Origin of the sequence: Subtercola lobariae (genome assembly GCF_014640255.1) — a bacterium.
GTDB lineage: Bacteria > Actinomycetota > Actinomycetes > Actinomycetales > Microbacteriaceae > Subtercola > Subtercola lobariae.
Window position 1 is genome coordinate 1 of sequence record NZ_BMGP01000002.1, and the last position, 114,171, is coordinate 114,171.

Sequence of the window (114,171 nt, forward strand, 5' to 3'; positions counted from 1 at the left end):
AGCAGCGCAGCCTCCGGTTCATCACCCTGCCGTCGGGGATGGTGAAAATGATCGGCCTGCTGCCACCCGAAGACGCCGCATCCTGGCTCGCGATCGACGCCGCCACCCAAAGCCCCCGGGTGCGGCCATCGTTCCGTGCTGATCCGGCCGATACGGATCCTGACGGTGGAACTACTGCGACCCGGCGAAGCGGCGGTGACACGGGCTCTGCGAGGGCCACTGTCGCCGCTGATACTGCGGCCGGCAACGATCACGGCGACGACGATGAGGCCGGCGAGCCGCCGATCGACCCTGTGTTCGAGGATCCGCGTACTCGGGATCAGAAATGTTTAGACGTTTTCACTGATGTGATCCGGAGGGGTGCGACGTTGCCTGAGGTGCCCCGTATCAACGGTGCCGCCGCAGTCGTTTCGGTGCATGCTGATCTTGATGACATTGTTGCCGGCCGCGGGGTGGGCTGGGTACCCGGCATCACCGAACCGTTACCCGCGTCGAGTGTGCAGCAGCTGCTCTGCCACGCCGACACAACCACCACGGTGTTCGGTGAGGGCGGCCACGTGCTCTGCCAAGGCAAGAAGCAACGCCTGTTCACGACCCGGCAGATTCAGGCCATGGCGGCCCGTGACGGCGGATGCGTCTGGCCACGCTGCGACCGGCCCCCGTCCTGGTGCGAAAGTCACCACACAACCCCCTGGACCTCGCAAGGCTACCTCCCAGGCCGTACCGATGTGGACCTCGGCGTGCTCCTGTGCCATTTTCACCATTCCGTCGTACACAAAACGGGGTGGACGTTGATCATGATCAGCGGCGCACCACACTTCATCCCACCCGACAGCCTCGACTGGACACAAACCCCGAGACCCGCAACCCAGCAACGCACCCGCACACGACTGAAACCATTGAAACTCGGCGACCTCCCCAAACGAACAGAACCCTGGCACCGCACACCAAGCCCCGAGGGCTACGCCGCGAGCAACATCGCCGCTCGCACCCGCGCGGCCAACCCCGGCCGCGATACGCCATGACCCGCACGAGCACAGAACTCTGCCTACAGCCGGGTGGCACAAGCAGCGGCACAGTCAGCACGCCCACAGCGAGTGTGGAGGCGATAGCGTTTGACTGGAGTCGAAGCCCGCGGCGCAGTGCACAGAACCCGTCTATGTTCGCGCCGAGAATTCGAAAGACCGCCCATGTCAATGTTCTGGCACCGAACAGGCCAAACGCCCGCATCCGCGAAAGTGCTCGTCTCGGCGAGCGCGCTGTCTGCAGCAACGCTGACGCTGACGCTGACGCTGACGCTGACGCTTGCGCTGACCGGGTGCAGCTCGGCGAGCCAGTCGCCGCTCATCGGCGCGACCTTCACGTCTGTGAGCGGTCACGACGACACTGGAGACCTGGCATGGCTCGGCACCGAGCCGTTGTACGTGAGCTTTACGAATCAGAACAATCAGGCGACCATCGGCGTCAAGACGCCGTGCAATACCCTCACGGCGCCCGTTCAGATCAACAGCACCCTGCTCACCATCGACGCGCGGCAGATGACTGCGACCCAGATGGGATGCTCGTCACCCGAAAGCGAGTACGAGGCGTGGACGACCGCGTTCCTCGAAACACCGTTGACTTACAAGCTCAATGGGCGAGAGTTGACGCTCTCGAACCCCACCGACGAAGTGATTCTGCACGAAAACTGAATGCCGAGCATCCGTCGCCCCCTGTAGGGAATCGACGACGGCTTTTCGTTGTTGTGTGTAGCAAGGGTACAAGTGAACGCAGATCTGCCTGCGAGCAGGGCCCTGCACAGCAACAGCTACGCACAACAGCAAGGAGACGCAGTTGAGCAAGATTTATGTAGAGATAGAGAACGAATACGGCGAACTGGCACGATACAAGCACCACTCCAACGGGCGTGGGTTCATTTCGGCTACGTCGGTAGTGCATCCGACCGCGTTCGTCGAGGCATCGGCTTACGTCGAGCCTGAAGCACAGCTCGGCCAGGGCGCCTGGGTGGGCGCGGGCAGCTGGATCGACCGAGGCGCGGTCGTGGGGGCCGGCGTTTTCATCGGCGCGAACGTGCACGTGGGGCAAGAGGCACGCATCGGTCGTGGCGCCAAAATCGGAAGCCACACGCGAATCGGTGACCGCGCAGTGATCACCGACGGGATGCACGTGGCACACGACACGACCATCGCCGACGGTGAGCTGGTGACCCGAAGCGCCGAGCGCGCCACCGAACGAGCGAATGAGCGCGCCACCGAACGAGCGAACGAGCGCCTGAGCGGGAACGACGGCGGATTCGCCAAGGCGGCGTAGCCCCAACGCGGCGCAACTGGCCGGAGTGGCGCGGCCCCCGCAAGGCGGCATAGACCGCCGAGGCGGCGAAGCCCTCAACGCGGCGTAGCCCCGCCCTTGCTGCCGCGAGCCTCCCTCACCGGCCTCGCGGCAGCCCTAGGCTGACCCTCATGCGGCTCCTCTTCGTCATTCTGCGAATCGTGATGGCCTTCGCCATAGCAATCGCCATCGTGGCGCAACTCGCCCACTCGGTCAGCTTTCTGCAAGGCACTTCAGGCTTTGACCAGGCCTTCTTCGTGACGAACTTCTTCAGCTTCTTCACCGTCGACTCGAACGCGGCGAGCGTGGTCGTGCTGCTAGCAGGGGCTGCGCTGGGCATCTGGCGAACCGGCAACACAAACGCAGCCACAGCCACAGCCACAGACCCTCTGCTTTACACCACGGTTCGCGCGGCGGTCGTGACCTATATGGTCACGACCGGCATCGTCTACAACCTGCTCCTTCGCCCCCTTTCGCTGCCGCAGGGGCAGACGCTCGAGTGGTCGAACGAAATTCTGCACGTGGTCGCACCGCTCTACCTGCTTCTCGACTGGCTGTTCGCTCCCGGCCGCGCCCGGCTGAACTACCGGCGGCTCTGGGCGATTGTCTCGTTTCCCATCGTGTGGGTGATTTACACACTGATTCGCGGGCCGCTGGCCATCGATGCATCAACCGGTAAGCCGTGGTACCCGTACCCGTTCTTGAACCCGGCCGCCTCGGCTAACGGGTACGTTTCTGTCTCGTTCTACGTCGTGCTGATTGCGCTGGTGATCAGCGCGCTCGGCGTGGGCGTGATCTGGGTGTCGCGCCGCGCGGCTCGAATCTCCACCTGAACCTCCACCCGAACATCCACCCACCGGCGGTGTTGCCGAATGGATGCTCAGACGAGCATTTAAGGCATGAACACACAACTTCTTGTCAACGCCGCTCTCATCGTCGTAGCCGTGGGGTGGATGGGTTTGCGCCAACTGAACTGGCGGCCGGTCGAGCTCGCACGCATGTGGCGCTCGCCTCTCATTCTCGGCGCCATCGGTTTGGTCACCCTCGTGAACTCGTCGAACCTGTCGCACATCACCACCTTCGATGTGGGCGTGCTGGTTTTCGAGATCATCATTTCGCTCGCTGTCGGGTCGGCGCTGGGCGTGATGGCGAAGTTTCGGCCGATCACCGCACAAGGCAGGGCCGAGGCGCACGACGACGGTGGTGCGACCCTCGAGAGCCGCACCGGCTGGTGGGGTTTCGCGCTCTGGGTGGCTTTCATCGTTCTGCGCATCGGAATCGATGTGGGTGCGGGAGCAATGGGCTCTCAGATCGCCTCATCGACGGCCATGATTCTGATTCTGCTCGCCGCCAACCGCGTCGCCCGCTCGGCCGTCTTCGCCGCACGCATCGGCCGTCTGACATCTGTCGGTGTCTGAGCCCCGACACTCTCCTCGCGCGAGACGCCCGTCAACAGGCGACACAATAGAGACACAATAGAACAGTGAACCCACAACCCCGCACCGGATGGTTGAGCGTCGCGCTCAACCTCTTCGGCGTGATTGTTGTGACCTGGGCACTGATCGGCAACTTCTCAGGCGTGCTCGCGACGGGTATGTTCGTGGTGTGCGGCGTGGGCCTGGTCGCCTGGTTGTTCGCCATCGTGATTTCGGTGCTGACCGGGTCGGTGCTGACCGGGTCGGTGCTGACCGGGTCGGTGCTGACCGGGTCGGTGCTGACCGGGTCGGTGCTGAACAGCACAAGCACAAGCACGAGCACGAGCTTGAGCACGAGCTCGACCGCGACCGCTTCGCCCGGAGTCGCTGCCGACCGAGCCCTTTTCGTGGCCTTCATTGTGATGGCCGTTTGCGGCGCCATCGCCGCGCCGCCCACGCTCGGCCTTTTCGTCGCCCTTGTTGTGGCTGCGGTCATCCGCTCTGTCGCTAACACCAGCTGGCCGCTGTGGTTTGGAATGGCGATTGTCTTGGGGTCGATGGGTATCGTCGCGCTGGTGGCGCTCACCGAGCATCCGTCGCCCCAGGCTGTGGGCTCGTTGTCACCGCTCGGCCTGCTCGCCATCGAAGGCGGCATCGCCGTTTCGGCTCTCGGCGGCCTCAGCCGGCGGCAGTACCGCATCGCAGAGGCGCAGGCGAACGCACTGCGCGAAGAGCGTCTCGACGCGCGAGAGAAACAATCCGCGCTCGCCACGCTTTCTGAACGGCAGGCAATGGCGCGCGAAATTCACGATGTGCTCGCTCACAGCCTCGGCGGACTTGTCATTCAGCTCGATGCCGTCGACGCGTTGCTGGAGTCGGGCGACGTCGGTGCAGCAGAGACCCGCGTTCGAGATGCACGCCAGCTCGCCGCATCGGGGCTCGCCGAGGCGCGCCGGGCAGTGGATGCACTGCGCGAGCCCGACGCAACAGCTCTCATTCGTGCCTCAGACCTCACCGCAGCCCTCGGTGAACTGGTCGAAGCGAACCGAGCGCTCGGCGGCCACGTGGAGTACCGTGACAGCCTGCCGCCAGAGCTGCCGGTGTCGGGCGAGGCCGCGCTGGCTCTGCGGCGAGCGTTACAAGAGGCGCTCACCAATGCGCGCAAGCACGCCGCCGGGCAGCCCGTCGAGGTGGTGGTGGAGGCGGTGGTGGTGGTGGAGGCGGTGGTGGTGGAGGCGGCGGTAACGGAGGATGCTACTGCGGCGGCAGCGAACCCGGCAACCTCGCTGGTGCGCATCCGCGTGAGCAACCCGCTCGGGCACGCGCACGATGCGCTCGGCGCCTCGGGCTACCGGCACGGCCTCAACGGCATGGCTGAGCGGTTCGATCGGCTGCCCGGCGGCGAGGTCTCGGCGGGCGTCGTCGGCGGCAGCTTCGTTGTGGATGCCAGTGTTGGCAGCGCCAGGGTTCGCAGCGCCAGGGTTCGCAGCGCCAGTGATCGCAGCGCCAGAGTCGCCGACGCCAGTGTGGCCGGGGAGGCTGACGACGCATGACCGCTCCCCCAGACTCCGGTGCACGCGTGATTCGCGTGCTCGTGGCCGATGATCAAGCCATTGTTCGCGACGGGCTGGTCACCGTGCTTTCGCTGCTGCCCGACGTCGAGGTGGTCGGCGAGGCCGCGAACGGCGCAGAGGCGGTGCGCCTCGCGGCCGAGACCGCTCCCGATGTCGTGCTGATGGATCTGCGGATGCCCGTGCTCGACGGCACCGCCGCCACAGCCCAGATACTGCAGACCCACCCCGGCACTGCGGTTCTCATTCTCACCACATTCGCCGACGACGCCTCGATTTCGGGTGCACTTCGGGTGGCCGCGCGGGGTTACCTGACGAAAGACGCCTCTCGCGGTGAAGTCGCGGCGGCGATTCGATCGGTGGCAAGCGGGCAGACCACCCTTGCGCCCGAGGTGGCCGCGCGGCTGATCAGGCGCTTCACCGATGGGAACGGCGCAGAAGCGGAGATGGGCTCCTCCGCCACGACGGGCTCCTCTGCCAAGACAGGCTCCTCCGGCAAGACGGGCCACGCACCCCTCCGCTTTCCGCAGCTCACCCACCGCGAAGCGGAGGTGCTCGACCTGATGGCTGAGGGGCTCAATAACGCCGAAATCGCGTCTCGACTCTTCGTGAGCGTGCCCACGGTCAAGACGCACATCAATTCGCTTTTCGCCAAACTGCAGGTGCGCGATCGATCGCAGGCCATTGCGCTAGCACTGGGGTCGTAACAGCTTCGACGCCGAACGGCAGTGTATGGTCGAAAAATGCCTGAGTCTGAGCTGAATCGCGACGAAGTAGCCGAGCGTTTGACCTTGGTGATCAGTCGGCTGAGCCGGCGTATTCGCCCCGTCGGCGACGAGCTAAGCCACGGATTGCTTTCAGCATTGTCGAGCGTCAAGAACGCGGGCCCTATGCGGCCGAGCGATCTGGCACGGCTCGAGCATGTCGCGGCCCCGACGATGACCCGCATTGTCGCCGATCTCGAGAACCGCGGCCTCATCGAGCGCGCAGCCGACCCGGTCGACGGGCGCTCCTTTCTGCTTCGGGTCACCGACCGCGGCCTCAACGCGGTAGCGGATGCCCGATCGTCACGTATGGCGCGGGTGCTGGCCATGCTCGCTGAGCAGTCCGACGCCGACCTCTCGCTCATCGCCGCCGCCTTGCCTGCTCTCGAAGAGGTCGCGGTCAGCCCGATCAGCGCCTGAGCAGGCTGCGCTGCCTGCTCTGCCCACTGCTACCGCGCGGCCGGCCGCGCCCTGCGCCGCGTTGCGCTGCGTCAGCCTGCCAGCTCGACCGGCTCGATGAGCCCCGGGTCGTCGGGGTTCAGCGTGCGCGAGTTGTTGACGGTGCGAGCTACCGGGTAGGTCGTGATCGACCGAGCGACAGCGAGCGAACTGCGGTCGAGCGCCGCCAGAACGGGCTCGGGGTTGCCGATCTTGGTGGGGTCGAGCCAGGGCGTCCAGAGATCGGGGGTGAGAAACACGGGCATCCGTTCGTGTATCTCGCCCGACGCATCGGCCGCCTCACGCGTCACGATGGTGAAGGTGACCCGCCACTGACCGGCTTCGTCTTTGCGAACGCTGTAGAGGCCTGCCGCGGCCAGCAGATCGATGTCGGCGTGAATGAAGTACGGCTGCTTTCCGTCAGCCTGCTGCTGCCATTCGTAATACCCGTTCATCGGAACGATGCACCGATGCGACGCGAACGCGCTGCGAAACATGCCGTTCGTGGCCACGGTTTCGAGCCGCGCATTGATGGGCGCCGGGCCCTTCGGTTTGGCCCAGGCCGGCTTCAGGCCCCACTGGGCGAGTTCGACCTCACGTAGCGCAGAGCCGTCATTGGCGCCGTCAGCAGCGCTACCATCAGAGCCGTCAGCCGCGCTGCCATCCGCGCTACCACCAGCGCTGTCAGCAGACTCTTCCCGCTCGCTCGGCGCGGGCCGCTGCCGGATGATCGGGGCTTCGTCGGTGGGCGCGACGCTGTAGCTCGGCCGCCACTCCTGCGGGTCACCGCCCCGCGCGATGAACTCCAGAATGAGGTCATCGGTTTCTTTGTTCATGGCGAATCTGCCGCACATGATGCGCCCCTCCTCTGTGATGCCGGAGCCCGCAACCGAGCCGACCCCTTCTGCCTTCTGAGCCTACGGGTGGCTGCGCTCCCACGCAGCCCGCTGCAACGTGAGAATGCGAACCACCGACTCGTCGATCTGTTCTTCGGCGATCTGACCCGACTGCACGGCCGCGGCGACGGAGGCGACGATGGGCGCCAGGTCGATGGTTCCGTCGTAGAGCAGTAGGTCGTTGCCGGCTGCGATGGCTTTCACCGCGTTCGTCGCCCTGTCGGCGTACTCGGGCACGCCTGACGCCTCGAGCATGAGCATGTCGTCGGTCACGGCCACGCCGGTGAAGCCGAGCTGGCCGCGCAGCATCTCGTGCCAGCGCACCGAAAGAGAAGCCGGCACCGAATCGACGCTCGAATACACGAGGTGACCGAACATCACCAGTTCTGCGCCAGCGCCGATGCCGGCCGCGAACGACGGGGCGTCTCGAGCCTGCCAGTCGCTCTCAGAAACGTCGACGGTCGGGATGCTCGAATGCGAGTCGCTCTCGGTCTCGCCGTGACCCGGAAAATGCTTCAGCGTGCTGAACACTACCCCGTTTTCGGCGGCGACCGACGCGGCGACCCGATCACTCGAAGCCTGAGGATCGGTGCCCAGCACCCGATCGTAGATGAACGATGCCGGGTCTGCGGTGACATCGGCAACCGTTCCGAAGTTGACCGAAACTCCCGCTTGTTTCAGAAGCGCAGCGCGCTGGGTGAAGGCGTCGGTGGTTGCCTGCACGGGCATCGAACGAAGCCGATCGGCGCCGGGAAGGGTGTCTTCGTTCAGCCGGGCAACGTCTCCGCCCTCTTCGTCGATGGAGATCAGCGGTGAGAGCCCAGCGCTCAGACCAATGCCCGACATCGTCGCGCCGACAGTCGGCGCCGGCCCGGCCACGTTGTCGCCCAGGAGAATGAAGCCTCCCGGTTGGTTCGCGGTGAGATAGGCCTGCATGGAGGCCGGATCGGTTCCGCCGACGTGCACCATGAACATGGTCGCGATCTTGTCAGCGAGGCTCATCGAACGCATGCGCGTTGTGGCATATGTTCGGTCGAGCTCGGCGGAGGTGGGCAGGTAGCGGGTGGGGTACGGCGTGGGGGCGGCAGTGGAGTCGAGATCGGGCGCAGCGATGTCTGGCGCGAGGCCGGTGGGCGCCGGAGATGATGACGACGGTGACAGCGACGACGCGTTCGCAGACCCTGCCGAGCCCGCACCGCCCGACGAAGCTGCGCAGCCGGTGAGTGCGGTGAGGGTCACCCCCACGATGAGGGCGGTCAGAGCGCGAGCGCGACGCACGGTCATCCGGTCGCGCCTGCGCCAGCCTCAGCGCCCGCGCCAGCCTCGACGCCGACCGCCCGGTGCCTGGCCGACAGCGCCACGTAGCTGGTCGCGTTGCGCCGCACACCGGCGCGCTCGTCTTCGGTGAGCTCGCGCCGAACTTTGCCGGGAACACCCGCCACCAGCGAACCGGCCGGAATCACGGTGCCCTCGAGAATGAGCGCTCCGGCCGCGACGAGGCACTCTTCGCCCACGACCGCGCCGTTCAGCACGGTGGCATTCATGCCGATGAGAGTGTTGTCGCCAATGGTGCAGCCGTGAATCACCGCCCCGTGGCCCACGCTGACGCCCGCCCCGATGGTGGCCGGAAAGTCGGGGTCGCCGTGCACCACCACGTTGTCTTGCAGGTTGCTGCCGGCGCCGAGCGAGATGCTCACCGAGTCGGCGCGAACGACAGCGCCGTAGAAGACGCTCGAGTTCGCGGCGAGCGTCACTCGACCGATGAGGGTCGCAGTGGGGGCGACCCAGGCGGCCGGGTCGACCTCGGGGGTGTAGCCGTCGATGGTGATGATGCTCATGAAACAGGCCCTAACCATGCGTTGGCGACGGTGGAGTGCGCTGACTCGCCGTCGGAGGGGTGAAAAAGCCCCGCGATCACGTCGCGGTAGAGCCGGCCGAGTTCGCTCGACGACGAAAGCGCCGAGCCGCCCGAGACACGCAGCGCCTGGTCGACCACGAACCGGGCGTTTTCGGTGGCGCGCACCTTGAGGCCGACCAGCCGCGGAAACCACTGCGCTCCGTGGTTCGCGAGGGCGTCGACATCTCGGGCCAGCTCGAAGAGCTGCGGAGAGATTCCGTCTTGGGCGATGGCGGCCTCGGCGACTTTCCAGCGAATGTCGGGGTCGTCGGAGTACGGCCGCCCGTCGTTTTTCATGGAGGTGCGGCGCTTCGCGGCATCCACTGCCAACTCGAGAGCACGCTCGCCGATACCGGTGTAGACCGCGGCGAGCAGCACCTCGAAGTTCGCGAAGATGCCGAAGATCAGCGGGTCGCCGCTCGGGCCGGCCGGCAGCTTACGAAAAACCCGGTCGGCGGGCACTTCGGCACCGTCGAGCACGGTGGTCGAGCTCTGCGTTGCTCGCATGCCGAGGGTGTTCCAGTCGTCGAGAATCTCGTAGCCGGGGGTGTCTCGGGCGATGAAGCCGTGCACGAGCAGGGGGGCTTCGGGGCTGGAGTCGTCGAGACCGAAGATGCCCAAGCGCGTCCACGCGGGTGAGAGCGAGGTGAAGATCTTGCGGCCGAAATAGCGGTAGGCGCCGTTCGGCTGCGGCTCGGCGCGGGTGCGTGAACCGAACAGCACGAGGTCGTTGCCGGCCTCGCTGTTGCCGAAGGCGAAAACCTCGCCCTCGGCGGCTTCACGCAGCACGAAGAGCAGCGAGTCGTCGCCTCGGTCGAGCAGCGTCTTCGCCACACCCGTCCAGACGAGATGCATGTTGATGGCGAGAGCGGTGGCGGGCGCCGCGGTTGCCAGGCGAACCTGCTCGCGGGTAACACGTTCGAGGCCGAAACCGAGGCCGCCGAGTTCGGTCGGCGTGAACATCCGCAGGTAGCCTGCGTCTTTCAGCTCGGCGAGGTCGTCGAAGAAGAAGCTGTTGCTAGCGTCGTAGCCGGCGGCGCGCGAACGGATGCGCTGTAGCAGTTCATCGCTGACAATGCTCGTGCTGGAGAAGTTCGGGTCAAAACTCACCCGTCAAGCCTATGCGCTCTGACACGGCGAACGCAGAGTGTGCGTGCAAGATGTACCTATGGCACTCCCTATCGAAGACTATGCACTCATCAGCGATTGCCACACGGCAGCATTGGTTGGGCGTGATGGAAGCATCGACTGGTTGTGCCTGCCGCGCTACGACTCCCCCTCGACCTTCGGCGCGCTGCTCGGCGATGAGAAGCACGGGCGGTGGCTGATCGCTCCGGCCGACCCGAAGGCGCACTCGCGCCGGGAGTACATCGGCAACACGTTCATTCTCGTCACGGTCTGGACGACCGAGACCGGCGTGGTGGAGGTCACTGACTTCATGCCGCACGGCGACCGCCGCGCCGACCTGGTGCGCCGAGTGCGCGGCGTCTCAGGAAGCGTCGACATGACCGTCGATCTGCGCATCAGATTCGCTTATGCCACCGCGATTCCGTGGGTGCGCCAGATGAAGGAAGGCGAGGGCGACGACGCCCGGGTGTCGCTGCTCGCCGTGGCCGGGCCCGATGCGCTCGTGTTTCGCGGAGCCGAGCTCACACCGAAGGGGCACTCGCACAGGCGCGACTTCACCGTAACCGAGGGTGAGATCGTCGACACGGTGATGACCTGGTACCCCTCGCACAGGCCGATGCCGGTGGTCGCCGACGTCGACCACGTGCTGGCCGACACCAACGAGTGGTGGGAGAACTGGGGTTCGAACAGCACTCACGACGGGCCGTACACGTCGGCGGTCATCCGGTCGCTGCTCGTGTTGCGCGCGCTGACGCATGAAGACACCGGCGGTATCGTCGCCGCTGCGACCACGTCACTGCCCGAGTCGTTCGGCGGTCAGCGCAACTGGGACTACCGCTATGTCTGGCTGCGTGACGCCTCGCTCACGCTTTCTGTGCTGCTCGACCACGGGTTCAAGGCCGAGGCTCAGGCGTGGCGAGCGTGGCTGCTGCGGGCTATCGCTGGTGACCCCAACGATGTGCAGATCATGTACGGCCTCGAGGGCGAACGCTACTTGCCTGAGCGCGAGATCGGCAGCCTGCCGGGCTACCAGGGCGCTTCGCCTGTTCGTGTCGGCAACGGCGCGGTCAGTCAATACCAGGCCGATGTCATCGGTGAAGTAATGGTGGGCCTGCACAAGGCACGCGTTCACGGCGTGGGGCAGAGCCTCGACGCCTGGGCGCTGCAGCGCGCGCTGCTGACGTTCACCGAGCAGAACCTGAACCGCAAAGACTCCGGCATCTGGGAGATTCGCGGTGACGACCAGTTCTTCACGCACTCCCGCGCCATGATCTGGGCCGCTCTCGACCGTGGCGTGAAGTCTGTCGAAGACTACGGGCTGCGGGGCCCGGTGGGCACTTGGCGAACGCTTCGCGACCAGGTGTGTGCCGAGATCGACGAGCACGGCTTCAACAAGAAGCTGAACTCCTACACCCAGGTCTTCGACGGTGAGGCGGTGGATGCTTCACTGCTGCAGCTCGCACAAGTGGGCTTCTGCGCTTACGACGACCCGCGCATGCTCGGCACTGTTGCGGCGCTCGAGGCGAACCTCATGCGCGACGGACTGCTGATGCGCTACCGCACCGAAACGGGGGTCGACGGGTTGCCTGCGGGCGAGCATCCGTTCTTGGCCTGCTCGTTCTGGCTGGTGGAGCAGTACGCGAATACGGGCCGCCTCGAAGACGCCACAAAGCTGATGGAGCGGCTGCTGGCACTGCGCAACGACGTGGGGCTGCTCTCAGAAGAGTACGACGTCACCGGCAAGCGGCAGGCGGGTAACACCCCGCAGGCGCTGTCGCATCTGGCGCTGGTGCGGGCGGCTGACGCGCTGACGCGGCCGGTCGGGGCTCGCGCGAGCTCGTGAGCAGGGCAGTCGCGTGAGCAGGGCGTTCGTCGGCATCTCGGGCTGGCGCTACCCGCCGTGGCGCTCGACGTTCTACCCGAAGGGGCTCACCCAGGCGCACGAGCTCGCGTATGCCGCCGAACGGCTCGACTCCATCGAGATCAACGGCACGTTCTACTCGCTGCAGCGCCCGTCGAGCTTTCTGCGCTGGAAGAGCGAGACGCCGCCCGATTTCGTGTTCTCGGTGAAGGGCGGGCGTTTCATCACGCACATGCTGAAGCTGCAGAACGCGCACCAGGCGCTGGCCAACTTCTTCGCCTCGGGGGTGCTCGCCCTCGGCGAGAAACTCGGCCCGGTGCTCTGGCAGTTGCCCGAGCGGGTCACGTTCGACGCCAAAGTACTCGAGCAGTTCTGCGCCCAGCTGCCGAAGAACACGACCGAGGCTCTGGCGCTCGGCAGTGACAAAGACGAGCGAATGGATGACCGGTTCTTTCTCGAGCGAGGCCCCGAGCATCCACTGCGTCACGCGCTCGAGATTCGCCACAACAGTTTTGACGACCCCGAGTGCTTTCGCATTCTGGCGGCGCACGGCATCGCGCTGGTGATTGCCGATACTGCCTCGCGCTGGCCGATGCTGCGGCAGATAACGACGGCCGACTTCGTGTACGTGCGGCTGCACGGCGCCGACGAGCTCTACGTGAGCGGCTACACCGATGAGGCGCTCGACAGGTGGGCGGCCGAGGTTCAGGGGTGGGTGAGCGGCGAGGGCAGCCCGATGGCGCGCCGCGCGACGTGTACGTGTACTTCGACAACGACACGAAGGTGCGGTCGCCGTTCGACGCGATGGGGCTGCGGCAGCGGCTGGCAGCGCAGCAGCGCTAACCCGAGATCAGCCCCGGATCAGCCCCGAGATCAGCGCAGGATCACCCCCGCTCAGAACGCGCGCAGTCTCGCCCAGAGCGACAGCGGCAAGAGCAGCGCGCGGCGATCGTCGGCAGCGCTCGCCTGGGCGCTGATGGCTGCGATGACAGCCCGCACGTCTGCCACCAGCTCAGCCCGTTGCTCGGGCGAAGCCTCGGCGCTGCCCGGGCGAGCGAACTGCTCCTTCTCCGCGGCGGCAAGCAGGGCTGCTACCGGTTCGGGCGGCATTCGGTAGATGTGGCCGATTCGTTCGGCGAAGGCGCGGGCTGTTTCGCCCTCGGTGACATCGAACCGGTAGTCGCTGGCCGTGTCAGCTATCTCTGCCCAGCCGAGAGTCGCGGGCTGCGCACCACGCAACATCTGGTGCAGGCGTCTGCGTCGCCGAACCCGCCGCCAGATCGCAGGAGTCGCTGCGACGGCCCCCGCGAGCAGCACGACGACCAGCGCGATGAGCCAGGCGCGCACTTGTGCCGCGGCCTGCACTTGCGGGTCGGCCGCGGCGGTGATGCTCGGGTCGGTCTCGGCCTTAGCCTTCGGAGCCGTAGGCGCCGCCGTGCTGCCGGCCGAGTCACGCACCGGGGCCGCCGCAGAAACAGCCGCGTAGTTCGACAGCGAATACGCCGGCGGCACCAAACCAAGGCCGGGAGTGGGTTCGAATGAGAGCCAGCCCACCCCGGCGAACCACAGCTCGGGCCACGCGTGCAACTGATCGCTGTACACGTCGTATGTCGTCGTACCATCGCTCTGCGTCGACGTCGATGGCCCCGGGTGATAGCCGATGGCGATGCGCGAGGGAATGCCGAGTGTGCGCGCCATCACGGCCATCGCCGAGGCGAAATGTATGCAGTATCCGCTCTTGGCCGACAAGAACGTGGCCACCGCGGCGAAGTTGCCGCCGTCGTAGTGCCCCTCGACCGGTGCGGTCACCGAGTACTGAAAGGCGCCCGACGTGAAGTACTTCTGCAGGGCCACCGCCTTGTCGTAGTTCGAGCTCGCCGCCTCGGTGACGCTTCGAGCGGTGTTGCGGATGAACGGCGAAATGTCGCCCGGCAACGTAACGTAATTCGCCAGTTCTGCCGGTACCGCCGTGCTGGCCGATTCGAGCTGAGCTGCGGTGGGCTGCACGTCGAGGCTGGTCGCCTGATAGTTCTGGCCGTCTGAATTGGTGTCGAGGCTGGTGACCGTGAGGCTGCCCGGGGTGAGCGTCCAGTCACCACTGAGACCGTTCACGTCAGTGACGGGGTACGGCACCGGCAGCCAATCACTGCGCAGGCCGCTGATCTGAAACGATGTGGTGACGGGGGTCGTGGTGACGTCGCTGGCGAGACCATCGGGAGCATCCACCCCCGAATTCAGCGGATGCGCCGTGTCGGTCGATTCGGGCTGCCATGGCCCATCGGTGAAGTCAGAGAGGTCGACGAGCTTCAAGTAGAGCCCCGCGCTCGACGTGGTGGTGTAGGTGAGTGAGAGAACCGGGTTCGACCGGCGCAGGTCGAGGCTCAGCTGAATCGTGGGGTCGACGCCGCTGGAATACACCGACGGCAACTGAGCCGCGACCGGAACGTGAAACGACTCCGGCGTCAGCCCCGGCGTGATGACCGGCAAAACGATGGCCAGCAGAATGGCGACGACCCCAGAGACGACCGCGCGAAAGCCATTGCGGCCGGGGCGTACGGCTGAGCGGATGCTCGTCGGCTCGGGCACTCGCGCGCCGATTGCGAATCGGGCCGCCAACCACAGCAGCACCAGGTACAGCGCGCAGAGCGCGGCGAACAACACGCTGTCGAAGGGCTGCTGATGAATCGTGTACGGAACGGCGAGAATCGCCAGCGGCACGAGACCGGCCAGGGCGGGCATCCGCACAGCGAAGATGAGCGCGTCTGCCAGCAACGCCAGCAACCCGAACGAGAGCCCGAGCAACGCGACGATGGAGACCACGGGGTCAGCAGGAATGCTCTGCACGGCGATGGATGCGCCCGCGTCTGCCAAGCCGCCTCGAATAGTGCGCAGCGTGTCGAAGCTCGGCAGAAACCCGAACAGCGCATCGTTCGGGGCGAACATCAGGGTGATGGTGACGACCCACGCGGCGAACGCGGCAAGCGAGGGCACGATGCCGGGAACCGGAAGCAAACGAAAGAGTGCGGCGACCGCGAGCACCACGGCCACGACAAAGGCCGTGCTGTACCACCAGTCGTTGCCCGAGAGCAGAGACCCGAGGCCGCCGAGCGGCAGTACGAGCAGCAGAAAGACGAGCGGGGCCAGGGCGGCTTCGCGCGTGCGGTTGCCTTGGTCGCCGGGCCGCCGGCGGGTTCTTCGCGCCGACCGCGGGCCGGAGCTTCGCGCCGAGGAGCCGACCGACGAGCCTCCTGCCGACGAGCCTCCTGCCGACCCGGCGGCCGGTCGCTCAGCGAACCTCGTCGAACTCACAGCACGAGCCGTTCGCCGTCGACACTGCCCCAGACGGCAGAGGGAGCGTCTGCCGATGTGACGAACTGCGCGGCCCAGCCGCCCGCTTCGAGCTCATCGCGAACCTCGAGCGCCCAGTCTGGCGCCTGCGTCGAGGCGGTCGCATCCATCACGATCACGGCGACGGCCGAGGAGGCGAACCGCGCAGACCCGGCGAGCGAGTGCGCCGAGGCCGGCGAAAGTCGGCCCACCACCGCGAACATCGGCGGCAGGTCGCCTGCGCTACTCTCGCTGTGGTTGAGGGTGGGGCGAAAATCGACGTTGTACGCCTCGATGAGCCGCGATTTCGACGCGTGCAAAAGCAACCCTTCGTCGCCGTTATTGGGCTCGAAGCGGGCACCGTCAGAGGTGGTGCGACCGGCCGAAGCGCCGTGCGTATCGGTGCCGAGAGCGTCAGCCGAGTCGACGACCCGAACGTGAAAGCCCTCGCCCAGAAGGTGCAGGCCGATCGACGCCGCCATCGACACCGCCCACTCGAACTCCGGCGAGAACGGCGCAGCATCGGTGTGAACAGAATCGGTGTGAACAGAATCGGTATGCCCAGCATCTGTATGCACAGCATCGCTGCGCGCTCGGTGGCTTCTGAGTTCTCGGTGGCTCTTGAGTTCTCGGTAGCTGCTCAGCGCAGAATCGAGCACCACAACCGCGTGCTGGTCGTTCTGCTGGTCGTCTTGCCGCACCATGAGTTCACCGAACCGGGCGGTGGCCGACCAATTCACGCGCCGCATCGAGTCGCCGGTCTGATATTTGCGCGAAATGACATCGTGCTCGCCGCCACCGCCGAGCTGACGTGACTGTTGCGCAGAACCAGAGCCTGAGGCGAGCCGAAGCGCGCCGTGCGGCAGCGCGACCGTCGACGGGGTGACCACGAGCACGTCGGTGCCACCCACCCGTTTGCGCCCCACCGCCATGCCGAACGGGTCGGTGATGAGCACGGTGAACGGGCCGACCGGATGCTCGCCCCGATGACTCGCGGCCAGCTCGTAGCTCAGCACTACCGGCACAGGAGCTTCGGTGGCCGACGACCGGAAGGGGCGAATCCGCTCGAACAGCGCCGGCGGAGCGGCCTGGAGCGGAACAGCGACTCCATCGACCCACATGCCGGCCGGCCCTGACAACGAGCCCCAATTGCGAACGATCACCCGAACCGTGACCTCGGTGCCGGCGGCAGCGAGTTCGGGCGAGAACCGGCGTTCCACGGTGAACGGCAGCGAATAGAGCAATACACCGAGCGCCCCGAGAACCGGCAGAGCGACGACGAAGAGCGCGACGAAGGCGAATTCGCGGTGCTGTGAAACGTTCATCAGTACGAACAGCGCTACGCCGACGCACACGAACGCCCAGCCTCGGGTCGTCAGACGCGGCAGTCGGGCGCCTGCCTTCGCCAGCACAGCGCGCACGTCACACCTTCCGCGCCGCCACAAGCGGAACCGGTGTGCTCGCCACAATGCGACGAAGCACCTCGTCGACGGCGCGATAGCTGCTCGAGCCGCCCGCGCCCGCGCCTCCGGCGCCTCCTGCACTGCCGGCGCCGCCGGTACGATTGTCGGCCAGCGATCGTCGCGTCAGCAGAACCCGATGAGCCAGCACGGGAATCACCAGCGCGTCGATGTCGTCGGGCAGCACGAAGTCACGCCCGTCGAGTGCCGCAGTGACCTTCGCCGCGCGAACGAGATGCAGGGTGGCCCGCGGGCTCACGCCGAGCCTGATGTCGGGGTCTTTACGTGTAGCCTGCGCCAGGTTCACCGCATACTGCTCGACCGCGGGCGAGACGAACACCTGCCGCGCTGTCTCGATCATGCGCATCAGCTGTTCACGACTGACCACCGCTTCGAGTTGGTCGAGGGGGCTCTGCACCTCACGGTTGTGCAGCATCGCAAGCTCGGCACGGGCATCCGGGTAGCCCATCGACACCCGCACCATGAAGCGGTCGCGCTGCGCTTCAGGCAGGGCGTAGGTGCCCTCCATCTCGATGGGGTTCTGGGTGGCGACCACGCTGAACGGCGCGTCGAGAAAGTAGGTCTGCCCGTCGATGGAGACCTGACGCTCTTCCATGCACTCCAGCAGAGCCGACTGGGTTTTGGGCGAGGCCCTGTTGATCTCGTCGGCGATGACGATGTTCGCGAACACCGCGCCGGGCTTGAACTCGAATTCGCGGTCGTGCTGGTTGTAGATGGAGACGCCGGTCACGTCTGAGGGCAACAGGTCGGGCGTGAACTGAATGCGGCTGACCGTGCAGCCGACCGAGCGCGCGAGCGCCTTCGCGAGCGTGGTCTTGCCGACGCCGGGAACGTCTTCGACGAGCAGATGCCCCTCGGCCAGCAGCACGACGAGAGAAAGGGCGGCGATTTCAGGCTTGCCGTTGATGACCCGAGAGAGGTTGTCGAGAATCGCAGACGAGAGCCGGCCGAATTCGTCGAAGCCGTCAGACACGCTCGCGTTGCCCGGTTGTGCCACGTTGGTCATGTCGCTCCACTTTCGATGTGTGCGCACGATTGTATGCCCGAAGCCTCAACATCTGGGGCACAAAGATTATCGACGGCGTACGCTGGGCGCAAGTCCCCCTGCCACCAGCCAGAACCGATTGGATGCCCGCGTATTTTTGATTCTATGAACACTGCAGAGCGAGCCGCGCGCGCCGGGATGCTCACCTAGATGGGCCTTTTGTTATACGGCAGCCCCAGCATCGAGATCAGTTTCGACGACCGGGCCCTTCAGCACTTGCAAATCGTCATCACCGCGAAACTGCGCAGACGCGAGAGTTTCGTGTTCTCGTGGAACGACTCGGCCGACATCGGCAGCGGCCGCAGTTCGATCTGGCTCGACCCGAGCAGCACGCTGTATTACCGCTACTACGGCAGCCGCGTGCCCGCCATCAATCGCGAGTGGGTCGACATTCTGATGGAATCGGCGAACAGCGGCAGCGGATTGTTCTTCTTACCGGAGCCGGGCACGGCCGGGCAACAGCCCTCGAACTCGCGACCGAGAATCTAGGAGACTGCCGTGGCACCCTGGCAAGAAACGCTCACGCCCGCTGAGTACCAACTCGTCTTCTACTTTCTCACCGTGGCCGCGCTCGCTCTGTTCGCGGGTTTCATTCGCAGCGTCTTCACCCAGACCGAGGTCGGCTCGCGGTTTCGGCCGGCCGTGATAGCGCGACTCTCGATCACGGCGGTCGCCAGTCTGACCTATCTCCTGCTGATCGTGACGTTCGCGTCGGCATACACCAAGACGGCAAGCGGTTACCAGCCCGGCGACGGGGCCGAATCGCTGTGGTCGCTGCGCTACATGGAGTGGTCGGTCAGCGTTCCACTGCTGACCTTCGAGCTGCTCGCGGTGTGCACCCTGGTGGGCGTCGGTGTTCGGCGCACTCAGTTTCTGGCCGGATCAAGCGCCTTCGCCATGATCTTCGCCGGGTTTCTCGGGGGCGTCGTCATCGATGGCGGAACCAACCGCACCGCCCTGATCGTGTGCGGCCTGATCAGTTGCGTGTTCTGGGTGCTGACGAACATCGTTCTCATTCGTGCGGTTCGGCGGTCGCTGCCCGGCGTCACGCCGCTCGCCGCACTGCTGATGCGAAATGCGACCATTCTGCTGCTCTCGGGCTGGGTGGTGTACCCGCTCGTCTTCGCCATTCAGATCTGGGGTTCGGGCGCGGCCTGGGCGACCACCATGCAGATCGCCCTGTGTTCGGCAGATGTGATCGTCAAACTCGGTTTCGGCACGCTCATTCAGCGCGTCGCGAAGCTTCGCACGGCAGAAGATGTGCGCGCCGGTGACGATGTGCACGCCGAATCCATTTGGATCTCGTCGGTCAAACAGTCCGACGCCGGCCGGCCCCTCGAGGTTCACCTGGCCGAGGGCGCTCAGGTGCATCCGCGTCACGCCAGACCACCGATGAGTGCGGCAGTGCCCGCTGCGGCACCGCTCGAGGCCGACGACGGCGACGAGACAGACGACGAGTCGGGCGTGCCTCAGCTGTAGTGCTGAAGCTCAGCGGCCGGTGAGCGCCGAAGCGCAGACGAATGCCGCGGCGACTCCCCCGACGATCAGGGCGAACACCGACAGGGCGATGAGCAGCCCCCCGCCCGAGGTGAGTCTGGCGCCTGCAGGATGCCCGGCGGTAGCGACGAGCGACCGATGAGCAACGCGGTAACGGCGGTCGGCTCGCGCCATGAAGAACGCCGCCGCCGCGAGCCCGAGCAGGCCGAGAACGTAGGCGGTCAGCCCGAAGACCGGGCTCAGAATTCGGGCACCGGCCAGCGAGCCCAGTGCTAGTGAGAGGCCTGTTCGGCGCCAGGCCAACGCGGTGCGTTCGGCCTGCAGCCCGCGGTCGAAGGGAGCGTCAGAGAGCGAGCGTGCCGCTTTCGACATGGCGGTGCGCTCTAGTTTCCGCTGGCGAACAGCAGCCCGAGCACCACGAACAGCCCGGCGAAGATGACGGCGAGCCCCAGAGGCCCCGCGAGAACGGGGGTGGGCAGAGGCTGATTCTGACGCAATGCCTTCTCAGTGCGCATCCACCCGAACCAGGCCTGAAGTGGCGAGAGAATGCCGGCGACGATGAGCACGAGGGACGCGATCAGGCGAAAATCGGGGTTCAGCGGCAGCCCGAACGCCTCGAGTGCAACACCGGCGGCGATGAGGGCGAGGGCGGTGCGAATCCAGGCGAGAAAGGTGCGCTCGTTGGCGAGCGAGAACCGCGGGTCGGGCTCATCGCCCACGCCGAACACCTTGCGCGGAAAGCGCCGCGGCGCCCCGTTCTCTACCATGCCGTTACCACGCCATCACCATGCTTCTACCATGACTTCACTCGACCATTCTGGCGGGTAGGTGCGGCCGTTGGCGACTGTTAGCGTGGGGGCTATGTCTGAAGCGCCGTCTGATTCGCCGTCTGATTCGCCGTCTGATTCGCCGTCTGATTCGCCTGAGCGCGAACCGACTGTGGCGACCGCGGCAACCGCGTCGATCGCTGTCATCGGGGGCTCTGGGCTGTATTCGCTGTTCAGCGAGGCACAGCAGCTGAGCATCCCGACGCCCTACGGGCCCACCTCGAGCCCCATTACGGTGGGGCAGCTCGGGGGCCGCACCGTCGCTTTTCTCACCCGCCACGGGGCCGACCATTCGGTCGCGCCGCACCTCATCAACTACCGAGCGAACATCTGGGCGCTGAAGTCGCTCGGGGTGAGCGCCATCATCTCGTCGGCCGCCGTGGGCGGAGTCAGCCCCGACTACCCGCCGGGCACACTGGTGCTGACTGACCAGTTCATCGACCGCACCTGGGGGCGTGCCGACACGTTCTTCGACGGCCAGAGTGCTGCTGGTACTGCCGGTGCTGCTGGTGCTGCTGGTGCTGCTGGTGAAGTCGGCGAGAGCACTTCTGCAGGCGTGCAGCACCTGGCTGCCGCCGACCCCTTCTGCCCCGAGCTTCTCGGCGTCGCGCGCCAGGCTCTCACCGATGCCGGCGAGACATTCGCGCCGTCAGGCACGGTCGTGGTGATTCAGGGCCCCCGATTCTCTACCCGAGCCGAGTCGCACTGGTATCGGGCGGGCGGCGCGCACACGGTGAACATGACTCTGGTGCCCGAGGTCACGCTGGCGGCCGAGCTGGGAATCGGTACGGTAAACCTCTCGTTCGTGACCGATGCCGATGCCGGGCTGAGCCCCGAGCCCGGCGAGGTGGCGGCCGGCGCCGATGCGGGCGAGGTGGATGCCGGCACCGTGGATGCGGGCACCGTGGATGCCGGCGAGGCCGTTTCGGCCGAGCTCGTCTTCCGGCGACTGGCCGAGGCGCAGCCGCGCATCATCGCGGCGATCGAAGCGATCGTGCGCGCCATTCCCCAGAGCTACCAGCCCCGCGAACTGATTCCCGCGGCAGCAGTGAGCGCAGTGCTCGGCCAGGCAGTGCTTGACCAAGCCGTGCTCGGCCAAGCGCCGATCGGAAACCGGTGACCGCCGACCGCGGGCTGCTGCTCGTCACCGGCGGCGCCGGATTCATCGGTAGCGCCATCGTGGCCGAAGCCCTCGAGGCCGGCTGGCGGGTGCGCGTTCTCGATTCGCTGCGGCCCGACGTGCACGCGGTCCCCCCCGCGACCACACCCCTGGGCGGCAGCGCAGATTCTCGTGTCAGTGATGACCCTCGCGTCGACTTTCGGCACGCCGACGTCAGAGATGCTACGGCGGTGGCGGATGCTCTGCAGGGCGTCACCGTTGTGAGCCACCAGGCGGCGAAGGTCGGCCTCGGCGTCGACTTCTTCGACGCACCCGACTACGTTTCGACCAACGAGCTGGGCACGGCGATTCTGCTGGCCGAGATGACCCGGGCGAACGTGAAGCGATTGGTGCTTGCTTCGTCGATGGTGGTTTACGGCGAGGGAAAGTACCGCCGGGCATCCGGAGCAGCCACCAGACCAGCACCGCGACGCGTCGCCGACCTCGAGGCCGGGCAGTTCGAACCGGTCGACCCGCAGACCGGGGCAGAGCTCGAGCCCGATTTCATCGTCGAAGACGATCCGGTCGACCCGCGAAATGTGTATGCGTCGAGCAAACTCAGCCAGGAGTACCTTGCCGCCTCGTGGGCTCGCTCGACCGGCGGGCGGGTCGTCGCGTTGCGGTATCACAACGTGTACGGGCCCGGAATGCCGCAGAACACGCCCTACGCGGGAGTCGCATCTCTGTTTCGTTCGGCGCTCGAACGCGGCGAGGCTCCCCGGGTGTTCGAAGACGGGCAGCAGCGGCGCGACTTCGTGCACGTTCGCGATGTGGCGAGCGCGAACCTGGCGGCAATCGACTTCACCGGCGCGGCTGGGGCTGAGCGTGAGGCTAACACTGAGCGTGAGGCTGAGCGGCCGCCGTTTCGCGCTTTCAACGTCGGCAGCGGCGTGGTGCACAGCATCGGTGATCTCGCCACCGCGCTCAGCCGCTTTTCGAACGGACCCGCACCGGTCATCACCGGCGAGTTTCGGCTCGGCGACGTTCGGCACATCACCGCGTCGTCAGAGCGATTGCAGAGCGAACTCGGCTGGCACCCCGCCGTTTCGTTCGACGAGGGTGTGCGCGAGTTCGCAACTGCACCGCTGCGTGCGGCTGTGACACCGTGAGCGGATCTGGGGGTGACCCCGCCGTCGAGCCTGGCGGCGAGCCACTGCTCGACGGCTCGCCAGTAGTCGACGGCGAGCCACTCGTCGACGGCGCGCCAGTAGTCGACGGCGAGCCACTCGTTGATGGAGCGCCCCTCGTCGACGTCGTCTTCCCCTGCCTCAACGAGGCTGCCGCCCTGCCGTGGGTGCTCGGCCGGCTCCCGGCCGGCTACCGCGGCATTGTGGTCGACAACGGATCGACCGACGACTCTGCCGCCGTCGCCCGAGCGCACGGCGCGATCGTCGTGACCGAACCGCACCGCGGGTTCGGGTCTGCCGCGCACGCCGGGCTGCTGGCGGCCACCGCGCCCATCGTCGCCTTCTGCGATGCCGATGCCTCGATGGATCCGGCAGAACTGCCGCGGCTGGTCGCGCTGCTCGGCCGCACCGCTGTCACTGCTCAGACGCCCGCCGCATCCGACGCTCAGACGCCCAGCGCTCAGAACCCCAGCGCTCAGACTCCCACCACCCAGACCCCTGCCACCCAGACCGCCACCACACCCGCCGACCTTGTGCTCGGCCGCCGCCGCCCCACCACGCGCGGCTCGTGGCCGCTGCACGCGCGCCTTGCGAACCGAGCCCTGAGCCAGCTGATCAGGCTGCGCGCGCACATCGACTTGCACGATCTCGGTCCGATGCGAGCCGGTCGCCGTGAGCAGCTCGTGAGTCTCGGCATCGAAGACCGGCGAAGCGGGTATCCGCTCGAGATGGTGTTACGGGCATCCGCTGCAGGCTGGCGCATCGTCGAGGTCGACACCGCCTATTCGCCGCGCGTCGGCCGCTCGAAGGTCACCGGAACGCTGCGCGGAACCATCGTGGCCATCGGCGACATGTCGAAACTGCTCGCCGCGGTCAAACGCGAGGGCTGAGGCCGAAGCGCCCCGCCGAGCAATCGATTCCTGTGCGTTCGCTCAGCGAACCATCCATGGGCGCCTCTGCTCCGAACTATAGCTCGAGGGGTGCACGCAGGTGCTCCTGTTCTCGCTATCAGGAGGCACAGCATGCTTACCGTCGTCGTCATCGCCAAAGAGTGCGTACCCGGTCGGGTCAAAACCCGGCTCACCCCTGCACTCTCAGCGCAGCAGGCCGCCGCTGTGGCGTTCGCGAGCCTCAGTGACACACTCGACGCCGTGCTGAGTCTGCCGACCGACCGCCGCATTCTCGCGTTCGATGGCAACCCCGACAACGCCCCTGCGGCCGCAGCCGACTTCGAGATCGTTCAGCAGACCTGCGGCGGCCTCGACACGCGTCTGGCCGCCATCTTCGACCAAGCGACCGGCCCCACCCTTCTGGTGGGAATGGATACGCCCCAGCTGACCGCCGCCGACCTGCGGGCGGCCGTCGACGGGCTCACCGCATCAGATTCGAGCGCCACCCCGGCAGCCTGGCTCGGTTTCGCCAATGACGGCGGTTTCTGGGCACTCGGCATGACCCACCCCGACGGTGATCACATTCGCGGCGTCGCCATGTCGCAAGACGACACTGGTCGCGAGCAGCTCAATCGCCTCCTCTCGGCCGGACTTGAGGTGTCGCTGCTGCCCGAGCTGACCGACGTCGACACCTTCGCTGATGCGGTCGAGGTCGCCCGCCTCGCGCCAGACTCACGTTTCGCCGCAGCGTTCGGCGCCGCCGTGTCCAACGGCTCCAACGGCTCCAGCGACTCCAACCGCTCCACCAGCTCCACCGGCACCATCGGCGCAGCAACTAGCGCGAAGGCCCGCGCATGACGCCCACCTTCGGTGCCGGCGGCGGCGAACCGTACGCCCGCGCCCTGCAGAACGACGGCCTGTTGCTGCTCGTTCCCGATGACGGCGGCAGCACCGACTCCCTCATCATGGATGTCAGCCGCTGGAGTGCCACCGCCGACGCCACCGACATGAGCCTCATCGAAGAGGGCTCCGGCCCCTTGCTCGACATCGGTTGCGGCCCCGGCCGAATGGTCGCGGCAGCGCTGACGGCCGGCTACTCGGCCCTCGGCGTCGACGTTTCGCAGGCCGCCGTCGATCTGGCTCGGCGTTCGGGCATCCCAGCACTGCGCGCCTCGGTGTTCGACCCTCTGCCACGCGAAGGCGAGTGGATGACCGTGCTGCTCGTCGACGGAAACATCGGCATCGGCGGCGACCCGACCGCCCTGCTCGAGCGGTGCGCCGAACTGCTCTCGCCTCACGGCAGCGCGCTCATCGAACTGCAGAACGACCCCGCCGCCGACCGGTCGTACGGCTGCACCATTGTGGGCGACGAAGGCTACGTCAGCGATTCGTTTCCGTGGAGCGAGATCGGCAGCGACGCTCTCGCGCGTCGAGCAACCGGCACTGCCCTGGTCATGACCGAGAGCTGGTGTCGTGACGGCCGCAGCTTCGCCCGGCTCGTGAAGCGCGGCTAGCCCGACCGCCTCAGCGCGGCGCCAGCACATCCAAAAACTGGGCATTGTCAAGGAATTTGCACTCGAAACGCCCGATTGAGCAAGAAATCTCAGACTCGTACGGCAACATGGTGTCACCACCGACCGTTACGAGAGGGCACTTCGGCCGACGAACATGACACCACCAGCACCCCCGATCAAACACTCCAGGCAACCCTCTCAGAGCCCCATCGGCACTTTTCTGAAGATACTCGTGGCCGTTGTCGTGGTGTTCGCCGTCAGTTCCACCTCAGTGGCGGCCATCGCCGTCTACCAGACCATCAGTAAGATCGGCCCCGGCATCCAACTCGCCGACCCGGGCGCCACCGGGGCAGCCATTCCGAGCGTGGGCGCCATCGAGGGTGGCGTAAACCTGCTGCTCGTGGGCACCGACACCCGCACCGACCAGGGCGACGGGTTCAACGACGCCGCGAACCAAGACGCGAGCTCGGGTGCCGGCAACAACGACGTGACCATGCTGCTGCACATCTCGGCCGATCACACCAATGCCACCGTCATCAGCATTCCGCGCGACATGATCGCGCCGGTGCCAGAGTGCCCGAACCCCGACCCCACCAAGGCGTCAGACAAGTCTCAAGACATCGACGCCACCGACGCGGCCATGTTCAACACCACCCTCTCGCGTGGCGGGCTGCCCTGCACCGTGCTCACGGTCGAGGCGCTCACCGGCCTCAAGATTCCCTACGCCGCAATGATCAGCTTCGATGGCGTAATCGCCATGTCGAACGCCGTCGGCGGTGTCAGCGTGTGTATCGCAACGCCGGTCACCGACCCGTACACCGGCCTCGACCTGGCCGCCGGCCAGCAGACCCTCGTGGGCGACCAGGCGCTCGCCTTCGTACGCAGCCGGCACGGCGTCGGCGACGGCAGCGACCTCGGCCGTATCAGCAACCAGCAGGTCTTTCTCTCGGCCCTGATGCGCAAGATCACCAGCGCCGGGGTGCTCGGCAACCCGCTGGCGCTTTTCTCGCTGGCGAATGCTGCCGTCTCGAACATGAAGTTCTCGACCACGCTGCAAGACCCCAACGCCATGGTGGCAATCGCGCTCGCCCTGAAGAACGTCAGCCTCAGCAACCTCGTGTTCGTGCAATACCCGGTCGTCTCCGACCCCGACGACCCGAACCGTGTGATTCCGGATGACACGGCGGCAGAACTGCTGAACACCGACGCCTTCCCCCACCTCGGTGGCCCTGCCCACGAACGTGAGCGGCCAGACGGCGGCCGAGCAGACCTGCACGGTCGGCAACAACTAGCCGGCTGCGCCGCCCGCACGAAGGCGCGGGAGTTTCGTCGGAGCACAGCGCATATGGGCACGTATTGCGCGCGAACCTGCTCAGCTCCGACGAATCTCCCGCGGTTCAGGCGCGGCGGGCTGCCCGCCGCAGGTACAGCGCGCAGACCGCACCCGTCACGATGATCAGCCCGAGCCACATCAGCCCGAGCCGAATCGCGTAGTCGAACGGCAGCACGGTGTCGTTCGCGGGCGTCAGTGTCTTGGCGTAGATCTCGGGAACGACCAGCAGCGTCAGAATCGCGCCCACTACGACGGCCCCCTGGATGATCACCAGCACCACCCGTGACACCCGGCGCCCGGCGCGGCGCGCCAGCACGCTGACTCCCAGCACAATGGGCGACAGAATCGCGTCGTGCAGAATGATCGCACCGAGCAGCCACACGGCAACTCCCACGATCTGCATCGGGTTCTGCTTGGTGACGAGAAAGTACGCACCGAGCAGAAGCCCGACCACTCCCACGCCGAACAGCGTGAGCCGAACCTTCGCCATTGTGGGCGAGACGGGAATGTTGTCGCTCATCAGCTCACCTCCAGCGAACTCAGCCATTTGGTCTGCAAAACTCCGGGGCGCCCTGGCGCGATCATGCGCGCCGGGTACCCGTGGTCGATGTCGAGCGTCTCGCCGTTGAGCGTCAGCGCCACCAGCGTGGTCGGGTCGCTCACGTACTCCGAGCCCATCTGCGTGACACGGTAGCCGCCCTCTTTCTCGAGGCTGGTGAGCGTCAACGCAGCACCAGACCCACCGCCCACAGCTTTCACCAGGCTCTGCAGCCGAACGCCCGTCCAGGTGGCCATTTGACTCCAGCCTTCGACGCACGAGATGGGCAGATCAACGGTGGTCTGCGGCAGAGCCAGAAGCTGGGCACGAGAGAACGTCTGTGCGATCGAACCGTTTTTCACGGTCAGAACCCAACTCGCATCCATCGCCGTCTCGGTCACCTGAGCGGCGGCGGCCGTGCGGTTGATGGGCACGGCCTGCGGCCCGATGCCCTTTTCGCGCGGCGCGAACACGTTGAACGGCTTCAGAAACGCGAACGACTGCCCGGCCGTCAACAGCACGACGGCACCCACGCCAGCGCCGATTGTCGCGAGAAATCCGCGCCGGCTGAGCGACGAATGGTGCGGAACCTTGGTCTCGCGCTTATCGGCAGGCATCTCGTCGACTGAGGGGGTGTCGTCGATCCAGCGAAAGAGCATGCCCGTGAGCCCCGCGGCCTGCTTCACGCCAGGGGCGCGTTGGATGCCCGGCGGCACGGCATCGATCAGCGGGGCATCCACCAGCTCGCGTTCTTCGGCACTCTGCCGGATGCCCGGCCCATACCCGTCGATCTTCTTCCAGTACTTCGAAATGATGGGCAGCTTCACGCCGATGTGAATGGCGAGCGAGCCGATGATCACGAACGACAGCGCGAAGTGCGTCTCACGAAACCCGAACGGCCAGGGGTAGAACTGGTAAGTGTTCAGCAACCCGATGACGATCTCGACGAGCGAAGCGCCCACGAACAGCGCAATGGAAGCCCGTTCGAGCAGGCCCTTGAACCCCGTGATGAGCGGCGTCTGAAACAGATTCGGAAAGACGGTGTACAGCTTGCCGAAGATCAGCGGAAAGCAGGCGATGCCTGCGGTGATGTGAATGCCCTGCGTGATCTGGTAAAGGTTCGCCGGGCTGGTGGGGAAGTGCATCCACGGCAGCGGATCTTGCAAGAAGTGGCTGTACAGCCCGGTGGCAAAGCAGATCAGAAAGGCGGTCGCCAGAAACCGGCCGAGCACAACGGCTAAGCGAGGATTACGCGTGGGAGCAGCGACGCTCTTTTGCAGGTTGAGAAGCAGGCGTCGCACGGGCTGGGTCTGCATAGAACCTTATTCGGAGCCGAGGGGTGTTTAGATAGGGCCGTGCGCACCTTGCTGACCGCGGTCACCCTCGCCGCGATGGTAGTGCTGACCATCTTGTCAGTGTCGACCCTCGGCTTCTTCGATCCGGGCGACTTCGGCGGTATCCTCTGGTACACCGTTGCGCTCTGGGCACTGTTCGTGCTAGCCGCGTTACTCGTGCGGCGAGTGCCGACACGCGCGGCGATTGTGCTGATCATCGCAGGGTCGGCCGTGCTGAGCGGGGCCGCGCTGGCCGGGCCGCCCAGCACGAGCACCGACTCGGCGCGGTACGCGTGGGATGGCATCGTGCAGAACGGGCAGGCTCAGCAGGGCCCGGTCGACGGCGTCTCGCCCTATACCTACGTGCCGGCCGATGACGCGCTCGCGCCGTTTCGCACGTCGTGGCTGTTTCCCGCCGCCGTGAACGACAGCGACGGGCATCCGCAGTGCGCCGAGAGCACGCGCGTCGAGCGCACCGTCTCACTGCCTTCGTTCGTGGTGATCTGCACCACCATCAACCGGCCGCAGGTGCACACCATCTATCCGCCCGGTGCCGAGCTCTACTTCGCGGGCGTTCGGTTCTTCGTGCCCACGAGTGCCGCCTATTGGCCGTTTCAGGTGGCGGGGGCACTGCTCGCGGTGGGCACCAGCGTCGCGCTCGTGCTGGCGATGCTGCGCCGGCGTATCAACCCGCGCTGGGCCGTGCTCTGGGCCTGGAGCCCCTTCGTTGCGACCGAGGCGGTGACCAATTCGCACGTCGACGCGCTCGCCGCGCTGTTGCTGCTGCTGGCGTCGCTGTTCGTGGCCCGAGGGGCCGAGCGCTCGGCGAGACCCCTGACCACCATTCTCGGCGGCGTGCTACTGGGGCTGTCGATCGCCGTGAAGCTGGTGCCGGTGATCGGGGTGCCGGCGCTGCTGCGGCGGCATCCACTTCGCGTCGCGATACCGGCCGTGCTGACCTTCGCGCTGCTGTACGTTCCGTACGTGCTGGCTACGGGTATCGCCGTGATCGGGTTTCTGCCCGGGTACCTCGCCGAAGAGGGCTATGACGACGGCAGCCGGTTCGCGCTGCTCTCTGTCGTGCTGCCGGGGCCGGCGTCGATCGTTGCGGCGGGCATCCTGTTGCTGGTGACCGCTGTGCTAGTCTGGCGCCGAACCGACCCGGCCAACCCGTGGCTCGGCCAGGTGGTGATGATCGGCAGCACCATGCTCATCGTCACCCCGCACTACTCGTGGTACGCCCTGCTGCTGGTGCCGTTCATCGCGCTCAGCAGGCGGTGGGAGTGGATGGCCGTGCCGGCCGCCCTCACCGCCCAGCTGCTGGTGCCGACCCTCGACGTCTCCCGTGTTTCGTTCGCGCTCGCGATCATCGTCGTGCTGGCCGGCCTTGGTTACCGCACGTATCTGAAGCGGGTGTATCGCTACCCGGTCGCATCTGCGCAACCCGTGCAAGCTGCGCCATCCGGGCAATAACCGACCAATACCAATCCTTTGGGGTGGGGGTGCCGAACCACTGCCACAAGATGCAACCGCATCGCCTCCCACAGCCGAAGGATTTCTCTCATGCGTAAATTCACTACCGCCGCACTGGCCATCGCTGCATCGGGTGCGCTCGCGTTCTCACTTGCTGCCTGCTCCTCCTCATCGACCACGTCGTCAGCGTCGTCACCGTCTGCGTCGACCTCGTCGACCCCGACACCGGTCGCGTCGATCCCGAACCTCACCGGTGTCGACACCGAGGTCACCGTCGACCCCGGATTTCTCGCCGCACTGAAAAGCCTGAACCTCACCCCCGGAGTGCTCGGCACCGCCACACTCTCCAGCGCCGGCGTACTCGCCTTCCCCATCACCTCCGGCAACGTGAAGTACTACGACCCGAGCCAGTCGTACCGCCCCTACGTGCAGGGCTCCATCGTGCACGACGGATCGGGCCTCAGCCTCACCGGCGGCGGCATCGAAGTCGACCTCACCAACTTCACCATCGACCCCGGCACCTCCAAGCTCTACGGCGACGTCTCAGCCAACGGCGCCTCGGTCGCCAAGCAGGCCTACCTCTTCAACCTCGACGGCTCAACCCTGAAGCCCCTGCAAACCTCAGGCGACACCGCGATCCTCGAGGGCACCACGGTCTACGTCTCGCCCGACGCCGCCGCACTGCTGAACAAGACCTACGGCACCACCGCCGTCACCGACAAGCTCGAAGTCGGCATCGCCAAAATCACCGTCAACACCAAGTAACACCCCGCCGGGCATCCGGCAGCACCTGAAACGGGCCCCGCCACCTGGCGGGGCCCGTTGTGCTGTGACTGCACGCAGCCCACCCGTAGAATCTCACCGTGCCTTCTCCCCTTCGCACCGGATTCTCTTCTGGCTCGTTTCGCGGCTATCTCGCTGTTCCCGACCGACCGGTCAGCCAGTGGAAGGGTGCCGTCATCGTGATCCACGAGGTCTGGGGCCTCGTCGAGCTCATCACGAACGTCGCCGACCGGTTTGCCGCCGAGGGGTTCCTCGCACTCGCACCCGACCTGATGGGCGAGCACGCCATCGACCCGGCGGTCGGCGCCGGGCTGCAGTGGAGGCTCACCTCACCCGATCTCGATGAGCAACGCGCGGCTCAGGCCCGGCTGGCCGAACTCGCGGCACCAGTCACTCAGCCGTCGTTCGCCGTCGCAGCCCTGACCCGGCTCGTCGAGTGCATCGATTTTCTCGCCGCACAGAAGGGCGTCGACGGCCGCATCGGCGTCACGGGGTTCTCGTTCGGCGGCAGCTACGCGGTGACTCTGGCGGTCGTTGACAGCCGAATTCGGGCATCCGTGCCGTTCTATGGCGCCGTCGCGCTGCCCTCAGCAGTGCTCGCCGACCTCGCCTGCCCGGTGCTCTACGTGGTGGGCGAAGACGACGAAGTGCTGATGGATGCACTGCCCGCGCTCACCGAAACCATGCGCCACTCGGGTGTGTCTTTCACGCCTTACACGCTCTCCCGAGCCGGCCACGGATTCTTCGACGATTCGAACAATCGCGCCTATCGTAAAGAGGCCGCTACGGATTCCTGGGTAAAGTGCCTCGATTTCTTCGAAGAAGCTCTGTCTAGCCCGAATTAGGCGCGCGATTCGTGTGAATCGACACACAGGGCGCTCGAAGTTTGCGTTCATGTGCACATCTTTGCGAATTGAACGGAGGCACCCCTTCGAGGGGTTAATACTGAAACCCCCGCACCCCGCTGAAAGAGGTACCTCTATGCCGTTCGCAACCCCTCGTACGAAAAGAGTGATCGGAGTGACGGCCGCTCTGGCCGCCTCCACCTTCGTTCTCGCCGGCTGCTCTGGCAGCGGAACCAGCTCGTCGACCGGCGCGGCCGCGAGCTCTATCACCATCGGCACGACCGACAAGATCACCACGATCGACCCGGCCGGCTCGTACGACAACGGTTCGTTCGCGGTTGAGAACCAGATCTACCCGTTTCTCATGAACACCCCGCTCGGCAGCCCCGACGTTAAGCCCGACATCGCGGTGTCGGCCGCATTCACGTCACCCACCGAATACACCGTCAAGCTCAAGCCGGGGCTGAAATTCGTCAACGGAGACGATCTCACCTCGTCTGACGTGAAATTCAGTTTCGACCGCGTCGTGAACATCGCCGACGAGAACGGCCCTTCGTCGCTGCTCGGCAACCTCGTTTCGACAGCAGCGCCAGACCCGACCACCGTGGTCTTCACGCTGAAGACCCCGAACGACCAGACTTTTCCGCAGGTGCTCTCAAGCCCCGCTGGCCCGATCGTCGACGAGCAGGTGTTCTCGGCCACAGCGCTGACACCCGACAACGACATCGTCAAGGGTCACCCGTTCGCCGGGCAGTACGACATCAGCACCTACGACTTCAACAACGCCATTCAGTACAAGGCGAACCCGAACTACCAGGGTCTGCTCGGCCCGGCGAAGACGCCGACCGTCAACGTGAAGTACTACGCCGACTCGTCGAACCTCAAGCTCGACATTCAGCAGAACAACATCGACGTGGCGTTCCGCAGCCTGTCGGCCACCGACGTTGCTGACCTCAGCACGAACAACAAGGTCAAGGTCGTCAACGGGCCCGGCGGTGAGATTCGCTACATCGTCTTCAACTTCAACACCATGCCGTACGGCGCTACCACTACCGAGGCCGACCCGGCCAAGGCGCTGGCCGTTCGCCAGGCCGTGGCCGACCTGATCGACCGCAACGCCATCGCTACCCAGGTCTACAAGGGCACCTACACTCCGCTGTACTCCTACGTTCCGGCCGGTCTGACCGGCGCCACCACGGTGCTGAAAGACATGTACGGCGACGGCCAGGGTGGCCCGAGCCTCGACAAGGCGAAGTCGACGCTCGCTGCCGCGGGTGTCACCGGCCCGGTCACGCTCGACCTGCAGTACGTCTCTGAGCACTACGGCCCCTCGTCAGGCGACGAGTACGCGCTGATCAAAGACCAGCTCGAGTCGAGCGGTCTCTTCACCGTGAACCTCCAGACGACCGACTACGTGCAGTACTCCAAAGACCGCACGAACGACGTCTACCCGGAGTACCAGCTCGGCTGGTTCCCCGACTACTCCGACGCAGACAACTACCTGACGCCGTTCTTCTCTGCAGACAACTTCCTCTCGAACCACTACAACAACACCGCAGTGCAAGACGAGATCACGAAGCAGGTCGGTGAGACCGATCCGTCGGCTCGCACGTCAGAGATCGAAGACATTCAGGCCAAGGTCGCCGGCGACCTCTCGACCATCCCGTACCTGCAAGGTGCGCAGGTGGCCGTGGTCGGCTCGAACGTGAACGGTGCGGCTGACACGCTCGACGCGTCGTTCAAGTTCCGTTACGCGGCGCTGTCGAAGGGTTGAGTTCTCTCACCGCCCAGGCCGCCCCCGAGACCGCTGCCGAATCGACCACGTCGTTCAAGAAGCAGCGCACCGGGGGCGGCCTCGGCCGCTACATTGTCGTTCGGTTTCTGCTGATCATTCCGACGATCTTCATTCTGGTCACGCTCGTCTTCTTCTTGATGCGGCTGACCGGTGACCCCATCACGGCCGCCCTGGGTGGCCGGTTGAGCGGCAGCCAGCTGCACGAACGCATTCACGCCGCCGGCTACGACCGGCCGATTCTGGTGCAGTACTTCGAGTACCTCGGCCAGATCGCCACCGGTAACTTCGGCACCAGCATCAGCGACAATCGGCCCATCACCACGATTCTCGTGACGTACGGCGCGGCAACCCTCGAGCTCGCGTTCTACGCCCTGATCGTGGCGTTCATCGTGGGCATTCCGCTCGGCATGCTCGCGGCGTACTTTCGCGACAAGGGGCAAGACGCCGCCCTGCGTGTGTTCGCCATTCTCTGCTACGCCACCCCGGTGTTCTTCGCCGGCATTCTGCTGAAGCTCATCTTCTCGGTGTGGCTGAACGTGCTGCCGGTGGCCGGCCGGGCCAGCACGGGCAGTGAATTCGAGATGCAAGACCTGCCGAACAAAACCGGCTTCTACCTCATCGACGCCTTTCAGACCGGCGACCCTGCGGTGATCAGCGATGTGCTGCTGCACGCGGTGCTACCCGCACTCACCCTGGGGCTGCTGACCGCCGGCATCTTCTTGCGTCTCGTTCGCACCAACGTCATCGGCACTCTCAACACCGACTATGTGGATGCCGCGCGATCCCGCGGCGTCAGCGAGTACCGACTCGTGCGCAAACACGCCTACAAGCCCGCGCTCATTCCCATCATCACGGTGATCGGCCTGCAGATAGCCCTCTTGCTCAGCGGCGCCGTGCTCACCGAATCGACCTTCGAGTGGAAAGGGCTCGGCTTTCAGCTGGCCCAATACCTCGGAGCCCGCGACTTCGTCGCCGTACAGGGCATCGTCGCCCTGCTCGCCGTGATCGTCGCCTTGACCAACTTCGTGGTCGATGTGGCTGCTGCCATCATCGACCCGAGGGTGAGGTACTGAGTATGAGCGCTGAAACCCAGCGGCCCGAAACGAAGCCGCGCATGCAGGAGCCCCGCAAGCAGAGCCTGCTCGCCCGGCTGCCCGTGGTGCACCAGTTGCGCCAGAGCGTTGGCTTGCAGCGCGGCATGCTCATCGCGGGCCTCATCATCACGGCGGTCTACGTGATCTCGGCCGTGTTCGCGCAGTGGATCGCGCCCTACGGATTCGCACAGCTGCGCAACGCGAGCGGGCCGTTCGGCTCGCAGCAGCCACCGAGCCCGAGCCACATCTGGGGCACCACCGTGGGCGGATATGACGTGTTCTCCCGTGTCATTTGGGGCGCGCAGACGGCGCTCGAAGTGATGGTGGTGGCGATCATCCTCTCGATCTTCATCGGTGTGTTCTTGGGGCTGATGTCGGGGTACCTCGGCGGCTGGCTCGACCGCATTCTGGTGGTGATCGCCGACGCGATCTACGCCTTTCCGTCGCTGCTGCTCGCTATCGTCATGTCGATTGTGATCTCGGGCGGTCAGTCGAGTCTCTGGGGCGGAATCTTCGCCGCCGCGATCTCCATCACCGTGGTTTACATTCCGCAGTACTTTCGGGTGATTCGGTCAGAGGCCGTGCGCATCAAGAACGAGGCCTTCGTCGAGTCGGCCATGGTCATCGGCGCGTCGACCCCGCGAATCATGTTTCGGCACGTGCTTCGCAACTCGACACGTACCCTGCCGTTGATCTTCACGCTGAACGCGTCTGAAGCGGTTTTGACGCTCGCCGGCCTCGGCTTTCTCGGTTTCGGTATTGAACCCACAGCCGCGGCCGAGTGGGGGTACGACTTGAACAAATCGCTCTCAGATGTGACAAGCGGCATCTGGTGGACGGCGATCTTCCCCGGCCTCGCCATTGTGCTCTCGGTGCTCGGCGTGACGCTCGTGGGCGAGAGCCTCAACGACCTCGCCGACCCGCGACTACGCGGTCGTCGTGCGGTGGCGGCTGCCCCGGTAGCTGCTGCATCAGATTCAGAGCCGGTTGATGTCGCGCCTGTCGCCGCAAAGTCAGGAGACAGCCAGTGACCGCCGACTCTGCCAAAACAAACGCTGCCAAAACAAACGCTGCCACAACCGACGCTGCCAAAACTGTCGTCAGCATCACCGACCTCGACGTCTCGTTCGCCACCGACGCGGGCACTGTACGCGCGGTCGACGGCGTCAGCCTGAACGTGGCCGCGGGCGAGGTGCTCGCGATCGTGGGTGAGAGCGGCTCGGGCAAGACCGTCACCGCGAAATCCATTCTCGGTCTGCTGCCCGAGACGGCCACGGCCCGGGGCGCCATTGTGCTGTCGAATCGCGCGGGCACGAGCACCAACGATGTGCTGAGCCTGTCGAAGAAGCAACTGCGGGGCATCCGCGGGTCTGACGTGTCGATGGTGTTTCAAGAGCCGTCGACCGCGCTGAACCCGGTGTACACCGTGGGCTGGCAGATCGCCGAAGGTCTGCGCGCACACGGCGACTATTCGCGGGCTGAGGCCAAAGCGAAGGCCATCGAGATTCTCGGGCGGGTGGGCATTCCCGACCCGAAGACTCGCGTCAATTATTACCCGCACCAGTTCTCGGGCGGCCAGAAGCAGCGCGTGGTGATCGCGCAGGCGCTGGTGCTGAACCCTGGGCTGATCGTGGCCGACGAACCCACGACCGCACTCGATGTGACCGTTCAGGCCGAGATTCTCGACCTGCTGCGACGCTGTCGTGACGAATTCGGCACCGCGATCGTGCTGATCACGCACAACATGGGGGTGGTCGCCGACCTGGCCGACCGCGTCGTGGTGATGTACCAGGGCGAAGTGGTCGAAGAGGCCGACGCCGTGACGCTCTTTCAGAACCCGCAGAACGACTACACGAAACGGCTTCTGGCGTCTGTGCCGCACATCGGGCAGGGTGTTCTGCAAACGGCGGAACGGGCATCCGCTCGCGAAGCCAGCTGGGCGAACGCGGCACCGGTGGTCGTCGCCGATCACCTGAGAATCGAATACCCGGGGCGCTTCGGGCGCAGCGCGTTCGTCGCGGTCGACGACGTGAGCTTCGAGATTCGGGCTGGCGAGGTGCTCGGGCTGGTGGGCGAGAGCGGATCGGGCAAGACCACCATCGGGCGGGCCATCGGGGGCCTGACGAAGGTCAGCGGCGGTTCGCTGAAGGTGCTCGGGCACGAGATGAACGGCGTGCGCGAACGGGTCTTCAAGAAGACCCGCAGCGACATCGGCTTCGTCTTTCAAGACCCCGCCTCGAGCTTCAATCCACTGCTGACCATCGCCGAGTGCGTGGCTGAGCCGCTGATTGTGCACGGGCGCGCACGCGACCCCCGATCGGCGCGCAAACGAGTGGATGAACTGCTCGAGGCTGTGCAATTGCCAGCGAGTTTCGGCGATCGGTACCCGCACGAGTTGAGCGGAGGTCAGCGTCAACGCGCGAGTCTTGCCCGCGCCATTGCGCTCGAGCCGTCGCTGCTTATCGCCGACGAACCCACCTCCGCGCTCGACGTCTCGGTTCAGGCGAGAGTGCTCGAGTTGTTCGCCGAGCTGCAGCGCGAATTCGGATTCGCGGCGCTGTTCATCAGCCACGACCTCGCTGTGGTCGACTTGCTGGCCGACCGCATCGCGGTGCTTTATCACGGCACGCTGGTCGAGGAGGGCACGGGTGCCGAGGTGCTTGGCGCACCTCAGCACCCGTATACGCAGCGGCTGCTCGCGTCGCTTCCCGTGCCCGACCCGGTGGAGCAGGCGGCGCGGCGCGAGGCGCTGCACACGCTGCGGGCGGCGCAGACTGCGGCGAGCTAGCCGCCGGCTCGGCGCTGCGCGGCCCGGCGCTGAGCCGCCGGCTCGGCGCTGCTACGCGTCGGCCCCCTCTTCGATCTCGAGCGGACGGTAGGTGTACTCGGCTGCGTCGGGGTCGAGCTCCCACACCACCTCGGCCGGTTCGCCGTCGATGTCAGCGGTGCGTACCAGCGACTTCTGCGGTAGCCCCTCGATGAACTCGAGCTCGATCGACTCGGTCGTGCTGCCGCTGTCAAGAATTGCCGTGTAGACGGTGTCGCTCACAGGTTGCTCCGTTTCATGAGGTGGTGTGGTGCTGCTTCTCCTTCGACCTTATACGCGCGACGCGATACGCGTCTGCGAAGATACTCGCATGGCCTTTCACCCGTGGCGTACGCTCAGGCATCAGTGGGGCCGTACTCTCAAACCGCCTCTTCCGCGGCCCGAAACCCCAGACGAAGACGCCAAAGACACCGCAATTCTCACCATGCTGCGGGCGCTCGGCGTGGCCATGCTCGCGTCGAGTCAGGCCACGAACGATGTCGAGAGCACGCTCTACGAGATCGCTGACACCTACAATCTGACGGGCATCCGCATCGCCGTGCTGCCGACCCTCGTGATCTTGCAGCTCGACGCGGTGGCCGGCCCGGGCGAACCGCCGGTGCGCGGGTCGGTTTCGACCGAAACCGGGTCGCAGCGCGCCATAACCGGGTCGCAGCGCGTCGTGACCGGCCGTGTCGAAGACATCGTGGCTCGCCCGGGCCGCACCGACCTCGACACGGTGTCGTCGCTGTCGATTCGGCTCGATCAGGCCGCAGCCATCGACGAGCTGGTGGGCGAAGCCCAGCGAGGAACGCTGAACCCCGATGATGCGCTCGGGCGCCTGGCGAGCATCCGCACCGCCCCACCGAGGTATGGCCCGTGGATGACCGTGGTGGGCCACACCATTCTGTGCCTCGGCTTCGGGCTGACGTTGAACCCCACCGTGGCGGCGGTTCCCGCTTACCTGCTTCTCGGCGCATTGGTCGGCGGCCTGCTGCTGCTCGGCAAGAAACTGCCGACGCTCGGCAGTGCCATGCCCGTGTTCGCGTCGTTCATCGTCACCGTGGTCACCTCGTTGTTTCTGGCGCATGCGGCCGGCGACGACCCACTGAAGCTGATCGCACCCGCCCTGGTCAGCTTTCTGCCGGGCCTCACGCTCACGGTGGCGTCGATCGAACTCACCAGCAACCAGATCATCGCGGGCGCAAGCCGGGTGGTCTACGGGGTGGCGCAACTGCTCTTGCTGGCGTTCGGCGTGATCGCCGGCCTCACCATCACCGGCGGCGGAACCGAAGTGGCGCAGCAGCAAGGGCTCGGCTGGTGGTCGGCCATCGCGGGGGTCGCGTTAGTCGGAGCCGGGTTCGTGTTTTTTCTGTCAGCGCCGAAACGCTCGTTTCTGTGGATTCTCGTTGCCCTCTTCGCCGCCTACGGTGCCCAGACCATCGGGGCCGTTTTTCTCGGGCCCGTGCTCTCTGGTTTCGTTGGGGCCCTCGTGGTCGTTCCGCTCAGCCGGTTGCTCGCACGCTTTCGCACCGCGCCGCCCGCCACGGTCATGATGCTCGCCTCGTTCTGGCTACTGGTGCCCGGAGCACTGGGGTTCATCGGCATCAGCGAAAGCGCGGGCGGAACGGCTGTGAGTGCAAGCGCGGCGAGCGTGACGACTCTCGTGAACACTGCGCTGTCACTGTTCTCCATCGCGCTCGGCATTCTCGTGGGCACGGGATTGACCCGCGACTTCGCCCGCACTCGGCTGCGGCGGCGAGTCTAAAGCGGTTGCGCTCTAATGCAGCTGGTCAGGCAAGCGGCTGGTCAGGCATGCAGCTGGTCAGGCATGCAGCTGGTCGGGCAATAAGAAGCCGTCGATGATCAGCTCGCGCACGCTCGGCAGAACTTCGACCAATAATTCGAGTTCGTTGACATCGAGCAGGTGAGCGATGGCCCCGCAGATCTGCCCGATGCTCAGCTCGCCGTCGCACGCACCGACGAGTGCCGCCAGCGCCGTGCCGAGAGAAACCGTGCGGGCGAACCCGCTACCCTGACGCAGACTCATCACGGTGGGGTTCTCTTGACCGGGCCAGTAGTGCCGCTCTTCGGTGACGTCTGCGGCGTAGCTGACAGTCGACGCGAGCAGCTCTTCATCGCTCTTCGCGAGCTGCCAGTCGTAGCCTTCGAGGCTGGTTGCGAAGTAGTGCCCCAGGCCGGCCGGGTTCGAGCCGCGAGCTCCGTCGAGTCGCTCGAAGCGGCGCATCGGCGGCTGCGCAGCAGGTCTCTGCTGATCGTTGCGCAGCAGCACGTACCCGAAACCCACGTGCGTCACTGCTCGAGCTTCGAAGTCGTCGAGCCACGAGGCGTAGAGGGTGTCGAACTCGGCGGTGCCGGGGCGCGTGCCGCCATCACGAATCCAGGTCTCGGCGTACTGCGGGGCATCCTGCAGCTCGCGTTCGATGACCCAGGCGTCGAGCGTGCTGGCGCTCAGCCAGCTGCGTACCCGTTCGAGGCCGTCAGTCTGCTCGTGCTGCTCGTGCTGGGTGCCCTGCCCGCGATACTCCCAGTTGCCGAGCAGCTGAGCGATGCCGCCCGGCGCGAGGTGGCCTTCGCAGCCCCGGATGACCGTCGCCACCAGCTCGTCGCCCACGAGCCCCGCATCGCGGTACTCGTACAGCGGCACGCCCTCGAGGCGCGGCGTGATGACGAACGGTGGGTTCGAGACGATCTGGTCGAACGTTTCGCCGGCCACCGGCTCGAACAGGCTGCCGAGCCGAAATTCGATGTTGTCGATGGCGTTGATCTCGGCGTTGAGGCCGGCCAGCCAGAGTGCGCGCTCAGAGATGTCAGTTGCAATGACGGTTCGAGCGTGCCGCGAGGCATGAAGGGCCTGAATTCCGCACCCGGTGCCGAGGTCGAGCACCCGGCCCACGGGTTCGTTGATCATGAGCCCGCTGAGGGTAGTGGATGCCCCACCCACGCCGAGCACATGATTCGGCTCGAGCGGGCGGCCGCCGAGAGCCACCTCACCCAGATCAGAGAGAATCCACCAGCTGCCAGCCCCGAGAGCATCGACGAAGCTGTACGGGCGCAAGTCGAGTAGCGCGGTCAGTTGCGAGGCGCCTGCGGTGAATGAGTCGGTGCGCGAGTCAATGGACGAGTCGGTGCGCGAGTCAATGGACGAGTCGGTCGGCAGCTCCCCCACGAGCCCGAGTTCGAGGGCGCCGGCGACTGTGAGATTGGGCAGAGCCGCTTCAGCGTGTTGCCGGTCGACCGGCACGTTCAGCACGAAAAGCGCCGCCAGAGTCTCGGCACGCGTCGGGGGTATGCCGTCGTCACGTCGTCGTTGCAGTGCCCTGATGGCCGGCAACCGCTGGCCGCGAAAAAGTGCCGCGGCGGCCGAGCCGCCCCACAGCTCGCCGACGGTTTCGACGCTGAACGATGAGGTGATGAGGTCGCGTCGCAGGGCCGCGATGAGTGGTGAGGGCACCGTCTTATTCAATCGCAATTGGCGGCTGCTGTCGGCCGGCAGTCACCGCCCGACTCGGCTGCGGGCAGAGTTCTGTGCTCGTACGGGTCATGACCTATCACCGCCGCCGCTCGCCGTGCTCGTGCTGCTTGGTGTGCGGTGCCAGGGTTCTGTTCGTTTGGGGAGGTCGCCGAGTTTCAATGGTTTCAGTCGTGTGCGGGTGCGTTGCTGGGTTGCGGGTCTGGGGGTGCGTGTCCAATCAAGGCAGTCGGGTGGGATGAAGTGCGGTGCCCCGCTGATCATGGTCAACGTCCACCCCGTTTTGTGTACGACGGAATGGTGAAAATGGCACAGGAGCACGCCGAGGTCCACATCGGTACGGCCTGGAAGGTAGCCTTGCGAGGTCCACGGGGTCGTGTGGTGACTTTCACACCACGAAGGTGGCCGGTCGCAGCCTGGCCAGACGCATCCGCCGTCACGGGCCGCCATGGCCTGAATCTGCCGGGTCGTGAACAGGCGTTGCTTCTTGCCCTGGCAGAGCACCTGCCCGCCCTCACCGAACACCGTGGTCATGCTGTCGGCGTGGCAGAGCAGCTGCTGCACCGCACTGGCGGGTAACGGTTCGGTGATGCCGGGTACCCAGCCCACCCCGCGACCGGCAACAATGTCATCAAGATCAGCATGCACCGAAACGACTGCGGCGGCACCGTTGATACGGGGCACCTCAGGCAACGTCGCACCCCTCCGGATCACATCAGTGAAAACGTCTAAACATTTCTGATCCCGAGTACGCGGATCCTCGAACACAGGGTCGATCGGCGGCTCGACGGCCTCATCGTCGTCGCCGTGATCGTTGCCGGCCGCAGTATCAGCGGCGACAGTGGCCCTCGCAGAGCCCGTGTCACCGCCGCTTCGCCGGGTCGCAGTAGCTCCACCGTCAGGATCCGTATCGGCCGGATCAGCACGGAACGATGGCCGCACCCGGGGGCTTTGGGTGGCGGCGTCGATCGCGAGCCAGGATGCGGCGTCTTCGGGTGGCAGCAGGCCGATCATCTTCACCATCCCCGACGGCAGCGTGATGAACCGGAGGCTGCGCTGCTCGGTCAGGCACGCGTCACGGGGTTCGACCCCGTCAGGGTCAAGACGGTCGCGGAGATTCCCCGCGAGAACACCTACTTCGTCCGCGGAGAAACCCAGACCACCCGCCGACTGTGCCGCCGCCGCCACGAGATACTCCTCCGCCGCCCCGAGCTCCTCCGTGTACCCGGTCGTCTTCGCGACCTGCGACAGCTTCCGGGTGATCACTTCCGCCGTATCCACACCCAGTACCCCGGTACGGAGGGCTTCTTCCACACGGGGGAACCGCGACGGGTTCGGCACCCCAGCGAGCGACATATCCGTGCGGATACGACGGCCCAGCCGCACCCTGTCAGACGCCGTCGACACCGACGTACCCGTATGCGCCGCGAGAAGCTTCTGCACCGTCGCGAAACCCAGCCTCACCGTGAGACGGTCGTCCCCTCGGGTAACCTCACACCGGGCATCCACTGTCGAAGCGAACTCGACCCGCAAGGCGTCGACCAACTTACCCAACCGCTCCACGAGCACCAGACCCGTCAACGCATCCTCGTCAGACAACCCAGCCACCGGGCTGTCGGCAAGCCCATTGGGCGCGGCAGAACGGCACCCAAACAGCACTTCAATGTCATCGATCAGCGCGCGCATCCCATCACCCTGAGACACAAGAGAAGAAGCGGTTTCGTTCATGACCCAAGTCAAACACCAACCACTGACATTCACTCACCTTCGAAACGAATGCCTCAGGGCGCGGGCGTCGAGACCGCGGAAGGCAGCTCGAACTGGCCGGTCATGGCGTAGTACCCCGAGAACGCAAGGCCCGAAGCGAAGACGATCGCGATTGTGCCCGCGAGCGCGAGTTCAGCGAGCCACATCAGGTTTTCACGACGAAACTTCTTTGCCCGGGCAGTGACGCTCAGCGGAGCATTTCCGCTCGCGAACCTGACAAAGCTTGCCCAGTCGAAGACGAGCTGCCACGCCCGAAAGACCACGACGGCGGAGAACAGCGCTCCGGCGAGAAGACAAACCAAGAACATGAGCCCCTCAGCGCCAAACTGTTCGATCACCTGCCGAATCGGCCCCAGAACAGCCTCTACGACATTCGTTATCGCACTGTTTGTCACCGCCAGATCGACGCTCGTTCGCCCCAGGATTACCTGCATGGCGAGCAAGTTATATCCGTGGATGGTGGTCGTATAGATCGCAACCCAGCTCGTTACAGCGACACCGACGGCCGCAGCGACGCGCGCGCACGACTGCCGCGTGCGCCCAGACCACAATGCAGCGTGACTCGTGCGAATCACCACAACAACAAAGTTGACGAGCAGACCGACGACGGCGCCGACCATGAGACCCAGAGCAATCGGGTGATAGAACACGAACAGGCAGGCGAGGGCCACGAAGGCGCAACACGCCGCAGCGAGGCGACCGTTCGAACTCGCGCTGTTCGATGACACCCCACCGCCGCTCGCCTGCGCCGCCAATGACGCCGAAATGTTCTGAGTGATTGACACTCTCTGATCGTTGATCGTCACATCGCCGAGCACGTCACCGCCGACGTGAATCTGATTGCCGTTTTCGGCGGCGCTCGCACTGTTTCTACCGCCGGCACCGGCGATCGTGCCAGCCTTCTTTCGCGTGACGACCAGCGGTATCAGGGCCAGCACCACCCCAGAAAGCAGGCCCGCGATCACTTCAGAAAGAGTAGCGACCCAGAAATCACTCACGTCGTCGCAGTTTGGTCATTCAGTGACATTTTGTCACTATACCCCTACAGCGACTCGAGCCCATCGAAGTCGAACTCGACCTTGCCCTGCGGGTGCGCATGAATGACCGCCCGCGGCACCCCCAACGCTGTCGTACGGGCGTTCAGGCGAACGATCGCGGCCGAAGCTTCAGCGCTGAACTCGGCCGCAAGGGCCTCTTCGGCCGCATCGTGTTGACGGCTGATCATTTCGCTCGATGGGCCGGCCACGAGGCGAACGAGTTCGACGGCAGGGCCTTCGCCGCCTAACTCGACACTGGCTGCCGCCTCCCGCTGACGACCCCGATCCCCGCCCCGCCCACGCCCCACCACAAACGCCGGAACCTCAATCGCCGCCGCAGTGTGATTCGCCCCCAGCGCCGCGACCAATCGCAGCAGAGCATCGGCGACACCGTCAGTGGTGACGAACGATTCACCTGCGTACGAAATGCGCCTCATCGCTCTACCTTCTCGCCCCAGCCGAGGCCCGGCAACCTGTTGCATACCGACTTCGATGCGGTTATAAGGCCCAGCACGCACAACGGCTGCGGTCTACAATCAAGCCATGTCAGCTGCAGGCGAGGCCTCGTCGTTGTCGCCTCAGGCCCGCAAACTCGGCCTGAAACCGGGGCTGAGGGTCAGCCTCGACGAGCCGCCAGACGAGTGGATGCTCGACAACCCGCCCCCGGGCCTGCAGCCCACCGGGCATCCTGACCCTGCCGACGTCATTCTCGCCTTCGTGACCCGGGCCGCTGACCTTGCCCCGCGCATCCCAGGTCTCGCCGATCGCATCTTTCCGGCCGGCGCACTGTGGATCGCGTGGCCCCGAAAAGCGGCAGGCCACCAGAGCAATCTGGGTGATGCAGTCGTTCGGCAGACCGGGCTCGCCTTCGGTTTGGTCGACACCAAAGTCGCTGCGATCGACACCGATTGGTCTGGTTTGAAGTTCGTCTGGCGCCTCGAGAACCGAACCTTGTCCAGCGGTCCGTGAAGCCGGAGCGGCCAGCCCGGCCTTCACGCCGCGCCCACGACGCGCACGACGCACGCCCGAGCCGCCACGGCGCTCAGGGCCGAGCCCTCACCCCACCTGCGCCGGCGCCGGTGCTTCCACCTCCGTCACCTTTCCGCCCTTGATGTGCAGGCGCCGCTCTGCCCGCCTGGCTACGGCGGAGTCGTGCGTCACGATGATCAGCGTCAGCCCCTGGTCGCGCCAGAAGCCTTCGAGCAGCTCCATGATCTCGTCGCGAGTGTCTTCGTCGAGCGCGCCCGTCGGCTCGTCGGCGAGCAGCACGTCGGGCCGTTTGACCAGCGCTCGGGCAATGGCCACCCGCTGTTGCTGGCCGCCCGACAGTTCGGCGGGAAGATGCCCGTAGCGCTCGGCGAGCCCCACCGAGTCGAGCGCCTCGGCTGAACGCCGACGCCGCTCGGCTCCCGAAACCGGCAGAGGGGCAAGCGCCGTCTCGACATTCTCGAGCGCGGTCAGGGTGGGAATCAGGTTGAACCCCTGAAAAACGAACCCCACCTCTTTCGCCCTGATTTCGGCCAGCTTGTGGTCGCCGAGCTTCGAGAGCATCGACGCACCGAGCCGCACCTCACCCGAGGTGGGCCGGTCGAGCGCGCCCAGCATCTGCAGCAGTGTTGACTTGCCGCCGCCCGTTGGCCCCTGAATCGCGACCATCTGGCCATCTGCGATGCTCAGGGTGACCGAGTCGAGTGCCGTGATCTTTCGCTTCGACGCGTTGTAGGTTTTCGTGACGTTCGTCAGTTCATACATCGTTTTTGCTCCTTGACTGAATTCGTTTGCGTGGGTGTGTGTCTGACTCCGGCGAGTGGATGCCCGTGGCCCCCCCTACCCCACCGACCGAAGCGCCTCGGCCGGCCGCAGCCGGGCCGCGCGCCAGCCGCCAATCGCACCGGCGAGCAACCCGCCCAGCACGGCCAGCCCCACCGCGATGAGAATGATGCTGAACGTGACGGGCGCTTGCAGGGTGACGGTGGTCGAAGCGACCGCACGGGCCGCAGCACCGAAGCCGCCACCACCAGGCCCGCCCGCCGCGCCGCCGCCGCTCGCCGTGCCAGCAGCGGTCGCCGAAGCCGACCCGCTCAGCGTCGGAGCCACGATGTTCACCACGATGATGCCGATGAGCCCCACGACAATGCCGATGGCACCGCCGATGAGCCCCTGAACCACCGACTCCCCCGCGACCTGGCTGACGATGCGCCGATTGCTCCAGCCCACCGCTTTGAGCGTGCCGAATTCACGAGTTCGACGGGTGACCCCCGAGATCGTGAAGAGAATGGCGATCAAAAACGCAGCGGCCAGAACCAGAACCGAAAGCCAGGTGCCGAGGTTCGAGACCAGCGATGACGCGGTCGAAAGCGACCCCGACACGGTCGACGCGAGATCGGCCTGAGTACTGACGGTTGCGGTAGGCAATGCCGTCTGCAGTGCGGAGGCGACCTGATCGACACTCGATGACGATGCGGCAGTCACGTAGATGTTGCTGATCTTGCCCGCGTTGCTCGAGAGCGTTTGAGCCACGTCGAGCGGAATGTAGACGTTCGACGCGGTGACGCTGTCTGAGCCCGACGATGAAACGGTTCCGACGATGGTGAAGGTGGTGCCGCCGATGTCGATGGTGCCGCCGGTGGCGAGCGACGCCGAGGTGGCGTAGCTGCTGTCGAGCACGGCATTGTCGGTGCCTACGTCGGCCGCGGTGAGCAGCCGGCCGCTGGCCAAGGTGACGGCCGAGAGCGGGCCGACGGATGCCCCAGAGGGGTCGAGACCGAGCACGGTGAAGTTGTTCACATCGAAGGAGCTTCCGCCCGCGCCATCCGCCCCGCCAGTCGCCGCAGAACCGGCGGCGGGAGCGCTGCCGCTGCCACCCTCAGTACCAGTGCCGGTACCCGTGCCCGTGCCGCTCTGCGATTGCGAGGGCAGCTGCCCGTTGAACGTCAGGTTCGTCAACGACAGAGTTCCGGTGGCGGCCGAGACGCCGCTGGTCGCCTTCACGGTGTCGAGCGCGGTGGCGTCGAACACGGTTTCGGTTCGCGTTATGGTGAGCGTCGACTGGTTCAGCGTGGTGGTTCCGCCCGACGTCGTTCCCGAGCCGGAGCCGAAGGCGAACTGACCGGGGTTGGCCCCGGCCGTTGGTGCGGTTGCCGCCTGGCTGATGGTGATGTCGGTTCCGACGCCGTAGACCGACTGAAGCACCGAGGCCTGAGCCCCCTGCACGCCGGCCGAAATCGAGTTGACCAGAATGACCAGGCCGATGGCGAGGGCCATTCCAATCGAAATGATGATGGTCTGTTTTCGCCGATTGACGAGTTCTCGTCTGAGATATGTACCGAACATGAGGCTCCTTTTCGCGTGTCTGGTTTGACGGTACGAAGGGGCCCTATGCGGCGGCTATGCCAATTCTATGAACGGGTTATCGATAATCTGCCTCGTCGGCAGCCGTGCTCGACCCCTGCGAACCCCGCAGCAATACGGGCATGTTTCGTTCACGTGAAGGTTTGTTTGCGTTTGCCCTGCCGGCACCCCGGCGCTGCCACTATTTCGAAGGTGAGCATGATTCCTGACGAACCCGACCACTTCGATCTCTCGACGACCATCGCCCCGCACGTTGTTGTGCTGTTCGGTGCTACGGGTGATCTCGCCAGGCGCAAACTGATTCCCGGTATGGCGCATCTCGTGCTCTCGTCGCTGGCCCCGAGCATCCGCATCGTCGGAACTTCACTTGAGCCGTACGACGACGAGTCGTTTCGCGACTTCGCCATTACCGCCTGCCACGAGTTCGGCACCCGCCCGCTGTCAGACGAGCAGCTCGAGAGTTTCGCGTCACGTCTGACCTATGTGGGCCAGAATGCGGGCCCGGATGCTCTGGCCACCGCCGTGCGCGATGCCGAAGAATTGCTGGGCGAAGGCGCCCGCCGCCTGCACTACCTCAGTGTTCCGCCCAAAGCCGCCCTCGCTGTGGTCAAGATGCTCGCCGATGCCGATCTGGTGGATCATTCGCGGGTCATCATGGAGAAGCCGTTCGGCGTCGATCTCGAGAGCGCTGTTGCTCTCAACGCCAAGCTGCACGAGACGTTTCACGAGTCGCAGATCTTTCGCATCGACCACTTTCTGGGCAAGGAGCCGGCCCAGAACATCCTGGCGTTCAGATTCGCAAACGGCCTGTTCGAGCCCATCTGGAACCGCAACTTCATCGCGCATGTGCAGATCGACGTGCCCGAGACACTGGGGCTCGACCGCCGGGCGGAGTTCTACGAGTCGACCGGCGCATTCAAAGACATGGTCGTGACGCACCTTTTTCAGATTCTCGCGTTCATGGCCATGGAGCCGCCGACCGCGCTCGAGCCGAAAGCCATCAGCGAAGAGAAGAACAAGGTCTTTCGGTCGATGCGGCCCATCGACCCGGCGAACGTGGTGCGCGGGCAATACGGCGGGTATCGCGACGAACCGGGTGTCTCACGCGAGTCGGAGACCGAGACATTCGTGGCGCTGAAGGTCGAAATCGACAACTGGCGCTGGGCGGGCGTTCCGTTCTATCTGCGCACCGGAAAGAAGCTCGCCGAGGGGCAGCGCATCATCTCCATCGCGTTTCACGAGCCGCCGAAAAGCATGTTTCCGGCCGGGTCTGGCGTGGGCAAGAGCGGGCCAGACCACCTCACCTTCGACCTTGCCGACGCGTCGAAGGTCTCGCTCTCGTTCTACGGCAAGCGGCCCGGGCCGGGCATGAAGCTCGACAAACTCTCCATGCAGTTCGCGCTGCACGACCATGAGCGGGCCGGCGACGTGCTCGAGGCCTACGAGCGCCTGATTCTCGACGCGATGCGCGGCGACCACACGCTCTTCACCACTGCAGAGGGCATCGAACGCCTCTGGGAGATCTCGACCGAGCTGCTCGACGACCCGCCGCCCGTGCGCGTTTATGCACCTGGAACCTGGGGCCCGAACGCGATTCACCAGCTCATTGCGCCGAACGCCTGGCGGCTGCCGTTCGAGCGCGCCTGGCGGCCCTCCAAAGACTGAGCCGCGGGCATTTGTTCTCATCCGGTTCGAGTGAGCCCGCTACGTCTGAGCCTGTTACGTCGTTTTGAGCCCGGTGTACGAGACTCAAAACGACCTAACGGACTCACCGGAGAGAGTGATCCGCGCAGGTCGCAGAAGGGGCGATGTGCGCTAGGCGCTAGGCGCTAGGCGCTAGGCGGGCTCGTCGTCGGCGAGCGCGTCGACCGTTTCGATGAGCTTGTCGATGGCGCTCACCAGGTTGTGAATCGACTGGCGTTCGGGGGTGTCTGCCTCGAACTTCTGCACGTCATAAGCGGCAAGGCTGGCAGATTCGCGTGCTTCTTTGAGGTAGGCCTGAGCCTTCAAGTTCGACATGTCGCCACTCTATCGGCGCAGCGGCAGGCGTCACTAGCCCGTTGTCGTGCGTCGGGCGCCAGGTCGGCGGGCCGGCGGGTCGACGGGCGGTATGGGCGGCGCGGGCTCGCGCGCCGGTGCGCGGGAACGAATTCGGGGCGCCGCTTGTTGAAGTGAGCATGTCGATTCCGCTCTCCATTCTTGACCTCGCCCCCATCGCGCCCGGCGAGACCGCTCGTAAAACGTTCGCGGCGAGCGTGGCGCTCGCTCAGACCGCCGAGAAGCACGGGTACCGCCGGGTCTGGTACGCCGAGCACCACAACATGCCCACCATCGCCTCGTCGGCCACGAGCATCCTCATCGGCCATGTCGCCGCGCAGACCTCGACCATTCGCCTGGGCGCGGGCGGAATCATGCTGCCGAACCATGCTCCGCTGACCATCGCCGAGCAGTTCGGCACCCTCGAGACGCTGACGCCTGGCCGCATCGACCTCGGACTCGGGCGGGCGCCCGGCAGCGATCAAGTCACCATGCACGCGATGCGGCGTGACGCGTCGTCGGCAGAGACCTTTCCGCAAGATGTACTCGAACTGCAGGGGTATCTGTGGGGCGAGTCGAGGGTGCCGGGGGTGCAGGCGGTGCCACGGGCATCCACTCGCGTACCTTTATACATTCTCGGGTCGTCACTGTTCGGGGCCCAGCTCGCCGCCATGCTCGGGCTGCCGTATGCCTTCGCGTCGCACTTCTCGCCCGATGCGCTGTTTGAGGCTGTGGCCACGTACCGCAGTGAATTTCGGCCGGCCGAGCTGACCGGCACAGGTGAACTCAGCGAGCCGCACGTCATCGTGGGGGCGAACGTCATCGCCTCTGAAGACGGTGAGGATGCCCGGCGGCAGTTCGACATCACCCGCCGTTCACGCGTGCGCAGCATGATCTCACGCGGGCCGGCGGCCCCGGAGTACAGCGACGAACAGATCGATGCGTTCTTGACCACCGCGAACGGGCGCCACATCGCGAACATGATGAAGTACTCGGTTGCGGGTACGCCCGACGAGGTGCGCGCCTTTCTCGAGAACTTCGCTGCACAAACCGGCGCCGACGAGATCATCGTGGGGCACCAGTCACCGCGCCTCGCCGACCGGCTGCGCTCGGTCGAGCTCACCGCCGACGCGATGCTGGGCGCGGCGGTCTAGCCGCCGCCCTGCACCAACCCACCCTCCCCGCTCAAAAAAGGGACCCACTGTCTGTGGGCGGCGGCATAATGAGAAGGTGCCAGAGCTACCTGAGGTCACCGCGCTCGTCGCCGACCTTGGGGCGCGGATGATCGGGCGAACGCTCGACCGGGTCGACGTGGTTTCGTTCGCTGCGTTGAAGACGTTCGACCCGCCTGTGAGTGCGTTTTCGGGGCGAGTGATCAGTGCCGTCAGCAGGCACGGCAAGTTTCTCGACTTCACGTTCGACGCGCCGAAAGACGCGGGCGACGCGGGTGAGACCGGCGACGAACTGCATCTCGTGATGCATCTTGCGCGGGCTGGGTGGATTCGGTGGCGCGAAGGGCCGCCGCCCGCGCCTTCTGGGCGGCCGGGTAAAGGTCCGTTGGCCGCACGGGTGGTGCTCACTGGTGACCCGAAGAGCGGCGACGGAGACGCCACGGCCGAAGCGATCGCAGCCGGAGCAGACAACTCGGGTAGCATGTCTTCCGTGGCGGTTGCCGGTGCCGGGCTCGACATCACCGAGGCCGGCACGAAGAAGAGCCTCGCGATTTACGTGGTTCGAGACGCGAACGAGGTGCCCGGGGTGGCGCGCTTGGGGCCTGATCCGCTCAGCGACGGGTTCACGCTCGAGGTGTTCTCGGGCATCCTGCACACCGCCGGGCGGTCGCAGATCAAGGGGGTGCTGCGCAATCAGTCGGTGATCGCGGGCATCGGCAACGCGTATTCTGACGAGATTCTGCACGCGGCGCATATGTCGCCGTTCAAACCGGCCTCGATGTCAGAAGACGAGACCGCGCTGCTCTTCGATGCGATGCAGGCGACCTTGCGCGAAGCGATTGAACGCTCTGACGGGCTGGCAGCCTCAGATCTGAAGCGCGAGAAGAAGCTCGGCTTACAGGTGCACGGTCGCACCGGCGAGGCGTGCCCCGTTTGCGGCGACACGGTGCGCCAGGTCACCTACGCCGACTCGTCGCTGCAGTACTGCCCCACGTGCCAGACGGGCGGCAAACCGCTGGCCGACCGCGTGCTCTCGCGACTGCTGAAGTAGCCCGCGGTGACGAATGCGGCACCGGATGCCGGCGCGACAGCAGAGACCTCCGCTGCGAGCGCGGGCTCGAGTGGGGCGATGGCGAGCTTGCCAGCGGCAGGCGACGCGACGGCGAACGCAAACCCTGCGAACGAGGCACCTCGGCGCTCGGCGACCGTTCTTGTCGTGCGCGACGCTCCGCTCGAAGTGCTCATGGTGACCCGGCACGCGGCCGCCACCTTCGCCTCGGCGCTCGTGTTTCCGGGTGGCGCCATCGATTTGGCTGACGGCGACGACTCGTGGTTCGACGTCACCGCCGGCGCAAGTGCCACCGACAGAAGCACTTCGGGCGCAAGCGCTAACGGCGCCGATCGGCTGACCGCCGACGAACGCGCCCTTCGAGTGGGCGCTATTCGAGAGACGTGGGAGGAGGCATCCATTCTGCTCGCCGCGCATTCGAGCACAGACACCGCCGCACGTCGAGGGCAGGCCGAGAGTCGCGACGTCGCCGAGCTTCGCGGGTTGCCGCTGCGAACGGTACTCGACCGCACGAACGCCCGGCTCGACCTCGACGAACTCGTCGAGTTCGCGCACTGGGTCACGCCCGCCGGCATCGCCCGGCGCTTCGACACCTGGTTCTTCATCGCCGCTGCTCCCCCGAACCAGCCCGGCGTCAGTGACGGCGTCGAAACGGTCGGCCTCGAGTGGATCACCCCCGCCCGAGCCCTCGCCGCCGAAGCCGCGGGCGAACGGTCGCTCGTCTTTCCCACCCTCATGAACCTGCGCCTGCTCGCCGAGAGCTCGACGGTGGCCGAAGCCCTCGAAGCAGCTCGCGCCCGCGCACCGTTCACCGTGCATCCACGTCGTGAAGTAGCAGCAGACGGCCAACGGATGCTCGTGGTCGACCCGCGCGCCGGCTACCCCGTTCGCGGACTGCCCGAGCGAACGTTGCACGGCCAGTACCCTGCAGCCCCGCAGTGATGCGTGCCTAGCTCCCGCGACGCGTGCTTAGCTCCCGCGACGCGTGCCTAGCTCCCGCAGAGACGCCGTGCCAGCCATGCCGACGCGTTAGCGGGGAGCAACTCACCCGCCAAAACGAGGGTGGCGAACTCGATCGCCTCGTCGGTGAGGCGGCCGTCTGCGCTGTGCGGAGCGTCGCGCCGAACGTGAACCGACAACGATCGGGTCGCGCGCGGCCCCAGGTGAGCGACGCTTGCCACGATGCCTCCGAAGTGCCGCGCCTGTCCGCGAGAACCGTCGTCGAGTTCGGGCCTGAAGCCGCGCCCGGGTAGCAGGTTTCTGCCGCCCGTTGCGGCACTCACGAACCAGAACGGCCCGGGAGCGATACCCGCAGACTCGTGCGCGAACGTGATGAGAAACGGGCGCGCCTGATCGGCGCCGACCGCCAACCTGCCCGCGAGCTCGCAGAGCGCTGCGCACGCGTCGATGCCGTCAGTCGCATTCACGCGCGCACCAGGGTCGATGTGTCGTGGTAACCGAGCGCCCGACCATCGGTGAGGTCGATCGCACGGCTGGTTTGCGACGCCATTGTGTCTCCTCTGCCTTGGGCCCGAGCCGGGTCGGGCAGGCCAGCTCAGTTTAGCCAGCAGCCCGGTGCGACGAAATACATCCGTCTGTCAGTACCGATGCCCGACATCCTTCACTCTTTCAGATCATTCCCACGGCGCAGCTCGCTGAAGCGATTCCGTCGCTCATCGGCTGGCTGACCATCAACACCATCGCCATGATCGAGTATTCGGCTATAAATGCACCATCGGCGCCGGCGGCATCGGATACGTCGCCAACTCGTACGGATACCAGCGATTTGTCAACCAGCTCAGGCGGGCGACCATCATCATCCCGGTGGCCTGGTCGCGGCCGTGCAGCTGATCTCGCGCTACGCGGCACGCACTGACCGGCTCGGCACTTCCACGGAATAGTCCACGCGCCATCGCGTGCACAGAGCACGTGGCCTCGTACGTGGACTATTCCATCGCGCGCGCCTCGCCTTCAAGGACCTCTCTGACGGCAACACCATCAGCGGCAGGGGGGCCCTGAGGTTCGGCCTTTTTCGTGGAGCGCCTACAGAAATCGGGGCGGGAGCGAAGGGAACGTGGTGGCCTTTCGTGAGTGAAGGGGCGGCGGTAGGCCGGTGCGGCTACGCTACCTCTGCGACGGCCACTGCACTCCTTCTGCTCCTACCGGCCAGCGCGATGAAAGGTGCGATGATGCGACTTGGCGTGACGATCGACTACTCCGACGATTTCAGTGTCGCGGCGGCTGAGACTGTCGAATTCGAGCGCGTGGGCGCCGAGGTGGTGGCCGTCTCCGAGGCGTACTCGTTCGACGCGGTGAGCCGGCTCGGCTACCTTGCCGCAGTGACGTCGACCATCACGCTCACGTCGACGATTCTGCCCATCTACTCGCGCACACCCACGCTCATCGCCATGACGGCGGCCGGGCTCGATTCGGTGTCGGGAGGCCGGTTCGAACTCGGGCTCGGCAGTTCGGGCGCGCAAGTCATCGAAGGATTTCACGGGGTGCCGTTCACGGCCCCGCTCGGGCACCTGCGCGAGACGGTGGAGATCTGCCGCTCGGTGTGGCGCCGCGAACGCGTGGAGCACGTGGGCAAGAACTACCGCATTCCGCTGCCCGCTGATGAAGGCACGGGGCTTGGAAAGCCGCTGAAGATCATCAACGAGCCGGTGCGACCGAGCATCCCCATTTCACTTGCTGCGCTGACGCCGCGTGCGGTGGCACAAGCGGCAGAGATCGCTGACGGCTGGCTGCCGATCTTCTACCACCCCGACCACGCCCGAGCTGCCTGGGGTGACGCCCTCGACGCCGGGCTCGCCAAACGCGACCCGGCCCTCGGCGCGCTCGACACCATCGTGTCGATTCCGTTGTACATCGGCGAGCACGGTGACCGGATGCTCGATGCCTACCGTCAGCGCATAGCGCTCTATGTGGGTGGCATGGGTGCACGCGGCGCTAACTTCTACAACGACCTCGCCGTGCGGTACGGCTATGCCGACGAGGCCGCTCGCGTGCAAGAGCTGTACCTCGCCGGCGAGAAGGCGGCTGCCGCCGAGGCGGTGCCCGACGACCTCGTGCGCGCGACCGCACTGATCGGCACCGAGTCTCAGGTGGCGGAGCGCCTTGCGGCGTTCGACTCCGCCGGCGTGACGACTATTCTCGCGCAGCCCCTCGCCCAGACGGCTGCGGCACGCATCGAGTCGATCGAGGCGCTGCGGGCGCTCGCTCCGCGCCCCTGAGCCGACAATCCGGCCGCGGCCAGGCCGCGACTAGAACACCTGCGACCGAACGCCGCCGGGCGCCGCGAACGACGCCAGAAAGGCGAGCTTCTCGGCGCAATCGGTGTCGGGCTGCGGGTGGTAGATGACGAGCATCACGCCGTCTGTGCCCGACACGGCGAGCTTCTCGCGGTCGAGCGCGAGCCTCCCGACCTGTGGGTGGTCGAGCGTCAACCGCGCCCCGGCGCGCGGCCCCACGTCGTGCCGGGCCCAGAGCGTTCTAAATTCGGGGCTCGACAGCGACAGTTCGCCGACGAGTTCGATTACCCGCGGGTCGTCGATGTCGGTGCCGATCGAGCGGCGAAAGCCGGCCAGCAGCCCCTCGGCCGCGGCCTCCCAGTTCGAGAACAGCGCCTGCTCTGCCGGGTCGAGAAACACGTCACGCAGGCGGTTCGCGCCCGGCACCAGCGTCGGTGACAGCGCCGCCGCCAGCGGGTTCGACGCCAGAACATCGAGGTATCGCCCCTCGATGAACGCCGGAAACGGCAGCGCCGCCACGAGCCGAGCGGTACTCGCCGGCACCGACTCTGCCTTGGGCTGCGAGCGCCGGGCTTTCAGGCGCGGTGGATGCTCGGCCGCGAGTTGCAGCAGATAACTCTCGTCTTCGAGCTGAAGCACCCGCGCTATCGACCGCAGCACCTGCCCCGACGGATTACGATCTCGCCCCTGCTCGAGCCGCAGGTAGTACTCGGCACTGATTCCCGACAGCATCGCCACCTCTTCGCGCCGGAGCCCCGGCACTCGCCTCGCCTTCAGCACCGGAAGACCCACGGTCTCGGGCGTGACAAGCTCACGCCGAGCGCGCAAGTACTCCCCCAGCGCGTTCGGTTCTTCGGCCATAGGGCAACCCTAGGCAGGCGGCCCCGTTTCTGACTACTCCCTGTCGGTACCAGTATCAGCGGGGAGCTGGTTCGCGCCGGGTCCGGGCCTGAGAATCAGTAGTGGCCGGGCATCCGCTGGCCGAAAGCAGCAGGAAGCCGCAGCAACCAGCAGCACCACCCAGACTCAGCACACAAGACTCAGCACACAGACTGAGCACAGCCTCGAACCAAGGAGAACCACCGTGGCACCACTCGCCCTCATTACCGGAGCATCATCGGGAATCGGCAAGGCCTTCGCCGAGCGCCTCGCCGCCGACGGCTACGACCTCATCGTGGTGGCGCGCCGCCGCGACAGGCTCGAGGCCCTTGCCGCTTCGTTGCCCGATGTCTCGGTCGAGGTCATTGTCGCCGACCTGGCGACAGACGCCGGCATCGACCTGGTCTCGGGCCTCGCCTCGAGCCGCCCGCTGAACGTGCTGGTCAACAACGCCGGGCTGGCGCACTACAAGCCCCTCGCGCAACTGCCCGTGAGCGAGGCACGCGAACTCACCCAGGTGAAAGTGGTCGCACCCACTTTGCTCACCCACGCCGCCGTACCCGGCATGCTCGAGCGCGGTGAGGGAACCATCATCAACGTGGCCGGCATGATCGCCTTCTCGGGCCCCGCGCCCGCGGCCGCGCCTCAGGGCCAGCGCGCCATGTACACCGGTACGCTCGCCTACACGGTCGCCATGGCGCAAACGCTCCACGCCGAACTCGAGGGCACCGGAGTGAACGTGCACGTCGTCTGCCCGGGCATCGTGGCCACCGAGTTTCACGAGGTGCAGGGCATGGATCTCTCGGCCCTCCCCCGCATGTCGCCCGAAGATGTTGTCACTGCGGCCTTCGCCGGCATCGCGCTCGGCGAGGTCGTGAGCGCTCCGGGCGTCGGCGACTACCGCCTTCTCGAGAGCGTCTTCGGTGCCGACCTCGCGGCCTTCCACGGGCAGAGCCCCGAGCTCGCAGCGCGTTACCGGTAGCGGTTGTCGCCGCCGCCGGTGCTGACGCCGCCGCCCGAGCGGAGTGCCCGCACGAGCAATCCGTTGGCCCACAGAGGCTCGCCGTCGCTGTGGGCCAGCGCCGAAAGCGCGCTGGCCGCCGGTACGCTCCCCGTCGCGCCGCCTGCTGCCGCGCCGCCTGCTGCCGCGCCGCCTGCTGCCGCGCCGCCTGCCGGTACGCTCCGTGCCGACGTGCCACCATACCCGTCGGTCGATGGATGCTCGCTATACAGCAGAAAAGCGCCCCGCGCCGTGACCGTGCCGATGTAGCTCTTCAGCTCGCGCTGCGTCGACACCTCAGAACCCGGAAGCAGCCCGCCTGAACCCGGCGGCTCGAGAAACACGTAGTCGTCTTCGCGAACGTCGGCGAGCTGGTCGAAGAGCGGGCGGGCATCCACTCGCACATCGCGGTCTGCGAGCAGCCCCCCGACGGCCCGCACGTTCGCTTCGTCGAAGGCGACGGTGTCACGGCCGTAGCGTGCGGTAGCGAAGTCGTCTGCGGTGTTAGCCAGTCCGCTGCCCTGAGCGGTGCCGCAGAGGTAGATGAAGCGGGCGGCGCGTTCGGCGTCGCTGATCTCGACGCTCCGGCGAACCTCGTCGAAGTGCGAGCGGGCGTGCCGCGCCGCATGCTCGAGCACCCGCGCCGCTATCTCGTCGACGGCTCCAGGCAGCGCGCGCCACACGGCAAGCAACTCGGAGGAGGCGCTGTGCAGCCGGTAGCCGGCGTCTGAGTGGTGGCGCATCATGACGAGTGCACGAGCCCCGCTGCCGAGAAACGCCTCGTCGTAGTCGCCGAAGAATTCGGGCACGGTTCGCAGCACGAGGTCGTCGGACCGTCGCCTGCTCGCGCCGAAGAGGTAGGGCGGCGCAGGAGAGGAAATATTCGCCGTCATGACGGGTTCAAGCCTACGGCTGCGTGGGGCTAGGTGCGCGCCTGCGACTGCGTGCAGCTGGCTCTGTGCCGCTGGCTGCGTGCAGCTGGCTCTGTGAGGCTGGCGGAGCGCCGCCGGCTGGCCGCTGTCGCCGAGACTGCGACTTCCTGCTCCGTCAGCCCGGAGAGGAAATCGCTCGGCTCGTCAAACGCTCAAGACTCGTCTGAACGCATTGATCGGCGCTTTTTCAAAGAATGCCACGAGTTATCAAAGAATCAGTGACGCTCTCCACCGGGCTGCGAATCGAACCGCTCATGATGAGTCTTGGTGTGGGTGAATCTAACGTGCACATTCCTTGGCAGCCACAGACTGCGGAATGTTCTCTACTACCCCCATGCGGCCTCCGCCTTCGCGGTCAAGCTCGCAGCCGCAACCATAGCACACTCACTACGGTACTGCCCGCGCGCGGTCGAGGTCACCGTCGCGGTCGCGGTCGCGGTCTCGCACGGTCGCGCGGTCGCGTCGCGCACGGTCGCGGTCGCGGTCGCGAACGCCGGCCCCGCCGCCTGACGCGGCTAGGCTTGAACCGTGACCTCGGGGTGCGACATCTGGGTAGCCGATCTTCGGCCCGAAACAGCAGTCGATCTGGCGTTTCTGAACGAGGTCGAGTCGCGCAGACGGGCCGAGTACGTCTTCGCCGCCGATCGAGCCCGCTTCACCCTCGGCGTCGTGCTCTCTCGCCGGGCGGTGGCAGCAGTTCTCGGCATCGACCCGCGCGCGGTCGACATCGATCGGAGCTGCCCGCGCTGCGGCGCTCCACACGGAAAAACACTGCTCCCCGCTACCGGCCTTCACCTTTCGGTATCGCATTCGGCCGATCTCGTTGCGGTGTCTGTGACGGCCGCAGGGCCCGTGGGAATCGACGTCGAGCGAATCGACGACCCTGCACCCGCCGGGCTGCACGAATTGCTACTCGGACCGGGCGAGACCGCCGCCACCCCCGCTGCGTTCTACGCGCTCTGGTGCCGTAAAGAGTCGGTGGTGAAGGCCACGGGCGAAGGGATGCGCGTTCCACTCACGTCGGTGAACGTCGCTGACCTGGGCGCCCAGGTCAGCGACCTCAGCCTTCGAGAGGGGTACGCCGCCGCGCTCACGGTACTCGGCGGCGAGGTGGTGATGCCGAGCATCCACTTCGCGGCGTAGCCAAGCCTTACAGCCCGAACAGCTTCTCTGCGTTGACGTGCGCGATCTTTTCTTTGTCTTCGTTCGAGAGGTTCGCGTTCTCTAAGAAGTCGGCCGCGCCGGCCTGGGAGACGAACGGGTAGTCGACGGCGTACATGATGCGGTCGACGCCCAGCAGTTCGATGCAGAATTGCAGTTGGGCCTGGCTGAACATTCCGCTGGGGGTGACGTGCATGTTCTCACGCAGGTACTCGCTCATGGTGCGATCAAGGCCTGTGGTCTTTTTCGGCATGGCTTCGTCGAGGCGCTCGAGAAAGAACGGAATCATCTCGCCCCAGTGGCCGAGCACGAACTGCAGGTTCGGGTATTTGTCGAACGTGCCCGAGAGCACGAGATGCAAGAAGTGCACGGCAGTTTCTTGGTGCCAGCCCCAGGCGACGGTCTCGAACCGGGTGGTCACGAGATTCTCGAGGCCTGCGTAGTTCGAATTGCTGGTGGCGAGCGGCGGGGCCGCCGGGTGAAGGTAAATGGGCACATCGAGCCGGGCGGCACGCTCGAGAACGGGGTCGAACTTCGGCTCGTCGAGAAAGAGGTCTTCGGTTCGTCCGTTGATCATCGTGCCCACGAAGCCGAGTTCGGTGATCGAACGCTCGAGTTCGTCGGCGGCGGCCTCGGGCGCAATGGTGGGCAGCGCGGCGAAACCGGCGTATCTACCCGGGTGGCGTTCGACGGTCGCGGCCAGCCAGTCGTTCGAGGCCTTCACCAGGTCGACCGCCACGTCGGCCGGCAAGAGCTGGGCGGTGAGCACCGAGAGCACCTGGGTGGTGATGCCATTGGCATCCATGTCTGCCAGGCGAACATCGTCGACGTCGAGCAGCTGCTCTGCGCTCGGCGAGTACGGCGCACCGCGCTCGTGGTCGAAGGCGTCGTTGAACCACGGCGTGAGTTTGGCTGAGTTGGCCGCGCTGGCCTTGGCGATGTCGAGGTTCAGAAAGTGCTCTTCGAGCGTGATGATCTTCATGTGTTCAAGTGTCTACGCCCCGCGATGCCCGGGCCTAGAGCCGCAGCGCCATACTGTGCGCAGCTTTTTGGCCGTTATGCACTACGAATGGTGTTGCGGCCGCCCTGTTTCGCCGCATACAACGCGGTGTCGGCGCGAGCCGAGAGCGCCGAGATGGCGGCGCTATCGGCGCCCGAACCGATCGCTGCGCCGATGCTCACCGTGGTCTGCGGATGCGTCGCCTGATGCTCGAGCTGTTCGCGAAGCCGCTCAGCGAGCGCCATCATGTCACTCTGACCGAGCACAAGGCAGAACACCGCGAACTCCTCGCCGCCAGTACGCACGGCAACATCGGCCTCGCGCATGGTGCGCACGATGGTCGCCGATGTTGCGCGCAACACGTCGTCGCCCACGGCGTGCCCGAATTGATCGTTGATGGCCTTGAAATGGTCGAGGTCGAGCAGAATGCAGGCGAGTTGCTGACCGGTGCGCCTCGAAACGCTATCGAGCAGCGGAACCTGCACCTCCATGCCGCGCCGGTTCAGCAGCCCGGTCAGCGAATCGGTCAGCGCGAGGTTGAGGGCCGTGTCTCGAGCCTGCTCGAGAAACTGGCGCTGCCGAATCAGCAGAAACGAGCTCGTGACGGCCAGGCCGAGAAAGACCAGACACGCGGCGAGCGGGTTGGCGCCACGCGAAATGATGACGCTGAGGGCGAGCAGGTAACCAAATGCGCTCAGAATGATGCCCATGCGGTAGGTGTCGAGCACCGTGACGGCCATCGTGAGCGAGAGCACAGAGAACGACGCGATGACGGGCAGACCCTGGTTGGTGATGGCGTATGCGACGAAGCTCACGCAGACCATGGCGGCCACAATCAGAATGCGCCCGGGCATGTGCGTCGCAATGGTGCGCCCCCGCACGGCGAGAGCAACGACGGCGGCGCTCAAAGCCAGAAAACCGAGCACCAGACGCACCCACAACGGGTGAATGTCGACGAAGATCGCCAAGACCCCGTAGAGCACCGCAGTCTCTACCGCGAGAATCTGCACCACTCTCGAACGAAAAACCAGCTGCGAGACGTCGGCGGTGTGCTCAACCGTCGATGCATTCATGGCTGTTCCTTAAGGGCGAAAAGTGATGTCAGCAAATACGGCTGACTCGAACTTACCCCTATTCGGGCGGTGTTCGAGCGAGGTTCGCAGTAAACCACAAGGCGAATCACTGCTCACGAACATGCGCTCTGCTTACGGTGGAGGTCATGAGTGATACGGCTGGCCCCGCGGCCTCTCCTCCCGGCTGGCATTTGGCACTGCGATCGTTGTTCAAAGGCACCCCGGTGTGGGCGTTTCGGGCCGGAATGTTTCTCATCCAGAGCTCTGAGACGAAACGCATGAACGTCGACCCCATTGCGGGGGTTCGCGAAACGAACGACATCGCGTATGTGGGCGACGGGCATCCACTGCACCGGCTCGATGTGTTGGCACCAGAGACTCTCGCGGCTGATGAGGTGGCGACGGATGCCCGTGCCGAGCTACCGGTGTACATCTACTTTCACGGTGGCGGGTGGACCTCGGGCGACAAGCAGACCGTCACGAAATACTGCGCACACCAAGCCGCTGCGGGAATGGTGGTGGTGAATGTGAATTACCGCAAGGCCGGGCGCTTTCAGATGAACCATCTCGTCGAAGACGCTGAGTCGGCGGTGGCGTGGGTGCATGAGAACATCCACAGCTACGGTGGAGATCGCACCCGCGTGGTGCTCGGTGGAGACTCGGCCGGCGGTCATATCGCAGCGCTGTTGACGGCGGCATCGAGCAACCCCGAGCTGCGCGACCACTTCAGCATGCCCGCCACTCCCCGGTTCGGCGGAGTTCAGGGCCTCGTTCTGCACTGCAGTGCGGTCGATCTGTCGATGCTCTTCGATAAGGCGCCGATTCTGAGCACGGGGTTCATTCGGCTGCTGCACCCCAAAGGGTCAGGCCTTTCGGCGGCGAACCGTTCGTTGCGGGTGGCTGCGAAATACCTGTCGCCCATCGAGTGGGTGAAGTCCGATCATCCGGCAGTGTTCGTTTCGACCTCAGAACGCGACTACTTCTACGACTCGAACGTGAAGTTCATCGACCGGTTACGTGCGGCCCTCGTGCCAGTCGAGACACTCATTTACGGCAGCGAGAACCGTAATACGCGGCACACCTGGCAGCAGAACTTTCGGTTCGCCGAATCACAAGCGGTGTACCGACGGCTGACGGAGTTCATCGAGCGTGTGACGGCGCCGGTGAGCGCGGTCTAGCCGGGAGGGCTGGGGTGTGGGCGGCCGGGGCTGCGCGGGGCCGGGCTGCGGGCGGGGCTGGGCTTAGATCTCGGGTGGCGCGCCCTTCAACTCGATGCTGATTTGGTCGGCGTCGAGGTTTGCGAGGGTGCGATTGAGTACCTCGGCCGAGAAGATTCCGTCGTCGCTCGCGTCGAGAAGCGCGCTGCGCTGCGCTTCGATGATGTCGAGTGCCCGCTGCTTCCAGAGCCGCCGGTCGGCGGAGAAGGTCGGGTCGACCGAGCTGGCGGTGGCCACCTCCTCCACGGCGTCGGGTTCGACGTCGTCAGATTCGGTGGCTTCGGGTTCGGCGGCGTCGGGTTCAATGTCGTCAGATTCGGTGACGTCAGATTCGGTGGCGTCGGGTTCGGTGGCGTCGGCTTCGGCGGCGTCGGGTTCGGCGGCGTCGAGCTCGAAGTCGCCGCGTTCGGCATCTGGCGCGGCTTCGGCTGCGGTGCTCGCTGCCATCACGTCAGAAGCCACTTTGCGCAGCAGCTCGATGATCTGCCTGCGTTCTTCGTCTGTCGCCTCTGTGTCGGGCGACGCGGGCTTCAGCCACTTCACCACGGCCGACAACGTTCCACCTTGCACGATCAGGGAGAAGGCCGCCAAGGCGAAGGCGATCAGCACGAGCAGCGACCTGTTCGGCGTGTTCTCCGGCAGCGTCTGAGCGGCGGCCAACGTGACGGCACCGCGCATGCCGGCCCAGACCAGCACGCCGCCCTCGCGCCAGCCCAAGGGTGCGTCGAGGTAGTAGTCGATGTCGGCCAGCGTGCGAATGGTGCGCGTTCTCATCCACGCGATGCGTTTCTCCGACGGCGGCTTGCGCGGTCGCCGCCGCCGCGAGCGGCCCCGGTTGAGCCGATCGTCGGGCCGCGCATACCCGACCGGAATGGCCGTGCCGGGTGTCACGGCCGCGGGCACGCCAACACCACCAGCCGAACCGGGCGAGGTGGCCGAGTCGGCGGCCACTCGCAGCTGCTCGAGGGCTAAACGCCGCTGCTCCGGGTCGGGGAGCCCGTCTCCTGACGGTCCGATGGCGTTCAGGGCGGCATCCCGAGCGTCGAAGCGCTGCTTCATCACGTCGAGCTGCGATTTGAAGCCCTCGCCGCGCCGCGAACGGCGTCGCAAAGAGGCAAGCAGTGGAAAGATGTAGCCCGCCCGCACCGCAACCGTCAGCGCGAGAGCAAGCGCTGCGACGCCGAACGCGGCTGCAACGCCGGCGTGCTCGACGCGCACCTGAGTGATGAGCCCCGAGAGCTCGAGCCCCATCACGAGAAAAATGACGCCCTCGAGCACCAGCTCGACCGTGCGCCAGTTCTGGGTGTCAGAGAGCCGATGCTGCGGAGGCAGCCGCCGCGCCGCCCCGTGCCCGGTGACCAGCCCTGCCACCACCGCCGCGACCAGCCCCGACGCCCCCAGCAGCTCGGCCGGAATCGACGCCAGAAACGGCACGGTGAACGACACCACGGTGTTCACCGTCGAGTCGCTGATCTTCGCGCGCACCCACAGGTTGAGCTGGCCGACCACTACGCCCAGAATCGACGCGATGACCACCGAATACGCGAAGGTACCCAGCACACCCCAAAGCGAAACGGATGCCGCAGCCCCCGCGATAGCCGACCGAAGCAGCACAAGCGCGGTGGCGTCGTTGAGCAGACTCTCGCCCTCGAGCACCGACACCACTCGGCCCGAGACCCCCACGCGTTTGACGATCGACGTGGCCACGGCGTCGGTCGGGCTGACGATCGCCCCCAGCGCGATTCCCCACCAGATGCCGAGGCCCGGAATCACGAGCGCGAAGAACAGGCCGAGAATCACCGATGAGAGCACCACGAGCACCACCGAGAGGCCGCCGATCGCCGTGAGCTCGCGCCTGAAGTTCATGCTCGGCATCGACACCGACGCCGAATACAACAGCGGCGGCAGAACGCCGGCCAGAATCCATTCGGGGTCGACGTGGATGGTCGGGATGAACGGCAGAAAGCTCACCACGATGCCGGCCACCACCAGAATGAGCGGCGATGCCACGCGCAACCGCGGAGAAAGCAGCGACGACGCCGCAACCGCCAGCAGCGCCACCACTCCAGCGATCAGCAGAGTCATGGCACATCCCCTCTGTCAGCAGCGAACCGTCACTCCCAAATCTAGTGGGGTGCCGCGATGCGCAGAATGACGCGGCGAGCCGGCTTGCCACGCAGCGCGATGCGTTCGATGAGCATGAAAACGCGATACTCGAAACCGTACTTCCGTGCGAACACCGCCTCGTGCCGAGTCACCGCCTCGGGCTCACTGAGAATCTCGGCGACGCCCTGCACCGTCGGCGCTCCAGGTTTCACCGCGCCACGACGGTCACACGGGCGCAGTTCGACGCGGGCATCGTTGCGCAGACGCTTGACCTTGCCACTTTCTGCAGGGGTCGTTATCACCACGAAAGTGCCGAAACGGGCTATCCACACCGGAGTCGACACACCCACACCCGAACGCCGAAACGTGGTCAACGACACGAAGTGCGCATTGCTCAGCGAAACGGGGGTCAGGGCGCCTGGTGCCTGCGAGGGTGTCATGCCAGAAACACTAGCCCGGGCATCCGTCACCCGCATAATGGCGAGACGGATGCCCGGCACACCCTTACGGGCAGGTGACCGTTGTACCGTTGGTCAGCTGCACCAGCGCGCCCGAGGCTTCGCCCGAACAGACGCTGTTCACCGCGGCCACGGCTACCGTGATGGCAACGATCGTAATCACGATTCCCAGCACGAACAGCACGGCGCCGATGATGATGGCGGCGACGGCCGGGCGGTTCTTGACCCCCGCCCGACGAGACTGAACGAGGGCGATGATGCCGAGAATGACGCCGATGATGTTGAACAAGATCGCCACCACAACGGCGACGATGCCGAGCGTGCGACCGGGTACGACGCCGGGCTGGCCGGTCGGCGACGCCGCATACTCAGACGGCGCCGGCGGGGCGGCCGGAGCTGAGTACGCGGGCGGCGCAGCGGGCGGCGCGGAGGGCGCAGCCGGAGCCTCGGGGGCCGAATAGGCGGGAGCTGCCGGGGGCGGCGGCGCAACAGGCTGCTGCGCATCGGGCTCCTGCGGATCGGCCGGGCCGTTCACATCTGTCATTGTTTTCTCCCTCGAAAAGCAATTCGCAAAGCACTTCATCACATTCTCGTGATGAGCGAAGCCTAGCGAATGCGCACCAAGAAGCTAGGCCCCTTCTGAGATCTCTTCGAGAGTGCGCCCCTTCGTTCGCACACCGAACAGCATGAGAATGCCCGCGATGGCGAGCAAGAAGGCGATCAGTAGTGCTTCACGTCGTTAGTGGTCTGATCAGAGTGAATTTCGTGCGTTCAGTGCTGCTGCAGGATGCCCGGGGTGCTCGCCCTCCTTAGAACACCGCGAGCGGGTTCACGGGTATGCCCGTGGCGCCGCGCACCGGAATCGCGCCCACCGTGAAGAGAAAGCTGTACCGCGACAGGTTCGCGGCAGTTTCGGCGAGCGCAGTCACGTTCGCGTTGTCGATCAGCGGCAACCCGAGTCGGGGCAACGCGAAGGCGTGCAGAGCCATCACGGCGCCACCCATCGGAGGCTTGTCGCCAATGTCGCTCGCGAGCACGCTGATCTCTCGCTCGCCCATCCACAACACCGCATCGAGACTCAGAAACGGCAGGGTCATCGAGAAGTCTGTGGCCAGGTTCCAGCCGCCTCGAATGACGAGGGCGTCACCCGACTCGACTCGTACACCGGCACGCTGCTCGGCGTTCTCGAGGTCTTCGCGGGTCACTTCGTGACCGTCGTCGATGCGGCCGCCCGGCGCCAGGTCGAGCAGCACGCCTCGGGTCACGATTCCGTCGATGAACGCCGTGGTCGACCCTTGACGCAGCGTTCCGCCCATCGCCACCTCGGCGAACGCGACACCGGGGTAGATCATGCCGTTCGGCGCAATGTGGCCGAGCGCATCGATGTGCGTCATCGTGGCGTGGTGCGTGTTGATGGTCAGAATGTCGACGCTCGCCGGTGAACCGGTGTAGGCCAAGACCTGCGAAATCGCCGCCGGGGTGGGGGTCATGGTGGGCGGCCCTGGACGCCCCCCGCCCAGCACGACCGGCGTGATGGGAAACGCGAGCGATACCGTTTCACCGGTGCGGGCTTCGGTGACGCCGCGCAGGCGGGCCTCTGGCGTGATGAAGTTGAGGGTGCCGCGCTCGTCGTCGAGACCCCAGCGGCCCCAGTTGGTGGGCAGATCATCCAGTGTGCTCATGAGTTGTTTCCTAGCCTGGTGAAGAGTGATTGAGCGTTCTGACGATCGACGGCGGCGCGTAGGTCATCGCTGACCCCATAGTCATCCCACCGGTCGGTGAACTTCGCGGTGATACCCGGCCTGATTTCGTAGGGCCAGTCGGTTCCGAACGTCACGTGGGCCGGGTCGGCGAACGCGAAGAGCGAGGGCAGCGCGAACGGGCCGCTGGTGAGCGCGGTGTCGAAGTAGAACTTCTGCAGCAGGTCGACGGTGGGTTCTTCGTCTGCGGTCGGTGAAAGGCCGGCCGAGATGCGATTGGCCGCGTACGGCAGAAAGCCGCCGCCGTGCCCCAGAATGAACTTCACGTTCGCAAACCGGGTGTGGTAGCCGTTTTTCGTGATGTTGGTCGCCGCGCGCGTGGTCTCGGCCAAGAAGTCGACGATACCCGGCGAAATACCGGGCACCATCGGTGCAGGCAGGGCGGTCGGATGCACGAAGACGACCGCATTGCGTTCGTTCAGCACCTCGAACAACGCATCGAACTCGGGGGCGCCGAGGTAGATGCCGTCGTGGTTCGAGCTCAGCACAATGCCGTCGGCGTGCAATTCGTCGAGGGCGTAGGTCGCCTCGGCGATGGCCGCATCGACGTCGGGCAGCAACAGCGTTGCGAAGAAGCCGAAGTGCGCCGGGTCGTCACGCAGCAGCTCTGCGCAGAACTCGTTCACCTCACGGGCGATGGTGGTGTCGAGCGTGACGCCCGGGGCCGACACCGAGAGAATTCCGGTGTCGACGCCGATGCGGCCGAATGCTTCGAGAGCCGCGTCTTTGCTCCAGGGCACAATCGGGCCCCGGTAGGCCGGGTTCGACTGCAGCCACTCGGAGTAGACCGGCGGAACAACGTGGGTGTGGGTGTCTATACGGTGAGTAGTCATAGCGCCAGTCTCCTAGACGAAGAACATTGCCGGGTCGGGCATGTTCGCGCGGCCGAGCAGAATCTGCCCCGCTCGGGTCTGCATGGCGTCTTCGTCGATGGTCACGTGCGTCAGCGCGGTGGCGATGTCGTGCATGAATCGCTGAGTGATGTCTTCTGACTTGAACACCGCCGTACCAGACCCGCGAACGACCAGCACCACGGCATCCCACGCGGCTTTCGAGAGGCTCAGGCAGTCGAGCTTGAGGTTCGCCCGAAGCTCTGCCGTCTTGTCTTCAGTGCTCTCGCGGTTCGCCTGCACCGACAGTTCGACCGCGTTTGCCAGCACGGTCTGAGCCACACGCAACAGCGAAATGGCGCGGGCGTACCGCAGCTGGGCGGCAACAGTCTCAGCCTGAACCTCGGGCGGCGTGAGCAGTGAACGGCGGGTGTCGAGTCGCAGACGGTACTCCTCGAGAACGGTCTCGGCCGCGCCGACGATGATGGTCGGAAAGATGAACAGCAAGAAGTCCCCGAGCATGTAGGTGTACATCTCTTCGGGGTGCACCCGCTCTTCGGGGCTTCGACGGTGGTTGAACGCGTCGAACTTGTCGACCATGTATTCGGGCACAAAAACGTCGTCGAGCTTGAGGTTGTTGCTGCCCGTGCCCTGCATGCCTGACATGAACCAGGTGTCGATGATCTCGATCTCGGCGACCGGCACCATGAAAACGGAAGCCTCGTGCTCGCCGTCGATGATAGCCGGCACCTGGGCGTAGTCGGCGTTCATCACGCCGCTCGCGTAGCTCCACGCGCCGGTGACTCTGAAACCACCGTCAACGGGTACGGCGCGGCCAGGCGGCCGGCCGACGGCGGCGATCTTCGGAATCTTTCCGTCAGCGAACATCACCTCGCGCGCCTTCTCTGGGTACTGCGCGGCGATCCACGCGTGGGCGGTGAAGAAGCCGAGCGTCCAGGCAGCAGACATATCGGCTCGGGCGAGCGTACGGAGTAATTCCACGTATTCGGGCACGCCGCCGCCCGCCCCGCCCAGTGAAACCGGTGTGATGAGCCGGAAGAGGCCGGCAGCCTCAGCTTCATCGATCGTGACCTGGGGCAGATGCCGCAACCGGGCGGTTTCGAACAGCCGCTCTCGAAGCCCTGGAACAAGCTCGCGCGCCCGTTCCAGAATCTCGTCGGTACTCGGCACGGTAGACACACTCGCGATGGAATTCATCGTTGCTCCTAAACACTGTCAACCTTGACAGACTATTTTGACAGGGCCGACGCTAGCAGACCTGGGGTCGCCGCACAACGAACGGTGGTGAATCTGTGAGCATCGACACGAGTGATATCTCAAATTATCAATAATCGTTTGATATTCGACAATATTTGCGATTATCGTGTGCCTGGGTCGCCGACGCTCCCCCTCGAGCGCTCGTGCAGATCACATCCAACCGGCAAGGGAGCCGAATGAACGACATTTCTGAAGTCACCCAGCTCGTACTTCGCGAGCGGCAGGCCCGAGATCGAGGCTGGTGGGGCCAGCTCGCCGAGTGTTACGCCGACGATTCTCATGTGAAAGTCAGCTGGTTCGACGGCAACGGCGCCGACTTTGTGACCGAGTCGACTGCATCTATCAGTTCGACACCCTCGTTCCCGTGGTTGCAGGCGATACCTTCGATCTGAACCGCGACGAACTCGCGAAATATCGCCCGGCGTACCGCTTTCTCGCGTACGCCCAAGCCTCGGCGGGGCAAACGCCTCGCGACGACCTCTATGGCGACGATCAACCCGAGCAGCTAGCTCGGCTGTACGAAGAACTATTCGGCTGGCTCGGGCTGCCCGTGCCGAAGGGAAACTGACAGTCGATTTATGACCCTTGCACGCACACCATTCTGGCCGACGGAGTCACCACCTCGTCGATCGTAGCGATGTCTCTGCCCCGTGAACTCGTCACCCAACAGGGAGCCGGCGTTCCACTGAGTCCGGCGGTTGTGCGCGCGGCCACATGGCCGAACCTTCGCTGTCGTTTCTTTCAGACATCGTGAACACCCTGCAGATCGGCGAGCTCGACGACGAACCCGCGACCACAGTCATCCGCCAGTTGCTGGCCGGAATGGTCATCGAGCGCGATGGCTTTCAGATGGACTCGGAAGGCCTGGCACCGGGTTCGGCGATGCGCAGAGCCTGCGTCGCGCGCTTCGCAGTACCCGCGGCGTCACTCCGCGTGAGCTGCGTGACGCTCAGGCGAGTGCCGACTCGTGGCCTTTCTCATAGGCGCGAATCTCGCCGAGGCGGTTCGTGCGCACCTTTTCGGTGAACTCGGGGTCAGACAGCACAGCCCGGCCGAGCGCCACGAGATCGAATTCGCCACGCTCGAACAGCTCGAGCAGCGGGGCGATGCTCAACGTCTGCTGGGCTTCGTCACCGGTCTCCATAAATGCCCCCGGCACGCCCACCGATCCGAGCGCAATCGTCGGCAGCCCCGTGAGCTGCTTGGTCCAGCCGGCCAAGGTGCGGTCGGAACCCTCGAACTCGGGCAGCCAGTAGCGCCGGGTTGAGGCGTGCAGCATCGTCACTCCCGCATCGACCAGCGGCGCCAGAATCTGCTCGAGCTGCTGCGGCGTTTCGGCGATGCGGGCATCGTATTGCCCGCCCTTCCACTGCGAGAACCGAAAGTCGATGGGAAACGCGTCGCCGACCTCGCCGCGAATGGCCTCAATGACGTCGGCCGCGAGTCGCGAGCGGCCCGAGATCTCCGCCCCGAACCGGTCAGAGCGGCGGTTGGTTTTCGCCCAGAGAAACTGGTCGAGCAGGTACCCGTGAGCCCCGTGCAACTCGACGCCATCGAAGCCGAGCCGCTGAGCATCCCGAGCCGCGCGAGCGAACGAGGCGATGATGTCGTCGATGTCTTTCGTGGTAGCGGCCTGGCCACGTTCTTTGCCGGTCGCGCCGAGGCCCGAGGGGCTGATGATGGGCGCATTGGGATTCAGCTCGGCTGTTTCTGAGCGGGTGACGCCGAGGTGCCAGAGTTGCGGAAAGATCTTTCCGCCGGCAGCGTGAACCCTATCGACCACGTTCTGCCAGCCGGCGAGCGCGTTTTCGCCGTAGAACGTGGGTATGCGGTCGCTCGACCCGGCCGACGGATGATCGATGTAGGTGCCCTCGGTCACGATCAGCCCGAGGTACGGAGCCCGGCGAGCGTAGTACTCGGCCACGTCATCACCCGGCACGCCGTTCGGCGAGAAGGCCCTGGTCATGGGCGCCATCACGAACCGGTTCGACAGCGCGAGATCGCCAAAACGCAACGGGGCGAACAACGGCGACGCGTCAGTGTCGTCGAGGAGCGTCTGGGTCAGCGGTTCAGCCTCGAGGGCCGGGTTCGTTGTGGTCATCTTGGTTCGAACCACCGAGCGCTCGGGAAGATTCCCCGGCCGCGTCGGCCTAGGACGTCGGCTCGCGAAGTCTGCCCGCGAAGCGTGGCCGCGTCGGCCTGCGAGGTCAGCCCTCGAGCCGCGCGCTCAGCTCGTCGAGGTAGGGCGCCGGCGTGAACCCTTGGGCGGCCACCCACGCATCGTCGTAGTACGTGTCGGAATACCGGTCGCCGCTGTCGCAGAGCAGCGTGACGATGCTGCCCGTCTGGCCATCGGCCACCATCTGGGCAGCCAGGTCGAGAGCGACCACGAGGTTCGTGCCGGTCGACGGGCCGGGAGCACGCCCCAGAGTTTCGGCGACCACGTGCATCCCGGCGACCGACGCCGAGTCTGGCACCGTCTGAACCAGGTCGATCACGTCGGGCAGAAACGAGAGTTCGACGCGCGGCCGGCCGATGCCCTCGATGCGCGAGCCGCGTGCGGTCACGTCGCGGCGCCCTGTTCGCCAGGCCTCCTCGAACGCCGAGCCTTCGGGGTCGCCCACCGCGATACGGGTGCTCGTGCCGGCGTACCTGGCGTAGCGGGCGATGGTGGCAGAGGTTCCGCCTGTGCCGGCGCCGGCGACGATCCAGGTGGGCTCGGGGTGCCGCTCCCCCACCATCTGCTCGAAGATCGATCGGGCGATGTTGTTGTTGCCGCGCCAATCGGTGGCCACCGCGGCGTTGGTGAACTGGTCGAGGTAGTAGCCGCCGGTTTCTTCGGCGATGCGTTCGGCTTCGGCGTACACCTCTCCCGCCGTCGGTACGAGCACGCATTGTGCGCCGTACCCCTCGATCAACTCGATCTTGCGGTGACTTGTCGACTGCGCCATCACGGCGACGAACGGCAGCCCGAGCAGGCGCGCGAAGTAGGCCTCCGACACTGCTGTCGAGCCGCTGGATGCTTCGACCACCGTTGTACCGGGCAGAATACGGCCGCCCACCAGGCCGTAGATGAAGAGCGATTTCGCCAGACGGTGCTTGAGCGAGCCGGTGGGATGCGACGACTCGTCTTTGAAGTAGAGGTCGACGCCCCAGGCGCGCGGCAACGGAAATCGCAGCAGGTGCGTGTCGGCGCTTCGGGTGCTGTCGGCGGCGAGCTCTTTGATCGCGTCGGTGATCCAGCTGCGGTTCGAGGTCACGAGGGTTGCCCTTCGGTCGGCGCGGATTCGAGGGTGGGCGACTCGGCACGGGTCGTCGATGCGGAGGCGTCGGGGCCCGGCATCGAGGCGTCGGGGGCCGGCATCGAGGCGTCGGGCATCGGCGTCGATTCGTCGTTGAAGCGGTGCAGGGTGCCGGCGAGCATCCGTACCTCGTCGTCTGACCAGCCGGTGAGTCGTGCCGTCAGACTCGCGAGCACACCGGCCGCCGCCTCCGCCTGAACGCGATGACCGCTGTCGGTGAGCGTGATGGGCTGACCGCGCCCGTGCGACCTGTGCCCACGAGACGTTTGTTCGGGCCCCATTTCAATGAGACCGGCCGAGACCAGGCTCTGCAGCTGCCGCGACACCGTCGAGCGGTTGAGCTGAAAATGTGCGGCGATGTCGATGGCGCGGCACTCGGGATTGCTCTCGATGTAGGTCAAGAGCGACTGATCGACGAGCGAGAGCGCCGGATGCGACTGCCGCGCCCTGGCGGTTCCGCGCCGCGTGAGAGTCGTCAGTTCGTCACGCACGCGCGCCAGCCACTGCTCTCGCGGCGGTTCGGAGCGTGTCATGGCATCAATCTATCGAGCGAGGCGGAACTTCGTTTGCGTTGCATAGTGCAACAGTGTATCGTCTTCTTGTCACTGTTGCGCTATGCAACTCCAAATCAGCTCACTCAAGGTCGCCGTGTCTCATCGAATCTCACCAACTCCGTCTGCCCATTTCTGGAAGACCCTCGCCACTCACCTGCTCATTCCGCTCTTTCTCGCGGGCGGCATGGCCCTGGCCTACCTCGGCGCTTTTCATCAGCCTCAGCCGCACGACCTGAAGGTCGCCATCGTGGGCAACTCTGCACAGTCGATGGTGTTCGCTCAGACCGTCGGCGACAAGGCCGTGGGCGCACTCGACGTTCAGACCGTGCCCGACGAGCAGACCGCAATTGCGCTGGTCACCGACCGCTCCATCGCCGCGGCATACGAAACGGATGCCACGCACGCGACTCTGATCGTGGCGAGCGCCGCCTCAGACACCACCGCGGCGGCCGCACAGAAGATCTTCTTGCCGATCGCCTACCAGCAGAACCTGCCGTTGCAGCTCGACGACGTGGTCTCGGTGTCAGATGGAGACAGTACGGGGCAGGGGCTGTTCTTCTTGCTCGTGGCGCTCAGCGTAGGCGGGTACGCGAGCGCCGTCACCATTGCGGCCCTCACCGGCGGTATTTCTGTGCGGTGGAGGCTCGCGATCAGTGCGGCAGTCGCGGCCGTGATAGCAGCGATCGGCATCATCGTTGCCGGCCCGATCTATCATGTGCTGGGCAGCAATGCGCTCGGGGTGGGGCTCTTCGCGTGGCTGTATGATTTCGGCATCATCGCAATCGGCGTCGGCCTTCACCCGATTCTGCGCAAATGGACGACCCCGGTGCTCACGATGCTCTTCGTGATGCTGAACTTCACCAGCTCGGGCGGCATCTTCGCAGCACCGTTTCAGCCCGCCTTCTTTGCAGGGCTCAACACCTTCTGGAACGGCGCTGCCTGGCTCAACGCCGCTCAGACGCTGACCTACTTTCCCGGTCAGGGGTTCGGCTTCGCAGCTCTGCGTCTGGCGCTCTGGGCTGGCGTCGGCGTGGCGCTCATTCTGCTCACGCACCTCTGGAGCATTCGGCGCACCGCCGTGGCCGACGAGACCGCCCTCGTCACCCAAGAAGAGCAGGAGCAGAGCGCCATCGCGGCTTGACCGCGCGGCCCGCGCGGCCGGCTCGCGGCAGGTACGGGTCGGGCAGCGGCTCGGCGCTGTGCCCGCCGGGCGGCTCGGCGCTAGGCTGACGCCATGAACGCCGAGGCCGACCGACTGTCGCCCGACGACGCCCGAATTCTGGCGCTCGAATCGGCCGTTCTCACCGGCCACACGCTGAAACTGATGATCGTCGCTCCGGGCACACCGGTCGACCTGGATGCCCTCCGAACCTCCGTGCTGGCCCGAGTTGCCCGCCAGCCGCGCGCCCTCCAGCGCGTCGAACCGGCCACGGCCGACACCCCCGCTCGCTGGGCCACCGCAGAGCACTTCGACATCGCGCAGCACGTCAGACGCCGCGCCGGAACGGATTGCGCCACCGAAAAAGACCTGCGCCGAACCGTCAGCACGCTCATGTCAGAGCACCTCGACCGCGACCGGCCGCTCTGGACTCTCGACCTCATCGGCCCGCTCGCCGACGGCCGCGAAGCCATCGCGGCCCGCATGCACCACGCCATGGTCGACGGTATCGCCGGAATGCGGTTTCTCGACGAGATTCTGCTCGACCCGCACGAGATACCAGTGCATGCCGTGGGGGTCTCCGCGAGCATCCGGCCGCCCGATCACCAGCCATGGTGGCGTTTGCCCGAAGCAGTGGCGCGCGAACTGGGGCGTATCGGCCCGAGATCGCCGTTCGACAAGCCCATCACCGTGGCGCGCGAAGTGGCGTTCACGAGTGCTCCGCTTGCCGAACTCAAGGCCATCGGCGCCTCCCGCCCCACCCATGCCACGGTCAACGACGTGCTGCTGGCCGTGGTCGCAGGCGGGTTGCACGGCTGGCTGGCGGGTCGGGATGCCCTGGCCGACGTTCGTGCGCAAATACCGGTGAGCCTGCACCATCGCGAAGAGCAGAGCACCGAACTGGGCAATCACGACTCGTTCATCAACGTCGACCTGCCGCTGGCGGAGCCCGATCCGCTGCGCCGACTCGACCTGATCAGCTCTCAGACGAGAACCGAGAAGAAGCAGGGCGACGCGGCGCTGCTGTACGAGCTCTTTCACGCTCTCGGTAGCGACCGTGCGGTCGGCGAATTCGCTCGGCGCATCGCCGGCAGTTCGCGGGAGTTCAGCGTCGCCATCTCGAACGTGCCCGGCCCGCGGGTCGCCGTGTCGGTGGCGGGTCGCCGCGTCGAACAGCTCTACACCTCAGCAGAGCCCGGCACCCACCACGCGCTGCGCATCTCGGCGATCTCGAACGAGGCGCACGTGGGAATCGGCTTCTGCACCGACCCCACGGCCCTGCCGGGCATCGACGGGCTGGCCGAGGGTGTCGGCCGGGCGTACGCCGAGCTGCGGGGTGCGGCGCTCGGCCCGGGTATCGCGCCCTCGCTGCAGTAGCCTTGACTCCTCATGGCTGACGACACCGCACACCCCGTTTCTCCGACCGACACCCTCGAAGCGCGACTCGAGGCGGCCGTCGAACGCGAAGGCGAGCCGCGCACCGTTGCACGTGCGGCGTCATTACTGCATGGCGGATTCGAAGGCGACGACTTCTTGCGTGCGGTCGGCGGCGCGCACGCCGAGGGCATCTTGAGCGGAGCCCCGGCGCTGTACTGGCCCGAGCTCTGGGGCGCCAGAGCCCTGCTCTACGTGTGGAACGACACCGCCGCCCCCGCGGTGCTCGCTGGGTTGACCAATCAGTCGTGGCGGGTGCGGGAGATGTGCGCCAAGGTGGTCGCGGTGCGATCCATCGGCACTGCGAAAGATCTCGCGCGGCTCACCACCGATCAGAACGCTCGCGTTCGTGCGGCCGCCGCGCGGGCGATAGCCGCTGTGGGTGACGCGGCAAGCGCCAGCACCCTCGAAACGATGTTGCGAGACTACGATAAAGAAGTTCGCAGGGCCGCCCAGCAGTCGCTGGTGACGCTGAAGGCTCGGCTCGAGCATCCTGAAGCCTGAGGCGTCAGAGAGGCCGTGCGAGGTCGGTAGTGCGACATCAGATCGCGCGAACCGAGTTGTTTCGCGGGGTGTGGGTGAGTTCGGCTCGGCCGAGCTTCTCGAGCAGCGGCGGCAGGTACATGCCGAAACGCCCCCGGTAGCCCTTGCGCAGGCCGTACCAGCCGCCCACCGGGTTCGACTCTGAGCGGCCCCACGCCTCGACCGATCCTTCGGCGGCGGGCTTCTGCTCGTCGGCGGCGCCGAGCGGCACCCAATCGCCCTGCTCACTCAGCCAGGCGTGCAGATCATCGATCGCGCGTGCCTGATACTTCAGCTGAGTCGACCCCACTTGGCAAATGAGCTCATCGCCCGCGACATACATGACGTAGTTCGACGAGCCGGGCGCCGTCGTCAGCTGCCACGGATCGTCTTCGGTACCTTCGGTCATTGCTCGTCTTCTCCCACAGGGCCGCGCAGCGCCGCCCGTTCAGGCCTATTCTGGCGCGTCGGGGCCTGCCGTCGCATCCTTTTCGGCGGCTAACCGCTCGACTTGCCGCCCCGGCATCGGCTCGGCGAGCTGCACGCGCCATTCGGGCGCCCCGAAGCCATCGGCGAAGTACTGTGTCTCGTGGGTCACCAGCCCGTCGGCGAACTGCATCACCGACACCGAATACGTGGGCACCCCGTCGTACGTGATGATGCACTCGCTCCCCCACAACTCGCCGCTGCCAACGATGCGCAGCACCGTGAAGTGCCGGTCTGCCGGATGCCCGCCCCGCTGCCTGGCGATAACCTCCCGCCCTCGAAACCGCTCTCCCGACTGCGGATAGTCGAGCACGGCCCCCTCGGCGTACATCGCGTGCTCGGCGACGCCATCCCCGCCCTCCGAGGCAGCCCAGTGCCGCTCAACCGCCTTCCGATTCGCGTCACTCATCTATCGCCCCCCAGGCATGCGACTAGGCGCAGTGCGCTACTGTCTGCGGTACACATCAGCTCGGTGGTCGACACGCAGAATGGCGATAGTGTTTGCCTCGTCGTCGATGTCGTAGAGCACGCGGTAAGGGCCTCGACGGGCACTGAAACTCCCCGCAAGATCGCGTTCGAGAGGCTTTCCGACGCGTCGCGGAAACTTCGAGAGGTCACCGTAGACGAACTCGACGATTGCTGGAACGATGCGGGGTGGTATTCGATCCATGTCTCGCACAGCAGTGGGCGAGAATACGACGGTATGGCTCAACGGCCAGTACGCTTCGGTGCCCCGAATCGTGCACGAATTTCTTCTTCGTTCAGCCCACTGCCGGCTGCGATTTCTGCGCGAGCTCGAGCGACGTCATCGACGATGTCGGGTTGAGAGAGCCAGAAAATCTGTTCATGCAACGACTCCCATTCGCTCATGCCAACCAGCATCGCGACGGGTGCACCGTTGACCGTAATCGCATACTCTTCGTGAGTATTCTCGGCAGTGTCAACGAGTTCGCTCAGCTTCGACTTCACTGTAGAAATAGGCAACGTTTGCATATCCCCAGCATAGTCGCTTTATAAGCCCAGCGTAGACTTGAATTCGGTGCGATTTTAGAGACATGCTTCTCGGATGCTCAGCAGGGCGCCGCGACGCACGGCTCGTCGAGCGCGATGGCCGGTGGCACGGCAACGGGCGCGGCGGTGACTGCACCGGGTGCGGCGAGCGTCGCCGCCGCAACGGGCGCCAGGGCCGGATCGGGCACGAGCGCGTTCGAGCGGCGCAAGCCCAAGGTGATGAGCACGACGGCACCGATCACGGCCACGGCACCCGAGAGCCAGAAGTCGGCCGCGATGCCCGCCGACGAGACCACGGCCGCGCCGGCGATCGACCCTGCCGCGATCGAGAGCTGAATCGTGGTGACGAAAAGTGCGAGCCCGCTCTCAGCCCCACTCGGCGACGACGCGGCCATCCAGGTCTGAGTGCCCAGCGGCAGCGCACCCCAGACGAGCCCCCACACCACCAGCAGCACAAACACGCCAGGCACCGAAGTGGCCAGAAACGGCAGCAGCACGAGGGCGCCGGCCAGCACAAACTTCGCCGTGCCGAGGGTGCCGATCACGCTGCGGCTGAGAGTCAGACCCGCCACGAAGTTGCCCACGATTCCGGCCACACCGAACACGAGCAGCGCGAGCGTCACCGTATCGGCATCGACCCTGACCAGCTGCGTCAGGTAGGGCGCAATATACGTGTAGGCAGCGAACTGCGCCACGAAAATAAACGCCGTGGCAATGAGCCCGACCCGCGCGCGCTTGATCTTGAGCAAGGCGCCGAGGGTCGCGAACCGCACGGTATGAATGGCCGGGATGCTCGGCAGCATCACGAGCTGCAGAATCAGCGCGATCGTCCCGAGCACCCCTCCGATCACGAACGCAAGGCGCCAGCTCGCGAACGACGACACGAACGCGCCGAGCGGCAGACTGACCACCGTCGCTACCGAGACACCTGCGGTGATGAACGACGTCGCCCGAATGGCCGATGACGGCTTCACCAACCGCCCCGCGATGCCCGCGCCGATAGCCCAGAACCCACCGATGCCCACGCCGAGCAGCATGCGAGCGAGCAGCAGCACGCCGAACGACGGCGCAATGGCGGCGAGAGCATCGGCCACGATGAGCAACACGCTGAGGCTCACCAGCACCACGCGGCGGTCGATACGTGACGTGACAACGGTGACCACGGGCGCCGCAACCGCCCCAATGAGCCCGGTGGCGACCACCATCAGGCCGGCCGTGCCGATGGGCACATCGAGGTTGGCGGCGATCGACGGAAGAAGGCCGATGGGCAAGAATTCTGAGAGCACGAGCACGAAAGAACCAAGTGCTACCGAAAGCACTCCGATCCAACCGCGGCGTTCGGGTGACGAGGTCATGACACGGTGAAAGCCGCGACGCCGCAGATACATTCCCGTGAGTCGTCACATGCGTCAAGCTATTTCGCCCAGCCCGCATCTTCACTAGGGTGACAACCAACCGCTCTGCGGTGCACCATTTTCAACGACTCGACTCCTCTTGTTCGAGCCTCACGTTGTGCTTGGAGGACTCATGTCGATCGCCTCACCAGCAGCTGCGCCCACAACGGGACTCAGCCAGCGTCAGATCATGGTGGTGTTCTCCGGGCTCTTAGCCGGGTCGTTTCTGGCTGCGCTCGATCAGACAATCGTGGCCACGGCCCTGCCGACCATCGTCAGAGACCTCGGCAATGCGAGCCAGCTCTCGTGGGTGGTGACGGCCTACCTGCTCACCTCGACAATCGCGACCGCACTGTGGGGCCGGCTCAGCGACCTGTTCGGTCGCAAACGGCTGTTTCAGCTCTGCATCATCATCTTTCTCATCGGGTCAGCATTGTCGGGGCTCTCAGAAACGATGTGGGAGCTGATCGCCTTTCGCGCCATCCAGGGCATCGGCGGCGGCGGCCTGATGGTGCTGTCGCAGACGATCATCGGGGACATCGTTCCGCCCCGCGATCGTGGCCGCTACCAGGGTCTCTTCGGTGCGACCTTCGGGGTGGCGAGCGTGGCAGGGCCGCTGATCGGTGGGTTCTTCGTCGACACGCTGTCATGGCACTGGGTGTTCTACATCAATCTGCCCATCGGAGTGGCTGCCCTCATCGTCACCTCGATCGCGCTGCCTGAGCTGAGAGGCAGCGGTAAGGGGCACGTCGACTTCGTCGGTGCGACCCTGGTGGGCGCTGGCGTCGCCTGCGTGGTGCTCGCCACCTCGCTCGGGGGAACCACGTTCGCGTGGAGTTCTCCGTTCATCATCGGCCTGCTCGTGGCGGCCGTCGTGCTGCTCGTGGCGTTCGTGCTCGTCGAACGCACGGCCGAGAACGCCATTTTGCCCACCCGACTCTTCAAGATTCCCGTTTTCGCCGTGAGCAGCGCCATGGCGTTCATCGTGGGCGCGGCCATGCTCGGCAGTCTCACCTACCTGCCCACCTACTTTCAGGTCGTCAAGGGTTCGACGCCCACCGTGTCGGGACTGCAGATGCTGCCTCTGATGGCCGGACTCCTGCTGACCTCCACGCTTTCTGGGCAACTGATCTCCCGAACGGGCAGATATAAGATCTTCCCCATCGTGGGGTCGTTCTTGATGGCCGTGGGGTTGTTTCTGCTGTCAACCATGGGGGTCGACACGAGCATCTTCGCCGCCTCGATTTATATGCTCGTCTTCGGGCTAGGGCTCGGCATGATCATGCAGGTGCTGACCATCGTGGTGCAGAACGTGGTCGACTACGAAGACCTCGGCGCCGCCACCTCAGGCGTCAGCTTCTTTCGCTCGATGGGCAGTGTCGTGGGTGTGGCCATCTTCGGCACGGTCTACGCCAACCGGCTCGATGACAACCTGGCGAACGCCACAACAGAAGCTGAGAAAGTCGCCGGATACGCGAATGCCATTCACCTCATTTTCTTGGTGGCCATACCGGTCGCCCTGATCGCCTTCGCGTTGAGCTGGTTTCTGAAAGAAGTTCCGCTTCGTTCGACGAGTACGCAGACCGACCCTGGTGCCACGCTCGGGGTGCCGCAGGCGGTCAGCTCTGAAGAAGAGCTGGGGCGTGCGCTCTCGCGGCTGCTGCAGCGAGAGAACGTCGTCGAGGTGTACCGTCGCCTGGCCGTCGCCGCGAACCTTCAGCTCACGCCGGGCGCGACCTGGTTGCTCGCCCGAATCGCTCGCGTTCGCGAAGGCACCGAGAACCGGCACTGGCCAGACGACCCGAGCGAGAAGCTGCTCGGCTGGCGTGGCGAACTCGAACAGGCCGGGCTGGTCATTCCCGGTAACCCTTTGCACCTGACACCGGCGGGCGTCGATGCTGCCGATAGGCTGCTCATCGCGCGGCGGGCGAGCATCGAGAACCTGGTAGCCGACTGGTCGCCCGAGCAGAACGCTCAACTCGTGGCGCTGGTCAACACTCTGGCCGACCACGTGCAAGGGCAAGAAAAAGATGCCCAGATCGAACGTTCGGCCTGACCTCCGATGACCCGCCCCTACCTCCGGGTGGCGCAACAGACGCAACAGAAAAGACAGGCAATGACAGACGAAAATTCGGTGGCGCTGGCAACCGACCAGATCATCGACATCACCACTACCGGGCGACAGTCGGGCGAGCAGCGGCGCATCGAGATCTGGTATCACCGGTTCGACGGGCGCTATTTCATTACGGGAGCACCCGGCAGGCCCCGCTCGTGGTACGCCAACCTCGTCGCTGACCCCGAGTTCACCTTTCATTTGAAACAGTCGACGACGGCCGATCTCGCCGCCACGGCACGGCCCGTCACAGAGCCAGCAGAACGCGAAGAGGTGTTCGCGGGCATCCTGCCGCCGCTTGCCGACTTTATTCGAACACCCGGGCAAGAGCCAGAAGTGTGGATCGCGGGCAGCCCGCTGGTCGAGGTGACGTTCGCCTGACCATCGGGATGCCTGCTGACCGGTTGCCGCTAACGGCTACTCGCCGGGCTCTTCGAGCCGAAAGCCCACCTTCAGGGTGACCTGAAAGTTGGCGACCGTGCCATTTTCGAGTTCACCGCGCGTGCTGACGACTTCGAACCAGTCGATGTTGCGAATGGTCTCAGACGCCCGCTCGATGCCGTTACGAATAGCGGCATCGGTTCCCTCGGGTGATGTGCCGACGATTTCGGTGAGGCGGTAGGTGTGATTGGCCATAGTGTGCTCCTCTTTTCGTGCAGCGACGCTGCCCTACCGACCTTATTGCCCCGGCCCCACTAGCGCTCCCCCTTGTTACGAACCATCACGATCTGACGCTGCGTCAGCGGGTACGCGCACGAGCAGCGCCCCGGGCTCGATCCAGGCGTTGAACGCGGTCGCTTTCCCGAATCCGTCGCCGTCAAGCTCGATCTCCTCAGGTCGGGAGAGGCGTGCGACGAATTTTTTGCCGGTGCGGTAGTGCAGGTCGTGGTCGTTCTTCTGCTCCCCCGCCAGTGCTTGGCCGGTTTTGGTGCGCCTGACGATTCCGTTCAGCCAGGCGACTTTCGCCCAGACCCGGATCCAGCCGAGCACTCCCCCGGGCCGCAGCAGCAGCAGATCGAACAGCCCATCGTCAACGACCGCGTCAGGCATCAGCAAGATGTTGGCGGGCAGCGACCCGCAGTTACCGAGGATCACCGTGTGCACGGTCGCACGTTTAGCTGGTTCGTCGTCGAGCGTGAAGCGCAGGTGCAGCTCGTTCGGGTCGCGGAGAGATTTGCTGATCGCGCCGACATAAGCTGCGATACCTGCCTTGGCTTTAAGGTCGTCGTTGGTGTTAGCAATCATTTTCGCATCGATACCCATGCCGGCCATCACGACGAACACGTGCCGATCGCGGGACGTGTCGGCCCGTTCGATATCGATGACGCCCAAGTCGATAGGCCGGTCAACGCCGGTGAACGCGGCCAGCACAGATCCGGGTACGTCGTTGAGGGTCAGTTTCAGATTTCGGGCGAGCAGGTTGCCGGTGCCCGATGGCAGCAGCGCCAGTGGGATGCTGCTGGCACGAAGCGCTTCGGCGACGGCGCGCACAGTGCCGTCGCCGCCGGCTGCGATCACCAGATCGACACCGAGTTCGATGGCCTGTTTCGTGACGCCCTGACCGACGTCTTCGACGGATGTCTCAAGCCATACCGAATCGCCCCAGCCCGCCTCCTGAGCGGCGGTGGAGACGGCGTCACGAAGCGCGTCGAGGTCGACTTTGATGGGGTTGTAAATCACTGCGGCGGTCTTCACGGAAGGCTCGGTCATCCGCCCACCATACGGGTGACCAGCCCCCTGGCACGATGATTGGTGACAGGGTTGACAGCACTGCACATGACAACCCTCGGCACAACAACCACTACCCCCACTTCCAGCTGGTCAGAATGCAGCAGTGGGTCATCGAGACCGGCGCTCGGGTCGTCGTCTTTTTCGAGGGCCGCGATGCCGACCGCTATGACCGGCCTGCCCTAATTCAGCGGCTGTCTTTCTTGGCTTGGCGAGCGGCGCCTTGGGACCGGCTGGAGGCGTCGCGCTTCGTCCCGCCCGTCGTTTTCTGATGTGACCGCTTCCGACCGGAGCTTCCGGCAGACGGGCTTTTGATTTTTGCCGATTCTGGTCCTGTCGTGCGCCCAGCACGAGCCCGCGCCAGTCGCTCGTCTTTGAGCGTCTCGGCAGCCTCGTGAGCGACCCGGGCTAGCTCGGCGCTGACAATGGAGAGCGCCTCTTCGAACACGTAGGCTCTCGCACGTGCCTTCTTCGACTTGCTCGCGGCAATTCCCCGGTTGCCAGCGATTTTTACTTCGCCGGCCGCTTTGCGCCGATAGTTCGTGGTGTGTTTGTTGCGCGCTCGGCGTATCCGCTTGTGCAAGGCGAGGAGGCCATCTTCATCAAGAAGTGCTAGTCGCTCAGACTCCAGTTCGCGAATCAAGTTCAGTTCGTCGTGCTTCAACACCCATAAGTACTGCTCCATCTGGCGATGCTCCCACAATCCGCGCCAAAGGAAAAGGGCACGCCGTTGAAGAGTCGAAAAAGGGGGAGCACATGTGTGTCAGATGAGGTCTGGATCGGCGGTGAGGGCGACATATGCCCAGACATCGAAGCCCAAAGGCTCTAGTGCTGCGATGATTGCGCGCCGCACCCGATCTTCGCCGCTGACATCCCAGTCCGAGCCCCGCACGATGAAATCGACCTCGACATAGAGCTTTCGGCCGACCTTTCCTGATCGGATCGTCGGTTGCGGCAAACCGTAGGTGTCTTGAACTGACGCGACCGCAACGTGTATGGCGCTTGAAAGCTCGAGAGAAGGAGCACCCTCCAGAAGCTCATTCATGCCAGATCTGATCAGCCGAATGGGCACGAGCACGAGCATCGCGCAAGCGACGAGCACGAGCACGGGATCGACGAAACGCACGACACCATCAAGCCCCGCACCTGCAAGGCTGACCGCAACAACTGCGCCCAGTAGCATCATCGCACTGAGCACAGCGCCAGCACGCCATTGCGATTGCTCGGCAGAGACGAGATCCGAGCCAGACCGCTGCGCCCGTAGCCACCACGATGTCAAAAAGCCAACACCAGCGGTGACCGCTCCATATACGGCGATCGCCCCAGGGTTAACTGCGTCGCCGCCAGCCCGGATGAGCACAACCGCATCCCCTGCTGCATAGAGGAGCGTGCCTGCGATGGCGATTCCTTGGATCAATACCACTAAGGGGGTTAGCGCATCTCGCCCGAACGGAAATCGCCGGGAAGGACCCGACGTAGACAGCGAAGATGCCCGCAGAGAGATCCACGAAAGTATCAGGCCAATACTCATGTACGTGCCGTCGAACACGATGATACGTGTGCCGCTCAGGATTCCGAAAGTCAGGGCTCCGGCAGACAGGATCGTCGACACCGAAATCGATACGAGGAGGAGGCGACGCTCGGCCCGCGCCTGCACACTACGTGAATACACCGCCGCCACCTCCGAACCTCCAAATCGTGCCAAGCGACCCCTGAAAGCTCTGGCGCTTCAGAAGTAAGATGGCTCGTCGTGGCGCTCGATGCGCCTCTTGATCTGTCTAACACGGTCCCGGCCGGAATAGTCAGCGCTTTCGTCATCGCGCTAGCTCCCTCTGCGATTGTCGGCAAGGATCTGTTGATCGGCCCAACGACTCGATCAGCTAATCAGCGAGTCGAGGCAACAGCATTTGCGCGTTTCCCCATCCGATAGCGGCTCGCGCCTGGTCAGAGAGATAGGCGTCAGATTGGATCGCTTGCGCGGCCTCAGCGGAGAATCCGGCAGCGTAGGGGCGGTCGCTGCCGAACACGAGCTGTGACAACCCGACGACTTCGGTGGCGAGCCGAATCACCGGTTGCTGATAGGCGAGCGCTGTATCGAAGAAGAGACGTCGGAACTGTTCCCGCGCGGTTCTGCGGAGTTCGGCGCCATGGACGATGTTCAGGGAATCGAGCAGATCAAACCGTTGAGCGATGAACGGGATGGTGCCCCCGGCGTGCGAGAAAACATAGCGCACCGAAGGGGTGCGCGCGAAAGTGTTGGAATAGTGCAGCCGGGCTATCGCGCGGGTCGTGTCTGCAACATAGTCGATGACGAAGTCAGGAAGGCCGAGCGAGTGCGCCGCAGCGTCTGGCGATTCGCTGGGATGCACGAACACAACCGTGGCACGGCGTTCGAGCGCCTCAAAGACCGCGTCGAAAACAGGATCACCGAGATAGGAGCCGACGTAATTAGTAGACAACATGATCCCGTCAAGGCCCAGGTCGTCGAAGACTCGATCGATTTCTTCAATGCTTTCTCTCACCAGCGGCAAGGGCAGCACACCGAAGCCGCCAAATCGATCTGGCCGCTCGCGAACAAGCTCGGCGATGAAATCATTGCAGCGCCGCGCGAGCAGGTAGGCGTCCGAGTCGTCACCGAAGTGCACACTCAGCCCGGTTGAGGCGACCGCGAACCCGATGGTATTAGCGTCCATGAATGACAGCATCTCGGCCCGGTTCCACGAGGGCATCTGCATCCCCGACACTCCACCACTGGCAGCCCAACTGCCATGTGCTTCCGCAAGCGCCGGTGGGATGACATGGTGATGCAGATCGATAAGTCCTTCACGCCTCACGGGGGCTCCTCACGAATAGTTCTGCTCACTCATCCATACACCGCTTCGTGCAGAAGCGCTAGCGCGGTTAACGCTGGCGCTATTTCCTCGCTGCCACGTTGAGACGTCATACGCCGTTCACGGTGTCATTGCAGTGAGGAGGTGAGCCGGGCGAGGTTGTCGACGATTTTCTGACCGGAGGGGCGTTTCAGCCAGTTATCGAGCGTGAGTTGGTCGCTGACGGCGCGGTAATCGTCTTCAACGGCACGCATCCGGTCAACGAACGAGCGACCGTGTACGAGCACCGAGACTTCCATGTTGAGGCTGAACGAGCGAATGTCCATGTTCGACGACCCGACAACGGCCACGTCGTTGTCGATCGTGAAGTGTTTCGCGTGCAGCACAGTCGGCGCCTGGTAGAGCCAGATCTTCACCCCGGCCCGCAGAAGCGCCTCGTAGTAAGAGCGCTGGGCGTGATACACGAGCGTCTGGTCGCCGATGGCCGACACGAACAGCTCCACATCGACTCCGCGGGAGGCGGCGGTCACGATGGCGAGTAGCGTCGATTCTTCGGGCACGAAGTACGGGCTGGTGATACTGACTCTCTTCTGCGCACTCTGGATCATCAGCACGAACAACTTCAGATTGTTGTCGTTCTCGAAGCTCGGCCCGCTCGGCAGCACCTGCATGTCGGCGAGATCGTGTGCGACATCGGGGCTCAGGATGACCGGGCTCGTGTCGAGCGGCAGCAACTCCTCGCTCTCGCTGTACCAGTCGGCCACGAACACCGCATCGAGTTCACGTACGACCGGGCCATCGACGCGCATCATCAGCTCGTGCCAGTGCAGGCCGCGGGCGATGTTCTTTTTCTTCAGGTACGACGAGTCGATGAGGTTCTGTGACCCGGTAAACCCGGCCACACCATCGACAACAACCAACTTGCGGTGGTTGCGCAGGTCGGGCCGCTGCCACTGCCCGCGCAACGGCCGAAGCGGCAGCATCGGCAGCCACGACGCTCCCATCGAAGCGAGTTCCGCGATGGTCTCGCGGCGATTCGGGTACAGGTAACCCGACACGTGGTCGGAGAGCACCCGCACGGTCACGCCCCTGGCGCACGCGCGTCGCAGGGCGTCGAAGAACGGCCGTGTAGTGTCGTCGAGCACGAGGATGAAGAACTGTACGTGCACGTACGACACGGCCTCGTCGATAGTCTCGATCATCCGGTCGATCGAGCCTGAGTAGGTGGGCAGCAGCTCGGCCCGGTTGCCGCCGACCATCGGCAGGGCACCTAGGTTGAGGTTCAGGGTTGCGGCGGAGGCAAGCCACGACGGCCACTGCGACCGGTGACTGACCTCTGACAGACCAGGAGTGCGCGCAAGCATCAGTTCGTTCACCTCGACCTGTTTCTCGCGCCGGGCCCGCGGCAGCCGCCCAACCCCGATCAGCAGAAAGACGAGAGCGCCGATGAACGGGATGAACACAATCGCCAACACCCACGCGATCGCAGACGACGGCCGACGATTCGCCGAGATGAGCACCGCGAACACGAAACAGACGACCACATGCACCGCGAGAACAATGAGGGTGGTGTCTTCGACATCGATTCGCACGAGTGGTTACCGTGTGTTCTGCGCCGGCACGACGACTTTCTTCGTGATCGGCAGCACCAATGCGGCCGGGGCAGACGAACTCATGCGCGAGGCTTCGCTGGGGCGAAATCGAGCGCGAGCTCGATCAGAAGGCGGGCGCCGAACCCCGTGGCGCCTTGGCTGCGCCAGGAATCGTCTTTTTCGGCTTGCATGGTTCCAGCGATATCGAGGTGCGCCCACGGGATGCCGGCGACGAAGTCGTTCAGAAACAGTGCCGCGGTCGTTGCGCCGGCGTACTTTCCGCCGAGGTTGGCGATGTCAGCAACATCAGACGCGAGCTGTGGCCGGTATCGGTGCTCGAGCGGCAGCTGCCAGATGGATTCATCGGTTTCTTCCGACGCTCGGGTGAGCTGCTGCACTAGCGGTTGGTCGTTACCGAACACGGCGGCTGTGTGCGTACCGAGCGCCATGAGCGCGGCGCCGGTGAGTGTGGCGATGTCAACGATCGCATCGGGATCCAGCTCTGTCGCCAGTACCAGAGCATCGGAAAGCACCAGGCGACCCTCTGCGTCGGTGTTCTTGACCTCGACTGTTGTGCCGCCGTGAATAGTCAGCACGTCACCTAGCTTCATCGCGGATCCCGAGGGCATGTTGTCGGTGCACATCAGGTAGCCGGTTACCGTGACTGGGCATTCGAGCGACGCCAGCGCTGTCATCGCACCGAGGACTGCTGCCGCGCCGGCCATGTCCATTTTCATCAGCAAATGCATGGGATCAGAGGGTTTCAGCGAGATTCCGCCGGAGTCGTACATGATGCCCTTGCCCACGAACACCAGGTGGGGGGTCGTGGGCAAGGCTGCGGCGGGTGTGTACGTGAGTTTCACCATGCGGGGTTCTTCGGTGCTGCCGGCGTTGACGCCCAGCAGCCCTCCGGTGCCGAGTTCGATGAGCTGTGCTTTGTCGAACACTTCCACCCCGAACCCCGATGCGGCTCCCAATGCGATTGCGATGTCACCGAAGTCGGTTGCGGTGAGGTGGCTGGGGGGTGTGTTTGCGAGGTCGCGGGCCACTGCGGCGGCGGCGGCGAGTGTTACGCCGCGCCTCACGCCGGCGCTGACCTGCTGAACGTGGTCGTCGGCTTCGCCTTCGGCAATGATGGTCACCGCTTTCAGGTCGATGTGGGTGGATGTGGGTTTGAGTTCGGTGTACCTGTATCGGGCAAGCAGTACGCCTTCAGCCACGACCTGCCCGGCTTTCGCTGCCGAGAACGCGACCTCGGGCAGCACCAGAGCGACGGATGCGAAGGAGTGGGCGGCGCGCGCGAATGATGCCGCAGCGTCGCGCAGCGTCGCGGGAGTGAGCGCTTCGGCACCGATCCCCACGAGCACAAGGATTGGAGCGCCGTTCTGGGGTACGAGCAGGGTCTGCCCTGGCTTAGCTTCGAATCCCACCCTGGCAACGGCGTTCCAGTCAAGCCCTCCCTCGGGAAGAGCCGCATCGGGTGCGACAAAACGTCCCACGGCCTCCGCGCCGGCGGGCACGTCAGCACTCACCTGCACGTCGACCACGGCATCACCTGCCCGTGAAGGCAGAAACTCGAACGACGACGGAATCAATTTGTATGGTGAAGGCATGGGGTCTCCTTAGAACGGCCAGAACACGGGAACAACAAAGGTCGCGACAGCGAGGAACAAAATCAGAAGGGGCAGCCCGAGCTTCCAGTAGTCGCCGAACGCGTAGGCACCTGGCCCCATCACCATTGTGTTCGCCGGCGTGGCTACCGGGGTCAGGAATGAAGCGGCCGCTGCGACCGCGACGCCCATCAACAGGGGCAGCGGCGAGATGTGAGTCTCCGCAGCGATCGCGATCGCGATGGGGGCGACGATCAGCGCCGTCGCGAGGTTGCTGATCAGCTGCCCGAGCACCACCGTCACCAGCGCGACGCCGAGCAGCAGAACGTACGGACTGGACTGCCCCACTACGCTGACCAGCCCGTTAGCGAGAAGGTCAGCGGCACCGCTGACCTGGATGGCGGTCGACAACGGGATCATGCCTCCGACGAGCAACAGAGTCGTCCAGGAAATCGCCCGATGCGCCTGACTCACCGACAGAACACGCAGCAGCACCATCGCGCAGGCAGCGACCAGGGCTGCGATCGCGGCCGGAACGATACCTGTCGCCAGCAGCACGACCATGCCGCCCAGCACGATGAGGGCGGGCACAGCACGGGGGCCGAGCGGCACCGCTTGGCGGCGGATGCTCTGCGGGGCATCCACAACGACCACGTTAGGGTCAGCTGTGTTCTCATCGAGCGCCGACCATGCTCCCTGTAGCAGCATCACGTCGCCGGCGGCGAGCACGGCGTCGGTCAGGTCATCACCGCTGCGTTGGATCGCGACGATCACGAGCTGCCCGCTCTCGGTCACCATTCCGGTGAAGACGCTCTCCCCGATGAACGACGAGCGGGGCGGCACGACGACCTCAGTGAGCCCCTGCTCCCGGCTGAGCAATGTGTCGGCCGTCGACTCTGGCAACGAGTACTGAGCAGCGAGGGTCGCCGCGTGGTCGCTGAGATCTTTCGGAGCGATCTTCGCCGTGCGATTCGGCAATAGCCGCGGTCCCAACAGCACCACAATCAGGATCGTGCCGACCACCAACGGGATTCCGACCAGCCCGAACTCGAAGAACCCGATCGGGCGTCTCCCGGCGGCGACCGCGAGCTCAGAGATCAACACGTTCACCGGGGTGCCGGTGAGTACCAGCAACGAGCCTGCGTGTGCGCCGAACGCGAGAGGCATCAGCAATTGCGAGGGGGGTTGCTTGATGCGTATCGCCACCACGACGACCATCGGCACTAAGGCGGCGACCGCCCCGTTCACGCTGATCAACGCCGTCACCACCGCCACGAGCAGCATCACGGAGACCACGATGCGGCTGCGTTTGCGGCCCGCTCTTTTCACCAGCTGCTGACCGGCCCAGGTGGTGATGCCGGTCGCATCCAGCGCCTCGCTCACCACGAACAAGGCGGCGATGAAAACGATCACCGGGTCGCCGAACCCGGCGAGGGTCTGCTCGAAACTCAACACCCCCGTGACATACAACGCGAGGGCAACGCCGATCGCGACGATACCGACGGGCAGCTTATTCCAGACGAACAGTACGATCGCGACCAACAGAACGACGAGAGTGATCGTGATCTGCGAATTCACGCTCCGCTCTTCTCACCGTCACCATCGCCAGGCACAGGTTGGAACGGCTCGAACTCGTCATCGGGCACGACAGTGTCATCGCCCGGTTCTTCTCTGCCGCTCGAAAGCACCTCGGGTATGTCGCCGGGCCGGTAGTTGGGCATCCGGCCTGCCGGAATGATCGCGATGAGTGCGATCGCGGCGAGGCCGAGCAGAGAGATCTGCAAAGCTCGCAGTCTCGCATCCGCGTTCACCAGCACAGCGGCATCGACTTGGGCTGGAGTGGCCGATGTCAGTGCGAGCACGCCCTTGAGGTGATCGTTGGTGATGAAGTTCACGTTATCGAGTGGCACTTGCGAGATCAATTGGCCGGGGAGTTCCGGATGCGCGGCCACCCCAGTGGCGATCAACGAGCCGAGCAGCCCGACTGCGAAGACGCTCGCGACAGCAATACCGACGCTGCCCGAAATGTTGTGCACGAGACCACGCCACGCGCCCACATCACCCGCGAGATGCTTCGGTGCGGCAGAGAGCAAGGTGTTGAACACCAACGCGACGATCGCGCCCTGCCCAAGACCCAACACGATGAGGCCGACAATGACGAAGAACTGTTCCCACTCGTTGCGGATGGTGAACGCCAGCAAGGTCAATCCCGCCGCGACAACAACGAAGCCGACACGGGCGATCTGGCGCGGGGCGAACCGCTTGTACAGGTTCGCGACCAGGGTGCTGGAGATGAAGATCGACAGGGTGTACGGGATGATCGCTATCGACGTTTGAAAACTCGACCGACCCTGCACGACTTGTATGTACAGCGGAATAAGGAAGTTCGCTGCCGTGCCGACGAACAGCATCGCAGCCATCGCGAACGTCGTCGCCCTCTCCTGCCCAGACTTCAGCACCGCTAGATCGAAGATCTGCGGCTTATGCTCTTTTTTACGCTTACGCAGCCACAGGAAGAATGCCTGCCCGCCGACGGCACCGAGCAGGATGAGTATGGGCGCCGGCGAGATACCGAGCACCTGGAACGGTGCCTGCGGAGTGGCAAGAATGACACCCCACGAATTCAAGCCCGAGAACCCGAAGCTGAGCAAAATGATCGAACCGGCCGCCAGAAAAGCGCCAACCCAATCGATCTTCACCTCGCTCTGCGCCGGAACCACCTTCAGCTTGAAGCTCAGCAGGAGGTTGATTACCGCGAGCAGCACGATCAGGGCGAACGAGTAACGCCAACCAATCGTCGAAGCGAACGTGCCCGCGATCAACAGCGCAAGCACACCCGCCGCAGGGATCGCGGCAGCGAGCAAACCGATCGCTTGCGCCTGCTGGCTTCCCCTGTAGTTAGACGCGATGAACACGACAAGTGCCGGCGCGATGAGTGCGATGACAGCGCCAGAAGCAGCCTGCGCGACAAAAAGCATGGTCGGGCTGACACTCAACGCCACACCCGCCATCGCAAGCCCGTGAATCACCACCGCGATCTGGAACACCCGACGCGACCCGAACTTCGCGCCGATCTTCGCACCAAGCAGAATAAACGCTGCCATCGCGAACGTACCCGCCGTGATGGCAGTACCAACACTGGTGGCCGGCGTGTTGAGGTCGGTTGTGATCCCCTGCATTGACACGGTCAGCGCGTTCACCGCAAAAGACGCCTGAATCTGGGTCAGCACGACCACGATGAGGGGCAACCACGAAGCCGCCGCGATCTTCGTTGTGGAAGTAGAAGCAACAGGTGAGCTACTCATGGTGTACCCCTTCGCCGCCCGCCGGTAGAGCCAACACCATCACACTAGCCTCAGGCGAGGGTGCCCGATAGTGTTCACACCTGAGCGAGGGCAGCGCAGGCGAGCAGCGATGCGACCACCTCAGCGACCGTCGCGACGATGAAACGCACAAGGCGTGGCTAGTTGGTGGCTTCGCTCGAGCGAGTGATCTTGACATCATCGTCAAGAATGACCTGGCACAACAACGAAGAAGGCCCGGTCAGAGACCGGGCCTTCTTCTATTGTTGTGGAGCTAAGGAGATTCGAACTCCTGACCTCCTCGATGCGAACGAGGCGCGCTACCAACTGCGCCATAGCCCCTCAAAACAACTTACGAAGACTATCACGCGCAATGGGGCGAGCTGAAACGCGAGCCTAGCCCGCGCGGCGCCGCGCCAGCACCTGGTCGACGTCGAATGAGCCGGTCTCAGCGTCATCAACGAATCCCATAGTGCTGAAACGGCTCGGGATGCTCGGGGGCGCCGCTACGGGCTCAGTGTCCGCCGAGGCGACGGCACGGGCATCCTCAGCCGCGAAGCCCGCACGCAGAACCTGCTCTGACGCCTGAGCTGCGGCGAGCAGCGCCTGCTCAGCCTGTGAGGCGGTCTGCTCGGCGAAACCGACCGAGTTCGACGCCGCGGGCGCGAACGTCGACGAGAGAGGCTGGCCGACGTTCAGCTGCCGCAGGCGGCGGCGCTCGGTGTAGAGCGGCTTGGGCAACGGAACAGGAGTCCAGCCAGATTCGGCAGTGTCTGCCGCCGAGACGTCGGCGTCAAAACCGACGTCGCCTTCGGAATCGTCGAAGTCAGCCTCGCCGCGCTCGTCAGCGAAGGCGCTCGAGTCGACCAGCGAACCCGACGCCTCCGCAGCAGCGGTCGATGCGGCCTGGGCAGGCAGTTTGATCGCTCGGCCGTCTTTGGCCAACCGCCCGAGCCGCGTCACGCACAACGTCGAGGCGACAACACCCACTACGAGAACGAGCCAGGCGCCATTCACCGCCGTCTGCACACCGCCCAGCACAGCGACCGCGAGCGAGAGAACGAGAATGCCCGAGGTCACCGCCCGAGCTTTACGAATCTTGGCCGCGGCACGAAGCGCGGGAGGGGTGTTGTTCACAGTCACTTTCTTCAGCAGACGCTGGTGTTGCACAACGCTTCGGGCGCTGGCCTCGGCTCGCACCTCTTCGGGCGCCTCGGCCGTCTCGGCCAGAATGCGCAAGGTCTGCTGCAGCCGCACGACGTTGCGTTCGGTGGCGTTGTATTCGTTACGCCGAAACCAGGTCGGCACGAGGTAGATCAACCAGAGCACGGCCGCGAGGCCGACGATGAGCCCCCCGCCCAGCCAGTCTGATGTCATGGGTCTACGGTATGAGGCTCGCCGCGCAATTGCGCCCAAGCCAGGGCGCGTGTCGGCGGGCCCGAGCGTGAATCTCGGAGGTGGTTTCGCACGGGCATCCGGATGCCCGAACCACCGAACCTCAGCGAGTACGCGTGGCGATGGGCGTGAGCGCCTCACGTCGGTCGGCCTCGGGCACGCTGCCGTGCCCCGGCGGAATACCGCCTTCTTTCCAGCGCCGCAGCACGCCGACCGGCAGCTCCTCCCCCACCAGCGCGAAGCAGAAGTGGTCTCGCCAGTCGCCGTTGATGTGGATGTACCGGCGCCGCAACCCCTCGTACCGAAACCCGAGCTTCTCGACCACGCGCAGGCTCGGTGCGTTCTCCGGCCGAATGCAGATCTCCATGCGGTGCAGGCCCACCGAGTAGAAACAGTGGTCGGTCGCGAGCGCCACGACCGTGGGCGTGATGTTCAGCCCCGCGAACCGCTCGGCGACCCAATAACCGATGCTCGCCGACGACACCGAGCCGTAGCTGATCGACGAGACATTCAGCTGCCCGGCGACCTCACCCTTGTACTCGATCACGAACGGCAGACCATACCCGGCCCGGGCGTTCTGTTGCAGCGACCGGATGCTCGCCCGAGTGTCGAACGAGAGCGGAGCGTTCGGGCTGGTGGCCTCCCACTTGCGCAGCCACGCCCGATTGGCAATGAGTTCGTTCTCGAGCGCCTTAGAGTCGCGAATTCGAATGGGGCGAATACCGATGGCGCCCTCGGCGAGGCTTGGAACGAACATAGGCAATGATAATCAGCTACCAGGCCCCTCGAGGTGCCAAAATCACAGGTCTTGCGCGAATTCCTTGATCCAGGGGCGAAGGTCTGGGCCGAGGTCTTCTCGGTCGCTGGCGAGACGGATGATCGCCTTGATGTAATCGAGTCGATCGCCGGTGTCGTACCTGCGCCCGCTGAACACGACTCCGTAGACCCCGCCGGCGATGGGGCCCGAGATCATGGTCTGCAGGGCATCCGTCAGCTGAATCTCGCCGCCCTTGCCGGGCTCGGTCTCGTCGAGCACGTCGAAGACCTCAGGGCAGAGCACGTAACGGCCGATGATGGCGTAGTTCGAGGGCTGCGTGCCGGCGTCTGGCTTCTCGACCAAGCCGGTGACACGCACGACATCGTCTTCATCGGTCTTCTCGATGGAGGCGATGCCGTAGAGGTGCGCCTGCGAGGGCTCGACCTCCATGAGCGCGATGATGCTGGCCTGCTTCTCGTTCTGCACGTCGAGCATGCGAGTGAGCAGCACGTCGCGCGCGTCGATCAGGTCGTCGCCGAGCATCACCGCGAAGGGCTGGTTGCCCACGTGCATCTTGGCGCGCGACACAGCGTGACCGAGGCCCTTCGGGTCACCCTGGCGAACGAAGTGCACGTCGGCGAGCTTCGAGGCGTCGTCGACCATTTTGAGGCGATGGTTGTCGCCCTTTTTCTCGAGCGTCGATTCGAGCTCGGTGACCCGGTCGAAGTGGTTCGCGAGCGCGTTCTTATTACGGCCGATCACCATCAGCACGTCGACCAGGCCGGCGGCGACGGCTTCTTCGACCACATATTGAATGGCCGGCTTATCGACGACGGGCAGCATTTCTTTGGGCATCGCCTTCGTGGCCGGAAGAAAGCGGGTGCCGAGCCCAGCCGCAGGAATCACTACTTTGGTGATAGGTGAGGTCATGGCTGCAACCTTAGCGAAATTTGACCCCAGCCTAGGGGCGGTTGCGAAACACAGGCGTTACACATCTGCGCCTAAAATCGAAGGATGCTGTCTTCGACGAGCAACATCAAGCGTGCGCTGCGCACCGAGCTTCGCGAGCGACGCCGCAACCTCACTGCGACCGAACGAGACGGTGCCACCGAGGCGTTCACAGCGAATCTGATCGCTCTCACCACGTCGAAGAGTGCACGCCGCGTCGCGTGTTACCTCTCGGCGCAGAACGAGCCGAACACGCGCCCGTTTCTGAACTGGGCCGCCGCGAACGGCGTCGAAACCCTCTTTCCCATCTCCCGCGAAGACGGCCTGCTCGACTGGGCGCACGGCGACGGCAGCACCGAGATCACGGGCCTGTTCGGCATGCCCGAGGCGGTGGGCGAGCCGCTCGGGCCGATTGCGATCAATGATGTCGACCTCATCATCGTTCCCGCGGCGGCCGTCGACGAGACCGGAATGCGCATGGGCTGGGGCCGTGGCTACTTCGACAAGACCCTGGGTTCGATGCAGAAGTGCCCTCCGGTCTATGCAGTGATCTATGATGACGAACTGCTAGATGCTGTGCCTCGAGAGGTGCACGATCAACCCGTAGACGGGGTCGTCACCCCCACGCGCATCCTGACATTCTGACGTTTTCTGCTTCTATTTGATTCATCTGGAGTTCTCTTTGCCTACTTATTCGTACCGCTGCACCGAGTGTGACAATGCATTCGATATTCAGCAGTCGTTCATCGACGACACCCTCACCGTCTGCCCGGTGTGCGGCGGCAAGCTGCGCAAGGTGTTCAGCCCGGTGGGCGTGACTTTCAACGGATCGGGCTTCTATCGCAACGACTCGCGGGCGTCGAAGAGCTCGTCAGACGGGCCGAAAAAGTCGAGCGGCGGCGAATCGGGCGGTTCGAAGAGTGAGTCTGGTGGTTCGAAGAGCGACTCTGGCGGCTCGAAGAGCGACTCGGGAGGCTCCGCTGCCTCGAAGAGCAGCGATTCGAAGCCGAGCACACCGAAGACGACCGGCGCGGCGTCGAGCTGAACCAGTCGAGCTGAACAGGGCGTCGAGCTGAACAAGGAGTAGTAGCACGTGATCAAGGGTTTCAGAGAATTCATTCTGCGCGGCAACGTGATCGATCTGGCCGTGGCCGTGGTCATCGGTGCCGCGTTCACCGCCGTCGTGACCGCGATCGTCACCGGCATCTTCAATCCACTCATTGCGGCGCTGTTCAACGCCGAGCAGCTGAACGATGCGTTCGAGGTGCAGATCGGCGACAGCACGCTGAAGTTCGGGCTGGTGCTCGGCGCGATCATCCAATTCTTGCTCGTCGCCGTTGTGGTGTACTTCGTATTCGTGCTGCCGATCAATCACCTGAAGAAGGTGTCGTTCTTCAAGAGCAAGCAGAGCCCGGCTGAAGAGTCGGTTGCCGAAGCTCCCCCCACAGACCTCGAGCTGCTCGCCGAGATTCGCGACCTGCTCGCCGCTCAGCAGCGCGGCGCGGTGGTGCCGAATGTCTCCAACCAGGCTCCGGCCGGCCCGCCCTGGCCGAACGAGTGAGCTCTGAGCCCGAGCTGCCGGTGCGTCGCGTGGGGCGCCGGCGGGTTCAGACTGAGCCGGTGGCCGGGTCGGATGCCCGGCCGCAGTCAGCAGCGACGCTCAGCCCCGAGCTGGCGGTCGTCAAAGCGGCCGAAGACACCGACGACACCCGCGAGGCCACTCCCCCTGGCGCCGGCCCCAACGACGAGCGTCTGAAGGCCGACAAACCGCCGCACTGGTGAGTCGTCACCCGCCCGTCTCGCGAGCGCGATCATTGCGGCCTCGCGCGACTTTTCCGGACGAGCGCGATAGCCGCGGCGGTCGCGCTCGTCCGGAAAGCTCGCTTCAGCTGGGCGAGCGAAGCTATACCGCAGCGAGCTGGCGAACGCCGATGACCGTGGCGATGCGCACCGCTACCGCCTCGGGGTCGGTGAACAGCTCGAAGCTGTGCACGCGCAGGTAGTGCCAGCCGAGACGCTTCAGCATGTCGGGGCGCAGGCGCAATGACTCGCGAAGGCTCATGGAGTGCACCACGGCATCCGTTTCGACCACGATCGCGCGGCCCTCGTACGACGCCACCAGCGTGAGCTTGCCGCGGTGCTCGAAGGCGACCTCGAGCCCGCGCGAACCGAGTCGGCGCGCGAGGTCGATGAGCAGGGCATCCCCAGGGCTCGAGAAGGTGTCGGGGGTCGGCCCGTTCTCGGCTTCGGTGAGAATCTGGCGCAGCGAGACCACGCCGTAGGTCATGCGTTCTTCGTCGATGTCGGTGGGCTTGAAGCAGCTCACGATGTCCATCGAGCGGCGGGCGCGCGTCAAACCCACAGCGAGCAAGCGTTCGCCGCCGGGCTTAGCCAGCGCGCCGAAGTTCGTCAGCACGCGCCCGTGCGGCGTGCGGCCGTAACCCACCGAGAAGATCACCCGGTCGCGGCTCTGCGCTACCGATTGCTCGAGCGTGGCCACCATGAACGGTTCTGCAGAGTCTTTGAGAATGAAGTCGCTGAGGTCGCTGCGCTTGGCGAACGCCGCGAGAACGGCCTGCTGCACCCGCACGGCGTGCTTCGCACTGGCGGTGATGACCATGAGCGACTCGCGCGGGTACTTCTGCGCGTGATCCATCACCAGCCAGACGACGCGCTCGACCTCGGCGTCGACGCTCTCGACCGCCCCGGTCTCACTGTCGGGCATGCCGCCCGCGCCTTCGAGGTAGTGCAGGGTGAGGCTGCCGTGGCCGAGGAACGTTCCGGCCCAAGGCAGCGAATCGATCTTGCCGTTGTAGAAGCGGTGGTTCACGAGCTCGGCGAGGTCTTCGCCGCCGGCACGATAGCTGCGTGTGAGCGACAGGGTCGGCACCAGTTCGGCCAAACGGGCCATGGCCGAGTCGCCCGCGAGCTCTTCGATCGAGCGCGCATCGGCATCGGCGTCACTGGCCCTGCTCGACGACGGCTGCACCACGGCGGGCACGGCGATCTCGAAGCGCGAAGGGGTCTGCGTCACTGGGTCACCGAAGGCGACCACCTGACGAGCGCGACGAATGGCCGCCGCGTTCTCAGCCAGAGTTGTGGCACCGGCATCCACCAAGATGACGGCATCGAAGACAACGTCGTCGGTGATGTCAGCGACCTCGTACGGCGAGGCCAGCCAGACCGGTGCGAGCACTCGGCTGAGGTATGGTGCGGCGCGGTGCAGTTTCACCGAATCGACGGTGTCGGTGCGCAGCAGCGTCTTGAGCGCGGTCGCCTCATCGGCGTGGTCGACGAGGCCCACGCTCCAGGTTTCGGCGAGCTGCCAGGCCAAGATCTGACCGCTGACCGAGGCGTGCGCTTCGTCAACGAGCTTGAAGTCTGATTCGAGGCGGTCGAGGATGCCCGTGTTGGCCCCGAGCAGCGCACGATCATTCGCGAGCATGAGTTCGAGCACCGACTGCCACCATGCCAGCTCGAGTTCGTCGGCCACGGCGTTTTCGGGAATGTGGCGCTGCGAGAGATCGGTGAGCAGCGGGTCGAGGGCGAGTTCGCGCAGCGTGTCGAGCAGCGCGGTGCGCTCTTGCAGATTCGCCAGAACTTCAGAGTCGGCGGCGAGGCCCTCGAGCAGCGAAATGAGCTCGGCGATGGGCAGTTCGTTGAGTTGTCGAGCGGTGCCCGAGAGGCCTAAGGGCACATCGAGTTTCGCGAGATCTTCGCTCACGCTCTGAAACGCCACCTGCACGTCATCGAGGCCGGTCGGAACTTCGGGCGGAATTCCGGCCGCGGCGAAGCGGTGCCAGAGCACGCGCTGCTGCTGAATGCGCCGAAGCGAAGCGTTGATGTCGCCGATGTGCACGCCGGGCCGCACATACTCTTTCGCCAGGCTGCGCAGGCGACGACGGCTTGTACCCGTCATCTGAGCGGAGTCGCGGCGCGGGCCGGTGGCCGCGATGATGTCGGTCAGCGAGCGATCGAACACCACGGGCAAGAACTTATCGAGCGTCTCGCGCAGGTCGAGCAGCAAGCGCAGGTACGAGCCGAGTTCAGACATCGTGGTGAACTGGCGCATGTGGGTCTGGCCCACGAGTTCGTAAGCCTTGGTCAGCAGGCTGGGCAAGTCGGCGCGGTGCACGCGCTTGGCGATGGCATGGGCCGTGCTCGCGTCGTCTGCAGTGTCGAAGGTCGCGCCGTACCACGGTGAGTCGTCGGGCCCGTAACGGAATTCGCCGAGCGCCGCCGCCTTGATGAGGGTCTTCGCCGCCTTGCTGCGGCCCGAGGCGAGCGCCTCGAGTGATGAGCGATTGAGGCGAGCGGTCGTTGCCGGGGGCTTGGGCAACAGCGACAGGCGGGCGAGCTCGCGCAGAGCATCCAGAACCGAGACTTTGAGCAGCGGGTCGACGCGCTGCAGCGACTGACGGTAGTCGATGAGCACGTGCCGCAGGCGCACGAGAGCCTCATCGACGTCGCCCACGTGGGGCTGCATGGCCTTCTCGTTGCGGCCGATCGACGAGATGAGGTCACGGCGCAGGGTTCGCGGCGACACAGCGACTCCGGGCAAGCCCACGTCGGTGAAGCGGCGCGAGATGCCGCGGAGGCTCAGGCGGCGGGGGCTCACCACGAGAACGCGTTTGTTCTGGCCGATGAGTGCGCCGACCGCGTTCACGATGGTCTGGGTTCCGCCGGTGCCGGGCAGCGTCTTCACGACGAGAGAGTTACCCTCGGCGATCTGCGCGATCACGTTCTCTTGCTCGGCGTCGGCGTCGAGCAAGAGCGTGTCGGTCGACGGTGGGCGTGAGTCTTGCGCGGTCGCTTCGACGGGGTGGTACGACTCTTGCACCCCGCGACGGGCCGTGAGGCTGCCGGCGAGTGAGTCGAGCACCGGATGATCGAGTTGCCGGGCATCCGCCACCATCGACGGAGCCACAGCGGCGAACGACGACACCAGCAGCCGCGGGTGCACGCTGAACCACGGCAGATGAGACGTGACGCCGCGCAGATGGTCGATGACCGGCTGCGGTTTGAAGACGCCGTTGGTCGCGGCAAGCGCCACCATTTCGTCGCTATCGAGGGTGATCTGATACTGCTCACGCAGGGCACGAACGAGTTCGGGGTTCACGAAGGCGTTGCCGCGCAGTTTGAGCTCGAAGTCACGGCCGTAGCGGCGGATGCTCAGTGGGCGAAGCAGAACGGGGGCGGCGAACGGCTCGTCTTCGAGCTTCCACTCGGCGAGACCGATGGCGAGGTGAACGGAGTCGATGCCCCGAATGGAACGGAGCTCGACTCCCTTATCGGTGATGGCTCCTGCGGCGATACGGGCGCTGCGTAGGGCGAGTTCGTCACGAATCAGGCTCGAGAGCAGAGTGGCGTTGCCCGTGATGAACTGGGCGAGGCCACTCGGGTGGGTCGTGGTGAGGTCAACCCGGCTGCGCGGTGCGTCATCGAAGTGGATGAGGGCCGAAACGCCGCCGATCTCAGCCAGTTCGGCACGCCAGTGTTCGCGGGCAGGTTCGACCAGGTCGTCGGTTGAGAAGATCTGACCGGTTCGCGGGCCGTGACCCTGTTCGCCCGACGCTGGGTCGCCTGAGGTGACGTCGCCGCGGCGACCCCACACCGACGTTGCTTCGTCGGCCTCAGACAGTACAGAGTCTGACTCTCGTTTCTTATCGGCGCGCCACACACCGACACCCTATGCCGAGGGTTGGGCAAATGCTGGTAACGACGTGGGGATGTCGTCTGACGCGCGTGTCATGGGGTGCTGGTAGGAGGGCCTCGTGGTGTATCGAAAGGCGGCTTCATATGGCTTCACATGGTCGGGGCGCGTGGCGGAGCGTGACAAAATTGGGGTATGTCTGACTCGGCGAGTCCTTCGCCCCACTCCTTTGTTCCGCCGCGGCTCGCGGGCCCGCGTGACAGTGGCGACGGCTGGGTCGAAGACGGCACCGGCCGCAAGTTCTGGGGGCGGTTCGGCGCGGCGGGGCTTCTTGCGCATGACCCCGAGCGGGGCATCCTGTTGCAGCATCGTGCCAATTGGAGTCATTTCGGCGGAACGTGGGGGCTCCCTGGCGGAGCCAAACACGCCGGAGAGTCGTCGGTCGACGGTGCGATTCGTGAGGCGAACGAGGAGGCCGGCGTGCCGACTTCGTCGTTGCAGCTGAAGTTCACGTCGATTCTCGATCTGGGCTTCTGGAGTTACACCACGGTCGTCGCCGACGTCACTGGGCCGTTCGACGCGCTGGTCGCCGACGCCGAGAGCATCGAGGTGCGCTGGGTTGCGGTCGACGAGGTGGCGACGCTTCCGCTGCACCCCGGGTTTGAAGCATCGTGGCCTGAGTTGCGAGCCGAGTTGCAGCGCCCCGTCGTGCTGATCGTCGACTCGGCGAATGTGGTGGGGTCGCGGCCGAACGGCTGGTGGAAAGACCGGCTCGGCGCCACGAAGACGTTCGCCGCGCGTCTCGCAGCGCGGTCGGCCCTGGGTTTCACCGGCGATTCGCTCGGCATCGGGCTGCCCGGTACGCGGTGGTGGCCGGAGGTGACGCTGATCGTCGAGGGCCAGGCGCGTGGGGCGGCGGGCGGCGCGGCTGGCGTTAGCGGCGCAGGTGCCGCGGCAAGCGACGCCGGCGGCTCGGCAAGCAGCGCAGGCGACTCAGCACGCGATTCGATCGGCGCGGCGGGGCCGGCGGCCCGATCGGGCGCCGGTACGGATGCGCACCAGGTCGGCGCCGAGGTACGCGTCGTGGCGGCCGAGCACGACGGTGATCAGGCGATCGTCGACGCCGTGCGGTTGCGGTTCGAGACCACGGGCATCCCGCCGCGCGTCTTCGTGGTGACGGCAGACCGCGAACTCAGCGAGCGCGTCTCTGCGCTCGGCGCCGCGGTGCACGGCCCCGGCTGGTTGTGGGCCCTGCTCGACGAGCTGGGCGAGCTGGGCGAGCTCGACGCTGCGGAGTAGCCACTACCGCGTCACCCCGCGCGGCCGAGCGGCGCGACTTTGCATCCGAGCGGGCTAGGAGAAGGTCAGCGAAACGAGCTCGAACTCGCGAACGCGGCCGAAGCGTGTCGCGGCGCACGTGCTGAGCAGGGGCTCCGAGAGAGTTTCGGCCACCACCACACGAACGACGCCCGACGAGTCCGGCGTCGTGGCGAGGTCGACCTCGATCTGGCCGGCGAGCGCGCCGGGCACAGTCCGCTCGCCCAGCGGTGAGAAGCTGCTCAGCCGGTCGTCACCGAAATGGGTGCGCGCGAAGTGCTGGGCGGCCTGAACCGCATGCGACAGCGAGCTTCGGCCACGAAAGAAGCGCTCGTCGACCCGGCCGGCGCGGTAGTCGTGCACGATCTGGGCCGCATCCACGTCATCGGCGCGGCCGAAGTAGAGGCCCTCCGGAAAGATTGCCATCGTGCCCGCGAACCGATCGCCGCCGAGGTGCGAGCACTCCCACACTAGGTCGCCGAACTGTTCGACGAGCGCGAGCGCCACGGGGCGACCACGCACCGCGCAACACTGGTCGTGTTTGGCGTGTGTGCAGACGCAATAGATCGGCTGAGCCGAGCGGATGCCCGTCGACCCGTCAAGCGGCACATCGAGCAACTCGTGCGGATCATCGACCTCACCCCACCGCACTTCTTCGTGCCCGGGCCGCGAATCGACGAACACCCACCGCCACCTCGTCTGCGGCTCACGCGGCCGCGCGGGTGAGTGCTCAGGCTGGGCGGAATGGGTTGCGCGCGCTACCCGCCGAATGGCCAGCGGGCGCATTCCCGACGCCTCAATGCGGCGCACAATCGCTTGGCCGAGCTCACGGCCGAGCGCTGACGAAACGAACGCATTGGTGCCCCACGGGCCCTGCACCTCGACGAGAAACCACTGCAATCCACGCGACGCGGTGGCAGCGAGCGAATCATCGCGCTCGCGCGACCGATCGCTGCAGGGCGCCCAGTCAGTCACGACGATGATCGCGACCTCGAACGCGGCCGAGCAGGCTCACGCCGGCACCACGATGGCCTCACGCAGCAGGCGCCGCACCACCACGAGGGCCGAATCGACGTCGAGACCGGGCAGCTCATCGACAGCAACGGCCGTGCCTTCGTGCAACCGCTCGATGGCCGGCGCGGCCTCCCGCGGCAAGACGACGGTTCGGCCGCTTACGGCGATGCGCACCGAGTCGCGGTCGCTCGAAACGGTGGCACGCAGTGAGCCGCGCCAGCGCACGACACTCCAGCCGCCGAGAGCTGCGATGGCGTCGACAGTCGCGATCGGCGACACCGGCTCGGGCCTCGTCGCCCCCGAGAAACGGCGGGTGAGCGCCGCGCTCACATCGTGGGCTCTGCGAACTGCTGCGGCACGATCATCCGGAGCCGCCGCGAGCATCGCCCGCAATTCTTCGGCCACCGTCTCGACGATCGGCAGCAGCTGCTCGACGTCGCTGAAGTCGGCGCCGAACGGTAGCGAGGTGCGCAGCGCTTCGGTATCGCCGAGGCGCGCGAGCAAGGCCTCGGCCACATCGGCTCGCGTGTAGGCGGCCACGCCAATGGTCAGGTGAATGGATGTTCCACCGAGCGCCTCGGCCGAGTGGATCCAGCCGCGCGGCAGGTACAACGCGTCACCCGGCCGCAGCACCTCGTCAATGAACGGCTCGCCCTCGGCGCGGCTCTCGACGGCGGCGCGATGATCGCTCCACGGCTGATCGCGCAGCGGCGCCTCGTGCACCGGCTCGTGGATGCGCCAGCGCTTTTCGCCGGCGATCTGCAGCACAAAAACGTCGTGCACGTCGTAGTGCGGGTCGAATCCGCGCGACGATGCAGGGGTGATGTACGCGTTCACCTGAATCGGATGCCCGATCTCAGCCACGAGCGCTCGCGTGAAGTCGATCAGCGGCGGCCACGTGCGGTGCAACCCCTGCAGCACGATCGTGGCGCCCCCGGCGAACTCGGCGAGCACCTTCTCGCTCGACACCTGGTCGCCGATTTCGGCGCCGAACCCGCCCCCAGCGGTGTACTTCGACGGGCTCAAAACGGAGCCCTCGATGGCCATGCGCATGAACGGGGTGCGAAGCGCGCGCTGCGAGATCAGGTCATCGGCCGCTTCGGCGCTGAAGAGGTCATCGAAGGGTGCCGGAAGAAACCGCGCCTCGGTGAGCAGTGGTCGTGCCGACCAGTACGTGACGCCGAAATCAAGACCCACGGTTCCCACACAACGAGAAAGCGCGGGCCGGTCACCCGACCCGCGCTCGAATGAAAGCATTACGCTGATCCGTCGGCACCGCCGTCGTGGCCGCCAGGGTTCGCACCGCCATCGGCGGTACCCTCCCCTGCGTCAGCCGAACCATCGGCTCCACCATCGTGGCCGCCGGGGTTCGCACCGCCGTCAGCTGTACCTTCACCTGCGCCAGCAGAGCCATCGGCTCCGCCGTCATGCCCATTCGGGTTTGCGCCGCCATCCGCGGGACCCTCTCCGCCCGCTCCCTGTTCGGTGGTGATGTCGTCGTCGTTGATAGCCATAGTCGTCCTCTCGGTACAGCACCACTTTCTCGCCGGGTGCATGTTGAGCGTACGCCGCTAGTCGGTGTTTGAGAAAGGGGGTTCAGGGGCTTGCTCTGGGCTCTTTTCATCGGTAATGGCGTATTATGAGATTGTCTCAGTGACGATCGCTGAGCTCGTCGAGAGAAGGTTGTCATGGGGGATCTGAAATTCGGTTGGCCGGCCAGAACCGCTCCCCTTCTGAACGTCGCGCTCGACGAGGGTGACGGGCCCGTGGTGGTGCTCATACACGGCATCAACTCGTCGTCAGAGAGTTGGATGAACGTGGTGCCGCTCTTATCACCGCTCTATCGCGTGATCGCCATCGACCTGCTCGGCTTCGGTAAGTCGGTGGCGCCGGCCGAGGCCACTTTCACCCTCGAAGAGCACGTGGCGGCGCTTCACGCCACACTTCGCTCGCTGCACCTGAAGGGCCGATTCACGCTCGTCGGGCACAGCCTCGGGGCGCTCATCTCCAGTCGGTATGCGGCCATCTACCGGCGCGAGGTAGCGCAGGTCGTTCTCGTCTCGCCGCCCATCTACGCCAACGAGGCGTACATCACCGAATTCGCCGACCGCACCGTGGTGAAAAGCTACCTGCGCGCCTACAAGTTTCTGCGCTCGAACAAAGAGCAGACCATGCGGCGGGCGGCGTGGCTGCACCGCTTCATTCCGGTGAAGGCTCTGCTTATCGAAGAGCGCTATTGGGGTGCCTTCGCGCTCTCTATGGAGCATTGCATCGAGGGCCAGACCACCATCACCGACATCGCTCAGATCACGGTGCCGGTCGAAGTGGTCTATGGCTCACGAGACCAGGTGCTCGTCGGTGACGGCATCGAACGCTTGGCACGGCTGCAACACGTGACTATTCACGAAGTGCCGAAGAACGACCACTTCGTGAGGCCGGCGCTGGCGCGCGAGGTTGCACGGGTCATTCGCTGAGCCGCGACGGCTTTTCACTCCCTAAGCCGCGACAGCTTTCACTCCCTAAGCCGCGACAGCTTTCACTCCCTGAGCCACGGAAACCTTCGTCTACTGAGTCGCCGCAACCGTCACTTGCCCGGTAGCGGCGCGCGCCTTGAGGGGGTGTGTTCGACGACGGCTTCACGGGATTGTGCAGGAGTCGCAGGCTCGGAATTGTCGGGCCCCGAATTCGCGTGCTCAGGATTTTCAGGCTCGGAATTGTCGGTTTCAGCGTTCTCGTGCTCGGGGGGCGCGCTCCAGCGAAAGTAGGCCCAGATTGCGACACTGATGAGGGCGAACCCGGCGAACGCTATCGACCACGGCGAGAGCAGGGTGGGCACGTGAACCCAGCTCGACGGCTGCGGCAAGAGAATCAGAGCGAAAACTGCGACCGCAACGGCGTAGGTTGCCACCCAGATCGCCTTCGACCAGGCGAAGATGCTCTGGCCGTCGAGAAAGGTCAGTGGAATGAGGGCAATGACCGGGGCCGTCAACGTTTCAACCGTCAGACCGGTGAGCACCTCTGACAAGAGCTGGCTGCCGAAGGTGGTGACTCCCTGATTCTGCAAGCCGAGAGTGCTGTAGAGCAGCCAGGCCCCGACGCCGAGCGCCACCATGACCGCCGTCACGCTCAGTGAAAGCTTCGCCGCGCTGTGCCGACGACTGACCGTTGCGATGCCGGCGCCCACTTCAACGCCGAGAATGAGGCCGAACACGATTCCGGGCTGAAGGCCGGTGAATCGTGAGAGTGCCACGGTCGACAGCATCACTACGATCGCCCAGGGGCGCAAGAGTATTTCGGCACTCGCCCGATAGGCCGAGAAGGCGTGGATGCGCGTCGCCAGCACCCCGAGATAGTTCACGGTGAGCAACACAATCGTGAGCCCGAGCACAAGCCGCAGTGATCGCACGTCGGCACCGGTGGTCGGGTCTGCGAACGACATGATGGTCGCTGCACCCACGATGAGGGCGAGCTGACGCTGCCACGACGATGTTGTGCCCGGGATGCGGCGCCGGGCGGCTGCAAGCGTGCGTTCGACAGGACGCACGATGGGCGCGAACCGCTCATAGTTCTCGCGGATGGTCGACTGAAGCAGCTCGGCCGGCAGCGCCAGCAGCAGCAGAAAGCCAGCGGCAATGAGCGCTATCGATGCGGCGCTGGGCGCCTTGATCGATAGGGACTGCAACGATCGCAGCGAACTGCCGAACACGCTGGGGCTCGCCCAAGCCGGGTCGGCCAGCGGGCCGGCCCACGCTCCCGACACGAAAGCAGCCGCTGCCCCGACGATCGAGTCTGCCTCGCCGGCGACGTCTGTCACGTGCGCGCCCGAGCCACTCACCCCGTCTGCGTCAAGCGTGCCCGACGCGGCATCCGAACCCACGCCTATGCCCGAAGCTGTGCCACCTCGGCCGTCGTCCGCGTGGGCCGAACCGCCTCCATCGCCCTCCGTCGGCGCGGCAGAAATGGCCGGCGTGGCTGGCGACGCCGGCGCGGCAGGCACAACGGGCGTAACGGGTTGGATCGGCTCAAGTGGAACCACGGGAGCGACCGGCGGATCTGGCACCATCGGCGGGACGGGTACAACCGGCGCCACCGGCGGAATCGGCACCACGGGAACCACCGGCACTACCGGCGGCACCGGCACCACCGGCGGAACCGGCACCACGGGAACCACCGGCGCCAGCGGCGCATACGCGAAGCTCACCGCGGGCGACGACGCCGATTCGGCGGCGGTGTACGACACGGCTTGAGTCGCCGTGAGGTCGTTCGGCCCCACATCGGTGTCGGTCAGAGTGAGATCGCAGCTCCAGTCGCCGGCGGATGATGCCTGAGCCGTGCATCCGGAGCCCCCGTTCTGCAACACCGTCACCGTGGCAGTAGGCGCCGCAGTGCCTGATAGCTCGGCTGCTGCGGTGACGACCGTATCGCCGGGCGCCGGAGCCGTGATTCGGGGCGGATTCAGCGCGCCGAGAGTCTCGTGGGCTTCGTCTGCCCCTGATCGAACGTAGACGACGCCCTGAAAGTCGGGCATGCTCGTCGCGGTGCACGACCACGACTGATCGCCTGCCACGACTGCGGTGCAGAGCGTCGTCTCAGTACCCGACCCGGCGTCGACAGCCGCAACAGTCGAGACCTCGACGCCCGCACCCACCGACCCAGACCCGGAGAACAGCGCATCGACCGCTGACGACGAATTTGCGATGAAAACGGTGTCTGCCGCGGGACCATCGAGCGTGAGCCCGCCAACGCCGGCGTTCGCCGCAATCGGCACCCCCAGCGCCGAAACGAACACACCGAAAACCGCCACCAGCGCAGCAGCGCCGGCAAGCCGAATTCGATGAGATCGCTCACTCATGAGCATTACTCTACTCGCTTCGCGGGCCGAATGAGCTTCTGTCAGCGATTGCGCAGCCCTCTAGACTGAGCCCATGGCGATACTCGCAACCGTCTTCATCGGCATCACCGCGCTACTGCACGTCTACATTTTCGTCATGGAAAGCGTTCAGTGGCGCAAACCTGCCATTTGGCGGCGCTTCGGCCTCGCCAACCAGGCAGACGCAGACACGACAGCACCCCTGGCTTACAACCAGGGCTTCTACAACCTCTTCCTGGCTATCGGCGCGGGCCTCGGCCTGGTGCTCTACTTCACGTCGGCGAATCAGGCTGGGTTCGCTCTCGCAGCGTTCTCGTCGGCCTCCATCGTGGCTGCAGCCCTCGTGCTGCTGAGCACCGGAAAAGAACGACTCCGAGCCGCCGCATTACAGGGAGTGCCCGCGCTGCTCGGCCTGGTCTTTCTCCTGATCGCCGGGGTGCACCCCTGAGCACGCAAACCGAGCAGAGCGGCCAAACCGAGCAGCCGCCGCCGGGCATCCCGGGCATCGATGCACCGGATGCCCGTGGCCGAACCCACCTCGACACCGTGGGCCTTGACCTCAGCACAAACCCGAACGTCATCGTCACGCGCGTGAAGCTGCTCTCGTCGAACTGGTTCGTCTTGCGCGCGACCACGTTCGAGTTTCGCCACCGTGACGGTAGCTGGAGCACCGAAGAACGCGAAACCTACGACCGCGGCGATGGCGCAACGATTCTGCTCTACGACACCGAACGCCGCACCGTGTTGCTGACCAGGCAATTTCGATTCCCTGCGTACGTGAATGGGCACGCCGACGGCTACCTGCTCGAAGCGCCGGCCGGTCTTCTCGACGATGACGACGCGCTGAGAGCAGTCGAACGGGAGACAGCAGAAGAGACCGGGTACGCCGTCACCGACGCGCAACACCTGTTCGACCTCTATATGAGCCCGGGTTCAGTCACCGAGAAGTTGCACTTCTTCGCGGCGAAGTTCAGCGCCGAGAGCCTCACCGGCACCGGCGGCGGCCTCGCTCACGAAGGCGAAGACATCGAGAACGTCGAACTCGGCTTCGACGAAGCACTCGCGGCCATAGGCACCCGCATCGTCGACGCGAAGACGGTCATTCTGCTGCAGTGGGCCGAGTCATCGCGTCTGTTCGGGTGACGGCGGTGCCCTCCTGCAACTCAGCGCCCCCTTCTGGGAGGGTGTAATACAAAGCATGCGAATTGTCGCAAATGTGACGAATGAGGCAGTGGATGCCCTGCTGCACCTCATCGCGTCACCCCCCGCCCGGGCATCCACCCTCACCTCGAGCCGCGCCAGCACCGTCTTCACGGGCCCGGTGGTCTTGCTCGACGGGCGTTCCGGATCAGGTAAGACGGCTCTCGCCGCGGCTCTCGCCCGCGCCTGGCCCGGCGACCACCCTGAGCTCGGCCCCACCCCCACCGTGGTGCACCTCGACGACATCTACCCCGGCTGGCGCGGACTCGAGGCCGCGAGCACTCAGGTGCACGATGAGCTTTTGGGCGCCCAGCGGCCACGATGGCAGCGCTGGGATTGGCTGAACGAGCGGGGGGCGGAATGGGCATCCGTCGACCCCACGAAACCGCTGATCGTCGAGGGCGTAGGGGCGCTCAGCCGCCAGAACAACGCTCTCGCCACCGTGAGCGTCTGGCTCGAACTCGACGAAGCGACCCGGCGAACCCGCGCGATCGAGCGCGACGGGCAGGCCTACGAGCCGTTCTGGAACACCTGGGCTGAGCAAGAAGAGGCGTTTCTGCGCCGTGAATCGCCACGGAGCCTCGCCGACGTCGTGGTCGACTTCACCGAAACGGCCGCCTAACCTTCGGCCTGCACGTCGATGCCCAACGCCGCCACGGCCTCGCGAGCGCTCTGCGTTCGGGCGTCGACCACCGTGCCGATGCTGCGAGCGAGCGCCGGGTTCGACGAGATGAGCCGATCGACAGCACTCGTCGAAATGCGCAGCACCGTCGTCGTGCCGTCGGCGATCGCCGAACCCCGATCGACCTCGCGGCTCAACGCCATCAACCCGAAGAATTCGTTGTCACCGAGCGCGAGGTAACTCACGTCACCCCACTCGGTGGGCACCGAAAGCCGCACCTTTCCGTCGAGAATGAACCGAAACGCGTCGGGCACGGTGTTCGACACGTGCAGAACCTCGCCGTGGCCGTACTGCTCGAGCCGGCAGAGCGGCGCCAGCCAGTCGTAGTCGTCGCTCTTCAGACGGAGAACTTGCGTGAGGGTGTCGATCGCAGCATCGAGGCGCTCGGGCGTCTGAATCGGGTCGGTGGCATCGCCGTCGAGCGCCAGCCCCGAACGCCTCGCCGCGTACCAGAGCCAGGCGAGAAACAGGGCGGTCGCGTTGGGGGCTTCGGAGGGCCCGGCCACCGGAATCGAAATGGAGAAGCTCGCATTACCTGCGTACGAGGCCTCGATCGATTCACCGCGCTTCAGGTTCGGCAGCCCCGACGCTACGTGATGCATCAGGTCGAGCACCTCGTGCGGCGGATCATCCGTCGAGAACTTCACGGTGGCCGTGGCCCGAAACGCCCCCGGCGCCTGACTGAGGTTCGTGAACGACGAGTCGGCGAGTGACGCGTTCGGCACGATTTGAATGCCGTTGCCCGTGTCGATGTGTACGGCTCGCCAGTTGACCTCGACCACTCGGCCCTGAACCTTACCGGTGTCGAGCCAGTCGCCGATCTTGAAGGGCTGCTCGAACAGCAGCAGCAGCCCCGAAATAACCGACCCGACCGCGTTCTGCAGAGCAAGACCGACGACAATCGAGGTCACCCCGAGCGCCGTGATCAGCCCGCCGATATCGGCATCCCACACCCACGAGAACAGCAGCGCCAACCCCACGAGAATGAGGCCGAGCCGGGCCAAGTCGATGAAGATCGAGGGTAGCCGCTCGCGCCAGCTACCCTCTTTCGGATTGCCGAAGAGCACCACGTTGACGCTCGAGAGCAACAGCAGAATGACGAGAAAGCCGAACAACGTCGCAACGACGCGCACCCAGGTGAGCTCGACCCCCGTGGTGTTCGACGCCAAGCTGAGCAGCGCGAAGAGCGCTCCGACGGGCAAGACGAGGTTGCGCAGTAATCGCACGGGCTTTGCTGCCGGATGCCCGCGCCTCACCAACGACGCCAGCACCTCCGTCAAGATGACCAGAAGTACAGGCAGCCCAATGGCGATGGTGAGGGCGAGCCCGAACCAGGGTTCGTTCCAAATCTGGCTCATGGCGGCCTACTGAATCTTCCAGACGGTCTGCGTGCCGCCTGCTGTTTCGATGGAGCCTGCCTCGACGAAGGTGACCGCATCGTGCATGAAGTCGCGCACGGTCTGGCTCACGAAAATGCCGGCGGCACCGGAGACCCGCTGAACCTGGTTGGCCAGGTTCACCGCATCGCCCCACATGTCGTAGGCGAGGTTGCTGCGGCCCACCAAACCGCTCGACACGGTTCCTGCGTCGATGCCGATGCGAACGCTCAGCGCCGTTTCGTGCTGTGCGTTGAACCTCTCGATGATGGCACGAATCTCGAGCGAGAAGTCGACCATGCGTCTGACGTTGTCGACCCGGGGCACTACCAGTCCGCAGCTGGCCAGGTACCCCTCGCGCAGCGTTCGAACGGTTTCGACGCCCATTCGAACCGCGGCCTCGTCGAAGCTCGCCACGATGGAGTTGAGCAAAGACAGTTCTTTCTCTGCACCGAGGTCGGCAGCGAAGTCGTCATAACCGATGAGGTCGGCGAACAGCACCGACACATCTTGGTGCACGTCGGTGATCGTCTCTTCGCCCTCTTTGTAGCGCTTGGCCACCGTCGCCGGCATGAGCGTACCGAGCAGCTTCTCGTTCTCGTTCGTCTGCTCTTCGATCAGCGACTGTTTGATACGCAACGATCTCGACATGTCATTGAAGGCGTTGCCGAGATCACCGAACTCATCTCGCGACCCCTGCGGAACCTCCACGGCAAGATCACCCGCCGCAACCTGCCGAACCGCGGTGACGAGCCTTCTGACGGGCCGCGCGAACACCTGCGCGAGCACCAGCGAGAGCAACGACACTATGAGAATCAGCGCAACGATCGACAGAATCAGGTTTCGGGTGAAGTCGTTCACTGGAGCGAATGCTTCAGTGGTGTCGATGCGCGAGATGATCACCCACTGCAGCCCTGGTATATCGAGCGGGGCATACGCCACAATGTCTTCGCCGCCCAGATACCCCCGGGTGGTGATGATTCCCGTCTGGCCGGCGAGTGCGTTCTGCACGGCCACGGTGTGCACCGGTTGAATGAGGATGCTCCCCTTCACCTGCACGGCGCGTGCGGCGACGTCGGGCGGGGTGCCGGCGGCAACGGCATCCTTCTGATACTGCTCGGGGTTCTCGACGAGCTCTCGTGACACCGAACGCATCAGCTGGTCGGGGCCGGCGAGATAGGTCTCACCGGTCTGCCCCATGCCGTCGTCTGCCCAGCCCTGGTCTGACGTCATGATGGTGTTGATGGCGGCGATAGGCACCTGCAGCGCCATGACGCCACTTGTCACACCGTTCTCACCGACGGGCGACATGATCCAGGCGACCGGAGCGCCGAGCGACGGCTGGTAGCGCTCGAAGTCGGTGATGCCTACGTAGTCGACTTCGTTCGAGTTCAACGCTGCTTCGTAGCCGGTCGCAAGACTTGTGCCTTTGTAGGGCCCCGAAGTGAGGTTGGTGCCAAGGTCGACGTTCTTCGTGGCCGAATAGACCACGTGGCCATCGTTATCCATCAGCAAGGCGTCTTCGTAGCCGAATCGCTGGATGATCTCCCGAAAGTAATCCTGATACTGCGCGTTAGCCGCCGACCAGGCGCTGGTGTCACCCGCAGTGTCGACGGCGAGCGCTTTCGTGCCGTCGAGGCCCGGGTCGGTGTAGTGCGACTGCAGGTAGATCTCGGCCGGGTCAGACGGAATGAACGCCGCCGGGTCTGCAGCATTGCCGGTTCGCTGCGCCAGCTGCGGCGCGAACGTGTTCGTGTACAGCGCCGTCACCGCCGAGGTGTCGGCGGCCGCGGCGGGTTGCGCCTGCAATTCGTCGTAGCCGGCGGTGAACGCCTTCACCGCGTTGATGGCGGTAGTGCCACGGGTGTACACCACGAGCGAGTTCTCGGTGGTGGTGAAGAAGTTCGTGATCTCGCGGGCTCTCGACTCGCGAGTCTCTGTCACCCGGTCGTACGCCGCCTGCTTGAGCGAATCAGAGCCCGAGTAGTACCCCACCAGTCCCACCACGAGAGAGGACCCGATGCTCACGCCGAGCAGCATCACCAGCAGCTTCGACTGAATGCTGAACCCCGGGCGCCTCGACTTCGACGACACACCTGTACCAAAACGACTTGCCAAAAGTACTGCCTCTTCCCCACGAAACGCAGCACCCGCATTGAGTGCATCACCCACGCCCCTAGGTTGATTATGGCGTACGCACGCGCTGCTTGCTGATGCCCTCTCGCCAGAGCAATTGAACGAGGCTCGGTTGCACCGAAACGGTGCCCACCGCCACGATCTTTCGAACGTATTCATCGCTCATCGTTTGGGCAAGCAAACACGCTGCCAGGTCTGCTCGCGACGTGAACTTGCTCTTCACAAATCGCTCGGCCGTGGCATAGTCGGTTACCGTCGGGGTCTCAAACAGACCCGAGGGCCGCACGATCGTGTAGTCGACATCGCTCTCGGTCACGATCGTCTCCATGGCGCGCATGTCGTCGTAGAGCGTCTTGCCCATCACGGTGACGAAGTAGCGCTGCAGCACGTTTTCGAAGAAGAACCCGCCGTGCGCACCGGCGGCCGGGTCGACCGCGCTCGAGCTCACACAGACCAATCGAGACACGCCGTGGGCTTTCATAGCGTGGATGATCGCGGTGATGCCCACGGAATACACCGTGATGACGTGCTTGCCGTAGGGCACCCCGAGGGTGGAGATCACCGCATCGTGGCCCGCCACGGCGCGGTCGACGGCGGCCGCGTCATACACGTCGCCTTCGAAAACGGTGAGCCGGGCATCCGGAGTCGCGGCAAGCTCGGCAACGAAATCGGCCTCGAAACCCTCGGGATGGCGTGTGAAAGCCGTAACGGAATGGCCAGCCATCAGGGCATCTGCTACCACGAGTCGGCCGGTGGGGCCGTTGCTGCCGAAAACGATGAGGCGCATAGTCTTCTTCTCTCTCTTCTCTGCCCGGGCGGCTGCTGAGCAGGTACGATGTAGTCAGTAATCCATATAATACGGAAACCATATCATATGACTCTTGAAGTGAACCCCTCCGACGAGCTTTCTCGCGACCCTCGAGCCGCCCGGCGCGCCGCGAACGCACTGAAGACCGACCTGCGCGATCTGCGCGTGCAACTCGCCATGCTGAACCATCGAGTCGGCGCCCAGGCCGAGCTGCGTGACATCGACCTCGACTGCCTCGACCTCGTTTCGCAGCATGAACCCGTGGGCGCGAGCGCTCTGGCGAAGCTGGCAGGCCTGCACCCGGCCACTCTCACCGGAGTCATCGACCGGCTCGAGCGCGGCGGCTGGATCGTTCGCGAGCGCGACGAGAACGATCGCCGTGCCGTGGTGTTGCGCACGCAACCCGAGCGAAACCGTGACATCTACCAGCTCTACTCGGGCATGAACGGGTTGATCGACGAGATCTGCGCCGACTACACTCCCGAACAACTAGAACTGATTGCGGGCTTTCTGCGGCGCACCACCGTTGCGGGTGTGCACGCCACGGCACGCCTCGAAGAAGAGGGTGCGTGATGGGCAAACTGATCTACTCGAGCATCATGTCGGTCGATGGATTCACGGTAGACGCCGCCGGTCACTTCAATTGGAGCGCGCCCGACGAAGTACTGCACGCCTTCGTCAACGAGGTGTCACGCCCCCTCGGCACATACCTCTACGGGCGACGGATGTACGGGGTGATGTCGGTGTGGCAGACCCTCGACACGGCAGACGAACCCGCGGTCATGGCCGACTACCAGGCCATCTGGCGGGCAGCCGACAAGATCGTGTACTCCTCGACGCTCACCGAACCATCGACGCCACGTACGCGCATCGAACCGTTTTTCGACGCCGACGCCGTTTGGGCGCTGAAGCAGTCGACCGACGCCGACATCTCGAT

Annotated in this window: 110 protein-coding genes, 1 tRNA gene and 1 pseudogene (1 of these 112 only partly in view); 53 read left to right on the top strand and 59 right to left on the bottom strand. The window is 65.2% G+C overall.

What is annotated here, in order from left to right; all coding sequences use genetic code 11:
* The 8 genes from IEX24_RS04225 to IEX24_RS04260 form a co-directional block, all read left to right on the top strand.
* The coding region (locus tag IEX24_RS04225; RefSeq protein ID WP_188674371.1) for a DUF222 domain-containing protein at positions 1–1,025 on the top strand (1,025 nt) is incomplete at its 5' end.
* A 165-nt stretch (positions 1,026–1,190) separates the two neighbouring features.
* Positions 1,191–1,691, top strand: a complete 501-nt coding sequence (locus tag IEX24_RS04230) for an META domain-containing protein (protein WP_188674373.1) — start codon at positions 1,191–1,193, stop codon at positions 1,689–1,691.
* Positions 1,692–1,833: 142 nt separating this feature from the next.
* On the top strand, positions 1,834–2,310 hold the full coding sequence (locus IEX24_RS04235; protein WP_188674378.1) for a hypothetical protein: 477 nt from the start codon (positions 1,834–1,836) through the stop codon (positions 2,308–2,310).
* Between the two features lie 149 nt (positions 2,311–2,459).
* Complete coding sequence (locus IEX24_RS04240; RefSeq protein WP_188674381.1) at positions 2,460–3,161, top strand: Pr6Pr family membrane protein; 702 nt, start codon at positions 2,460–2,462, stop codon at positions 3,159–3,161.
* Positions 3,162–3,227: 66 nt separating this feature from the next.
* Positions 3,228–3,746 carry a hypothetical protein gene (locus tag IEX24_RS04245; RefSeq protein ID WP_188674384.1) on the top strand — a complete coding sequence of 173 codons (519 nt, stop codon included), beginning with the start codon at positions 3,228–3,230 and terminating at the stop codon, positions 3,744–3,746.
* Between the two features lie 65 nt (positions 3,747–3,811).
* On the top strand, positions 3,812–5,296 hold the full coding sequence (locus IEX24_RS04250) for a sensor histidine kinase (RefSeq protein WP_188674387.1): 1,485 nt from the start codon (positions 3,812–3,814) through the stop codon (positions 5,294–5,296).
* Complete coding sequence (locus tag IEX24_RS04255; RefSeq protein WP_188674390.1) at positions 5,293–6,021, top strand: response regulator transcription factor; 729 nt, start codon at positions 5,293–5,295, stop codon at positions 6,019–6,021. The genes IEX24_RS04250 and IEX24_RS04255 overlap by 4 nt, the downstream gene beginning before the upstream one ends.
* A 36-nt stretch (positions 6,022–6,057) precedes the next feature.
* Positions 6,058–6,498, top strand: a complete 441-nt coding sequence (locus IEX24_RS04260; RefSeq protein ID WP_188674392.1) for a MarR family winged helix-turn-helix transcriptional regulator — start codon at positions 6,058–6,060, stop codon at positions 6,496–6,498.
* Between the two features lie 71 nt (positions 6,499–6,569).
* On the opposite strand, the gene IEX24_RS04265 is transcribed toward IEX24_RS04260, so the two are convergent.
* The 4 genes from IEX24_RS04265 to IEX24_RS04280 all read right to left on the bottom strand — a co-directional run bounded on the left by IEX24_RS04265 (position 6,570) and on the right by IEX24_RS04280 (position 10,419).
* Positions 6,570–7,370 (bottom strand): SOS response-associated peptidase, encoded by an 801-nt coding sequence (locus IEX24_RS04265; protein ID WP_188674395.1) that lies wholly within the window; start codon positions 7,368–7,370, stop codon positions 6,570–6,572.
* A gap of 63 nt (positions 7,371–7,433) precedes the next feature.
* Positions 7,434–8,696, bottom strand: coding sequence for a glycoside hydrolase family 3 N-terminal domain-containing protein (locus IEX24_RS04270; protein WP_229715090.1), 1,263 nt, complete (start codon positions 8,694–8,696; stop codon positions 7,434–7,436).
* A complete protein-coding gene (locus IEX24_RS04275) occupies positions 8,693–9,250 on the bottom strand; it encodes a gamma carbonic anhydrase family protein (RefSeq protein WP_188674398.1) in 558 nt (185 codons plus the stop codon). The genes IEX24_RS04270 and IEX24_RS04275 overlap by 4 nt, the downstream gene beginning before the upstream one ends.
* Positions 9,247–10,419 carry an acyl-CoA dehydrogenase family protein gene (locus tag IEX24_RS04280; protein WP_188674401.1) on the bottom strand — a complete coding sequence of 391 codons (1,173 nt, stop codon included), beginning with the start codon at positions 10,417–10,419 and terminating at the stop codon, positions 9,247–9,249. Before IEX24_RS04280 ends, IEX24_RS04275 begins: the two co-directional genes overlap by 4 nt.
* A gap of 58 nt (positions 10,420–10,477) precedes the next feature.
* Here IEX24_RS04280 and IEX24_RS04285 point away from each other — a divergent pair, with 58 nt between their 5' ends.
* A complete protein-coding gene (locus IEX24_RS04285) occupies positions 10,478–12,280 on the top strand; it encodes a glycoside hydrolase family 15 protein (protein ID WP_188674404.1) in 1,803 nt (600 codons plus the stop codon).
* A gap of 13 nt (positions 12,281–12,293) precedes the next feature.
* A pseudogene (locus IEX24_RS19985) lies at positions 12,294–12,965 on the top strand (DUF72 domain-containing protein); the annotation flags it as partial.
* Between the two features lie 227 nt (positions 12,966–13,192).
* Here the strand turns inward: IEX24_RS19985 and IEX24_RS04295 are convergent.
* Genes IEX24_RS04295 through IEX24_RS04305 form a run of 3 tightly spaced genes read right to left on the bottom strand, consistent with a single transcriptional unit; the run spans position 13,193 to position 18,112 of the window.
* Complete coding sequence (locus tag IEX24_RS04295) at positions 13,193–15,607, bottom strand: transglutaminase TgpA family protein (RefSeq protein WP_188674406.1); 2,415 nt, start codon at positions 15,605–15,607, stop codon at positions 13,193–13,195.
* Positions 15,604–17,046, bottom strand: coding sequence for a DUF58 domain-containing protein (locus IEX24_RS04300; RefSeq protein WP_188674409.1), 1,443 nt, complete (start codon positions 17,044–17,046; stop codon positions 15,604–15,606). The genes IEX24_RS04295 and IEX24_RS04300 overlap by 4 nt, the downstream gene beginning before the upstream one ends.
* 1 nt (position 17,047) lies before the next feature.
* Positions 17,048–18,112, bottom strand: a complete 1,065-nt coding sequence (locus tag IEX24_RS04305) for an AAA family ATPase (protein ID WP_188674412.1) — start codon at positions 18,110–18,112, stop codon at positions 17,048–17,050.
* A gap of 189 nt (positions 18,113–18,301) precedes the next feature.
* Between IEX24_RS04305 and IEX24_RS04310 the strand changes: the two genes are divergently transcribed.
* Entirely contained in the window at positions 18,302–18,640 is a 339-nt protein-coding gene (locus IEX24_RS04310) for a DUF7882 family protein (protein ID WP_188674415.1), read from the top strand.
* Between the two features lie 9 nt (positions 18,641–18,649).
* Positions 18,650–19,630 carry a bacteriorhodopsin gene (locus IEX24_RS04315; protein WP_188674418.1) on the top strand — a complete coding sequence of 327 codons (981 nt, stop codon included), beginning with the start codon at positions 18,650–18,652 and terminating at the stop codon, positions 19,628–19,630.
* Between the two features lie 9 nt (positions 19,631–19,639).
* Here the strand turns inward: IEX24_RS04315 and IEX24_RS04320 are convergent, their stop codons facing one another.
* Together IEX24_RS04320 and IEX24_RS04325 are read right to left on the bottom strand one after the other, a co-directional pair.
* A complete protein-coding gene (locus tag IEX24_RS04320) occupies positions 19,640–20,020 on the bottom strand; it encodes a DUF202 domain-containing protein (protein WP_188674421.1) in 381 nt (126 codons plus the stop codon).
* A gap of 11 nt (positions 20,021–20,031) precedes the next feature.
* Complete coding sequence (locus IEX24_RS04325; protein WP_188674423.1) at positions 20,032–20,415, bottom strand: YidH family protein; 384 nt, start codon at positions 20,413–20,415, stop codon at positions 20,032–20,034.
* A gap of 94 nt (positions 20,416–20,509) precedes the next feature.
* On the opposite strand from IEX24_RS04325, the gene IEX24_RS04330 reads away from it, so the two are divergent.
* The 6 genes from IEX24_RS04330 to IEX24_RS04355 all read left to right on the top strand — a co-directional run bounded on the left by IEX24_RS04330 (position 20,510) and on the right by IEX24_RS04355 (position 26,621).
* Positions 20,510–21,595, top strand: coding sequence for an MTAP family purine nucleoside phosphorylase (locus tag IEX24_RS04330; protein ID WP_188674426.1), 1,086 nt, complete (start codon positions 20,510–20,512; stop codon positions 21,593–21,595).
* A complete protein-coding gene (locus tag IEX24_RS04335; RefSeq protein WP_188674429.1) occupies positions 21,592–22,743 on the top strand; it encodes an NAD-dependent epimerase/dehydratase family protein in 1,152 nt (383 codons plus the stop codon). Before IEX24_RS04330 ends, IEX24_RS04335 begins: the two co-directional genes overlap by 4 nt.
* Positions 22,740–23,651: a glycosyltransferase family 2 protein gene (locus tag IEX24_RS04340; RefSeq protein WP_268236225.1), complete on the top strand. Its 912-nt coding sequence runs from the start codon at positions 22,740–22,742 to the stop codon at positions 23,649–23,651. Before IEX24_RS04335 ends, IEX24_RS04340 begins: the two co-directional genes overlap by 4 nt.
* A 132-nt stretch (positions 23,652–23,783) precedes the next feature.
* Complete coding sequence (locus IEX24_RS04345) at positions 23,784–24,509, top strand: TIGR04282 family arsenosugar biosynthesis glycosyltransferase (RefSeq protein WP_188674432.1); 726 nt, start codon at positions 23,784–23,786, stop codon at positions 24,507–24,509.
* Positions 24,506–25,165, top strand: coding sequence for a class I SAM-dependent methyltransferase (locus IEX24_RS04350; protein WP_188674435.1), 660 nt, complete (start codon positions 24,506–24,508; stop codon positions 25,163–25,165). Before IEX24_RS04345 ends, IEX24_RS04350 begins: the two co-directional genes overlap by 4 nt.
* Positions 25,166–25,319: 154 nt before the next feature.
* Positions 25,320–26,621, top strand: a complete 1,302-nt coding sequence (locus IEX24_RS04355; protein ID WP_229715091.1) for an LCP family protein — start codon at positions 25,320–25,322, stop codon at positions 26,619–26,621.
* Here the strand turns inward: IEX24_RS04355 and IEX24_RS04360 are convergent.
* Entirely contained in the window at positions 26,563–27,018 is a 456-nt protein-coding gene (locus tag IEX24_RS04360) for a hypothetical protein (RefSeq protein ID WP_188674438.1), read from the bottom strand. The two genes, IEX24_RS04355 and IEX24_RS04360, sit on opposite strands and share 59 nt — an antisense overlap.
* Positions 27,018–28,352: a molybdopterin-dependent oxidoreductase gene (locus IEX24_RS04365; protein WP_229715092.1), complete on the bottom strand. Its 1,335-nt coding sequence runs from the start codon at positions 28,350–28,352 to the stop codon at positions 27,018–27,020. The genes IEX24_RS04360 and IEX24_RS04365 overlap by 1 nt, the downstream gene beginning before the upstream one ends.
* Before the next feature lie 39 nt (positions 28,353–28,391).
* On the opposite strand from IEX24_RS04365, the gene IEX24_RS04370 reads away from it, so the two are divergent.
* From IEX24_RS04370 to IEX24_RS04400, 7 genes are all read left to right on the top strand, one after another.
* Positions 28,392–29,843, top strand: coding sequence for a glycosyltransferase 87 family protein (locus IEX24_RS04370; RefSeq protein ID WP_188674441.1), 1,452 nt, complete (start codon positions 28,392–28,394; stop codon positions 29,841–29,843).
* A gap of 90 nt (positions 29,844–29,933) precedes the next feature.
* Positions 29,934–30,608 carry a hypothetical protein gene (locus tag IEX24_RS04375; protein WP_188674444.1) on the top strand — a complete coding sequence of 225 codons (675 nt, stop codon included), beginning with the start codon at positions 29,934–29,936 and terminating at the stop codon, positions 30,606–30,608.
* 98 nt (positions 30,609–30,706) lie between these two features.
* Complete coding sequence (locus tag IEX24_RS04380; RefSeq protein WP_188674447.1) at positions 30,707–31,471, top strand: dienelactone hydrolase family protein; 765 nt, start codon at positions 30,707–30,709, stop codon at positions 31,469–31,471.
* A 136-nt stretch (positions 31,472–31,607) separates the two neighbouring features.
* The gene (locus tag IEX24_RS04385) at positions 31,608–33,245 is read left to right on the top strand and encodes an ABC transporter substrate-binding protein (RefSeq protein ID WP_188674450.1); all 1,638 of its coding nucleotides are present in this window, start codon (positions 31,608–31,610) and stop codon (positions 33,243–33,245) included.
* Positions 33,242–34,339: an ABC transporter permease gene (locus IEX24_RS04390; RefSeq protein WP_188674452.1), complete on the top strand. Its 1,098-nt coding sequence runs from the start codon at positions 33,242–33,244 to the stop codon at positions 34,337–34,339. The genes IEX24_RS04385 and IEX24_RS04390 overlap by 4 nt, the downstream gene beginning before the upstream one ends.
* Positions 34,340–34,380: 41 nt before the next feature.
* Positions 34,381–35,391, top strand: a complete 1,011-nt coding sequence (locus IEX24_RS04395; RefSeq protein ID WP_188676356.1) for an ABC transporter permease — start codon at positions 34,381–34,383, stop codon at positions 35,389–35,391.
* 74 nt (positions 35,392–35,465) lie between these two features.
* Positions 35,466–37,148 carry an ABC transporter ATP-binding protein gene (locus IEX24_RS04400; RefSeq protein ID WP_229715165.1) on the top strand — a complete coding sequence of 561 codons (1,683 nt, stop codon included), beginning with the start codon at positions 35,466–35,468 and terminating at the stop codon, positions 37,146–37,148.
* Between the two features lie 51 nt (positions 37,149–37,199).
* Here the strand turns inward: IEX24_RS04400 and IEX24_RS04405 are convergent, their stop codons facing one another.
* Positions 37,200–37,409, bottom strand: coding sequence for a hypothetical protein (locus tag IEX24_RS04405; protein WP_188674459.1), 210 nt, complete (start codon positions 37,407–37,409; stop codon positions 37,200–37,202).
* An 88-nt stretch (positions 37,410–37,497) separates the two neighbouring features.
* On the opposite strand from IEX24_RS04405, the gene IEX24_RS04410 reads away from it, so the two are divergent.
* Complete coding sequence (locus tag IEX24_RS04410; RefSeq protein ID WP_188674462.1) at positions 37,498–38,934, top strand: threonine/serine exporter family protein; 1,437 nt, start codon at positions 37,498–37,500, stop codon at positions 38,932–38,934.
* A 57-nt stretch (positions 38,935–38,991) separates the two neighbouring features.
* Here the strand turns inward: IEX24_RS04410 and IEX24_RS04415 are convergent, their stop codons facing one another.
* The 4 genes from IEX24_RS04415 to IEX24_RS04430 all read right to left on the bottom strand — a co-directional run bounded on the left by IEX24_RS04415 (position 38,992) and on the right by IEX24_RS04430 (position 43,900).
* A complete protein-coding gene (locus IEX24_RS04415) occupies positions 38,992–40,641 on the bottom strand; it encodes a DUF7059 domain-containing protein (protein ID WP_229715093.1) in 1,650 nt (549 codons plus the stop codon).
* A gap of 87 nt (positions 40,642–40,728) precedes the next feature.
* On the bottom strand, positions 40,729–42,387 hold the full coding sequence (locus IEX24_RS04420; protein WP_188674468.1) for an HNH endonuclease signature motif containing protein: 1,659 nt from the start codon (positions 42,385–42,387) through the stop codon (positions 40,729–40,731).
* A gap of 53 nt (positions 42,388–42,440) precedes the next feature.
* The gene (locus IEX24_RS04425; RefSeq protein WP_188674471.1) at positions 42,441–43,424 is read right to left on the bottom strand and encodes a hypothetical protein; all 984 of its coding nucleotides are present in this window, start codon (positions 43,422–43,424) and stop codon (positions 42,441–42,443) included.
* A 44-nt stretch (positions 43,425–43,468) separates the two neighbouring features.
* On the bottom strand, positions 43,469–43,900 hold the full coding sequence (locus IEX24_RS04430; protein WP_188674474.1) for a hypothetical protein: 432 nt from the start codon (positions 43,898–43,900) through the stop codon (positions 43,469–43,471).
* Positions 43,901–44,006: 106 nt separating this feature from the next.
* Here IEX24_RS04430 and IEX24_RS04435 point away from each other — a divergent pair, with 106 nt between their 5' ends.
* The gene (locus IEX24_RS04435) at positions 44,007–44,432 is read left to right on the top strand and encodes a DUF3052 domain-containing protein (RefSeq protein WP_188674477.1); all 426 of its coding nucleotides are present in this window, start codon (positions 44,007–44,009) and stop codon (positions 44,430–44,432) included.
* An 87-nt stretch (positions 44,433–44,519) separates the two neighbouring features.
* On the opposite strand, the gene IEX24_RS04440 is transcribed toward IEX24_RS04435, so the two are convergent.
* Together IEX24_RS04440 and IEX24_RS04445 are read right to left on the bottom strand one after the other, a co-directional pair.
* Positions 44,520–45,215, bottom strand: a complete 696-nt coding sequence (locus tag IEX24_RS04440) for an ABC transporter ATP-binding protein (RefSeq protein ID WP_188674480.1) — start codon at positions 45,213–45,215, stop codon at positions 44,520–44,522.
* A 75-nt stretch (positions 45,216–45,290) separates the two neighbouring features.
* Positions 45,291–46,796 (bottom strand): ABC transporter permease, encoded by a 1,506-nt coding sequence (locus IEX24_RS04445; protein WP_188674483.1) that lies wholly within the window; start codon positions 46,794–46,796, stop codon positions 45,291–45,293.
* 216 nt (positions 46,797–47,012) lie between these two features.
* Here IEX24_RS04445 and zwf point away from each other — a divergent pair, with 216 nt between their 5' ends.
* Positions 47,013–48,479 (top strand): glucose-6-phosphate dehydrogenase, encoded by a 1,467-nt coding sequence (gene zwf, locus IEX24_RS04450; protein ID WP_188674487.1) that lies wholly within the window; start codon positions 47,013–47,015, stop codon positions 48,477–48,479.
* A gap of 171 nt (positions 48,480–48,650) precedes the next feature.
* On the opposite strand, the gene IEX24_RS04455 is transcribed toward zwf, so the two are convergent.
* Complete coding sequence (locus IEX24_RS04455; RefSeq protein WP_188674490.1) at positions 48,651–48,833, bottom strand: hypothetical protein; 183 nt, start codon at positions 48,831–48,833, stop codon at positions 48,651–48,653.
* Positions 48,834–48,991: 158 nt separating this feature from the next.
* On the opposite strand from IEX24_RS04455, the gene IEX24_RS04460 reads away from it, so the two are divergent.
* From IEX24_RS04460 to IEX24_RS04470, 3 genes are all read left to right on the top strand, one after another.
* Positions 48,992–50,005, top strand: coding sequence for an LLM class flavin-dependent oxidoreductase (locus IEX24_RS04460; protein ID WP_188674493.1), 1,014 nt, complete (start codon positions 48,992–48,994; stop codon positions 50,003–50,005).
* A 76-nt stretch (positions 50,006–50,081) separates the two neighbouring features.
* The gene (locus IEX24_RS04465; RefSeq protein ID WP_188674495.1) at positions 50,082–51,074 is read left to right on the top strand and encodes an Fpg/Nei family DNA glycosylase; all 993 of its coding nucleotides are present in this window, start codon (positions 50,082–50,084) and stop codon (positions 51,072–51,074) included.
* Positions 51,075–51,080: 6 nt separating this feature from the next.
* Positions 51,081–52,034 carry an NUDIX hydrolase gene (locus tag IEX24_RS04470; protein WP_188674499.1) on the top strand — a complete coding sequence of 318 codons (954 nt, stop codon included), beginning with the start codon at positions 51,081–51,083 and terminating at the stop codon, positions 52,032–52,034.
* 47 nt (positions 52,035–52,081) lie between these two features.
* Here the strand turns inward: IEX24_RS04470 and IEX24_RS04475 are convergent, their stop codons facing one another.
* The gene (locus IEX24_RS04475) at positions 52,082–52,519 is read right to left on the bottom strand and encodes a hypothetical protein (RefSeq protein WP_188674502.1); all 438 of its coding nucleotides are present in this window, start codon (positions 52,517–52,519) and stop codon (positions 52,082–52,084) included.
* A gap of 759 nt (positions 52,520–53,278) precedes the next feature.
* Between IEX24_RS04475 and IEX24_RS04480 the strand changes: the two genes are divergently transcribed.
* On the top strand, positions 53,279–54,328 hold the full coding sequence (locus IEX24_RS04480) for an LLM class F420-dependent oxidoreductase (protein WP_229715094.1): 1,050 nt from the start codon (positions 53,279–53,281) through the stop codon (positions 54,326–54,328).
* 30 nt (positions 54,329–54,358) lie between these two features.
* On the opposite strand, the gene IEX24_RS04485 is transcribed toward IEX24_RS04480, so the two are convergent.
* Positions 54,359–55,207 (bottom strand): helix-turn-helix domain-containing protein, encoded by an 849-nt coding sequence (locus IEX24_RS04485; RefSeq protein ID WP_188674505.1) that lies wholly within the window; start codon positions 55,205–55,207, stop codon positions 54,359–54,361.
* 223 nt (positions 55,208–55,430) lie between these two features.
* On the opposite strand from IEX24_RS04485, the gene IEX24_RS04490 reads away from it, so the two are divergent.
* Positions 55,431–56,207, top strand: coding sequence for an SDR family NAD(P)-dependent oxidoreductase (locus IEX24_RS04490; RefSeq protein ID WP_188674508.1), 777 nt, complete (start codon positions 55,431–55,433; stop codon positions 56,205–56,207).
* Here IEX24_RS04490 and IEX24_RS04495 read toward each other — a convergent pair.
* Positions 56,198–57,118 (bottom strand): DNA adenine methylase, encoded by a 921-nt coding sequence (locus tag IEX24_RS04495; RefSeq protein ID WP_188674510.1) that lies wholly within the window; start codon positions 57,116–57,118, stop codon positions 56,198–56,200. The two genes, IEX24_RS04490 and IEX24_RS04495, sit on opposite strands and share 10 nt — an antisense overlap.
* A 567-nt stretch (positions 57,119–57,685) precedes the next feature.
* Here IEX24_RS04495 and IEX24_RS04500 point away from each other — a divergent pair.
* Positions 57,686–58,300 carry a 4'-phosphopantetheinyl transferase family protein gene (locus tag IEX24_RS04500; protein WP_188674513.1) on the top strand — a complete coding sequence of 205 codons (615 nt, stop codon included), beginning with the start codon at positions 57,686–57,688 and terminating at the stop codon, positions 58,298–58,300.
* Between the two features lie 7 nt (positions 58,301–58,307).
* Here IEX24_RS04500 and IEX24_RS04505 read toward each other — a convergent pair whose 3' ends face one another.
* The gene (locus IEX24_RS04505; protein WP_188674516.1) at positions 58,308–59,300 is read right to left on the bottom strand and encodes an amidohydrolase family protein; all 993 of its coding nucleotides are present in this window, start codon (positions 59,298–59,300) and stop codon (positions 58,308–58,310) included.
* 74 nt (positions 59,301–59,374) lie between these two features.
* On the bottom strand, positions 59,375–60,391 hold the full coding sequence (locus tag IEX24_RS04510) for a GGDEF domain-containing protein (RefSeq protein WP_188674519.1): 1,017 nt from the start codon (positions 60,389–60,391) through the stop codon (positions 59,375–59,377).
* A gap of 146 nt (positions 60,392–60,537) precedes the next feature.
* Between IEX24_RS04510 and IEX24_RS04515 the strand changes: the two genes are divergently transcribed.
* Positions 60,538–61,569 (top strand): alpha/beta hydrolase, encoded by a 1,032-nt coding sequence (locus IEX24_RS04515; RefSeq protein WP_229715095.1) that lies wholly within the window; start codon positions 60,538–60,540, stop codon positions 61,567–61,569.
* A gap of 63 nt (positions 61,570–61,632) precedes the next feature.
* On the opposite strand, the gene IEX24_RS04520 is transcribed toward IEX24_RS04515, so the two are convergent.
* From IEX24_RS04520 to IEX24_RS04545, 6 genes are all read right to left on the bottom strand, one after another.
* Positions 61,633–63,693 carry a cation:proton antiporter gene (locus tag IEX24_RS04520; RefSeq protein ID WP_229715096.1) on the bottom strand — a complete coding sequence of 687 codons (2,061 nt, stop codon included), beginning with the start codon at positions 63,691–63,693 and terminating at the stop codon, positions 61,633–61,635.
* Between the two features lie 41 nt (positions 63,694–63,734).
* A complete protein-coding gene (locus IEX24_RS04525; protein WP_203585897.1) occupies positions 63,735–64,154 on the bottom strand; it encodes a PPOX class F420-dependent oxidoreductase in 420 nt (139 codons plus the stop codon).
* Between the two features lie 64 nt (positions 64,155–64,218).
* Positions 64,219–64,716, bottom strand: coding sequence for a DUF4190 domain-containing protein (locus tag IEX24_RS04530; RefSeq protein ID WP_188674522.1), 498 nt, complete (start codon positions 64,714–64,716; stop codon positions 64,219–64,221).
* Between the two features lie 265 nt (positions 64,717–64,981).
* Complete coding sequence (locus IEX24_RS04535) at positions 64,982–65,854, bottom strand: cyclase family protein (protein ID WP_188674525.1); 873 nt, start codon at positions 65,852–65,854, stop codon at positions 64,982–64,984.
* Positions 65,851–66,765 (bottom strand): amidohydrolase family protein, encoded by a 915-nt coding sequence (locus tag IEX24_RS04540; RefSeq protein WP_188674528.1) that lies wholly within the window; start codon positions 66,763–66,765, stop codon positions 65,851–65,853. The genes IEX24_RS04535 and IEX24_RS04540 overlap by 4 nt, the downstream gene beginning before the upstream one ends.
* 12 nt (positions 66,766–66,777) lie before the next feature.
* The gene (locus IEX24_RS04545; protein ID WP_188674531.1) at positions 66,778–67,980 is read right to left on the bottom strand and encodes an acyl-CoA dehydrogenase family protein; all 1,203 of its coding nucleotides are present in this window, start codon (positions 67,978–67,980) and stop codon (positions 66,778–66,780) included.
* Positions 67,981–68,216: 236 nt separating this feature from the next.
* On the opposite strand from IEX24_RS04545, the gene IEX24_RS19455 reads away from it, so the two are divergent.
* The gene (locus tag IEX24_RS19455; protein ID WP_203585896.1) at positions 68,217–68,432 is read left to right on the top strand and encodes a hypothetical protein; all 216 of its coding nucleotides are present in this window, start codon (positions 68,217–68,219) and stop codon (positions 68,430–68,432) included.
* Positions 68,405–68,608 (top strand): hypothetical protein, encoded by a 204-nt coding sequence (locus tag IEX24_RS19460; RefSeq protein WP_203585895.1) that lies wholly within the window; start codon positions 68,405–68,407, stop codon positions 68,606–68,608. The genes IEX24_RS19455 and IEX24_RS19460 overlap by 28 nt, the downstream gene beginning before the upstream one ends.
* Positions 68,609–68,989: 381 nt before the next feature.
* Here the strand turns inward: IEX24_RS19460 and IEX24_RS04555 are convergent, their stop codons facing one another.
* The 3 genes from IEX24_RS04555 to IEX24_RS04565 form a co-directional block, all read right to left on the bottom strand.
* Positions 68,990–70,141, bottom strand: coding sequence for an NADH:flavin oxidoreductase (locus IEX24_RS04555; protein WP_188674534.1), 1,152 nt, complete (start codon positions 70,139–70,141; stop codon positions 68,990–68,992).
* A gap of 106 nt (positions 70,142–70,247) precedes the next feature.
* Positions 70,248–71,300, bottom strand: a complete 1,053-nt coding sequence (locus IEX24_RS04560) for a PLP-dependent cysteine synthase family protein (protein WP_188674538.1) — start codon at positions 71,298–71,300, stop codon at positions 70,248–70,250.
* Entirely contained in the window at positions 71,297–71,875 is a 579-nt protein-coding gene (locus IEX24_RS04565) for a MarR family winged helix-turn-helix transcriptional regulator (protein WP_188674541.1), read from the bottom strand. Before IEX24_RS04565 ends, IEX24_RS04560 begins: the two co-directional genes overlap by 4 nt.
* 82 nt (positions 71,876–71,957) lie before the next feature.
* Here IEX24_RS04565 and IEX24_RS04570 point away from each other — a divergent pair, with 82 nt between their 5' ends.
* The 3 genes from IEX24_RS04570 to IEX24_RS04580 all read left to right on the top strand — a co-directional run bounded on the left by IEX24_RS04570 (position 71,958) and on the right by IEX24_RS04580 (position 74,993).
* Entirely contained in the window at positions 71,958–73,037 is a 1,080-nt protein-coding gene (locus tag IEX24_RS04570) for a hypothetical protein (protein ID WP_188674544.1), read from the top strand.
* A gap of 93 nt (positions 73,038–73,130) precedes the next feature.
* Positions 73,131–74,432: a wax ester/triacylglycerol synthase domain-containing protein gene (locus IEX24_RS04575; protein WP_188674547.1), complete on the top strand. Its 1,302-nt coding sequence runs from the start codon at positions 73,131–73,133 to the stop codon at positions 74,430–74,432.
* A 12-nt stretch (positions 74,433–74,444) separates the two neighbouring features.
* Positions 74,445–74,993 carry a HEAT repeat domain-containing protein gene (locus IEX24_RS04580; RefSeq protein ID WP_188674549.1) on the top strand — a complete coding sequence of 183 codons (549 nt, stop codon included), beginning with the start codon at positions 74,445–74,447 and terminating at the stop codon, positions 74,991–74,993.
* 37 nt (positions 74,994–75,030) lie between these two features.
* On the opposite strand, the gene IEX24_RS04585 is transcribed toward IEX24_RS04580, so the two are convergent.
* From IEX24_RS04585 to IEX24_RS04605, 5 genes are all read right to left on the bottom strand, one after another.
* A complete protein-coding gene (locus IEX24_RS04585) occupies positions 75,031–75,420 on the bottom strand; it encodes a DUF6855 family protein (protein ID WP_188674553.1) in 390 nt (129 codons plus the stop codon).
* A 45-nt stretch (positions 75,421–75,465) separates the two neighbouring features.
* Complete coding sequence (locus tag IEX24_RS04590; protein ID WP_188674557.1) at positions 75,466–75,906, bottom strand: nuclear transport factor 2 family protein; 441 nt, start codon at positions 75,904–75,906, stop codon at positions 75,466–75,468.
* A gap of 36 nt (positions 75,907–75,942) precedes the next feature.
* On the bottom strand, positions 75,943–76,209 hold the full coding sequence (locus IEX24_RS04595; protein ID WP_188674560.1) for a type II toxin-antitoxin system RelE family toxin: 267 nt from the start codon (positions 76,207–76,209) through the stop codon (positions 75,943–75,945).
* Positions 76,206–76,490, bottom strand: a complete 285-nt coding sequence (locus IEX24_RS04600) for a type II toxin-antitoxin system Phd/YefM family antitoxin (RefSeq protein ID WP_188674563.1) — start codon at positions 76,488–76,490, stop codon at positions 76,206–76,208. Before IEX24_RS04600 ends, IEX24_RS04595 begins: the two co-directional genes overlap by 4 nt.
* A 77-nt stretch (positions 76,491–76,567) precedes the next feature.
* The gene (locus tag IEX24_RS04605; RefSeq protein ID WP_188674566.1) at positions 76,568–77,863 is read right to left on the bottom strand and encodes an MFS transporter; all 1,296 of its coding nucleotides are present in this window, start codon (positions 77,861–77,863) and stop codon (positions 76,568–76,570) included.
* 172 nt (positions 77,864–78,035) lie between these two features.
* On the opposite strand from IEX24_RS04605, the gene IEX24_RS04610 reads away from it, so the two are divergent.
* Positions 78,036–79,958, top strand: coding sequence for an MDR family MFS transporter (locus tag IEX24_RS04610; RefSeq protein ID WP_203585894.1), 1,923 nt, complete (start codon positions 78,036–78,038; stop codon positions 79,956–79,958).
* A 60-nt stretch (positions 79,959–80,018) separates the two neighbouring features.
* The gene (locus IEX24_RS04615; protein WP_188674576.1) at positions 80,019–80,396 is read left to right on the top strand and encodes a nitroreductase/quinone reductase family protein; all 378 of its coding nucleotides are present in this window, start codon (positions 80,019–80,021) and stop codon (positions 80,394–80,396) included.
* A gap of 36 nt (positions 80,397–80,432) precedes the next feature.
* On the opposite strand, the gene IEX24_RS04620 is transcribed toward IEX24_RS04615, so the two are convergent.
* The 13 genes from IEX24_RS04620 to galU all read right to left on the bottom strand — a co-directional run bounded on the left by IEX24_RS04620 (position 80,433) and on the right by galU (position 94,160).
* Positions 80,433–80,651, bottom strand: a complete 219-nt coding sequence (locus tag IEX24_RS04620) for a dodecin (RefSeq protein ID WP_188674581.1) — start codon at positions 80,649–80,651, stop codon at positions 80,433–80,435.
* 75 nt (positions 80,652–80,726) lie between these two features.
* Positions 80,727–81,725 carry a diacylglycerol/lipid kinase family protein gene (locus tag IEX24_RS04625; protein ID WP_188674584.1) on the bottom strand — a complete coding sequence of 333 codons (999 nt, stop codon included), beginning with the start codon at positions 81,723–81,725 and terminating at the stop codon, positions 80,727–80,729.
* Positions 81,726–81,930: 205 nt separating this feature from the next.
* Positions 81,931–82,428, bottom strand: coding sequence for a hypothetical protein (locus tag IEX24_RS04630; RefSeq protein WP_188674587.1), 498 nt, complete (start codon positions 82,426–82,428; stop codon positions 81,931–81,933).
* A gap of 78 nt (positions 82,429–82,506) precedes the next feature.
* The gene (locus tag IEX24_RS04635; protein ID WP_188674590.1) at positions 82,507–83,424 is read right to left on the bottom strand and encodes a cation diffusion facilitator family transporter; all 918 of its coding nucleotides are present in this window, start codon (positions 83,422–83,424) and stop codon (positions 82,507–82,509) included.
* Positions 83,425–83,623: 199 nt separating this feature from the next.
* Positions 83,624–84,577: an amidohydrolase family protein gene (locus tag IEX24_RS04640; protein ID WP_188674593.1), complete on the bottom strand. Its 954-nt coding sequence runs from the start codon at positions 84,575–84,577 to the stop codon at positions 83,624–83,626.
* Between the two features lie 125 nt (positions 84,578–84,702).
* A complete protein-coding gene (gene cls / locus IEX24_RS04645; RefSeq protein WP_188676371.1) occupies positions 84,703–86,160 on the bottom strand; it encodes a cardiolipin synthase in 1,458 nt (485 codons plus the stop codon).
* Positions 86,161–86,246: 86 nt separating this feature from the next.
* Complete coding sequence (locus tag IEX24_RS04650) at positions 86,247–87,779, bottom strand: leucyl aminopeptidase (RefSeq protein ID WP_188674596.1); 1,533 nt, start codon at positions 87,777–87,779, stop codon at positions 86,247–86,249.
* A gap of 9 nt (positions 87,780–87,788) precedes the next feature.
* Positions 87,789–89,354: an SLC13 family permease gene (locus IEX24_RS04655; RefSeq protein WP_229715098.1), complete on the bottom strand. Its 1,566-nt coding sequence runs from the start codon at positions 89,352–89,354 to the stop codon at positions 87,789–87,791.
* Entirely contained in the window at positions 89,351–91,081 is a 1,731-nt protein-coding gene (locus IEX24_RS04660; protein ID WP_188674599.1) for an MFS transporter, read from the bottom strand. Before IEX24_RS04660 ends, IEX24_RS04655 begins: the two co-directional genes overlap by 4 nt.
* Before the next feature lie 266 nt (positions 91,082–91,347).
* Positions 91,348–91,420: transfer RNA gene (locus tag IEX24_RS04665), tRNA-Ala, on the bottom strand.
* Between the two features lie 54 nt (positions 91,421–91,474).
* Positions 91,475–92,455 carry a hypothetical protein gene (locus IEX24_RS04670; protein WP_188674602.1) on the bottom strand — a complete coding sequence of 327 codons (981 nt, stop codon included), beginning with the start codon at positions 92,453–92,455 and terminating at the stop codon, positions 91,475–91,477.
* A 121-nt stretch (positions 92,456–92,576) separates the two neighbouring features.
* Positions 92,577–93,230 carry a GNAT family N-acetyltransferase gene (locus IEX24_RS04675; RefSeq protein ID WP_188674605.1) on the bottom strand — a complete coding sequence of 218 codons (654 nt, stop codon included), beginning with the start codon at positions 93,228–93,230 and terminating at the stop codon, positions 92,577–92,579.
* Positions 93,231–93,272: 42 nt separating this feature from the next.
* A complete protein-coding gene (galU, locus tag IEX24_RS04680; protein WP_188674607.1) occupies positions 93,273–94,160 on the bottom strand; it encodes a UTP--glucose-1-phosphate uridylyltransferase GalU in 888 nt (295 codons plus the stop codon).
* A gap of 84 nt (positions 94,161–94,244) precedes the next feature.
* Between galU and IEX24_RS04685 the strand changes: the two genes are divergently transcribed.
* From IEX24_RS04685 to IEX24_RS04700, 4 genes are read left to right on the top strand one after another with little or no spacing between them, the layout of a single operon-like run.
* On the top strand, positions 94,245–94,823 hold the full coding sequence (locus IEX24_RS04685) for a 5-formyltetrahydrofolate cyclo-ligase (protein WP_188674610.1): 579 nt from the start codon (positions 94,245–94,247) through the stop codon (positions 94,821–94,823).
* Between the two features lie 37 nt (positions 94,824–94,860).
* Positions 94,861–95,223: an FmdB family zinc ribbon protein gene (locus tag IEX24_RS04690; RefSeq protein ID WP_188674613.1), complete on the top strand. Its 363-nt coding sequence runs from the start codon at positions 94,861–94,863 to the stop codon at positions 95,221–95,223.
* A gap of 48 nt (positions 95,224–95,271) precedes the next feature.
* A complete protein-coding gene (gene mscL / locus IEX24_RS04695; protein ID WP_229715099.1) occupies positions 95,272–95,739 on the top strand; it encodes a large conductance mechanosensitive channel protein MscL in 468 nt (155 codons plus the stop codon).
* Positions 95,736–95,960 carry a hypothetical protein gene (locus tag IEX24_RS04700; protein ID WP_229715100.1) on the top strand — a complete coding sequence of 75 codons (225 nt, stop codon included), beginning with the start codon at positions 95,736–95,738 and terminating at the stop codon, positions 95,958–95,960. The genes mscL and IEX24_RS04700 overlap by 4 nt, the downstream gene beginning before the upstream one ends.
* A 121-nt stretch (positions 95,961–96,081) precedes the next feature.
* Here IEX24_RS04700 and IEX24_RS04705 read toward each other — a convergent pair whose 3' ends face one another.
* The gene (locus IEX24_RS04705) at positions 96,082–99,858 is read right to left on the bottom strand and encodes an AAA family ATPase (protein WP_188674616.1); all 3,777 of its coding nucleotides are present in this window, start codon (positions 99,856–99,858) and stop codon (positions 96,082–96,084) included.
* 168 nt (positions 99,859–100,026) lie between these two features.
* On the opposite strand from IEX24_RS04705, the gene IEX24_RS04710 reads away from it, so the two are divergent.
* Positions 100,027–101,130, top strand: coding sequence for an NUDIX domain-containing protein (locus IEX24_RS04710; RefSeq protein ID WP_188674619.1), 1,104 nt, complete (start codon positions 100,027–100,029; stop codon positions 101,128–101,130).
* A 54-nt stretch (positions 101,131–101,184) separates the two neighbouring features.
* On the opposite strand, the gene IEX24_RS04715 is transcribed toward IEX24_RS04710, so the two are convergent.
* From IEX24_RS04715 to IEX24_RS04725, 3 genes are read right to left on the bottom strand one after another with little or no spacing between them, the layout of a single operon-like run.
* The gene (locus IEX24_RS04715) at positions 101,185–102,123 is read right to left on the bottom strand and encodes a ferredoxin family protein (protein WP_188674622.1); all 939 of its coding nucleotides are present in this window, start codon (positions 102,121–102,123) and stop codon (positions 101,185–101,187) included.
* Between the two features lie 36 nt (positions 102,124–102,159).
* Positions 102,160–103,419 carry a cupin domain-containing protein gene (locus IEX24_RS04720; protein WP_188674625.1) on the bottom strand — a complete coding sequence of 420 codons (1,260 nt, stop codon included), beginning with the start codon at positions 103,417–103,419 and terminating at the stop codon, positions 102,160–102,162.
* A complete protein-coding gene (locus IEX24_RS04725) occupies positions 103,419–103,676 on the bottom strand; it encodes a BatC protein (protein WP_188674628.1) in 258 nt (85 codons plus the stop codon). Before IEX24_RS04725 ends, IEX24_RS04720 begins: the two co-directional genes overlap by 1 nt.
* Positions 103,677–103,850: 174 nt before the next feature.
* On the opposite strand from IEX24_RS04725, the gene IEX24_RS04730 reads away from it, so the two are divergent.
* On the top strand, positions 103,851–104,636 hold the full coding sequence (locus tag IEX24_RS04730) for an alpha/beta fold hydrolase (protein WP_188674631.1): 786 nt from the start codon (positions 103,851–103,853) through the stop codon (positions 104,634–104,636).
* A gap of 110 nt (positions 104,637–104,746) precedes the next feature.
* Here IEX24_RS04730 and IEX24_RS04735 read toward each other — a convergent pair whose 3' ends face one another.
* Complete coding sequence (locus IEX24_RS04735; RefSeq protein ID WP_188674634.1) at positions 104,747–107,014, bottom strand: hypothetical protein; 2,268 nt, start codon at positions 107,012–107,014, stop codon at positions 104,747–104,749.
* Positions 107,015–107,087: 73 nt separating this feature from the next.
* On the opposite strand from IEX24_RS04735, the gene IEX24_RS04740 reads away from it, so the two are divergent.
* The 3 genes from IEX24_RS04740 (at position 107,088) to IEX24_RS04750 (ending at position 108,854) form a co-directional block, all read left to right on the top strand.
* Positions 107,088–107,480 carry a DUF1304 domain-containing protein gene (locus IEX24_RS04740; RefSeq protein WP_188674637.1) on the top strand — a complete coding sequence of 131 codons (393 nt, stop codon included), beginning with the start codon at positions 107,088–107,090 and terminating at the stop codon, positions 107,478–107,480.
* Between the two features lie 98 nt (positions 107,481–107,578).
* Positions 107,579–108,175 carry an NUDIX domain-containing protein gene (locus tag IEX24_RS04745; protein WP_229715101.1) on the top strand — a complete coding sequence of 199 codons (597 nt, stop codon included), beginning with the start codon at positions 107,579–107,581 and terminating at the stop codon, positions 108,173–108,175.
* A gap of 55 nt (positions 108,176–108,230) precedes the next feature.
* Entirely contained in the window at positions 108,231–108,854 is a 624-nt protein-coding gene (locus IEX24_RS04750) for a nucleoside/nucleotide kinase family protein (RefSeq protein WP_188674640.1), read from the top strand.
* Here the strand turns inward: IEX24_RS04750 and IEX24_RS04755 are convergent.
* From IEX24_RS04755 to IEX24_RS04765, 3 genes are all read right to left on the bottom strand, one after another.
* Positions 108,851–110,272 carry a mechanosensitive ion channel domain-containing protein gene (locus IEX24_RS04755; protein WP_188674643.1) on the bottom strand — a complete coding sequence of 474 codons (1,422 nt, stop codon included), beginning with the start codon at positions 110,270–110,272 and terminating at the stop codon, positions 108,851–108,853. The two genes, IEX24_RS04750 and IEX24_RS04755, sit on opposite strands and share 4 nt — an antisense overlap.
* A 6-nt stretch (positions 110,273–110,278) precedes the next feature.
* The gene (locus IEX24_RS04760) at positions 110,279–112,384 is read right to left on the bottom strand and encodes an adenylate/guanylate cyclase domain-containing protein (protein ID WP_203585892.1); all 2,106 of its coding nucleotides are present in this window, start codon (positions 112,382–112,384) and stop codon (positions 110,279–110,281) included.
* A 91-nt stretch (positions 112,385–112,475) separates the two neighbouring features.
* Complete coding sequence (locus IEX24_RS04765) at positions 112,476–113,213, bottom strand: NAD(P)-dependent oxidoreductase (protein ID WP_188674646.1); 738 nt, start codon at positions 113,211–113,213, stop codon at positions 112,476–112,478.
* An 87-nt stretch (positions 113,214–113,300) separates the two neighbouring features.
* Between IEX24_RS04765 and IEX24_RS04770 the strand changes: the two genes are divergently transcribed.
* Entirely contained in the window at positions 113,301–113,807 is a 507-nt protein-coding gene (locus tag IEX24_RS04770; protein ID WP_188674649.1) for a MarR family winged helix-turn-helix transcriptional regulator, read from the top strand.
* Positions 113,807–114,171, top strand: the 5' portion of a protein-coding gene (locus IEX24_RS04775) for a dihydrofolate reductase family protein (protein ID WP_188674652.1). The gene runs 193 nt beyond the window's last position; only the first 365 of its 558 coding nucleotides appear in the window; the start codon lies at positions 113,807–113,809; the stop codon falls past the right edge of the window. The genes IEX24_RS04770 and IEX24_RS04775 overlap by 1 nt, the downstream gene beginning before the upstream one ends.

Coding starts and splice junctions, on each gene's coding strand:
- IEX24_RS04310 (WP_188674415.1), top strand. CDS start 18,302: ATGGGCCTTTTGTTATACGGCAGCCCCAGCATCGAGATCAGTTTCGAC.
- IEX24_RS04670 (WP_188674602.1), bottom strand. CDS start 92,455: ATGACATCAGACTGGCTGGGCGGGGGGCTCATCGTCGGCCTCGCGGCC.
- IEX24_RS04385 (WP_188674450.1), top strand. CDS start 31,608: ATGCCGTTCGCAACCCCTCGTACGAAAAGAGTGATCGGAGTGACGGCC.
- IEX24_RS04765 (WP_188674646.1), bottom strand. CDS start 113,213: ATGCGCCTCATCGTTTTCGGCAGCAACGGCCCCACCGGCCGACTCGTG.
- IEX24_RS04480 (WP_229715094.1), top strand. CDS start 53,279: ATGATGCGACTTGGCGTGACGATCGACTACTCCGACGATTTCAGTGTC.
- IEX24_RS04530 (WP_188674522.1), bottom strand. CDS start 64,716: ATGACAGATGTGAACGGCCCGGCCGATCCGCAGGAGCCCGATGCGCAG.
- IEX24_RS04375 (WP_188674444.1), top strand. CDS start 29,934: ATGCGTAAATTCACTACCGCCGCACTGGCCATCGCTGCATCGGGTGCG.
- IEX24_RS04275 (WP_188674398.1), bottom strand. CDS start 9,250: ATGAGCATCATCACCATCGACGGCTACACCCCCGAGGTCGACCCGGCC.
- IEX24_RS04590 (WP_188674557.1), bottom strand. CDS start 75,906: ATGAGTGACGCGAATCGGAAGGCGGTTGAGCGGCACTGGGCTGCCTCG.
- IEX24_RS04325 (WP_188674423.1), bottom strand. CDS start 20,415: ATGGTAGAGAACGGGGCGCCGCGGCGCTTTCCGCGCAAGGTGTTCGGC.
- IEX24_RS04685 (WP_188674610.1), top strand. CDS start 94,245: ATGCTGTCTTCGACGAGCAACATCAAGCGTGCGCTGCGCACCGAGCTT.
- IEX24_RS04495 (WP_188674510.1), bottom strand. CDS start 57,118: ATGACGGCGAATATTTCCTCTCCTGCGCCGCCCTACCTCTTCGGCGCG.
- IEX24_RS04580 (WP_188674549.1), top strand. CDS start 74,445: ATGGCTGACGACACCGCACACCCCGTTTCTCCGACCGACACCCTCGAA.
- IEX24_RS04350 (WP_188674435.1), top strand. CDS start 24,506: ATGACGCCCACCTTCGGTGCCGGCGGCGGCGAACCGTACGCCCGCGCC.
- IEX24_RS04510 (WP_188674519.1), bottom strand. CDS start 60,391: ATGAATGCATCGACGGTTGAGCACACCGCCGACGTCTCGCAGCTGGTT.
- IEX24_RS04330 (WP_188674426.1), top strand. CDS start 20,510: ATGTCTGAAGCGCCGTCTGATTCGCCGTCTGATTCGCCGTCTGATTCG.
- IEX24_RS04430 (WP_188674474.1), bottom strand. CDS start 43,900: ATGAGGCGCATTTCGTACGCAGGTGAATCGTTCGTCACCACTGACGGT.
- IEX24_RS04720 (WP_188674625.1), bottom strand. CDS start 103,419: ATGCTTTCATTCGAGCGCGGGTCGGGTGACCGGCCCGCGCTTTCTCGT.
- IEX24_RS04395 (WP_188676356.1), top strand. CDS start 34,381: ATGCAGGAGCCCCGCAAGCAGAGCCTGCTCGCCCGGCTGCCCGTGGTG.
- IEX24_RS04505 (WP_188674516.1), bottom strand. CDS start 59,300: ATGAAGATCATCACGCTCGAAGAGCACTTTCTGAACCTCGACATCGCC.
- IEX24_RS04345 (WP_188674432.1), top strand. CDS start 23,784: ATGCTTACCGTCGTCGTCATCGCCAAAGAGTGCGTACCCGGTCGGGTC.
- IEX24_RS04230 (WP_188674373.1), top strand. CDS start 1,191: ATGTCAATGTTCTGGCACCGAACAGGCCAAACGCCCGCATCCGCGAAA.
- IEX24_RS04650 (WP_188674596.1), bottom strand. CDS start 87,779: ATGCCTTCACCATACAAATTGATTCCGTCGTCGTTCGAGTTTCTGCCT.
- IEX24_RS04555 (WP_188674534.1), bottom strand. CDS start 70,141: ATGACCACAACGAACCCGGCCCTCGAGGCTGAACCGCTGACCCAGACG.
- IEX24_RS04585 (WP_188674553.1), bottom strand. CDS start 75,420: ATGACCGAAGGTACCGAAGACGATCCGTGGCAGCTGACGACGGCGCCC.
- IEX24_RS04535 (WP_188674525.1), bottom strand. CDS start 65,854: ATGAGCACACTGGATGATCTGCCCACCAACTGGGGCCGCTGGGGTCTC.
- zwf (WP_188674487.1), top strand. CDS start 47,013: ATGATTCCTGACGAACCCGACCACTTCGATCTCTCGACGACCATCGCC.
- IEX24_RS04360 (WP_188674438.1), bottom strand. CDS start 27,018: ATGAGCGACAACATTCCCGTCTCGCCCACAATGGCGAAGGTTCGGCTC.
- IEX24_RS04605 (WP_188674566.1), bottom strand. CDS start 77,863: ATGACCTCGTCACCCGAACGCCGCGGTTGGATCGGAGTGCTTTCGGTA.
- IEX24_RS04440 (WP_188674480.1), bottom strand. CDS start 45,215: ATGTATGAACTGACGAACGTCACGAAAACCTACAACGCGTCGAAGCGA.
- IEX24_RS04620 (WP_188674581.1), bottom strand. CDS start 80,651: ATGGCCAATCACACCTACCGCCTCACCGAAATCGTCGGCACATCACCC.
- IEX24_RS04575 (WP_188674547.1), top strand. CDS start 73,131: ATGAACGCCGAGGCCGACCGACTGTCGCCCGACGACGCCCGAATTCTG.
- galU (WP_188674607.1), bottom strand. CDS start 94,160: ATGACCTCACCTATCACCAAAGTAGTGATTCCTGCGGCTGGGCTCGGC.
- IEX24_RS04570 (WP_188674544.1), top strand. CDS start 71,958: ATGCAACTCCAAATCAGCTCACTCAAGGTCGCCGTGTCTCATCGAATC.
- IEX24_RS04675 (WP_188674605.1), bottom strand. CDS start 93,230: ATGTTCGTTCCAAGCCTCGCCGAGGGCGCCATCGGTATTCGCCCCATT.
- IEX24_RS19455 (WP_203585896.1), top strand. CDS start 68,217: ATGAACGACATTTCTGAAGTCACCCAGCTCGTACTTCGCGAGCGGCAG.
- IEX24_RS04445 (WP_188674483.1), bottom strand. CDS start 46,796: ATGTTCGGTACATATCTCAGACGAGAACTCGTCAATCGGCGAAAACAG.
- IEX24_RS04265 (WP_188674395.1), bottom strand. CDS start 7,370: ATGTGCGGCAGATTCGCCATGAACAAAGAAACCGATGACCTCATTCTG.
- IEX24_RS04320 (WP_188674421.1), bottom strand. CDS start 20,020: ATGTCGAAAGCGGCACGCTCGCTCTCTGACGCTCCCTTCGACCGCGGG.
- IEX24_RS04410 (WP_188674462.1), top strand. CDS start 37,498: ATGGCCTTTCACCCGTGGCGTACGCTCAGGCATCAGTGGGGCCGTACT.
- IEX24_RS04600 (WP_188674563.1), bottom strand. CDS start 76,490: ATGCAAACGTTGCCTATTTCTACAGTGAAGTCGAAGCTGAGCGAACTC.
- IEX24_RS04630 (WP_188674587.1), bottom strand. CDS start 82,428: ATGGAGCAGTACTTATGGGTGTTGAAGCACGACGAACTGAACTTGATT.
- IEX24_RS04420 (WP_188674468.1), bottom strand. CDS start 42,387: ATGAACGAAACCGCTTCTTCTCTTGTGTCTCAGGGTGATGGGATGCGC.
- IEX24_RS04725 (WP_188674628.1), bottom strand. CDS start 103,676: ATGGCTATCAACGACGACGACATCACCACCGAACAGGGAGCGGGCGGA.
- IEX24_RS04520 (WP_229715096.1), bottom strand. CDS start 63,693: ATGACTCTGCTGATCGCTGGAGTGGTGGCGCTGCTGGCGGTTGCGGCG.
- IEX24_RS04710 (WP_188674619.1), top strand. CDS start 100,027: ATGTCTGACTCGGCGAGTCCTTCGCCCCACTCCTTTGTTCCGCCGCGG.
- IEX24_RS04365 (WP_229715092.1), bottom strand. CDS start 28,352: ATGCAGACCCAGCCCGTGCGACGCCTGCTTCTCAACCTGCAAAAGAGC.
- IEX24_RS04730 (WP_188674631.1), top strand. CDS start 103,851: ATGGGGGATCTGAAATTCGGTTGGCCGGCCAGAACCGCTCCCCTTCTG.
- IEX24_RS04245 (WP_188674384.1), top strand. CDS start 3,228: ATGAACACACAACTTCTTGTCAACGCCGCTCTCATCGTCGTAGCCGTG.
- IEX24_RS04660 (WP_188674599.1), bottom strand. CDS start 91,081: ATGAGTAGCTCACCTGTTGCTTCTACTTCCACAACGAAGATCGCGGCG.
- IEX24_RS04260 (WP_188674392.1), top strand. CDS start 6,058: ATGCCTGAGTCTGAGCTGAATCGCGACGAAGTAGCCGAGCGTTTGACC.
- IEX24_RS04305 (WP_188674412.1), bottom strand. CDS start 18,112: ATGACCAACGTGGCACAACCGGGCAACGCGAGCGTGTCTGACGGCTTC.
- IEX24_RS04615 (WP_188674576.1), top strand. CDS start 80,019: ATGACAGACGAAAATTCGGTGGCGCTGGCAACCGACCAGATCATCGAC.
- IEX24_RS04610 (WP_203585894.1), top strand. CDS start 78,036: ATGTCGATCGCCTCACCAGCAGCTGCGCCCACAACGGGACTCAGCCAG.
- IEX24_RS04770 (WP_188674649.1), top strand. CDS start 113,301: ATGACTCTTGAAGTGAACCCCTCCGACGAGCTTTCTCGCGACCCTCGA.
- IEX24_RS04515 (WP_229715095.1), top strand. CDS start 60,538: ATGAGTGATACGGCTGGCCCCGCGGCCTCTCCTCCCGGCTGGCATTTG.
- IEX24_RS04735 (WP_188674634.1), bottom strand. CDS start 107,014: ATGAGTGAGCGATCTCATCGAATTCGGCTTGCCGGCGCTGCTGCGCTG.
- IEX24_RS04740 (WP_188674637.1), top strand. CDS start 107,088: ATGGCGATACTCGCAACCGTCTTCATCGGCATCACCGCGCTACTGCAC.
- IEX24_RS04455 (WP_188674490.1), bottom strand. CDS start 48,833: ATGTCGAACTTGAAGGCTCAGGCCTACCTCAAAGAAGCACGCGAATCT.
- IEX24_RS04540 (WP_188674528.1), bottom strand. CDS start 66,765: ATGACTACTCACCGTATAGACACCCACACCCACGTTGTTCCGCCGGTC.
- IEX24_RS04755 (WP_188674643.1), bottom strand. CDS start 110,272: ATGAGCCAGATTTGGAACGAACCCTGGTTCGGGCTCGCCCTCACCATC.
- IEX24_RS04545 (WP_188674531.1), bottom strand. CDS start 67,980: ATGAATTCCATCGCGAGTGTGTCTACCGTGCCGAGTACCGACGAGATT.
- IEX24_RS04435 (WP_188674477.1), top strand. CDS start 44,007: ATGTCAGCTGCAGGCGAGGCCTCGTCGTTGTCGCCTCAGGCCCGCAAA.
- IEX24_RS04240 (WP_188674381.1), top strand. CDS start 2,460: ATGCGGCTCCTCTTCGTCATTCTGCGAATCGTGATGGCCTTCGCCATA.
- IEX24_RS04750 (WP_188674640.1), top strand. CDS start 108,231: ATGCGAATTGTCGCAAATGTGACGAATGAGGCAGTGGATGCCCTGCTG.
- IEX24_RS04255 (WP_188674390.1), top strand. CDS start 5,293: ATGACCGCTCCCCCAGACTCCGGTGCACGCGTGATTCGCGTGCTCGTG.
- IEX24_RS04270 (WP_229715090.1), bottom strand. CDS start 8,696: ATGACCGTGCGTCGCGCTCGCGCTCTGACCGCCCTCATCGTGGGGGTG.
- IEX24_RS04355 (WP_229715091.1), top strand. CDS start 25,320: ATGACACCACCAGCACCCCCGATCAAACACTCCAGGCAACCCTCTCAG.
- IEX24_RS04460 (WP_188674493.1), top strand. CDS start 48,992: ATGTCGATTCCGCTCTCCATTCTTGACCTCGCCCCCATCGCGCCCGGC.
- IEX24_RS04525 (WP_203585897.1), bottom strand. CDS start 64,154: ATGACACCCTCGCAGGCACCAGGCGCCCTGACCCCCGTTTCGCTGAGC.
- IEX24_RS04485 (WP_188674505.1), bottom strand. CDS start 55,207: ATGGCCGAAGAACCGAACGCGCTGGGGGAGTACTTGCGCGCTCGGCGT.
- IEX24_RS04285 (WP_188674404.1), top strand. CDS start 10,478: ATGGCACTCCCTATCGAAGACTATGCACTCATCAGCGATTGCCACACG.
- IEX24_RS04565 (WP_188674541.1), bottom strand. CDS start 71,875: ATGACACGCTCCGAACCGCCGCGAGAGCAGTGGCTGGCGCGCGTGCGT.
- IEX24_RS04625 (WP_188674584.1), bottom strand. CDS start 81,725: ATGACCGAGCCTTCCGTGAAGACCGCCGCAGTGATTTACAACCCCATC.